The following is a 115,343-nucleotide window of genomic DNA, read 5'->3' as shown; positions in this document are numbered from 1 at the left end:
CTTTTCCCACAAATAATCTGCGGTAAACTGTCCATCGATCGTCCGATCCATCGTATTCTCAAATAAGATGGCCCCCAATATGTACTTCGAATCAAATGCTGAGCTCGTAATTATGCGTGTGCGCATCTCGTGAACCTGCTCGAACATTTCCTCGTCATTGGAGTAACGATCTTCTGTAACCCCATATTGCAGCAGAGCCTTCGGCGTGCTACCGCCACTCTGATCCAATGCTGCAATAAAACCCTCTCCCGTATGAATTCGTTCCACTTGTTCCTTGTTCATTGATGTTTCTCCTTCCTATGTGTGGGATGGATGGCCTCGACACTTCGTATACGCAACGTATCTAAGAATGAGGTCATAATAGAAACAGAACTTGACGCGTTCACATGAGCCTAGGCGTTCAAACCGTATTGAACCAATCTAGAAGCATTCGTTCATCGGTTAGGTTTGCCCATACGTCAGGTAGAGTTTCTTATATTGTACAATAATTAATCGTTCTATGCACCGACATATCACCACCAGTTCATTAGCGCTGCTGCTGCAGTGTGAGCCAATTGGATATGAACATCCTTCAATCCGATAATGAGGAATGGGAGCTGCCGTAAGCAGGTTAGGGGCAGTAGTTGAAGGGACAATATTTCCTTCGTAATCCTTCTTCATACCTCGATAGGATAAAAAGAAGAGGAGCTCATATCCGAATGATATGGGCTCCTCTATTTATTCTTCTGCAAATAATTTTTTTACTTAACAAATGAATGGTAGGAAGTGCTCGTCCAATTCACGATTATTTAATCACACGACGTGCTGTTTTAAAGGTCTTGTCCCATGCGCTGCCTTTAAAGTTGGAAATCGTCACTCCTACACCTTTCTTATACGTGTGGATGACTTTGTTATTGCCCATATATACCGATACGTGATTGATGATGCCATCACGATTCGTGTCAGAGAAGATAAGGTCTCCTGCCTTCAATTGACTCTTCGAGACTTTCGTACCCACTCGCGATTGCTCTCTGGAAGAGCGCGGCAGTTTAATCCCATGCTTTTTGAAAATATATTGCGTAAAGGAAGAGCAATCAAATGCACTTGTTCTTCCTGTTGCTGCGCCGAATACATATGGAGTTCCCATATATTTCTTGCCTGTTTGAATCACTTTATTTGCTACGGAAGTAGAGGAGGCTGCTTCCACCTTCATGACTGCAGCGTCACTAACAATGCTACCCGACAAAGCGAGCGTTGCGCATATTCCGAAACTGAGTAGAGTTTTACCGAATTTTGTTGTCATCATGTTGTTCATGTTGTAATCCTCCTTATGGATAAGCAAATGTGATAACCGCCTAGTTGACTTGCAATCAGCATAGCATATCTTTTTGCGTCCATAATCTTCCTTCGATCCGTGGAGCCCGCACCACTACAATAAAAATTGAACTTTATGATAATCAAATGAGAATCAGATTAAAAATATCATTGATAATGAGAATCAATATCTATATAATGAGAATCGTTATCATAATAGTGATAATTATTCTCATATATAAGTATTAAGGAGGCTTACATAATCAATGAAATTTATCAAATATGGGGTCATCGCACTCATGATCGTCGTGCTTGCAGCTTGCGGGAATGCGAAGGGGGAGTCGAAGGAGGCAGGTTCGGTACCTGCGGCTACGTCGACAACAATTTCGGGTCAAGACCCGTCAAGCCAGGTTGATAAGAAGGCGGGAGAAGACCCTGAAGTGGAGAGGCTCTTGAAGCAATTCGGGACGAAGAAGCCAGAGAAGATTGTGACCTTATCAGTCTCTATTACGGAGATTTTGAACGAAATCGGGGTAACGCCAGCGGGTGTTCCTAAGTCAAGTAATAAACTGCCAGAAGCATTTGATAACATCCCCCGTGTCGGTACTTCACACCAGCCTGATCTCGAGCAAATCGCTAAACTGCAGCCAGATGTAATCGTAAGCCCAATGTCTATTAAAGACAGCATTGAGAAGAAGTTGAAGCCAGCGTCATTGCCTACGGCTTATTTGCCGGCAGATTCCCTAGAACAATTGAAATTATCAACGACTGTATTAGGACGTGTGTTCGGCCGAGAAGACAAGGCAAAGGCCTATCTGGAGAAGATTCAGCAGGAGGAGCAGGCAGTACTCAATTCCGTGAAGGGCAAGCCTGCACCAAAGGTCATGATTCTGTTTGGTTCAGCAGAAACATTGATGCTAATGAATGACAATACATTCGCCGGAAGTATTGCTCGCAATTTGGGGGCTACAAATGTGTTGTCTGACGTAATGAAGAAGTCTGAGGACTATGTACCGCTCAATATGGAGAGTGTAATAGCTGCAAATCCTGATGCCATCTTGCTGGTCGCGCACGGCGATCCGAATGCGGTTGCCAAGAAATTCGAGGATGACGTGAAGAAGAATGGCGCTTGGGAGAAAATGAATGCATTTAAAAATGGAAAAATGAAGGCTCTTGATTCCCAGTTGTACGGTATCGCGTCTATCGTAAAGGCGCCCGCAGCCTATAAAGATATGGCACATATCCTATTTGGTGAATAAGGGGTTCTTACAGAGTGAAGAAGAGTACGTCACGACATAAATATATCCTACTACTTCTAGCTGTTGTTCTGCTTGCCATTCTTACGCTGCTCTCCATTGGGATTGGGAGCGTGCAGTTCAGTATGAAGGAAACGCTAGATGCTGTACTCGGATACGGGAATGATGTCTCCAATACGATATTGTGGGATATTCGCATTCCGAGGGTACTGATGGCGTTGTTTATTGGAGCTAATCTGGCCGCTTCAGGCGCATTAATGCAGGCAGTGGTGCTTAATCCGCTTGCAGATCCTGGACTCACTGGAGTATCGAGCGGTGCGGCAGTAACGGTACTGTTCATTATGCTTGTTATTCCTGGGTATTATTCGATGGTTCCGCTCGCGGCAATTGTGGGGGGCAGTATTGCAGCGCTTATGGTATATGGACTCGCATGGAAGAAGCACTTTGGTTTAACACCTGTACGCATCATTTTGTCTGGGGTAGCTGTTAATGCAGTATTTGGAGGAATGATTGGACTGCTCTCCATCTTGTATAGCGACAGGCTTCCAGCTGCTCTGCAATGGCTGAACGGGAGTTTATCCAGTACAAGTATGGCAGATGTACTCGTCATCCTTCCGTATTCGTTGATAGGATGGGCAGCAGCACTGCTATGTATACGACATGCGAATATTTTGCGATTGGGCGAGCAGGTGGCACACAATTTAGGGCTTAATCTGACTCATATTCGAATTCTACTTTCCTTTGTTGCGGTCTATCTAGCAGCCATATCAGTGTCCACGGTCGGACTTGTTGGGTTCGTAGGTTTGCTTGTGCCGCACATTGCGAGAATACTAATCGGCTCTGACTATCGTTATCGTCTTCCTCTTAGTCTTGTTCTTGGTTCAATGGTGCTCCTCATCGCTGATACCATTGGTCGGACAATCTTCAGTCCTATAGAGATTCCCGCAGGAATTGTCATGGCCATGGTAGGAGGGCCATACTTCTTATATTTGATGCGGAAAGGGGATGCCTGATCGATGCTGCATCTGTCATCACTGAATATTCGTTATGGGAACAAACAGATTGTGCACGACTTCTCGCTTAATGTGAATGAAGGCGAGGTGCTTACGATCATCGGCCCTAACGGATCGGGCAAGTCTACTGTACTGAAGGCAATCACTCGATTAATTCCCTGTGATAGTGGGCGAATTTGTATTGCGAATGAGGAGTTGCAGCAGTTCAGTTCGAAACAGCTGTCGCAGATCATGTGCATGTTGTGCCAATCCAATTCAAGCCCTTCGGATATGACTGTAGAAGAACTGGTTGGATATGGGCGAATGCCCCATAAGAAATGGTTTGAACGGATGAATGATGAGGACAAGGAGATTATCTGCTGGGCAATGGAGCTAACGGGGATGACCTCCTATAAGGAGAGAACGGTTGTATCCTTGTCAGGTGGAGAGGCTCAGCGCGCATGGATTGCAATGGCGCTGGCCCAGCGGCCAAAAGTGCTGTTGTTGGATGAACCAACGACTTTTCTCGATATCGCGCATCAGCTTGAGGTTTTGGAATTGGTTCGCAAACTAAATCGTGATCTGAATCTAACCGTCATTATGGTGCTGCATGACTTGAACCATGCCAGTGCCTACAGTGACCGAGTATGTGTCATCCAGAGCGGGGGAATCCGCATATGTGGAACCCCGGGTACGGTATTTACATCAGAGCTGATTCGCAGTGTATATGGAGTAGATACAGATATTCAGTATTTACCGGATCGAGAACATCCACGAATACATGTGTTGAATAAATGGAATAAGGAAGCGAGGAATGGGAATGAAGCAACAGGATAATGACAAAATGAAACAAAAATATATGAATTTTATTGATAGTGTTCAATCTGTAGTGCTCAGCACAATTGCCGAAGATGGCTCTCCGTTTGGCTCATACGCTCCCTATGTGCGGAAGGATGGCAAGCTGTATATTTATTTGAGTAAAATTGCCCAGCATTATCGGTATCTTGAGCAGAATCCTTGTGTAGATGTTCTCATGATTGAAGATGAGTCCAAGACCGGAAACATGTTCGCTAGACAACGTGCTCGCTTCGCATGTCAAGCGGCGAAGCTGGACAATGAGGCGAATGAGGACATATTTGCTGAGTTTGAAGCGTCGTTTGGATCAAGTCTAATTCAGATGCTAAGAGGACTTGATTTCTCATTGTTTGAACTGACACCTACAGAAGGACGGTATGTTGCTGGGTTTGGCCAAGCCTATGATATCGATTTGGAAGCATTGCGCTTCGATCATGTTGCAAGAGATGGGCATCAACAGTCTGAACCAACAACGTAGGAGGGAGATGAGGGAATGACGTACGATACGGTATCGGTCATATGGGATACGATCCAAGAACGGTTCTATCAGATGGTGCAGGAACTGACTGATGATGAATTGAGTTATGGAGTGGGAAGTGCCACAATTGGCTACATGATCAGACACAATGCAGAGGTGGAATATTTATTCACAGAGTGGTACTTTGGCCAAGAGTTGCCTGCGGATGTGGAAATTCGAACGAGTCGAGGGCCGTCAGGCGATCCGAATCGATATACAAGCATACTTGACATGCTGCAGTTGATTCAACATTCGCAACATCATATTCGTCAAGCGATGTGTACGCTGCCTGAACAAGCATGGCATGTTCCGGTGAAGTCGCCAATGGGAACTATCACACCGCTACAAGCGGTTGGACGCCTGTTGTATCATACCAGTCTTCATGCAGGGCAAATTGCCTTCATACTTAAGCATACCAATCCCGCCTCCATCTCTGCGAGGCAGCAGAGGTCTGCCCCTGCAACTTTACATTGAGCCAACATGTAAGTTAGATTGAGCTACCTTGAAATCAACCTTTTGGTTGATTTCTTTTCTTTGTGTGGAGTAAGATATGTCCCGAGAGGAATGAACTGGAGGATGATGGCAAATGGTAAAGTATCTTGCATGTTCAAAAGTCGATATTTCAAACATTTATGAAGCGTTTACAGTTGGCTTTTCTGATTATATCGTGAATATGGAAATCTCCGAGGAGATGTTCAAGACTCGTTTCTTTGGCGTTGAAGGCAACCAGTTGGAGAATTCCTATATTGCGATGGATGGGGAACGCCCAGTCGGACTGATACTAGGCGGATTGAAGAGATATGAAGGCATACTAACGATGCGCTGTGGAGCACTTGCAATCCATCCTGATTATCGTGGAATCGGAGTGAGCTCAAAATTGTTCGAGCTACACAAGGCTAGAGCAGTGGAGTGCGGTTGTGGGCAGCTGTTCCTTGAAGTCATAGTTGGGAATGACAGGGCGATCCAATTCTATAAAAAGAAAGGCTACTCCAAAGTATACGATCTTAGCTATTTTACCTTGAATCATCCAGCTAGTATGCTGGGCAGAAATGTTGAGGGGCTTGAAATTAAGCCAATTCCGTTCGAATGTTTTGAGCAGCATGTACACAATTGGCGCATCCCGCATATCAATTGGCAGAATGATTTGGATTACATGAGGTTGTCTGACACCAATAATTATGCCGCAGCTTATGAAGGCGATAAGGTCATTGCAAGTTTATGTATGAATGATAGTGGCAAGGTTAGTTTTCTCTACGTAGATGTTGAATATCGAAATCAGGGGATTGCTGCCGATATGCTTATGACCATGATAAGAGAGAAGCAGCCAGAGCGAGTATCGGTTTCTTTTGCGAATAATCATTATCTAGAAGGTTTTGTATCTAAGCATGGATTCAATCGGAATGAGCTCGAGCAATATGAAATGTATTTGCATTTGTAAATAATTTTTCAGTTGTAATCAATGATTCCCCCTCATTTAGGGACTTGGATAGGTGGATAAGCCTACATATGGTCAATGAACTATCAGCATACGTACAGAATATAATGATCACACTATCATGTATGCTGTAAGGATGTGTAGACAATGCCATTCATATTGCGCTTCAGTACAATAACGAGAGGTGCGATTACCTTTACCGGGAACTCACTCGGAATTAGCCGCGCCTCCAGATTTTCAGCTGCTTGTACACCGGGTACGGCTGATGCGATCGGCTCCTTTATTATCAATGATCCGAACTCGGTGTGCGGCACTGTTCCGTCCAGTCCTGCTACTGGCGGGGGAACGACGAATATGTATATGATAAATTTCTCAACAAATTCGCTCGTCCTCCCTCCTGGAAGTACAGTTGTATACGCTGAATTGGTATGGGGCGGGACTTATTTGATCAATACACCGGGCGGCGAGGATTTATCGGCCCGTTTGAATGACCCGGTCAGATTCAGTACACCTGCAGGCATGTTCAATATTCCGCCAGAGACGTTCTTCAATTATGCCGTTAATATTCAAGGAGATTTAGGATATGTGCGTTCTGCCAACGTAACTGCACTTGTAGCAGGGGGCGGTGCCGGCACATACGGGGCTGGAAAAATCGTTGGAACACTGGTTCCGGATCCGAATACGACCAGTTTTGCCGGGTGGACACTTGGGGTTGTATACGTGAATCCTGCATTACCTTTCCGCAGCATGAATTTATATGTCGGGAACGTCCCGATTCAAGCCATATCTCCACCAGTCAATGAAATGATCGGGAATTTCCAAACTCCATCAACAGGCCCTATTACCGGCCGCCTGCTCGTTAGTGCGCAAGAAGGGGATGCGGAGATTACGGGTGATTTCGTACGATTCGGTCCCAATCTGGCCAGCCTTTCTACGATCCCGCAGCCGGCAGGGTTTACGAACAATTTCTTTCAATCACTAATTTACGATGATAACGGGAATATCAACCCGACTGCAACGTTTGGGGATCGCAATCCGATACCTGGGCAGCCGGGATCCAACATCATTGAGGGGAATCGCCAAGGATGGGATATTTCCAACGTAAGCATCTCCAACAGTCTCGTGAACGGGCAAACTTCAGCAGCGATTCAATTCGGAACGAATGGCGACGGATATACTGTCAATCTGCTGGCGATTCAAATTGACAATATTCCGCCGACGCTGCTGCTGGAGAAGACCTCTTTTCCTGATACAGTCACCGTTGGAGAAGAGATCGTATACACCATTGTCGTCAGCAACGATGGAGACTCCCCGCTTGTGAACACTGTACTTACTGACCCGCTACCAGCTGGTGTAACGTTTCAATCGGTTCAAACTACGCAAGGTTCGGCATCGTTTGCTGCTGGAACGGTTACCGTAGATATCGGGACGATCCCGGTTGGTCAAAGTGTTACCGTCAATATTACCGTGCTGGCAACAGCGGCTGGACTCATATCCAATACTGCTTCAGCCCAAGCGAATCAGACCGGCATCATTTCCTCAACCGCAGTCAATACCGTAAATCCTCTGCCGCCTCCAATTCTAGAAATTGAGAAGCTGGACTTTCCCCCAATCGTCGCCGTAAATTCAGAACTCGTTTATATTATATTTGTCTCCAATATTGGAGGGAGCACAGCGACCAATGTTGTTATGAATGATCCGCTACCGGCAGGAACCACCTTTGTATCCGCTGAATCGGATCAAGGGACGATTTCGTTCGATGGCACGACAATTACGAATGACATTGGTTCACTTGCTCCGGGAGAGACTGTGGTCATTTTTATCGTCGTCATCCCAACGGTCACAGGTACAGTCTTGAACACGGCAACGACGTTTTCAGATGAGACTACGCCACAATCCTCTACTACCGAAACTCTAGTTATTGAAGAGCCGATACTTGAGTTAATGATATCGAAATTTGCGGGACCGGATCCTGCAACTGTTGGTGACGAGCTCGTCTATACGATCGTTGTCTCCAACGAGACGACAGAATTATTAACCGGCGTGGAAGTGGTGGATGTGCTGCCGCCTGGTCTCGTCTTCGTTTCTGCTGAAACAACGCAGGGAACTGTAACCGAAGTGGCTGGCACCGTGACAGCATTGATTGGCGACCTTGATCCTGGTCAGTCTGAAATTATCACGATTACGGTTATTCCTACAGCTCCAGGCATCGTAACGAACACAGCAACAGCGTCTTCTGATCAAACGGCACCTGTATCATCCACGATCGATACAACCGTCAACGCGCTTCCTCCTGCTTTTTTAACCATTGAGAAGCTTGGCGAGCCGGATCTCGTAACCCTTGGGAATGAAGTCATCTTTCAAGTGACGGTGTGCAACATGGGAGAAACGGCGGCCACAAATGTGGTTGCGGTGGATACATTGCCTGCAGGCGTTGAAGTCACTGGTATCCAAGTATCTGAAGGCACATTCATGCAGGTTGGGCAAACGATCACAGCATCTTTCGGTGTCATTGCCCCTGGAACGTGCGCTATGATTACGATCGAAGCAATTACGACTATAACAGGAATATTAACGAACACAGCAGTGGTGACCGCTGGTAATGTTGAAGACCCTGAAACAGCAACCGCAAGCATTACGGTATTACAGCCGCTCGCCATTTCGAAGCAAGCATCAAGCAACCCTGTGCTTGTCGGCAGCCTGTTGCAATATACGATCAGTGTTGCAAATCTCGGAGAACTTCCACTGACGAATGTAATTGTACGTGATGTCATTCCTCCTACGGTTGAATTTGTCAGTGTTCAATCTGAAGGAGGCACTTGCTCTGTATCCGGGCAGACCGTTACTTGTCTCTTGGGCACATTGGAGGGTCAACAAGAACAGACGATTATCATTACAGTCATTCCTTTGTTAGAAGGGGTGGTTACCAACACGGCTACCGCTCAGGCGGATAATACGCCTCCTGTTACAGCTACGATTACGACGCTAGTTGTTCGTCCTTTAGAGTGCATTTCTGTCAGCAAACTGTTCGATTGGGTTGTCACTCGGAGTGATTTTATCGTGGAAGAGTCAATACCCGAAAACTGCAGGGCTTTCGTAGAACAAGCAATTGCTGGTGGTCGGCAAGTGCTCGTGAGCTGCAATGCAGTGCCAGCTGCGGGAGAATGCAGCATCACGGTTGTAAAGCGGCTGCCGCTGCCCATTATCGGATCGCAAGCAGCTATTGTACTGACCACGTGCTCTGCAGAAGTAACGATTACGTTAACAGATAGTGGAACAGGAGAAACATGCACGTTTACACTATTAGTCAAGAATAACGAGAAAGTATCACTCTGCTTACCGCTCCCATTAGATGAATCCAACATTATTTCTCAAATATTCGATATCCATTGTGCTGCACGAATTACTGACAGCTTAACGATTGAGTTGCAATTGGATTGGTGTTTGGAGCTTATCGTGAAATTTACAATTCCGCTGATGGTTGAAGCGACATTCTGTCAACCTAGGGCATTAATCCCGATACCGGAGTCATGCAGCATCAGCCTTCCATTGCAATGTCCGACGATTTTTCCATTCGTATAATTTGTCTTGTAATCCATAACAGATTCTGGAATCTATATTGTTGTTGAGAACTCATGCTTGCATGAGTTTTTCTTTTTGTGCGCGGAAGTGGAATCATAAGGCAGACACATATTTGATCGGATTCAGATCAAGGGGATAGCTTGTGATATAATTACTGCTAAATAAGGAAAGCAAGGAGTTGATCGTCATGCAATATCGTCGTCTTGGCAATAGTGGATTGAAGGTGTCTGTGCTTGGGTTAGGAACAAATGCTTTCGGTAAGCGGGCTGACAAGCAGGCTTCGACTCGAATTATTCATCAAGCGCTGGACTATGGCATTAACTTTATTGATACGGCTAATATTTATGCTGGTTCAGAATCAGAACGCATCATCGGTGAGGCGCTGACAGGCAATCGACACAATGTCGTGCTGACAACGAAGGCAGGATTAATTCGAGGACAGGGGCCGAACGAGCGCGGCTCATCTCGCTTTCATTTGCAGCAGGAATTAGACAATAGCTTGAAGCGGCTAAATACCGATTATATTGACCTGTATCAAATACATACATTTGATCCGCATACTCCACTTGAGGAGACGCTGCGGACGCTTGATGATATGATACGTTCAGGCAAGGTGCGGTATATCGGAGCGTCTAATTACGCTGCTTGGGAGCTGATGAAGGCGATTGGCATCAGTGAACGGCTTGGTCTGAATCGTTATGTGTCCATGCAAACCAGCTATTCACTAGCTGATCGAACGCCAGAACTGGAACTGGTTCCGCTATGTCAGGATCAAGGGGTGGGAATCATTCCATATTACCCGCTTGCAGGAGGAATTCTGACAGGGAAATATCGTGTGGGCGATCAGAAGCCAGCTGGCTCACGAGCAGATACGGATCCGAATTTCTACAAATTCTTCAATGAAGAACGGTTTGCGTTAAGTGAACAGGTGAGCGAATTGGCAGCGGATATCGGCTGCCGCCCAAGCTCGTTGTCATTAGCTTGGCTTATGCACCAGCCTTGTGTATCGACAGTCATTGTAGGAGCGACGAAGGTGGAGCAGTTAGAGGATAATATAACGAGTGTCAATGTCGAACTTAATGAAGAACAGTTGAACCGGTTGGATGAAATAAGCCGTCGATATCGTTATGGTGAACCTTTTGCCGTATACCGATTGCCTGAGTAAATGAGAAAGTAAGGAAGCAATAGGCACCGCCTCTAGGTAATAGGGGCGGTTTTTTTGAGTTGAGATTTCGAAATCTTGCGCTCATATTATAAATACGATGTAACTGGAAGGACGGTATGTATAATAGGGGGAGAAATGGCCTGACCTCATAGCGGGTTAATAAACTGTACCTGTTCAATTGTCGTCTTGGTCGGTAAGCTATTATTCAATTGGAACATCTTTCTTGAATTGAACAGTGGAAGGGAGTTGCTGGAATCTGTATGCTTAGACAGAATCCGATCTTGGATCTATCAACTGAGGAACAGTATATGCTAGGCTCATATACGTTAGAGAAAATCAGTCAGTATCTATCATACACCGACGAGGTAGTAGTTGCCCCTGAATTAATCCCGTCAGAAATCGTGCAGTATGCGGAGCAAATTGACTTTGCTGCTCCTGTCAAGCCTCAAACTGCGGTTCAGCATGTTATAGAAGGACTGCGTCGATATCAAGTGCACACAGCACACCCAGGATATTATGGCTTATACAATCCCCGCCCGAACTTTATGGGGATTATGGCAGACACGATAACAGCAGCGTTTAACCCCCAGCTTGCTGCATGGAGTCATGCGCCGCTCGCGGTAGAGATTGAGAATTACGTACTGCGTGAGCTCGCCGTTCAATTTGGTTACCCGCATGATGTTGCTGATGGAACCTTCACGACTGGGGGAGCGGAAGCTAATTTGACGGCTGTCTTAACGGCCCTATCTTATCATTTTCCAAAGTATGCAATAGACGGATTAGCAGCTCTGGAGAAGCGACCCATTCTGTATGCTTCTGAAGAAAGTCATCATTCATTGGTGAAGGCGGCTCGATCCTGTGGGCTTGGAACGAATTCAATTCGCTCCATTCGTACGAACGATTCCTTGCAAATGGATATAGATGCGTTATCAGAACAAATACGTATAGACCGCGCGCAGGGTTTTGCCCCATTTCTTATTATTGCTACAGCGGGAACGACGGGAGCCGGTGCAATTGATCCCTTAATGGACATCGCAGCAATAGCGGAGCATGAACAGATGTGGCTTCATGTGGATGCTGCTTATGGCGGTGCAATCGTATTGGATTCCGAGCTGTCCTCCCATATAGATGGTATCCAGCAAGCAGATTCAATCGCGTTTGATGCTCATAAGTGGCTGTCCGTTCCAATGGGGGCGGGCATGTACTTCACACGTCATTCACATATATTGCATGAAACCTTCCGTATAACGGCAGATTATATGCCGAAGGAGGGTGAGGAGCTGCCTACGATTGATCCATATACGCATTCTATTCAATGGTCACGGAGATTTATAGGATTGAAGCTGTATTTATCCCTGGCTACTGCGGGGTGGGAAGGATATCGAGCTGTCTTGCGACATCAAGTTGAAATGGGCAAGCTATTCCGAGAAGAATTAATGCGATCTGGCTGGACAGTTGCCAATGATACCGTGCTGCCTGTCATTTGCTTTCTTGATCAAGAAGCATGGACACGAAACGACCAGGACTTCGCTCAATTTGTGCATCAACAAGTATTAAGCACAGGGAAAGTGTGGCTATCCGTATTTACCATTCATGGTGTACCAACGCTGCGTGCATGCTTTACCAATTACGATACGAATGTGCAGAATGTGAGTGAACTCATTCATTTATTAAATGAGGCCAGATCCCTATATTACAGTCACCAAGCACATGTGTGATAGATGGTATGGGATAAATTACAATGCAATGGATCATTGCACAATGATAGTGTGTCTACTATAATGTTACCTACAACTTTATAACTGGATGAAGTTTGCGGGAGATAGACGAATCGTCTAGCCGAAGGGGTAAGCTCTCAGGCGCTTAGGCATATCGAACCTTGAGCTCGAATACGTATAAGCAGGACCGTAAATGGACAGGACTCTGGAGAGACTCCATGATTGGGGCACCGAAGGGGCAAGACGAATTTGATTCTCGTGGATTCGTTAAAACTCTCAGGTAAAAGGACAGGGATGCAGAAGCGTAGAAAAATCGTAAGTCATTGGTATGATGATCTTATTTAGGTATGTCACTTACGTCAGGTTGTTTATTCTGCACACATGTCCCCAGGGTCAAATCATTCGATTTGACTCTTTTTATTATTCACAAAGAGGGGAACTGATTTGGCAATGATGGAACAATGGTTAGACAAATTGAACAGCATGGTATGGGGAGCACCGCTTCTTATCTTATTAGTAGGAACGGGAATCTTATTAACGATCCGCTTGGGTGGACTACAGTTGTTCCGCCTGCCGCTCGCCTTGAAGTTAATATTCAAGTCGAAGAACGAGGGAGAAGGAGATGTATCCAGCTTCGGTGCATTAGCTACTGCGCTGGCGGCGACAATTGGAACTGGTAATATCGTGGGGGTTGCTACTGCAATTAAGGTGGGTGGACCCGGTGCGTTATTCTGGATGTGGGTTGCTGCATTCTTCGGTATGGCTACTAAATATGCGGAGGGATTGCTTGCTGTCAAGTATCGCAACATTGATGACAATGGACAAGTGCTAGGTGGCCCAATGTATTATATTGAGAAGGGGCTTGGCATGAAATTCAAGCCGCTTGCTGTATTCTTCGCGATTAGCGGGGTGTTGGTTGCCTTACTTGGAATAGGTACATTTCCGCAAATTAATGCGATCGTCACATCTACAGAAGCAAGCCTTGGAGTGCCTGCAGTAGTCACTGCGGCAATCGTCACTATCGTGACCGCACTTGTTACAATTGGCGGGATTCAGAGTATATCGCATGTGACGACGACAATCGTCCCTGTCATGGCTATTATCTATTTTATCGCAAGCTTTGTGGTGCTTATTGCATTTGCGGATCAGATACCTCACGCACTGTCGTTGATTTTCCATGGCGCGTTCAATGTAACAGCAGCAGGAGGCGGCTTCTTGGGAGCAACGGTTATGATGGCGATCCGCAACGGAATTGCAAGAGGTGTATTCTCCAATGAATCAGGTCTCGGAAGCGCACCGATTGCGGCCGCGGCTGCGAAGGTGAAATGGCCGGCTGAGCAAGGACTCATATCAATGACTGGAACATTCATTGATACGATCATCGTCTGCTCGCTTACAGGATTAACATTGATTGTAACTGGTGTATGGAATGGCCCAATGGAAGGAGCGGCCATGACACAGGCAGCATTTGATGCTGCGCTGCCATACGGTTCCCTCATTCTTATGTTTTGCTTGATTTTATTTGCATTCACGACGATTCTTGGCTGGAACTATTACGGCGAACGGTGCATGGTTTATTTATTCGGTGTCAAATCGATTCTGCCGTACCGCCTTATGTTCATTGCGATCATTGGCTTTGGGGCATTTATCAAGCTGGATATGATATGGAAGCTTGCTGATATTGTAAATGGATTAATGGCGCTGCCGAACTTAGTTGCACTGCTCGGTTTGTCTGGAGTCGTCGTGTCTGAGACTCGTCTATATTGGAAGCATAGGGAATCCGAAAAATAAATAGAAGCAGGAAGCGATTCCTGTTCTTAAGTAAACTGCCAAATGCATGAAAGTGAACATTTGGCAGTTTTTTTGCGTTTAATGAAACCTTTTGCCTATCTTGTGCATCTAATTGACAGTTTGATTCGCGTGTATGGGGTAAAGAAGGGAGTAGAAACGGCTTGCATAGCGATATAGAGACAGAAGTGAGATTGGCTAAGGAAGGTAACAAAGAAGCGTTTATTCGACTCATCAAGCAGCATGAAGCCCAAATGTTCAACATGGCCAGGTCAATCGTCAGAAGGGATGAGGATTGTGCAGATGCGATGCAGGAGACTGTGCTCAAGGCTTATCGCGCACTGACCAACCTAAATCATCATGCCTATTTTAAGACTTGGCTCTTTCGGATATTGATCAATGAATGCAATATGATATTGCGGAAGCAGGCTCGCATCATCATGCTGGCTGAACTCCCAGAAGTTGGTGTAGCCACGGCAGAATACAGTGATCATCTTGATTTGCGTCAGGCGATCTATCGGCTTGAGGAAGTATCTCGCAATATTGTTATTTTGTTTTATTTTCAGGATTTGCCTATGCATCAGATCGCCGAGATGATGGATATGTCCGTGGGTGCGGTGAAGACACGGCTGCATCGGGCACGTCACACGCTCGCAGAATGGCTGGATGATACTGAAGAAAGGAAGATGAACGGATGAAAGACATACAACTGCCTATCGATCAGCGACTGGAACAGCTTAGGGAACCATATATTAGCGAGCTGCCAGAATCCGTTCGCAACCGAATGGATCGGACATACCAGATCATCGACGAGATGCTTCCTGGACGGAAGAGAAGAAGTCGGAAGAACCGCTGGCTGCGCAGAGTGTTGATTTCAACAGCGGGTGTAGCGAGCCTCGGGATAGTCATGATCTTCTCAGGTCTTGCCTCTCCAGCGATCGCACAGACGTTAAAGCAGATTCCGTTCATGAATAGCGTATTCAAACTGGTGGGGGATCTTGGCTTGCAAACTGCTGGAGAGAAGGGGATGGTCACCTCAGTCAATCAGCGCGTAACCCATAAGGGAGTGACGCTCACGATTTCTGAGATGATGTATGATGGCAGCAGGCTATCTCTAGTGCTCAGCAGAGAAGATACGAAAGCGGTGAAGGATTCTTTTTTTCAGTTATGGAACAAGCAGCGCATGCTTAGCAAGCGAGCCAATAATATCGATTTTTATATGGGAGACAAGCAGATAAATACCGGGATGGGGCTGCAGCCGGGTGGGGAGCATGCTCCGCAATCGATAATCGTTACCGCTTTAGATTCTGCTGATCTCGAGCTTCCAGACTCGTTCGAAATGAAGATGGTCGTGTATTTGGCTGATGTGGATGAGAATTACGAGTTCCTCTTCCCGATCAAGAAGGATACGGAGCGAACGATTATCCTAAAGACATCAGAGACCAAATCACATGATTCGATAAATATGTCGATCGATCGAGTCGAAATTACCCCCATCACAACCCGCTTGCTCGTCGGTGTCCACGGGGCAAGCGGAGAAGAAGATTATCGTAATATGCTGGATGCAATACCGGATAGCTATAAAGTTGATGGGTTCCTCAATCTGGAGTTCGATATCGAGGATGAGCAGGGAAATGAACAGAATGCAATTGCTGGGAATGGTTCAGGAGAAGGAAAAGGAATGGTGTTCTCAACCTCTTACGAGCCGTTCAAGGTGAAGCCTAGCTTAATCGTCATTAAGCCGTTTGTTAGAAAAGGCCCGGATAAGAATTATATCCCACAACTGGAGTTCAAGCTGCCCGTTCGATGAAAGGATTGCATTCCTCGATCATTCACGTGTAACATGAATATTGGTGGAATTATGCCATTACATCATGTATTTCAATCGGAGGAGAGTTCACATCATGGAGCGCTTGAATGATTTGGAACCAGGCATTCGAAGCATCGTTAAGGAATTTATTGAAGCAGGACGTCCTTCTGCGAGACAGCAGAGCTATCAGGAGCGCCGTCAAGGTTATGTTCAATCGGTTGTGTTGGCAGGAGAATCGGAGCCTATATGGGAAATCACTGATCATACGATCGATTCCATCCCTTTACGCATTTACCGACCGTCGTATGCGTCTAATCTTCCTGTTATGATCTATTATCATGGCGGATGCTTTATAAGCGGGGATTTCACAACGCATGACCGCCAGTTAAGAGCATTAGCTAACAAGGGGAACTCGATTGTGGTAGCGGTTGATTACCGCTTGGCACCAGAACATGCCTATCCAGCTGCTCATGATGATGCCTATAAGACCGCACAAATTGTGCGTGAGCATGCCGTATCTTGGGGAGGAAATCCGAATGATATTACACTGGCAGGTGATAGTGCGGGCGGACATATTGCGTTAGTAACGTCCTTGCGGCTCAAGGCACAGAAGGAATGGATGCCAACAAGACAAATCTTGATATATCCGATGTTGGACGCAAGTGGTTCAAGCGAGAGTTATCAACGGTACGGAGATGATTACGTGATCACTCGCGATGCACTGCTCAGCGGTTTTGAAGCTTATTTCGGAGACATTCCATCCGAACATCCAGAGGCAAGTCCTATTCAGCGCAGCGACTTGGAAGGATTGCCATACACACATATTCTTCTTGCCGAATTCGATCCTCTTGCAGACGAGGGAGAAATGTTGTATCGACGGCTGCTTGATGCAGGAGTTGGTGCAGAGTGCAGGAAGTACTTCGGTGTCAATCACGGATTTTTCCAACTCGCGGGCATAAGCGGCGCTGCACGGACGGCCATTCAGGACGTTGCCTCTATTATGACGAGGTAACAATAGATACAATCATTTGCTTGAACTAGATTTAGAAGAGTTGAAATAGATTACAGATAGATATAGATATAAAAGAAGAGATAAAAAGGTGAATAGATAAATTCCTAGTTGAATCAGCGGCAGACGGTTCATATCCGGTTACGAGCGTACTGATCTGTCGCTGTACAACTAGGATAATAGAGTTAAGACATACTCAGAAAACCTTTCTTCCATTTTCTGATTTTCGTACGGAATGATGTAAATGGAGCAACCGAATTAATATGTATCCATCGAGCCATCGGCCAATTCTGCTTGTCCCCTGTCCAATTGCGAACCCCTTGTATGAACAACGCCTCATCGTTATAGCTATCAATCCAATTCACCCACAACTGTACGGCATCCTTAAGTTGATTCCTCAATTCAGTTAACGAGTAAGATGAATAATGCTCGTAGAAAGATTGATATAATGCACCGAGTTGATTCCACTTATACTCTGGAGAAGGCATATGTACGATTTCGCCTTCCTGTTCCTGCTTGTCCCACCCCATAACGAGATGCAACCAGCCTAATTGATAGGCGATGATCTCGGCTGGAGTTCGATCTACCCCAGTGATCCGCACATCCCTTGCACCGTCCTCGATATCGTTGAATTCTTCATCAAACCGCCTATAGGTATATTGGATTGCATCAATTAAGGCAGCCTTATTGTTGTAATGATATGCTGTCATCGCGTTATCCCTCCTAAGCAATTCCTGTACATAGTATGACATTGGTAACCTGACAACTGGATGTCAACAATAATTGAACTTTGGAAATTTTTGTTTCACTGCAGAGTTGGAAAGTTCCTTTTGCAATCGGGGATATTCATAGGCTCTAATGGGATTGTTCCAAGATCCATGTCTGTCTATTGAGCTTGTTTTGAAAGGTCTGATAGAGTAGTGATAGCAATAATGGCAATAAAAGGATTTTGATCTATATCATAGTACATTACAGGAAGGTGCTTGCTAGGGATGAATAAGATGTTTGCCACGCTAAGTGCAGTCATCGTATTAGCATGTTCATTACTAATATACCATTTTGTCATGGATGATTCGCATGTTGAACGTACTAATTCTCACAGTCAATTATCGCTTATCGATGCACTGCATGTTGGAATGGTAGCGGCAAAAAAGTGGAATCCCGATGCTGTCCTACTCTATGTGACAAGCGTGGATGACGGGTTAGGGAAGACAAGTGGACAAGAAGGTACAAGGAGTCGATGGAATTTACAAGTGGGTGCCCCTGCGAACAAGCGCGCTGTTATTGCGATTCGGGATGGAAAGGTGGATAAGGTCATACCTGGAATAGGTAATTACAATTCCGAATGGATGGTATCTACTGACAAGGTCAAGATTGACAGTTCTGTGGCAGTGCTCAAAAGCATACGGTCAAGACATTTGCTGCCTGGAGATGGATGGGCTAACGGCTATCACTTTATTCTTCAGGCAGGAGAAGGATTGACTACGATAACAGTAATTGGCCGAGATGATCAAGATCAACTGCAGCAGATCGAGTTCGATGCTGTAACGGGGAGGATATTGTCTGGACAAGGGGAGTGATCAAGATGAGAAAGTGGTTTGCAGCCATAATCATGTCAACAGCACTTCTATTTACCGGAGTATCTACAGCGAAGGCGGACATCACGTATATGAATGAAGATTTTACTGCTTATACAGGGGCAGCAGGAGACAATAAGCCGGTGTTTGCTGGTGGAAAAGCTGCCTACATCGGTGGTGTTGCTGTGCATCCGACAATCTGGGGGGCGGGAAACTGGAACAAGCCTGTTTTTCCGTTTGGTACAATGATTGTATTAAATAATAATGAGAGCATATCGATTCCAGGCGGTTACGTGATAAACACGTTTGTTGTGGAAGATACAGGGGATCTCAAGAATACAGCTAAACTCTCATATCGTTGGATTGATGTCTATTTCGGGAAATATAGCACTGCTAATCATCAAGCGGCTATTAACTTTGGCAAAAAGAAGCTCAGTTATACGGTAATATCTTAATAACTATTGGAATAGGGTACTACTGGAATCAGCATTTCTCCATATCTAAGGTGAGATGCTGTTTCTTTCTGTTTTCAAGCCTTGCCTATGACGTTACGTCATAGTGTACATTGAAGGTAATATGACGAGAGGAGATGTCCTATTGAATGAACACATGTATACCGTTAAAGCTTTTGCAACACTAACTGGTGTTACAGAACGCACGCTTCATTTTTATGATCGGAAAGGGTTGATGGCTCCTTCTAGTTACAATGAACATGGACATCGTCTGTATAGTAAGGATGACATTTCAACCATGCAGAAAATTATTACTCTCAAATATTTGGGGTTTTCTTTACAGGAAATCGCGGATTACCTTACGAACCAAGATTCACCTCAAATTCGCGATACACTGCAAAAGCAGAAAGCTATGCTCGCGAAAAAAAGAGAAGAGCTTGATTATGTAATCAATACGATTACGCGGGTGGAGCAGATCATGCAAGATGAAGATTTAGACAGTGACCTGTTACTAGCGATCATCCACTCGATCCATCGTGAAAAGGAACAAGAAGAGTGGCTATCAGACCGATTGCCACAATCAGTTATCGAACATGCGCTTCTAAAGCATCTTTCCCCACAGGAACGACTAAAATTTGAGAGGGAAATGCTCGCTATTGTGAATCAATTGCAGCATTATTGCAAATTAGGAGTATCGCCATCCGAAGTAGTGGTTCAGCGTACCATCGAGCACATGATTACGACTATGAATGAACACATTGCACCACATTATAAGGAGAAAATAGCGGAGTTAGATCTCGATGATCATTCGCAGCTTTACGTGTCCATATTCTCCAAGGAAGTAGAGGATTACATCAAAGAGGCCGTAAATCGATTTGAGGAAAATCAGTTAAGGAGGAGCTGAAGATGTCAAGCATCGTATCAGATGTACGTCATCTGATCTATTATTCGATTATGATTTGGATGAAGAAACCAGGTGAGGAGCGGGGAGAGGCATTCTCCTATCATCAACATTCTCAGTTCAAAACTATGGCCATCTTTTTATCCATTTTACTTATAATCGAAGGTGTATTGTTTCATTTTCTCGTACAAATGTGGAGTGAACTTGCTGCATGGATCCTTTCAGCTATTAATATCTATGGACTGTTCTATCTGATGGCACTATATAAATCTGCGAAATACTTGCCACACCTAGTTGTGGACAATCGAATCATTATTCGTTGTGGTTATCAAAACAGGATTGAAGTGCCCCTGAATAATGTTGCCGTCATACAGAAGGCCAAAGAAATCAGCATGGGGGAGAAAATTCCGAAAGATATGCATTATTCTGTCATTATCTGTGATTCCCCACAATACGAAATTGTTCTAAAAGAACCAATCGAGACAAAAGGGTTGTTCGGGAGGACGATCCCGAAACGTTCCGTGGTATTCAGGTGTGATAACCCGGAAGCTTTGCTGCTGAAGCTAAATCAAGGGATCCAACATGCTAATGGGGGGTGATTCGTCGAGATAAATCAGATGTTACTGGAAATAAACTGAACTTTCTTAGCGTTCAAACGTACTATCCTATAAGTACATAATTGGGGAGGCATAAGAATGAAGAAAAGCTTGTCTTTGGTATTGGCAATAAGTATGGTTGTTGCAATGCTTGTTCCGACGAGCGCAATGGCCGCAGCTTCAAATGGGGGCTTGAATTACTCCGCTACTAAAAAAGTTGCTACTGAAAAAGCTTCACTGTTGACGGACACTTTCGGTACGACAAGTGTTCAATATGCACTCATTGATCATGGTAACATCGTAGTATCTGGGCAAGCCGGTAAGAATGATGCTCAAGGAAAAGTACCACTGTCGAAAAACACGATGTATGGAATCGGATCAACCAGCAAGGTATTTACCACGGTAGCCGTTATGAAACTGGTTGAAGAAGGAAAGGTAGATCTAGATACTCCTGTTGTGCAATACATCCCTGAATTCACAATGAAGGATGAGCGGTACAAGAAGATTACACCGCGGATGCTGTTGAATCACTCTTCGGGGCTCCGGGGATCAACGTTAGGAAATAGCTTCTTGCTTGGGGACAATGACACGATCAACCATGATACGATGCTGGAGCAATTGAAGAAGCAGACGCTGAAGGCTGATCCAGGTGCATTCTCTGTTTATTGCAATGATGGATTTACATTAGCTGAGATTCTGGTAGAACGGGTGAGTGGAATGGGCTTTACTAAATTCCTTCATCAATATATTACTGAACCAGCAGCTATGTCTCATACGAAAACACCGTTGGACAATGCAGATAAAACAAAGTTTGCAGGCACGTATCACCCTGCATTTGAAGGGCAGCTCCCTACGGAAAACGGCAATGTCATCGGTGCCGGGGGAATATACTCGACGGCTGAGGATCTTGTTCGTTTCGCGCAAATCTTTACAGGGGAGAATGACAAAGTATTGTCGTCTACATCTGTTAAAGCAATGCGTCAAGAGGAATATAAGCGCGGATTCTGGCCAGAAGGAGAAGTCGACACGGTTGTGAACTATGGACTTGGATGGGACAGTGTAAAGCTCTATCCATTCAATAGATACGGTATCCAAGCTGAGAATAAGGGCGGCGATACGATCATGTATCATGCTTCGCTCGTTGTACTTCCAGAGCACAATATGGCAGCGGCCGTCTTGTCTTCAGGTGGATCCAGCTCGACGAATGCGATGTTGGCGAACGAGATGGTGTTGCAGGCATTGAAAGAGAAAGGTACGATTAAGGAGTTACAACCTGCTAAGTCATTCGGCAAGCCGAAGAAAGCGGCAATGCCTGCTGATGTTGCCAAGTATGCAGGTTATTATGCGTCAACCAATGTTGTCATGAAAGTGGCCATTGCCAAGAATGGCGAACTGTCTATCACTTATAATCAAGCGCCTGATATGCCCGCAGCGAAGTATGTATATACAGCAGACGGCACATTTATGAATGAAGAAGGAACGACGAAGATACGGTTCGATGCGAAAGACAATGGACGTACTTATTTATGGCAAAGTATGTACCTAGATGTACCAGGACTTTCTCAAATAGCTCTGACCCAGTATACTGGCGAGAAGCTTGAGAAAAATGATATCTCCAAAGAAGTTGAATCCGCATGGACGAAGCGCATAGGCAAAAAGTATTTTCCAGTGAATGAAAAATATAGTTCCCTCACTTATTTGCTTATGGATGGGGGTAAAATCAATAAACACGCCGATTTGCCTGGTTACGTGGACGATAAGACCATTACAGGCCCGGATTCGGCAAGTAATCAGGTGCAAATCCCAGCTATGGGCGGAAGAGATACAATGGAATATCAGTTCTTCACAAAGGATGGAGTGGAGTACTTAGATAGTTCAGGGTATATTATGGTATCAGAGGATACAATTAAGCCATTGTATCAAGGTTCGAAATCTACAGTAACGATTCAAGAGGATGGTTATGCAAAATGGTTTAAGCTTCCTAAAGCTGTTGCTGGGAAGAAGCTGACCGTTACGACAATGCCTAAGCAATCTTCATTTGCAGTGTACAATGAGCAGGGGCATGTCGTTCATTTCTCCTTATCATCAACAGGGAAACAAGGAATTGAATTGCCAAGCGGTGGTACCATTGTATTTGCTGGTGGAGCGGGAGCTAAGTTCGAAGTCTCGATTAAATAAGCAGAAGCAGAGCAATCATTTCTTAATATGAAATCATGAGTAACTAGGTAATGATTTAGCTGAAAAGCCGCTGGATATATATCCGGCGGCTTTATTTGTTGATATGCTAAGCAATTGTTGTTCTTCGGATCATGATGAAGGAAAGTAACGAATAGAAAACCGCCAAGGCGAATAAGCAAGAAGCAAGTTGCGCAGCTGAATGGCTGCCGATCCATGTGAATATGCTGCCCCACCAGTTGTAGTACGTGCAGAGATAACTGAAGATGGAGAAAATGACAAGCATGACTGGGAACAAGATGAACATTCCCATGCGGCCATAACGACGGAAGAACATGGCAATGACGAACCCTAAGGAGCAAAGATGTATAGCTGTGCCCAAATAAGTCCACCATTGTTCAAATAAATTTCCGTCTGTAAGATACGGTAGACTAAAGAAATGGAAATTTACGCCTAAGCTCTGTGTAATGCTGCTTTCGCTAATGGACATTAGCATTACAATCGTGGCAACTGTTACGCTGGAAAGCAGTAGCATCAAATTGGTTCCAAAATAGTAGTCTGTTCTGCGGATGCTAATTCCAAATGCGAAGGGAAAGGTTTGAGTAACGGCTACGATGCCGAGAACCAATAGATAGATAAAAATAGAGACCAATCCACCGCTGAAGTAACCTTGTTCCGGTTGGAGCAAATAGCCGACTAACACATTAATCAGAAAACTAGGGAGCAGAACAAAACACCACGGTGCGAGAAACCAAAGTATGTGATCCTTGCTGTACATTTTCATAACGGTTGTTACTCGATTCATCGCGAATCCACCGCCTTGCGATCAGATTTTCTTTTTGTGAGGTGAACAATAAGCTGCTGCAGGGATACTGTTGAGAGATCAAGGCCTAACGATTCTGCTTGTTCTCGGATATGAGGAGTCAGCTTGCCAAGCACGGTTGCAGATAGCAGTCCACCTAACAGCTGCCGATCGATGATTGTATTTCCAGAGATGAATGACTCAACTAGTTCCCTCTGACCAACGACGGAGTAGGCACGGCCTCGCAAAGCATCACTTTCCTCATTCAAAATGATCTTACCCCCATCGATAACGATCACATGCTCTAAAAATTGACTGACTTCATCGATTAAATGTGTGGACAGCACGATCGTTCGCGGATGTTCCGCATAATCTTCAATCAACCGGTCGTAGAACAAGTTGCGAGCCACTGCATCAAGTCCAAGATAGGGTTCATCGAAAATGGTCAGCGGAGCTCGACTTGCCAATCCAATAACAATGCCAACGGAAGACAGCATGCCGCGTGACAGCTTCTTGACTCGTCTCTTCAAGGGAAGATTAAAATCATTCAGCAGCTTAGATGCAAATTCTTTATCCCAATTCGGGAAGATGGAAGGGCAGAGATCAATCACATCAATGACTCGAAAGCTGTCTGGATACTTCTGGCTTTCTTTAATGAAGCAAATCTTGCTCAGAACGCGATTATTCTCATAAGGCGACTCCCCGAACACATACAGTTCACCGCCGCTTGGAAACGATTGTGCAGTCAGCATATGCATAATGGTTGTTTTTCCTGCGCCATTGCGCCCAAGCAGGCCATAAATTTTGTCAGCTTCTAGTGTAAAGCTAACATCGTGTACGACAGTAACATCACCGTATGACTTGGTTAATCCCTTCACTTCAGCAATGGTTCTCATTTCGTTCGATCTCCTCTCTGAATCAAGTCTGTTAATTGTTCCCTGGAAATGCCAAGCTTCTCTGCTTCACGAATCATGGAGACCACATACTGTTCGTAAAAAAGTTCTTTCCGCTTTTCCATGAGTTTTGCTCTCGCTCCTGTCGATACAAACATGCCTATCCCACGCTTTTTGTACAAAATGTTCTCATCAACCAGCAAATTGACACCCTTGGCCGCAGTAGCGGGATTGATTTGAAAAAAGGAAGCAAATTGATTCGTTGAAGGGACTTGTGATTCTTCAGGCAATCGACCTTCGATGATGTCATCCTCAATACGTTCGGCAATTTGCACAAAAATGGGGCGGCTGTCGTCCATCATAACTGTCATATCTACACCACCAAACTGGTTAATTACTCATGTAACTAACTATATAACTGATGGTGTTATCTGTCAACCCACAATTACCCAATTTTCTAATGTGGTTCGATGCTGCAATCCAGTTTGTTAAATGGGCATAAGGGTTGTTGCAACGCTGAAGGAAATACAAAGACTCGCTCCCGGAAGGGGAAGCGAGTCTTTTATTCGCAGTGTGTTGTATGTAGAAGGAATCATGGTTTTATTGCTGCGTTCCACCAAAGAAAATAGATAGTAGAAATGCAAACGATAAGAAAGTACATAGAGGCACATACAGCCAGGTATCCATTTTTGCAAATTTCGTTTTGCTGATTCGCTTGAACAACCCGACATAATTGAAGTCGCCTATGACTCGCAAGGCGAATACGACAGCGCATATCCATGCGCCAGCTTGCAGGAGAACAGCATTGAAATGAAATGATATGTAGGATGCACGCATAAGTAAAATGACGGCTGCAAGGGCAAGAAGAACAGCAATGAGCAGGGTCATTCCCGGTCGTGGAGAGAATGTGCGCTTGCCATTTTTTTCGGGAATTACAGCTGTTGTGCCCCATGTACCACGGCATGCCCAATATACATGGAGTAGGCTGATGAGATATAGGATACAGGCCGCAACAAGACTGATTACTGATACCATCAACGATTCCTCCTTTATTACTGAATGTAGGTTTGAGCGATGATATTTGCTGAAAGGCAATGCTGATTGACAAAGAGGACAGTAAGAGCATTTTAGATTGATAATAAAAGTTCTTACGTGATAAGATGGTTGCAATTATTTCTGGTAGATGAAGAAATGATTGCTAATTTCATTATAGATCCATTTATCAATTGGTCAATAAAGGAGAAGAACGGTAGAAATGGAAAGCACATATGAAGAAGCAGTTCAATTGAGGGCTCAAGGGCAAGCCGGGCAGGCAATAACAATCTTTGCACAATTGCTGGAGAAGGACCCGAATAATGCCGAGCTGCTGTATCAAATGGCATGCGCACACGATAACTTAGGATTAGAGAAGCAGGCGGTGCCCTATTATGTAGCAGCTCTTCGCAATCAATTAGGTGAATCTCATCGACCTGGAGCTTTATTAGGCCTAGGAAGCACCTATCGGACACTGGGTCAATACGAAGATGCGAAGGAGATATTGGCACAGGGTGTGAGTGAATTCCCGAATCACAGAGAGCTTAAGGTGTTCTATGCAATGGCACTGTACAATGTTGGTGAGCATGCAGAAGCGATGAAATTACTGCTGACAGAGCTAGTAGATACGACGAATGATGCAGGAATCGCTAGTTTCGAGAAAGCAATTCGTTTCTATGCAGATAAATTGGATCAAATATGGGACGAGTAGACAAAATGAGTTTTCATTTATGTCCAGAATGGAATAGCTGAAGAAGCAGGAGTTAGTCATGCTTTAAAACGTTCACGAAGAAGCAGACTTGTGGTATGTTGTGCAGATACCCGAAGGAACATGATTCTGTCATGTCTCTTCGGGAAATACGTTTGTGGACTTTTTTCGAGTACAGATTTCGCTTTCTACGTTTACTCTGATCGTATCCTTTCTTCAATTCCTCTTATCAGCAATCATATGTTTTGTTGCTCGGCACATTCATTGAATGATCTGAACTTGGATCAGAACTTGCTACTGCAAAGTTGTATGCTGAGCGAAGGGTTTTATAACCGCCCATCATAATGCCAAGCGCAAGCACACCAGCTGCAATTGCCACCGTGAACCCCATATGTACACCAAAATGATCCACCATCCATCCAGCAATCGCAGAGCCAAGCGCAACCCCGATACCAAGTCCTGTTGTTGCCCATGTCATTCCTTCGGTTAACTGATGTGAAGGAACGATCTTCTCCACCAATCCCATCGTGATAATCATCGTAGGTGCGACGGACATACCCGCAAAGAAGACAGTAATCGCCAATGTAGTTAGATTGTTGACCAAGAATAGAGGAAGCAAGGTTACCAATGCAAGACTAACCGCAATTGCAAATTGACGATACAACGGCATGTTGATTGTAATTGTGCCGAAGATAAGACCTGCCAAGCATGATCCGATTGCGTAGACAGACAGGACGTAACTGGCTGCGATGGTGTTCCCCTGCTGTTCGGCAAAGGCAACACTTACAACATCCACGGTTCCAAATATCGTGCCGATTGCAGCAAGCGTAAGAGCAAGCAAGCGCAATGCACCGATTTTGAACACAGATCCCTGACTCGTGTTATGCTGCGGCTGTACTACCGGTTCGCTGCTCTTGTGCATCGTAAATAGTACAATGCCAAATGCCATAAATAAGCATGCGGCGAGAGGGCCAGCTTCTGGGAAAACGGACACGCATAATCCAACGGAAATGACAGGGCCGATAATGAAGCAAATTTCATCGACGACGGATTCAAAGGAATAAGCAGTATGCAGTTTTGGCGATCCCCGATACAGCTCCGTCCAACGTGCACGCACCATTGCGGGCATGCTGGGCATGCAGCCAGCCATGATTGCGAACAGAAAGAGCGTCCAATCGGGCGCGCCTAATCGTGCACATAGCAGCAGAGCCGATATGGAGATAATGCTTAACGCTGCTGCGGGACGAAGAACTCGTGATTGCCCTAACCGATCAACCAATCGGGATATTTGCGGGGCAAGCAGCGCCGAAGCGAAGGCAAAAGTGGCAGCGATGGCTCCAGCGAGACCGTATTCTCCGCGCATTTGAGCAATCATGGTAACCAAGCCGATTCCTGTCATAGAGATCGGCATTCTAGCGATAAATCCAGCGGCAGAAAAAATAAGAGAACCTGGGACAGCAAATAATTCTCGATAAGCACGTAACATATTACAATGATCCTCCTTGCTGAAATAGGGTGGTTTTCATTTACATACGAAGCGTATGCAAATATAATATTAACATACGGGTCGTATGTCAATAACAATCGAGGAAAAATGCGGTATGAAATGATTCGCTCCTGTATGTTATAAATCTTGTTAATTTCAAATTTTATTGTAGAATAGAACGAAATATAAAACTGAGCTAGCATCGTGCAATCAGCATAACGGTGCAGGAGGGAACATGGTTCGAAAAGCAAGAAAAGAAATGATCGAGGAGACAAAGGGAAAGCTGCTTGAAGCGGCAAGAGAAGCGTTCGGAACAATCGGCTATGCCAATACGTCGATGGATGAGTTAACTGCTTCCGTAGGATTGACGCGAGGTGCGCTGTACCATCATTTTGGCGATAAGAAGGGTCTGCTTGCGGCAGTTGTTGATGAAATTGATCAAGAGATGGATAGTCGCCTTCACGATATTTCGAATGCGGCATCAACGTCATGGGAAGGCTTTGTTGGTCGATGCCGTGCGTATATTGAAATGGCAATTGAGCCGGAAATTCAGCGCATCGTACTTAGAGACGCGCCTTCCGTGCTTGGGAATGGATTTACTCATCCTTCTCAGTCTCAATGCTTAGCGACAATGGCAACAATGCTTCAGCAATTTATGGATGAAGGAATCATTGCGGTTACGGATAGTCATGCATTAGCACGGATGTTGAACGGCGGGCTTATGAACGCAGCCTTCTGGTTAGCTAATGCTCAGGATGCGGAGAAGGAGCTGGCCGTTGCGTTGCACAGCTTGGGAGTTGTATTAGACGGTTTGCGGATGAAATCAAAGTAGCTGAATCGATCATGTAAATCAATGAAATCTGTAAAAGATGATGAACAAGTAATCTCAGGAGGGGACGATGATGAAGCAAATTATTGCAATGGGAGGCGGAGGATTCTCGATGGAGCCGGAGAATCCCCTTCTGGATCTGTATATCTTGCAGCAAGCTAGTTCGGAAAATCCGAAAGTATGCTTTGTGCCAACAGCAAGCGGAGATGCGGATGGGTATATACAGCGGTTTTATAAGGCATTTGGAGAACATACATGTGACCCTTCCCATCTGTCATTATTCAACCCTCCGACGACGGATTTGGAAGACTATGTGCTGAGCAAAGACATCATGTATGTTGGCGGCGGCAATACACGCAATATGCTAGTGTTGTGGAAGGAATGGGGATTGGATGCCATTCTGAAGAAAGCATGGGAGCAAGGCATTATTTTGGCTGGGTTAAGCGCTGGCTCCATCTGCTGGTTCGAAGAAGGAGTAACAGATTCGATACCCGGGGAGCTGACCGGATTAACTTGCTTAGGTTTTTTGTCGGGAAGCAATTGTCCGCATTATGATGGGGAACAAGAGCGGAGACCCAGCTATCATCGGTTAATGCAGGAAGGCAAGGTTGGACATGGCATAGCTGTTGATGATGGTGTAGGTATTCACTATTTGGATCGGAATATACATCGAGTGATCAGCTCCAGACCACATGCAAGAGCCTACAGCGTAGAATCTAGAAACGGAGTCATAACAGAAAACGAGCTAGTTCCCGTGTTCTTAGGTGAATCATAGGTGACGAATGACATAGGAAAACAAAGAGAAACAAAGAGTAGCACATAGAATCTAGAGAGACCTAAAAAAGTAAGAACTATAAAAAGAAGAGAAAGAAATAGAGAAATATAGAGAGATATCTCAGCGAAAAACATGCAGGCGCAATTGAGAACGCAAGGGATACTCGTACGCCATTTTATGATGCCTCGAACGGAACATTTCCTAAGAGTGTCAATCGGAACAGAAGAAGAGATGGAGCGATTTGTTGAAGCCTATGAAGTTATCTTGAAGCAGATGATTGGTTCAACCTCGTAAAATTCCATGCATCATGCAAATAGAAGAGCAGATCGTTAGATAAATAAACGATCTGCTCTTTTTCAATTCTATTTGGAATGATGCTTATACGCAATATGGAACAGGATAGCTGCCAATGCTGCAAGTAGTGCTAATGATATCTCCGTTGCGCCATACGGTTAGGCTAACTTGCTCATCAATCGCCAGTTCACAGATGGCTGCTTCCAAGTCTGAGTAACTGGAAATGGTCGTATTGTTGATGTTCACTATAATGTCATCAGGTTGGAGTCCAGCATCAGCGGCTGGTGAAGAATCCTTAACCGACAATACCTTGGAGCCAGCCGGCTGCCCGTCTTGCGAATGAACAGTCATATGCTGAATGCCGATCCATGTTCTCCACATTTTTTCTCGTGAATCCTGACCGATCTCGTATACGTTCTTCAAGTTGTGAAGGAAGAGAAGGGTTCCATACGCCATATTGTCGGCAATCGCTTGTCCGGCATCTCCAAAAGGAAGTTCAAGGCGGTACTCGATTGAAACTCGAACGCCAGCAGCCTCTTGGGTAAGTGTGGTAATGGTCAACGACATATCCTCGCCTTGCAGAATGAAATGCTTGCCTTGTTCAATTTCAGTAATGACGCCTGAAGTGCTCGCTCCCCATCCATGATCCAGTTCCATTCGACCGCCAAAACGGAAATCAACACTTGCTTCCTTGGCATACCACCGAGTTAATTGTTCTGCTTCTGTTAATGCGCTCCATACCTTCTCAAGGGCTGCTTCGATCAGCATATCTCTCTTCACGGATTGTAAGCTATTCATTAGTTTTCCTCACCTTCCAAAAATGTTTTGAGTCGAGTTAAGCGATCTCCTAATATGTAACCCATATCTTGCAAAAGGGATTGATAGGCAGATTGCAGCAAGGCTTGATCCAAACGGTAAATTCGATATTTCCCTTGCTTCTGCTCGCTGATCACTCCTTCTTCTAATAAAATTTGCAAGTGTTTTTTAACGGCGGGTTGAGAGATGTCGAAAAACTGAACGAAATCCGATTGCGTTCGATCTCCTTGGGCAAGCATATGAAGAATCGTTCTGCGTGTCGGGTCACTTAGAACACGATAGATATCCGTAATATTCACCTCACACATAACCATATGGTTATATGTTATTCAATGAAAAGGCCATTGTCAACAAAATTGTTAACAAAATTTACATTTAATTTGGTAATATATCACTTGTGTGTGACTGTACATGTGAAAGAGTTGTTTAATAATTTGATATTTTCAAGGCAGATAGGCAGATTTATAGGATTCTATGTCGTTAGAAAATAATTAGGAAATATTTCTTGCGAGGGTGGCCAGATTATGATTACGAAAATGCATGTGGAGAACATGTTGCAGGAGTATATGGATGATACAATTGATTCCTATCGATTGATTGATAATAGTTGGGAAGATGAACACAGGTATGTCGCGATCGTCAGCATGACGAGTGGAGAAAACATCGTTTTAAAGTGCTATAGCAATTCGTATACGGACAGCAGCAAGATCGAAGGGTGGGCCCATTTAGCCTCTGTGTACCGCCGGAATGGCATTGCAACTCCACAATTTTATTGTTCGAAGAATGGCGCTTATGGGTCTGTCATGACAATCGACAATAAACAGTTCCATTACTGGGCAGAAGAATTCATGACTGCTAAGACAATAGATGATTTGGAGATCGACTTAGAGGATTTGGGCTCTGAATTTCTGTATCAACTGGGAGCCTGCATAGGGAGCATGCATTCCGCTGCCAAGCGAGAGAGGATCGAATATGCATGGAGCAGCCCGTATGTTCTGCTAGATTCAGACGAGGAAAACTACAGTGATGCACTGTCTTGGTATGAGCAGCTGAGGCATTCGCCAGCAGATGTTCAATTGGTAGAAGAAATATGGGAGATCTACAATCGCAAGCGCAAGCAATTAGAGGCGATATATCCATCTTTGCCTGCAGGCGGTGTGCAAGGTGATTTCTCGACAAATAATATTTTAGTAGATGAAGAGAAGGGATTTGCAGGAATAATTGATTATAATTTAGCTGGCAATGACAAATTCGTGACGTATCTGATGCAGGAAGGCATTTTTCTTAGCTTTGAATGTTACCGGAAAGAGTGGTTGCATCGAGAAAAATGCGCGTATATGGAGCAGCGCTTTAAGCAATTTTACAGCGGTTATACCCAGCAATACTCGTTAACAGATACGGAACGGGGTGCCGTTAATATGCTGTATAACATCATTCGGCCATTCCGTATGGATAAAGTGGACACGACGCTTCGTATTGCAGAAGAGGGGTTATGGCAAGAAGTCAACGAGCGGCTGCGCTGGATGCATTACGAGCTGACTCGCGACGATATATTGGAATTCTTGGAAAGATAGCAGGAGGCGAGGGAGATCACAATGGAATACTCTATTGTTCTCCCTCATATGTTGACAGCATATTTCGTATTTCACTTATGACTTTGTCTCGAAGTTCTGCTGGTTTAAGAGCTTCCATAGCAGCACCAAATCCTAGGATTATCTCTGCTGCTGAATCAAGTGTATGGAACTCGACGTCTGCACATGACCAACCGTTATGATCGGGTTCGATTTGCAGCAATTTCACGTATCGTTCATGCTTGAGACGTTGAAGTAGATCATTACTTACACGAATACGCGCGGGATAGCGGGGTAGGGTGGACGTAAATTGCTTCGTGGATTCCTCCCAATAGCGAGCCAGATCGAATCCGTCAGGACGAGCAAAGGCTTCATTCAAAACTTCTGCGTTGCGTATCCGTGAAATGCGATAGCTGCGGAACCCGTCCTCTACCTGAGCCACGATATACCAAACCCCTCGTTTGGCAACTAAGCCAAGCGGCATGATGTCTCGAACCACAATACTGTCATGACGTTCATAGGTGATGCGCAGCTTATGCTGCATCCATACAGCCTCCTGAACGATTGATAAGCATTGAGTACCCTCTTCCGTTTGGCGCCATCCCGCTCCATCGATGTGTAAACGTTCTCTAGCGATGTCGGCGTCTCTCCTCATTTCAATCGGACTTGCGGCAAGCAATTTATGATAAGCATTGTCGAGTTCTTGTCGAAGACCGAGATCGTCAACTAATGACGAGGATTTCATTAGGAGCAATGACATCAATTCTTGCGGCTTCATTCCCGTCAATTGCGTTCGATACCCTTCTGACAAGGACCACCCTCCGTAGGAACCACGCTCAGCGTAGACGGGGATACCGGCGATACTGAGTGATTCCATATCCCGCATAATGGTTCGTTCGGAGACCTCTAATCGGTCGGCGAGGTCTCGGGTTGTCATCTTCCCGTAGCTTTGCAGCATGAGCAGAATCGACAGTAAACGATCAGCTCTCAAGCGAACTCATCCTTTCTTAGTTGCAAGGTGATCTTAGTGTATCATATCCAATATGACAGTTGCTGTCATATATGTCCCGATATAATGAGATCGAAGACAAGTCGATTGAGGAGGACAATTCATGAAGCCATTACAAGACCATGTTGCGGTAGTAGCAGGAGCAACCCGAGGGGCAGGCCGTGGGATTGCGGCGATGCTTGGAGAAGCTGGAGCAACCGTATATTGTACGGGGCGGAGCACGCGATCCCTCCAATCCGATATGCAGCGCAGTGAAACCATTGAAGATACGGCAGACATCGTGACGGCTTACGGGGGAGTCGGAATTCCAGTGCGCGTGGATCATACGAAGGAAGAAGAAGTGAAGGCTCTTTTCGATCGAGTTCGCAGGGAACAGAATGGCCGTCTTGATATATTGGTCAATGATGTATGGGGAGGAGACCCATTAACTGAATGGGGAACGCCGTTCTGGGAACATTCGCTTGCGGGCGGTCTACTCATGCAGGAACGTGCAGTTCACTCGCATATGATCACAAGTTATTATGGATCTCCGCTAATGGTAGCGCGTAAGCAAGGGCTTCTTATTGAGATTACAGACGGCGTTGACTATCGTTATCGCGGCAATCTGTATTACAGCTTAGCTAAAGTGTCAGCTATTCACTTAGCAGCAGCGATGGCGGAAGAATTGCGCCCACACAGAGTAACTGCTGTAGCGGTTACGCCTGGATTTTTGCGTTCGGAAGCGATGCTTGAACTCTTCGGTGTGACGAAGGAGAACTGGAAGGATGCGGTGAAGCAGGATCCGCATTTCATCATGTCGGAAACGCCGATGTATGTCGGAAGAGCAATTGCGGCGCTTGCGGCAGATCCGAACAAAATGGAAAAGACAGGGCAATCCCTTAGCTCGTGGGGGTTGTCTGACGAGTATGATTTCGTGGATGAGGATGGGAACCGACCTCACTGGGGCAACTATGCTGCAGAACTTGGACTATAATCTGTCATACGGCAAGGGGAGCCTACCATTTCAAATTTAAGGCATTCATTTTGATTGACGGTCTTGGTTCATATAGCGCATAGTAGGACAGAGATATGAAAATGTGAAGCTACTAACGCTATTTGCACTTTCTATCAACAAGAATATCATGTCGGAAAAGGGGATGAAATATTGAGCAGTGATGTGAATGGTGACGTGAACGTGAATGAGCAGACATGGAACGAGATACTCCGTATTTTTGACGAAGGAACCAACCGCATTAACGTCTTGTTCGTTGATCCTGCACGAGTACAGAATACAGTATCGAGTCTGCAAGTAAGCGAACGCAGTTACCTAGGTGCAATTGCGCGTCAGTCGGGAGGTGTCCTAGTAGATGGCGGTTGGATTAAGCTGCTCGGCTCCGGGAATGATGCTATATTTGGGGATTTATTGAGCTGGAATGGCTTCGGTAACGATATTGGGGTCTTGCCGCTACATGGTGCATGCATAATTGCCTATGACTTGGCAGGTGGCTTCTTCGCCTTGAATGGCGGCTGTTTCGCTAGCGAAGGACATAACGTCTATTATTTTGCCCCGGATACATTAGAGTGGGAGGATACGGAATTGTCTTACTCCGATTTTTGTGAGTGGCTGGCCAATGGGGACTTGGAGCTTTTTTACCGTACATTCAGATGGGATGGCTGGGAAAACGATGTAGCAGCGCTGAAAGGAAATGAAGCAATCAGTTATTATCCACCGTTATGGACGGATGAAGGCTCGGCGGAGCGCAGCAGCAGAAAAGCTGTCCCTGTTGCCGAATTGTGGAACTTATACATACAACAACATGCGAATGGAATGGAGAACGAACAATGACGAAGAACAAGATCAAATTAGCTGTTGTAGGTTTAGGAAATATGGGGAGGTATATGATTCGAACCATTTCCAATCCAGGGTTGGCAGAACAGGTGGAACTGGTTGCGATATGTGAGGCGAATGCGGCTGCACGTGAACAATATCAGAAGGATTACCCGCATGTGCAGTACTATACAGACTATTCCAAAATGATTGAAGAATTGGATATCAATCTTCTATACGTATCTGTCCCTCCTGCCTATCATTATGATATCGTATGCGCGGCATTACGCAAAAAAATTCATGTCTTCTGTGAGAAGCCGCTTGCTAACAATTTACAAGAAGCTGCTGAATTGCTCAAGCTGGCAGAAGAAGCGAACGTAGTTCATGCTATTCATTTCTCGATGCCACACGAGCCATCTGTGAAACGAATGGAACGGATGATTAAGGAGCAGGCCATTGGAACGATCCGCAGTATGGAGCTTATCCTGCATTTTCCGACGTGGCCGCGCAGCTGGCAGCATAATAGCTGGATTTCGACACGAGCACAGGGTGGATTCGTGTTAGAAGTAGGCGTTCACTGGATTAACGTTATACAGAAACTGTTCGGCACGATCACGCATGTACAGAGCGAGTTGGAACTGCCAGCGGATGAAGAACGCTGTGAAACAGGGATACGCGCAAAAATGCTGCTGAACAGTGAGGTTCCGATCTATGTGAATGGCTTATCGGGCATGGCAGGCGCGGAACGTGTTTCTCTCGTTGTTTATGGCAGTGAAGGCACAATTGCCCTTGAAAATTGGAGTGAGCTGCATGTTGGAGCAATTGGACAGCCACTGGAGAAAGTTGCCGTTGAAGAAATCGAGCAAACTCCGATAGTCGCTCAGGTCATTCGGGCTATTCACGGAGAGCATGCCGATTATTTCGATTTTCGTGATGGGTATGCAGCTCAGGCTGTCCTAGAGGCGTTGCGACATCCGGCGTCGCCACAGCTTGCGGACATTCGGAAGGCAGCAGAATGAAGATGAACGAGGAGCAGCGAGGATGGATTGAACGAGCGGAGCAATATGTCCACGAAGAGCTGTGCCGCGACAGCAGCGGGCATGATTGGTGGCATATTGTTCGGGTAAGGCGCCTGGCAGTCCGCATCGCAGGTGAAGAAGGAGCGGACGTGCTCATATGTGAAATGGCGGCGCTGCTTCACGATGTGGCAGATGCTAAGCTTAATCCGGATCATGACAGCGGCTTGCAGAAAGTTGCACAGTGGCTGGAGTCAAATGGCGTCGAATCAAAGATTCGCGACAAAGTCCTTTCGATCATTGCGAATATGTCTTACAATGGCGGTCATAATCCGCCGATGGACTCGCTTGAGGGACAAGTCGTACAGGATGCAGACCGATTGGACGCAATGGGGGCAATCGGAATCGGACGCACATTCGCATATGCTGGATGGAAGGGTCACCTTATGCATGATCCCTATCTTGCTCCTAGGGAAGCGATGACCGAAAGCGAGTATAGGCAGCAGCCTTCCACGGCCATTAATCATTTCTCCGAGAACCTGTTAAAGCTGAAGACGCTCATGAATACAAACAGCGGCAAACAATTGGCTCATAAGCGTCATCTTGTTATGGAAGAGTTCTTGGAGCAATTTCATAAGGAATGGAATGCAGAAGATGATGAGTGAGCCGTTATGGAGCAGTTGGATCAGTACGCTGGAGAGAGCCTATTCAATTGGACAGATCATACGTATTGAACCGTTAGCGAAGGGAACGAGTTCAGATGCCAAGCTAGTTGTGGCAAGCGATGGGAAATACGTGCTGCGCAAGCTAAAAAGCGAGCACGCAAGCAATTTCCTACCAGCATGAGAAGAATGGTATGATTCATGCCGACCTTGGCATGTGGAACGTCATATATACGCATTCAGGATGCCGCATCATTGATTTTGGTGAAGCGCGTTATGGCAATACTCATCTTGATCTTGCTGCCCTGCTGGATTCTAGTGTGAAGTGGACTGGCAAACAAGAAGATCGTATTAGGTCATTGCACAGTTTCATAGAGGGATATATGCTATACGGAGAGGTAGACGCTGACTTACTGCTAGAAAATATCCACCTCTGGATCATGAGAGGGGTGGTTGTGATCATAGATCGTTACGGTCTAGAGCAGCGTACCCATCAATATTGCAGCAGGAGTATGCAGAAGTTGACGCATATGAAAGAGATTGTAGAACGCCTCTATCTAAGCAGGTAAGAGTATATGAGTCAATAGGAGGCAAGGACATGAATCAACAAGATACATGGACAGCAGTTGATCATTACTTTAATCAGCAACTCATTCCTTCCGATCCTGTGCTGGATGCGGTACTGGCTGCAAATGCCGCAGCAGGCTTGCCGGCTCATGATGTATCGCCCAATCAAGGCAAACTGCTGCATCTTCTGGCCAAGCTCCAAGGTGCTCGAACGATATTAGAAATCGGCACATTAGGCGGCTACAGCACGATATGGTTTGCCCGTGCACTGCCGCAGGAAGGCCGGGTATACACGCTGGAAGCCAGTCTCAAGCACGTTGAAGTCGCACAATCGAACCTGCTGAACGCAGGCGTAGCGGAAAAAGTGGAGATTCGAACAGGACTTGCCGCTGATTCGCTTGCTCAGCTTGACGAAGAAGCGCGCGGCCCATTCGATCTTATTTTTATTGATGCAGACAAGCAGGGCAATCCAGAATATTTGAAATGGGGGTTAAAGCTGTCCCGTCCGGGAACGCTCATTATCGGGGACAATGTCGTCCGCGGCGGCGCTGTCGTAGACGAGTATAGCGATGATCCAAGCGTATTAGGCGTGCGCAGCTTCTTCGAACTGATTGCTGCGGAGCCTCGCTTAAATGCTACAGCGATTCAAACCGTTGGAAGCAAAGGCTATGATGGATTCGTAATGGCTTTAGTAGTCGAAGAGTGAATAAAATGAAGAACAGCCCTGTTCTCAATTGAGGCAGGGCTGTTTGTGCTAGAAGCAAAATTGGAAGCATGTAGAGCCTTGATGGAATCAGAACAGAATCTGATTATCAAGGCTCTTCTTTATGACAAAATAACTCCTGTGCTGTTCGTATGAACAATTGGACGGCAAGTGAACATTCCGTAAGGGAAGGGGCAGCTAAACAAATCTCTCTTCGTACCATCGGATCGAGCTCGCGTGTCACAATATGAGGAGGTGTAGTAATCAGCGATAATTCTGATAAAATGGCCACTCCCAGCCCTTCCTGGATCATATTGAGCAGAGCCCCCGTGTTATGAACGACAAACTTGATATTCATGCTGGTCTCCGTCTTCTCAAAAATGTCAATGATGGGGATTTCATTACCTCCCTTGCAAATGATGAGCGGTTCATCATTCAAATCTTGGATGCAAATAATGGGCTTGTGACATAAGGGATGATCTTCCCGCAAGAGTGCAACCATCTTGTCATTGTACAGTGGTATGGTCTCAAATTCGAAACTAGGCTCTGTAATAATGCCAATGTCTATTTCACGTGAAGCCAACCATTTTTTAACCTCGTTTATTGTCCCTTCATGCAATTCGATTTCCAACTGAGGAAATCTGTGCTCGATACGGCTAATAATCTTAGGTAAGAAAAAGGCAGATGCGGTTGGAAATGAGCCAATGCGGATCGTGCCTATCTCCAATCCTTTTTCAGCAGCAGCCTCTTGTTCCAGCTTCTCAATTCCAATCATAATGTCGCGAATATGGATGAGCATGCGCCTTCCTATATCTGTTAGAAGTATGCCGTTCTTTCGATCACGAATCAGAAGAGTAACGCCTAGATCGGCTTCCAAGCTTGAAATGGCACGGCTAACTGCAGGCTGCGTCATATGAAGAATATCTCCGGCTTTTGTAAAGCTGGAGGTTTCAGCTACGGTCAAAAAAGTACGCAATTGTGTAATGGTCATAACGATTTTGATATGCTCCTTATAAAAATGATTCATTTTATTTATGCACATAAACAATATAACATGATACATGGAGGTGTAAGTAAACTTTTACAGATAGAATGGTAGGGAAGGAATGGATGAATATGATGAACCAGCTGTCCAAACATAAAACGATTTTGCTGCTTGTCTTTCTTGTGATTATGTGGGGTGTGAACTGGCCTTTGACGAAAATAGGTCTTCAGTATGCGCCTCCATTGTTATTTGCGGGGCTGCGTACCTTTATCGGGGGGATCATTTTGCTCCTGCTTGCGCTGCCGCGATACAAAAGCCTGCGGCTCAAGGAAACGTGGCCCATTTATTTAGTGTCTGCCTTTTTGAATATTGTGCTGTACTATGGCCTAATGACATTCGGCTTGCTCTATACGCCTGCAGGACTTTTTTCAGCAGTTGTATTTCTTCAGCCTGTCTTACTAGGCGTGTTTTCATGGCTATGGCTGGGCGAATCGATGCATCCGAGAAAAATGTTCGGCTTAGTGCTTGGTTTCCTGGGTGTTGCCGTCATTTGTGCGTTTGGCATTATTGGGCATGCATCGGTGATTGGAATCGGTCTCGCACTTGGTACGGCACTTAGCTGGGCATTCGGAACCGTCTATATGAAGCGAATTAGCGAGCGTGTCGACTCCCTGTGGGTCGTATCGCTGCAGCAAACGATCGGAGGCTTGCTGCTAACGGGTTCGGGGGCATTCATTGAGAACTGGTCAGATATTGTATGGGACTTGTCGTTTATCTTGAATTTATTGTTTATATCTATTTTCGTCATCGCATTAGGCTGGCTGACTTACTTTGTGCTGATCGGGTCTGGGGAGGCCAGCAAGGTGGGGGCCTTTACTTTTTTAATTCCACTCATCTCGAATATCGCAAGTGTCATATTTTTGCATGAACAATTTACGTTCAATTTGGTAGTAGGACTTGTCTTCATTTTGTTCAGCATATACCTTGTTAATGTGAAGTCGAGACGAGAAAGGTCATTAATTGCAAGCTAAAGCAGGGTACGGGGAGGATGCGGGTTGTTTGCTCGAATAGGTACGTAAGCTATAACTTTATATGATACAATGAGAACTGAAATTCATATCATAAAGTCAGCGGTTAATTGATCCATGGAGGAACGAATCATGCAACTTATACAACCAGATCGCGTTCAACAGCAGCTGCAAAGCTTACAGGATAAGTTGTTATATGCGCATCTTGAGATGACTACTGGTGCTTATGCGGCACATCGGGATAAATCAAAAATGACAGCATCCGTATTTTTTAAAAATGCCCCCGTCCGCTATTCACATGGCACATTGGCAGGAACAGGCCCTTATCGTATCGGCCTAAAGACAGAGCAAGGGTGGATTTATGCGGAAGGGCTGACACATTGGGAAGAGAACGACGAGAAACGCCTGATTATGGCTGGCCATGATTCGGAGGGACGTTTGCTTGTCAGCTTCATGCTTAGTGAGCAGCCATTCTAAGGAACAAGCCTTCTCACTGCTGATTGCGAATGATCATTATTAGGAGACAACTGAAGAGGGGACATCAAATGAAATCACAACAGCGCATTGTCGTCGTGCTGCCTCATCCCGATGATGAAGGGATTATGGCAGGTACATTGGCGAGACATATTCATCAAGGCATGACCGTTACTTATGCATGCTTGACATTGGGAGAGATGGGGCGAAACATGGGCAACCCTCTCTTTGCCAATCGGGTGACATTGCCGCTCATCCGCAAGCAAGAATTGCTGGAGGCGTGCAAGCGGATCGGAATCGAAGATGTCCGCATGTGGGGCTATCATGATAAAACGATTGAGTTCGAAGAGCAGGATAAGCTGTCGCAGAGAATTGCTGACTTGCTGCTAGAGCTTAAGCCGGCAATTGTATACACGTTCTATCCGGGTCATAGTGTGCATCCGGATCACGATGCAACCGGAGCTGCGGTCGTGCAAGCGGTGAAGCTGCTGCCTGAGAGCGAGCGCCCTAGGGTATTGTGCATCGCATTCTCTTCGAATCGCAAGGCTGTGTTAGGGGAGCCAAGTATTGTGAATGATGTTAGTGACTTTGTCGAGCAGAAAATACACGCTATTCATGCACACCAATCGCAAGTGAGGTTCTTATTAGACAATGGAACGTTGGAAGATCCGGCATTTCGAGCTAAATATAGCAAGGAAGTATTCTGGGAATATCGGTTTGTCAATTAGTGCTTAACGCTAATTGTAAGAGTAATAGACACTCGATTTATGAAGCTGACGGCAGCTTATAAATCGAGTGTTTTTATTTGTTAGGAATTCGCATAGTATCATGAGGAAGATCATATTCGATTGAATTTCTAAAAAGATAATTGACTAGAGTTACGGACGTTTTTGTAAATGTATCCATGCATAATCTGGCCAACACATATGCTGTTCGCTTCAGTGGCACACTAAGGAAAATGATAAGTAGGTGTGTCATGAGAAAGTGCATACAAGCCATAGTTGTATTTGTGCTGCTGTTCGTATGGTCGACACCCTCTAGTGGATGGCCGACAAATTCGTCCTATACAGCTGCGTTTATTCGCAACAATGATTTATGGATAACTAACGGCACACAAGAGACACAGATCACAACAGGGGAGTACATCCGGAATCCCAAATGGTCGCATGACGGGATGTGGGTCGCTTTTACAAAAGGCAAGGAAGAAAATGAGGTGTGGGTATACCATATGACTACGAAATCGCTTCGAAGAGTAGGAAAGGGTCAGAATATACAGTGGTCGCCCAAGCACAGCATAGTCGCATTTCAAACCGATTACACGCTTCGAATGGCCAATGTGGATACACCTAGCACCCCAATTGTGACAACGATAGAAGACAACATCGGGAACTATGCTTGGAATCCGAGCGGAAATGGTTTTTTGGTATCCACACTCTCTAAGCTGCTGCCAACTGGGAAATGGGAGGATATATTGTTATATCGTATTGGCCTAGACACCGAAACAGGTACACCCAATAAAGTACTGCTGTATCGGATTCCCAATCAAACTGATGATTTCTTTGCCGTGTTAACCAGCACATTCAAATGGTCTCCTGATAGGAAATGGATCGCCTTTATCGCTGTTCCCACTGCTTCATTATCTGCAGATAGCAATACACTCTGCTTGCTGTCCTCAGATGGGACAACCTTTCTGAAAGTAGGAACAATGCTCCATGATGAAGAATGGTTCAACTGGGCACCAAGTGCAAATCAACTTGCTTATATTGCGGGTGAGGGAAGAGAAGCAACAAGCAATAAAAAATTGACCTTATTAAGCAGCTTGACACCAATGAAACAGCAAATCTATACTCCTGCGGGCAAAGTAGAGACTGGCTTCACTTGGTACAATGATCGTACAATTGTCGCGTCGAGAGCTGACGAAGCGTTGTGGTCAAGCGATGCGGAGAAGAGGCCGTTGCCTAAGCTTGTGAAAGTTGACCTAGATTCAGGGCAACAAGCGATGCTGTCGGCTCCCGCCATGGGATTCGGCGATTATGCGCCTGTGTTCGTGGAAGATGGAAGGAAGGTAGCGTGGATTCGAAGTAATCGTTCGACAGCAGATGTTATGTTGTCAAGACCTGATGGCGAGAATGCGCATGTGTGGATTCCAAATCTGACACTCGGGATCAATTACTATGAGCGATGGAATTGGAGCGAGGTATTTCAACCTTATGGGACGAGTGATTAGGGGGTTCCATCGGCACATCCAGCTCATGCATCGAGGGTTCTAGTCGAACGATGTAAAAAAGACGGGGAGTTCGCTCCTCGTCTTTTGTCTTGTCTATGTCGTAAACAATCTTATTTATCATCATCGTCTTCGTCATCATCGTCGTCGTCATCATCATCGTCGCTGTCATACTCATCGTCGTCATCATCATCATCATCATCGTCGCTGTCATACTCATCGTCGTCATCATCATCATCGTCATCGTCGCTGTCAGACTCATCATCGTCCTCGTCATCATCGTCGTCGCTATAGGACTCATCGTCGTCCTCGTCATTATCATCGTCGTCCTCGTCATCATCACCCAATTTAATGCCAGTCTTCTCACCATTAACTAGCTCGACTTCGACATCCTCAACTTGATCCCAATCGATTTTTTCAAGAAAAGACGTAAGGTCACTGCCTTCATCTGCCTTAAATTCGACCTTCTCGCCGTCGGCATATTCGACTTCAACGCTGTCGATATCCTCCAATTTTTTTATTTTGTTTATATATTCATTCTTACTCAATCGAATCAATCCTCTCTTGATTGAATTGGTAACGTTATGAGCGTTCCTTCTATTCTATGTTCATATCCTGCAAGGGTATGGACAAATTAAAGTGTTAGAGTGTGGAATTTTCATATGTTTGTAGTACAGATGGCAACCGTATATTTTCATCTATTAAGCTCCAGAAGCCCTTACTTGGGAGAGTTGAGAATCATATAGTGATGTATGGCTGTTAACTGATAAAGGAGCGAGCATAATGAAGGGGTTAATCCTCAGTGCTGGCAAGGGTTCACGGGTTCAACCATTTTCATTCACGACCCCTAAACCTTTGCTTCCCGTTGCCAATATTCCGCTTCTCTATTACTGCATCGAAAAACTTATAGAAGTGGGGATACGAGAGGTTGGAATCGTGATTCAACCTGGACACCATATGTTATTCGAGGAACAGTTGGGAAAAGGGGAACGTTGGGGAGTAGAAATTACGTATATTTTCCAATATACGCCTCTTGGTATTGCAGATGCGGTTAGACAGGCAGAAAGCTATATTGGCTTGAATGATTTTGTACTTTTGCTCGGAGATAATCTAATCACGGAGTCATTGGCAGGACTCGTGGAAGTTGTAGCGCACAAAAAACACGATGCATGCATGCTTCTAGGACAGGTTGCTCAGCCGCAAGATTATGGAATCGTAGAAGTTCGGGATGATCAAGTAGTAGGACTAGAAGAGAAGCCGAAGCATCCCAAATCCAATTTAGCTTCTCTCGGGGCATATATGTTCACTCCGCAGCTATTTCAAGCTGTACGTTCGATATCTCCCTCTCCGAGGGGAGAATATGAGATTACACACGCCATTCAATGGTTGATAGACCATCAATGCTCAATTGGCTATACGATCACGGACAAGAACCATACCGATATCGGAACGATCGGACGTTGGCTGGAGGCGAACCAATGGGTACTGGAAGACATAGGAGAGAGGGATCTCCATGAATTGCGGTTGCAATATCCCGGTTGTCGCCTGATCCCACCTGTTGTAATCGATTCTACCAGTGAATTGAAGGACTGTATCATAGGCCCCTATGTAACGATCGGTCCAAGAGCTAAGATCAATCACTGCAGCATCGAGAACAGCATTGTGCTTCAGGATGTCAGCATCACGAATGTACAACTTAATAATGTGATCGCGAATCAACATGCAATCGCATCACCGTCCGGGGGTTGAGCAGCATGGATATTTTAGTAGTAGGTCTCGGGTATGTCGGAACAACAACTGCTCTTGCATTTGCTGAAAATGGTTGGAAAATAGCAGGATTTGATACGGATCATACGAAGCTCTGTTCCCTTGAGAAGGGGGATCTCCCTTTCTACGAGCCTGGTCTTGTAGAACTTTTGCAGAAACATGTGGATCAGGGCAACATCCAATTTGTAAGCGATGCTAAGGAAGCGATTGAGAAGCATCACATTCTTTTTATTTGTGTGGGCACACCGTCACGAGAAGATGGGAGTGCTGATCTAACATATATACAGCAGGTATCTGAATGGATTGGCGAACATATGCAGGAACACAAAGTCATTATAGTCAAAAGTACAGTGCCCGTGGGCACTCAGAAACGAATCAAGCAATGGGTTGCTAACAAGCAAACCAAACCAATCTCATTCGACGTCGTATCCAATCCCGAATTCCTCCGAGAAGGCAGTGCACTTCATGACGCGCTCCATCCTGATCGAATTATTCTAGGCAGCGATTCGCAAGCTGCGGCTGATGTCGTAAGCAGCCTGTACCGAAGGTATACGTGTCCAATCATTCGAACAGAGCCATCTACTGCAGAGCTCATCAAATACGCCTCTAATGCTTTTCTCGCGACCAAAATTTCCTATGTAAACGAACTGGCCAGACTGTGCGATCAATGTGGTGTATCGATAACAGATGTAGCACAAGGAATGGGGTTAGATCCTCGAATCGGTTCTTCCTTCTTACGTGCAGGCATCGGCTACGGTGGTTCGTGCTTCCCTAAAGACGTCAATGCATTACTGAGCACAGCGGAACAGTATGGCATTCATCTAGGCTTGTTAGAGAAAGTAGTTCACATTAATCGAACGCAGTATGCTTATTTTCTTACGAAGCTGACCGCGAAGCTCGGCACCCTTGATGGAAAAAAGGTCGCAATCCTCGGACTGGCCTTTAAACCAGGAACGGATGATTTACGAGAAGCGCCTTCGCTAGCAATCATTAACCAATTATGGAACAGCGGTGCCATTATTAGCGTTCATGATCCCGTTGCTGCACTTCCTCCCAACTATCCAACAGCTAGGTTGACACAGTATTCTCATATTTTGGATGCATTGCACAATGCGGATGCAGCTATCATTTGCACCGAGTGGGCGGTATACGAATCAATGAATTGGAGTGAGGCCCTCCCTATCATGCGAACTCCTATTCTGTTAGATGGCCGAAATATGCTCAGAGCAAATGAGATGCTAGCAATTGGATACGATTATGAAGGAGTGGGGGGGCACAAGTAGAGAAGAGTATGAAATGTTACGTTAGAAATAGACTAGGAGGAGAGTAGTCGAATATGTATATATTGGTGACGGGAGCTGCTGGATTCATCGGCTCCCATCTCTGTGAACGGCTGCTGCAGGACGAACATGTACATGTAATTGGCGTTGATGGATATATTGACTCGTCCACACCGAGGCGTCAGAGAGAACTCAATCTAAGTTCACTGCGTACTCATGATAGGTTTACCTTTCACGAAACAAATTTATTGCAATCTAATAATGAAATGCTGCTGAAGGATGTCGACGTCGTGTGCCACCTCGCAGGCATGCCGGGCGTGAGATCGAGCTGGGGGCCGGATTTTCTTCACTATGCCTCTCACAATATCGTGGCAACACAGCGGCTGTTGGAAGCATGCAAGTCGAGCCCGGTACGCAAATTTATTTATGCCTCTACGTCATCCGTGTATGGAGAAAAGACGGGGAGAGTGGATGAAGGGGCGATCACAGATCCATTGTCGCCGTATGGCGTCAGCAAATTGACTGGTGAGAACCTGTGCCGCGTATATTTGCATAATGATGGGATTCCCGTAACGATACTTCGCTTTTTCACTGTATATGGGCCAAGACAGCGTCCTGATATGGCCTTTCACCGCTTTATTCATCAAATGATTCACGGTGAACCGATAACCTTATTTGGTGATGGAAGCCAAACACGCGACTTTACTTATGTATCCGATTGTGTTGAGGGAATTGCAGCCGCTGTTCATACGGATGGTATTCTGGGACAAATATTGAATATTGGCGGCAAGCAGCGAGCGTCAATTATGGATTGCATTCATATGTTGCAGCAGCTGATTCCACATCAAGCAGGCATTCAATATATGGGAAGAACTTACGGGGAGCCAAGCCACACATGGGCAGATATCAGTAAGGCGCAGAAGCTGCTCGCTTACGATCCACAAATCGATCTGCTACAGGGGCTAGAGCGGGAGGTTGCATCGATTCGACAATTGTACGGACTATAACGGAGGAGGTGGCGCCGAGTTGCCGGCGCCACAGTTATGACAGCAGTAAATCAACCCCATACCTCTAATATTTCTTGAGCGACACGCTGCCACACGAACCGTGTCTCTGCAATTCTTCTTCCTCGTAACCCCATTTGTCTGCATTCATCCATATTTGCAAGAAGATGATTCAGCTTATTCGCATATTCTAGTGGATTCTCTGGGTCTTCAACTAGAAGGCCATTTCCCTGAAGAATCACTTCAGGATTACCACCGCGAGAGGTCGTAAGGAATGGAAGGCCAGCTGCCATCGCTTCATAATGTACTCTCGCGAGTGGTTCATTCCATATTGAGGTGCATACGAATATATCTGCTGCACAGAACCAGCGATGGACTTCGTTCGCCTGTACATAGCCGGTTGTAATCACAGGAACAGGAGAGCGAGCCGCAATTGCTCTTACGTATCCAATATAGTCACTGACTTTATTATCGCTGTACCATGCGCCGCCAACTACGACTAATACAGCATCTGAATGTTTCAGATGTGACATCGCACGCACAAGCACATGCGGGCCTTTATTACGAGACAATCGCCCAACAAATAAAATGACTTTCTTCGAATTCAGCTGATACTCTGTACGAAGGCTATTGCGTGCCTGGCGAGCATAATCGGATTCAACCCAAGGAGCGAATAGGGAGAGGTCTGCTGCGGAATATATTGTACGTATTTTCGCTGCGGCGTGAGGGTGATATCTGCATATTTCCTGTCCTATATAATTGCTTATGGTAATAATGGCATCCGTTTGTTCGACAACGGCTCTTCCTTCTTCCGGATGGATCTTGCCAGGATGGAACATGTCATTGTGCATACTTAAGACGATTCGGGCATGAGGTGCTGTACTCCGCACGGGGAGAACAAGCCGTGGACGATTAAAGATATGGATCAGATCGTATTGTTTGCCATTCTGAGCGAGAAATCGAATAACTCCTTCGGCATATACTTCGAATAGTCCCTCCGAAGGAATGCGAACATACCGAATCCCATCGACAACTTCAACATCAGGCAGTTCCGGATCCGATCTGCCGACTATCGTAAGGTGATGACTCCGGCTCAACAGCGAGCTTACTCCTCCGATATAGGTCTGAATAGCGCCGCCCCTAATATTCGGGACAGGAAGCTTCTCCGTACAGATCATTAAGATGTTCATGCCGTATGCTTCCTCCTGTCTTATCCCGTTTTACCGGAACGTGATTTTTTTCTAGATTTGCGTATCGCTGCTGAACGAGAGATCCGCTTCTTCCGACCGGCGAAAGAGCGGGACAACTTTGTTTTCTTGATTCGGCGCGGGATGTAAGATTTTTGGCGGCGCTTGCGGCGAATAGCAAGACGTCTTCGCGTAAGCACTCTTCTAGAGCGGTGGCGGCGTATTCTTCTACGCTTGCGCCGGGCAGTTCTACGGCGGCGGACGGCATAGATCGTATCAGGTGTAAGAGTGAGAGTAGGGAAGAGCGGGAGCGCTTCATTAGCGGAAGCGGCAACGGCTGTCTCCTCGGTGTGTAGCTGTTTTGCAGGGGCATCTTGGGGGACAGCTGCGTCAATTACTTCAGCTGGTAATAGGCTCGACACTGCATTCTCGAATTGACCGACGGCATCAGGTAGTAGGGTAGATATTGTATCAGGAGCAATTTCTCCGGCTGGCTGAAGAGCAGGATCAGATGGTTGTTCGGGCAGCGAAGGAAGCTTGTCGAATACAAGTTCTCCGTTAGCATATTCGATACCAGGCATGGTAAACTGCCACATTGATGATTCAGGAACTTGCGAATAATCACCGGGTTTATAATTTTCGATGTCGCCAGCAAGCTCGTTTAGGGCCTGCCATTTGGTGCTCTCTGTAGCAAGTACACGTTGCAGGATACCTTCCAATTCCATGCTCATGAAGGTGGTTGGGTCAAATACGATCTCTTTGACATGCTTATAGAATTCGTTCGGGAACGCCATATCCAAGCAGAGCAGCTCGAACGTTTCTCGATCCATTGGGTTCGCTTCGTGATAAGCGCCTATCATTCCGCGAATCCAGGTTGTATCCCAATAGCCCATATCATCCATTGTACTTGTAATCAGTTTGCGTAAATCACGAAAAGGAAGATCGTACGCGACCCCATCCAAGTCAATAACCCATATTCCACCTGGGCCCATTTGGCCATTAGACCATCCATAGTCTTGATGCACTAATCCCCAATAGGGTTCACCCATTGCCACCATTTTGAAATATTTCGATACATTCAGCAATCGATCTAATGTCTCTTTGGCCTGAGTTTCGAAACTATCTACGACTTCGAGTAGTTTCTGACTGACAGGAAATTCGGTATAAACGGCGGCAATGTCACGGAACCAGCCGATTTTGGCGATGATCTTCTCATAATATGCTGGCCATGTGTATAGTCTTGAGGACTTGCCGGCACTTGAAGGAGGAATGTATCCTTTTGAGAACTTATGGAATTCACCGAGACCGTAGCAGAGAAGAGCCGCTCCTTCTAAGTCAACCTTCGACACAGGCTGCATGGGCTCAACCCAGTCCGTTACAATCCACAGCTTTCCGCCAGTCTCAACATAGATATCGTTCTCAACCGTCCGGATGAGTGCTGGTACGCGAGCGCCTTGCTCAACCAGATATTGCTGTGCACCGATGCTGAATAGACTGCGAGCAGGAGTACGATGAAGGACTTTAAGGCTTCGTGGCCCATGATTCGTTTCAATTCGCCAGATCGCACCGCCCTTGTCAGGTTTAGAGGTAATCAGCACCATGCTGGACACTTGCATATCATATTTCGTCATGACATGACGAGCGGCTTCTTCAACCTCGGGAGGCACATATTGTTCCAGAATCGTGCCGGGTGGTACGGTATCAATAAGATGTTCCCACGGTTCTATATGAAATTGAACCAACGGCATTCCCTCCACATCGATTTTAGTCACGCTTAGGAAATAGTAATTGACGATACACATCCAGCATTTTACTTGTGATTTGTGCGACATGGAATCTTTGCATGACGAATGTTCGTCCGGACTGAACCATCGCGTTCTTTTCTTCGAAGTCCATATTCCAGATTCGTTCAATATGTGCCGTCAATAGTCCCTTCGGAACGGAGTTGGCAGCATGGTGATCCCCGAACCAAGAGTTCCACGCTTGTTCATAACAGCTTGCATCTACGACCCCAAGATAGCCTTTACTCCCCGAACAAATAAGAGGACGTTGACAGGCCATTGCTTCTAATGCGATGCGCCCTGTACCGATCACACAATCGCTTATGGCGTAACAAGCCCTCATATTCAGCATTTCTCCCGGATAGATGATGAAGGAATCCCCAGTTCGATGACGTTCCTGTTTGACGAGCTTCTCGACTTGTTCTTGATGGATGCCGCCGCCTACAATCAGAAGGACAATTGAGCTTCCTGATTTTTTGCGTAGTGCAGATGTCGCTTGGATGACGTCTTTGCATATATCTGCCTTCTCCCATGTTAGACGGCCTACATACATGACGACGAAGGCATTATTCGGAATGCCCAGTTTGCTTCGCAAATACCGCTGATAGGCTTCGGGGTAACTGCTGAATTCCACTGCATCGAGTCCATTCGGGATAAGATGGGACGTAATGCCATCCATGTTCAGTGAGTGCTCGATCGCTGGACTGACACTTACAAAAGTGGTATTTAGCTTCAACTTCTGCATGTGCGATGCATCATAATAACAGCCATGAACGGTAAAGACAAAGGGGATATTCATCTCCTCAGCTGCGCGCTTAGCAAGCTCTCCGGAAGGGTATTGATGCGCGTGTATAATTTGAATGCGCTCCGTGCTAATAATCATTTTTAATACATCGAGATGCAGCTTTGCATTTTGGATATCAGGCTCATAATTATCAAGCACGAAATCAACCTCATAGTACGGACAGCCGAGACCAATGAAGGAATCCATTATCTTGCCTCGCTTGCCTGCTACCGCTACGACTGCCCCGCTCCGAATAAGCTCTCGCGTCAATGAGAGTGTGTAAGTCTCGGTTCCTCCAATATTGAATTGATCGATGATCATTAATATACGCGGCGGCCACTGTACAGGAGGGGGGCGATATAAGGGGGCAGCAGGTTCTGAAAGGGTAACCGAAGTAGAGTGTTGTGTGGTATTGAAAATCTTTTTGCGTCTAGGATTTTCGCGCTTTCTTTGATTCTTTGTTACATTCGGTGTCCGTTTTTTTCTCTGCATTGGTTCACGCCCTTTATAAGGGGATTAGCGTATAGTATATTCATATGTCATAGGAACAAAAGTGAAAGGTACAATCGTATATTTTGGAAATTGTCCTGCTTATTCCACCATTGTAATGCCAAAACTGAAGTAGTTTCGAATATAGTGAATAGCAGAGTCTACTTGCTTCGGTTAAGCAAGAAGAAGGAGATGTGAGTATGGAGCCATCACTCGATATGATCACAGACGAATCGCTGCGAACAGCAGCAGCTATCGATTTCGTTTGTCAACATTTCTCCTTAGGGGAATTGGTAGGCATAGGAGATAGGTTAAAGGGCTCATATAATATTAATCTGAAAATAACGACAACAAAAGGGGACTTCGTTGTACGTTTTATTAGCTCATCCGTAAGTGAAGCACACCTTCAATATGTCTCGAAGCTGCTTGCGAAGCTAGAGAATGAAGGGATTCCTGTACCTCGTCCTGTACAGGATGAGAAGGGTATGAGCTTTGTAGAGCTTGATGGGAAGCGGGTTCAAGTTACGCCATTTGTACAAGGCAGATCGTTCTTGTGCCGGGAGCAGCAAGTGCATTCGAGTGCAAGTATGCTTCGGAGATTCCATCATATTCTGGGAGATGAGCCGCCGGGCCCACTTCCTGAGTGGTCATTCTACCATAAGAGCAGCGATTTAAGGGAACGGTTGAGCCGGCTTCGAGAATTGCCGACAATTCCTAGCAAGGAGCATGCAGAAGTATTGCGTGTCATGAACCGAGTACTTCATAAATACGACAAAGATGCATCGTTGCTGCCTCGGACAATCATCCACGGTGATTGGCATTTCTGGAATCAGAAGTACATTCGCAATGAAGTGAGCTGTGTGCTGGATTTTGATTTTGTACGGAACGGAACACGCCTCTTCGACATTGCCTATTCGATATGGGTAATCTACTTATTGCTGCCGAATTATGCGAGTACCTTCGACGCCAGTTTCCTGGCAGGTTATGGGGAGCTGTCCGATATTGAGATATACTTACTCCCTGCTGCTGTGTCTCGAATCAGTTTGTTTTTCCTATGCCAATCCATTCATTCCGCAGAACCCGCTGTAAAATGGAAGCATCAATATAGGAAGCAGATGCCGTTTCTGGAATGGATGGAGAAAGAGGGAAAGTCTAGGATTCGAAGCTTGGCTTCAGCAGTTCAAGCATAGGTTGACAAATCCGGTCACAGCGCACAAAATGGGCAGTACTCGTTACATGAAGCGAATACAGCTTAGCTAAGCAGGTGGTTGATCATTGTTCAATGCCTGCTTAGCTCTGTAATTGCAGTGAGGATCTGTTACAATGGGAGGAAATGTTACCATTTCACAGGAGTAGATCGCATGAGAGAAATTACGATACTTATTGCAGAGGACGAGAAGGAAATAGCTGATTTAATCGCTTATCATCTTGAGAAGGAAGGCTATCATTGTATCATTGCGACAGATGGTGAGGAAGCAGTACATGCTGTTCATCGCCATTCCATTGATTTGGCGATACTCGATATTATGATGCCGAAGCTGGATGGCTATGAAGTTACCCGGCAAATCCGAGAACAGAACCATATGCCCATCATATTTGTAAGCGCCAAGACAAGCGACTTGGATAAAATCACGGGTCTGGTTAGAGGAGCGGATGATTATATGACCAAGCCGTTCAACCCCATGGAGTTGGTTGCTCGGGTGAATGCACATCTGCGGCGCAGCATGCAGTTCAATTCTTCTGCTGCATCAGCTCGCAATGTACTGGAGAACGGCGGACTTGTTATGAACCTCGAGCAGCGCTCGGTTCGGCTGTATGATGAACCGATTGAACTTACACCGAAAGAATTCGATATCTTGCACCTGCTCGCGAGCTCCCCGAAGAAGGTATTCAGCTCGGAGCATATTTTTCAACAGGTGTGGGGCGAAGCTTATTTTGAGAATGCGAATACGGTCATGGTGCATATTCGAACACTTCGCAAAAAGTTGAAAGAAGATACCGCGAAAAACAAATTAATTAAAACAGTCTGGGGAGTAGGTTACACGTTCAATGGGTAAAATCATTCGCAGCTTCCGTGCTAAAATGCTGTTCCTTTTTGGTGTCAGTATCCTTCTATCCGGAGGAATCATTTTCTTACTATACAAACTTCTTCAGATGTATTATCACACCATGAAGTACGAACATCCATTAACCTCCGTTCGATATTTCATTAGGGATGTAGGGGATATTAATTTCTTTTTACTTATTTTCACACCGCTTGCGATCTTGTTTTTCTTCTTGCTTACGAAGCGGTATGCAGTATACTTTAACATGATTTCCGATGGAATTAACCAGCTTGCCAACGGAGATTTCGCAAGTCCAGTACATATCGAATCCAAAGATGAATTCGGGGTTATTGCGAAAGACATTAACTTGGCCAAGATTAAGCTGCAGCAGGCGGTGGAGAGAGGGGACTTTGCTGAGAACAGCAAGGATCAATTGGTCATGAATTTGGCACATGATTTGCGTACTCCACTAACGTCTATCCTTGGGTACCTGGATCTCATCCTTCGAGATAAAAAATTAACAGAAGAACAAATCATCCATTACACGGAAATCGCTTATACTAAATCGCAACGATTGGAGAAACTCATCGATCAGTTATTTGAAGTAACGAGAATGAATTATGGTACAGCGGCCATTGAGAGGCATCGAATGGATGTAAGTGAGCTTCTCATACAGGTTACCGAGGAACTATATCCCGTTCTAGATAAGAATGGTTTACAGGTTCGTTTGAATATACCGTCACACATGTATATTTGCGGAAATGGAAAGATGCTAGCGAGAGTATTCGAGAATCTACTGTCTAACGCGAATCGCTACGGAAGTGATGGGAAGTTTGTAGATATTCAAGCCCAAATCGTGTTGAATGAGGTGATTGTAAAGGTCATTAATTATGGGGATCCGATCAAGCCGGAGCATATCCCTCATTTGTTTGACATGTTCTATACCGCTGATCAAGCCCGATCCCAGCAAGGGGATAGCACAGGCTTAGGCTTATTCATTACGAAGAATATCATTTCACAGCATGATGGAACGATATCCGTTCAGAGTGATGCGGTACGAACGATGTTCGAAGTGCGCTTGCCTTCTCATAACGACGATTCTCTTCAAGCTTCACTACGTTAATTTAAGAAAAATTTTATTTTTACCCCACTTTTTCTTTAAACAGTTTGTTCTATTCTAAGTGCAGGATAGGAGAAACGTTGAGAGAAAGTGGGGATTTTCATGTTCATGTGGATGATGCATACCACGTAGAATCTGATATCGACCCCCATTGCTACATGAAGAATTCAAATGGGATAGGAATGATGGGGGGTGTGAAATGACAAAATGGTTGCGCAAGGATACATCTGTAGCTTTCATGTTTCTTTTACCTAGTGGATTAGGATTTGCGATATTTTATTTCATCCCTTTTGTGAAAGGGATCATGTATTCATTTCAGAACAACGCTGTCCAAGGACAATTTGTTGGACTTGACAATTATCGCGAACTGCTCGATAGCGACTCTTTTCGCAAAGCTTTTTTACATACGACTTATTTTACCGTTATAAGCGTTCCGATCCTAATCGTGCTTTCCCTAGGCATCGCTATTTTGTTGAACAAAAACATCTATTGCCGTAACATTCTGCGGACAGCCTATGTATTGCCGCTCGTCGTTCCTACGGCGTCTATCGTGCTCATTTGGCAGATTCTCTTTGACTGGAATGGTTCCCTTAACTCTTGGTTAGGAACTTGGATGATTGAACGTGTGGATTGGATGAAGACTGACGCCGCTCGCTATGTAATCATCGGCGTATACATATGGAAAAACATTGGCTATAACATGATTCTATTCTTGGCAGGCTTGCAGCAGATTCCGAAGGACTATTATGAGACGGCCTATATAGAAGGGGCAGGGCGCTTCCATCAATTCAGAAGCATTACGCTCGTGTATTTAACACCTACAATGTTCTTCGTAGTCCTCATGTCGATCATGAATTCGTTCAAGGTATTTCGGGAAACGTACTTAGTTGCCGGCGACTATCCCCATGACAGCATATATATGCTGCAGCATTATATGAACAATATGTTTGTGTCCCTGGACATACAGAAGCTTACGGCAGCGGCATCATTAATGGCAGCTTGCATCTTAGTCATCGTAATGGGGATGTATTTCATAGAGCGTCGTGTTCGACATTCGTTGGACTAAGCAACAGATAGAGCAGCAGACATGAGAAAGGAGGTAACGAGATCAACGTATGAGAAGAATACGAAAAAGCGTGATGACGGCCATTATGGCAGTGTTTGCCGGATTGATATTGTCACCAATTGTGATTACATTCACAAATTCAATTATGACTGAACAAGAAATTGAGATGAATTATGGATTGATTGGACATGTAGGTTCAGCTGTATCTGCTTCTGCCCAGCAGTTCGTGAATTTGAAGCTGCTGCCGGATCAAGTGTCCATAGAGCAGTATTCCATGTTATTGATACGGAACTCGAAATATATAGCTATGTTCTGGAATTCTGTATTCATGGTGGTGCCGATTATCGCTGGTCAAACCTTAGTTGCAGCTTTGGCCGCATATGCATTCTCCAAACTGCGTTTTCGTGGTCGCGAGCCCATATTTCTTGTTTACCTGTTCACGATGCTTATGCCTTATCAAGTTACGCTTGTTCCCAATTATATGATGGCCGATCAACTTGGGTTGCTGAATCATCCTAGCTCTATTATTCTGCCAGGGATATTTGCTGCCTTCGGTGTATTTATGCTTCGCCAGTTCATGATGCACATTCCGTACGACTACATCGAGGCGGCTAAAATTGATGGAGCTGGTCACCTTCGAATTTTCTGGTCGATTATCGCACCCTTAATCAAACCAGGAATAGCAGGCCTTGTCATTTTGCTATTTGTGGATTATTGGAACATGGTGGAGCAGCCTCTTGTTTTCCTGGACGATGCACTTAAGCAGCCACTCTCCGTATATTTATCGAGCATCAATAAAGGGGCGAGGGGAGTCGCATTTGCTGCTTCGATGCTGTATATGGCCCCCATGGTGCTCTTGTTCTTATATGTGGAACCTTACTTTATCGAAGGTGTCCAGTTGTCAGGCATCAAGGGATAGATTGGTTTGAAGGGAGTATTGAAAGTGGGGAGTGAAGGACAAGTCGCTGCTACAGAGAAAAAGCGTCAACGAACGATAGTCATCTTGTTCGGGTTATTTATCGGACTGTTAGTGTTCTGTACCTTATTCAGCAATACATTGGAATCGTTAACGCTCCCCAAGGTTGTTACTGAGAAAGCGCTACTTGGGAGCCTTGATTATAAGCTTGAAGCAAGTGGTATCCTGCGGCCTGTGTCCGAAGTGAAACTAACGAATACGGTTCCATGGCGGGTTAGTAAGATCTACGTGAAAGAAGGAAGCTACGTCCAAAAAGGGCAGACGCTGCTGACTTATGACAGCAGTTCCGCCGAGCAAGAATTGCAAGATGAGATTGCCCATCTAGAGAAGCAAAAGATTGATCTGCAAACCTATCAGGATCAATACATTCAATCTGCGACTTCCGAAGGGGATGACATGAAGCTGCGCGCCGCGTCGCGTGAAATACAAACACGTCGTCTGGATTTGGGGATACAAACTCGTAAAATTAACGAATTGAAAAAGAAGTTGGAACAACAAAAGGAAATCAAAGCTCCGTTCGATGGCATTGTGACGAAGATTAACGCAGTAACAGGCGTTGTGTCTTCTGGGGCGGCGGATATCATTCTAGCCAATAGCAGCCGAGGGTATCAGTTAGACATTACAACAGATGCTGAATTGTTGGATTTACTAGAGATATCGATAGGGGAGAAGATGCCGGTTGTAATCAAGGGAGACAAAGATAAAGCGAACAAGGTACAAGAGTTTCAAGCATTGATTATGGATATCGTCGATAATGAACGGCGATCTGCAGCTGCTGATGATCTTGTGACGAATGCGAAATCAACCATTGCACAGAAAACGGTTCGTCTCCAAATGGTGAACTCCGCTTTGAAAGGCGGCGAGGAAGGTCGTGTACATATTACGAAGCGTTCTCGTGAAGAGGGAATTCTCATTTCAAATAAAGCGATTCATCGTGAGCGAGAAGGACTGTACATTTATGTAGTTGAAGAGCAGTTGGGGCCGCTTGGAAATGTGTTTATGGCACGCAAGGTGCCCATTACCTCTAGTGAAAGCAATGACAAGGTAACGTTAATCACATCAGGAAATGTCTATGAACAACTAATTATCGTAGACAGCAGCGAGCCTTTGCAAGATGGCAATCGAATACGGCTTCAATAGTTGTGAAGTATGAATGAATAGAGGAGAGATCTAACTATGAAAAAGCGGATTATTATCATTTTCACTAGTTTGTTGCTCGTTACAATGACAGTGGCATGCGGTTCATCAAATGAAGTAGACAAGACGCGAAAAACGAAGGAAGGCAAGACGATCGTAACGATGTCGTTGTTCAATCCAAATTCCTGGTATGCATCTGCAATAAAGAAATTTGAGAAACAAAATCCAGATATTGAAGTTCGTCTTCAATTGTTTAAGCAAGAAAATGAGAAAGTGGAGGAACAAGATGACGATAGGTATGTGCAAAAAATCAATACGGAGCTGTTATCTGGCGCAGCGGCGGATATCATTGAAGTAGCCAGCCTGCCTGTCGGGAAATATGTCAATAAAAAGCTGATCCTCAATATGAATGACTTTATCAAAAAAGAGAAGCTGCTGGAAAAGGGCGATTTGTACCCGAATATCGTGGATGAGATGGGGATCGATGGTGGGCTCTATTCGATGCCGCTCAGCTTACACCTGCATACCTTCCTAGGGGACGGCAATATACTGGAGAAGGCTAACGTTCAGGTAGATGATCAGAAATGGACATGGCAGCAATTTGAACAAGTAGCGAAGCAGATTATGAAGAGCAGGGATGAAGGCGATTCCCGATATGCATTGGCGAACACACCGCCTGAGGAGCAGCTGCTTGACATAGTCATCGATCAGTCTTCCGAGTTCATCGATCGCAGCAATCAAAAGGCTAACTTCGATTCTCCAAGCTTTATTACTCTTATGGAGCAAATCAAGAGCATGTATGATCATCAAGTTGCTACTTCGAAAGAGGCAGGTTACGGAGAACAGTTGTTCAGTTCGATAAAACTGGTAAATCCTCCTGACTTTATCTTTTGGCCCCATACGCTTTATAAAAACCCTGTGTTGCTGAATAAGCCGCATGCTGCAGGACAGACAAGCGGAGTTACTTTTTCTGCCCCAAAACAGCTTGCAATTTCATCCAAGTCGGATGTTTCTGAAGAAGCTTGGAAATTGATATCCTTTTTGGCATCTGAGCAAGCGCAATCTATGCCAGAGAGAGGTGGGTTTTCCGTACTTGCATCGGTGAATGAACAGGAGCTTAACTATTACCAGAAGCAAGTGGACAGTGGAGAATTTAAGCTAGAATCGGGCCAAGCTGTTAAGGCGACAGAGGGATATTTCATAAAGGCCAAGCAGCTGCTGGCAGCAGCGAGCGGTTATCGGTCTGGTGACGACAAGCTGTACTCGATTGTCGGGGAAGAAGCAAAATCGTATTTTTCTGGTCAAAAATCTGCCGAAGAAGTAGCTAAATTGATAGATAATCGGGTAAATACCTATTTAAATGAGTAAGGAAGAAAAGAGGACGTGCAAAGCGCGATCCTCTTTTTAATGTTGCACATGGTATACGCTATAGACACCTCCATTGTAACGGGTACTAGCCTCTGAACAGGCATCTTTCATCAATGGATGCAATCTTGGGTGGACGGGGGATCGGTTGCCAGCATCTAGTCAACTGCACAAGTGTTGTCGGTTTTGACCATTTGATACTAACCTTCATGTAAGTACCTGAACTAAAAGTGCGTACTTACAAATAGATAGTTTACAGCATATACTCAAGAGGCAAACCAATCTATGGAGGTCAAATCGATGAAAACACTTGTTATCTTAACTCATCCGAACTTAGAAACGTCCGTTGTCAATAAACGCTTGGCCGAAGAACTCAAGAAGTACCCGGACAAATATACAGTTCACGAATTGTATAAGGTATACCCTGATGGCAACATTGATGTTCAGCATGAACAACAGTTGATTGAATCTCATGGCAATCTTGTCTTGCAGTTCCCAATCTATTGGTTTAATTGTCCGCCTCTTCTTAAAAAATGGCTTGATGAAGTATTTACTTATGGTTGGGCTTATGGTTCTAGTGGTGATAAATTGAAAGATCGCAAAGCTGCATTGGCTGTATCTGCCGGAATTAAAAAAGAGGACTTCGAGGAGGGTAAATATCGTTATACATTCGAGCAAGTATTATCCCCATTCGAATTAAGCTTTCAATATTGTAAAGCAGACTATCGCTCATTCTATGCGTTTTACGGGGCGGAATATGAGCCTTCTGCAAGCAAGCTGGATCAAGGTGCACTTGACTACGTGAAATTCATTGACAACCTGTAAGTTATTCATTTTATCCCGTCTAATAGCAAAAGAAGTATTTCCTCATGCAGGAGATACTTCTTTTGCATTATGAATGTTCCACAGTTTCCAAGGGTGATAGTCTGTTCTTCTCTCCCCAATCACACATCATATCTACTATAGGGATGAGCGATAGACCACGTTCCGTTAAGGAATATTCGACTTTTGGCGGCACTTGTGGATATTCTTTGCGTTGGATAAGTCCATCTGCCTCCATCTCTTTTAACATAACGCTCAATGATTTAAATGAAATGGTACCGATGCTTCGCTTCAGCTCATTATGCCGCATGACCTTGTGCTCGGATAGCCAATACATAATGATCATTTTATATTTGCCGCCTATTAAGGATAGTGTATAGCCAAACGGGGTGTCTTTGACATCCACACCAGTAGGAAGACATGGTTCTTGCACAAACAACACACTCCTTCGTGAATGATAGTAGCATAAACATGATGTACCGTAAATTAATCATCAAACCGCAAAGTGAAGAGGATCGTCTGCTCGACTTTGCTTAGTGATTCCTGTGAGAAATCTGCAGTAATCATGCGATTTGTACTCGTCATTTGCATGCCCCATACCCGAACCGTACCCTGTGCAATAAAGGATTGAGGATCATGATATGAAATGATCCCCCGCCCCATCATCTTATGATCTGTTGGGGGCGAAAGGCCGTACAGGGTTGTACCAGATTCATGGACGATGCCAATCTTGATATGATTCATATTGTCCTGTCCTAAGCCAGCAACGGTATCAATGGATATGATAAGCTCAATCTCTTTCCGCTCTTCCTTATTAGGTGTGAAGAATATATCGCCAAGGCCGCCGACGGATTTTACTTTCTTGCCATAGTTCCAGATCTCAATATCCAAGTTCGCTTTTGGTTTTGTGCCTTCATATCTCAAGGTAAACGCCCCCGTCATATTTCCGAGAAAAGGCTTTAACTTCGCTGCTTCACCTTGAAATGGATCAATGGGAGTTAACGTTATCGTTGGGGGAGTATTGATCCGCTCAGGAACCGATGAACCCGATATACAACCAGTTACCAAAGACAATAGGATGAAAACAAATGCCGATACTCGATGGAGCTTCACTTTGATCCCTCCTTCAGTTTACTATACCATAATGCGAGAAGATAAATAACAATAAATACCATTTAAAGTAAGGTGCTTTTATATACCTCAGATAAGGGATCACTCGTTGTTGTTGAAAGATATCCATTTTCCTGGCTCTGAATTGCATACCGAACACGGATAATGCCGCATAATCGAAGCATCATGTTCATAAAGATCAATGGAATCGTTGCCAGTTCCTTGAGCTGTTAACCAGGCAACATTATATGTACGCAACATCTCATTTGCGTTATTCGATAAGTTTCAGAGAAGGGAGTGGTGGGATCGTGGATATACATGATCCGCAGCAGATGCATATTCCGCAGCCCATTCGCGAAAGTGACGGTGCAGGGGCAACTGATCTCGGTCCACGCGATGTCATGCGGGATATGGAAAATCCAGATATGCTTGTTCCTCCGATCACGGATGCAGGACTTGTTCCGAATTTGAAGTTTTCCTTTTCCGATGCACACATGCAGCTGAATAAGGGTGGGTGGTCGCGCGAAGTCACGGTAAGAGAACTGCCGGTAGCGAAGACGCTTGCAGGTGTCAACATGCGGCTTACTCCCGGTGGGGTAAGGGAGCTGCATTGGCATCAGCAGGCAGAATGGGCGTTCATGATCCTGGGTAGCGCCCGAGTTACCGCGGTAGATCAGAACGGTCGTAATTTTATCGCAGATGTTAGACCTGGCGATCTGTGGTACTTCCCTCCCGGCATTCCACATTCCATTCAGGGGCTAGAAGAGGGCTGCGAATTCCTGCTCGTGTTCGATGACGGGAGTTTTTCGGATCTAAATACCCTTTCGATTTCCGATTGGTTTGCGCATACGCCGAAGGAGGTATTATCAGCTAATTTTGGTGTGCCTATAAGTGCATTTGAGCAAATTCCTTCCGATCAGGTGTATATTTATCAATCACAAGTCCCGGGATCGATTGAGAGTCAGCAGGTGCCTGATCCTTACGGGACGATAGAGCCGGGTTTCGTACATCGCTTGATGGCTCAGCCGCCAATCACAACTCCCGGCGGGACAGTTCGCATTGTGGATTCAACCAATTTTCCAGCTTCACGAACGATAGCGGCTGCACTTGTCGAGATTAAGCCTGGCGCCATGAGAGAGATGCATTGGCACCCTAACAATGATGAATGGCAATATTATCTTACCGGACAGGGCAGAATGACTGTCTTCTCGGGGAATGGCACTGCGCGGACTTTTAACTATCGGGCAGGGGATGTCGGATACGTTCCTTTTGCGTTTGGACACTATATTCAGAATACTGGGACAGACAGCTTATGGTTCCTCGAAATGTTCAAGAGTGATCGGTTTGCAGACGTGTCCCTCAATCAATGGATGGCGCTTACGCCGAAGCAGCTCGTCCAATCGAATGTGAATGCTTCGCCTGAATTAATGAATGCCTTGCGCGTGGCGAAGTGGCCAGTCGTGAAATATCCTGGAATTCCGCCAGTTGTCGAGCAATAAGGCAGAGATACACACGAAAGTCAATATCATGGGAACAAAATGGGGATGAGTAGGACTCATTTGGGTGTATAATGCACATGAGACAGCAGGAAACAGAAGCCTGTATCATGTGTAATGTACACCATTTTTATTAACGCTAATTTCTTTATTTGATCAAACGGCAACTGTAAGAAGGTGGAGGATAACTTATTTTTTGAGAATTCTTCTTACATAGAAGGAAATAAGAGGAGGAGTATATATAAGATGCATTCAGAATCGGAAGTTACAAGCATGATTTTTGGCTTGCTGCAATCAACGTCTATTTACGATGATTCCTATTCCAACATGGTCACACAACCGTTTCAGCCCGATTATTATGGTGATCTAACTCCTTGTGTAAGGATAAGAGATACTGCGTATGAGATTGTGATGTATGAGAGAGGCGTTCAAATGCTATGCAAAACAACGAAGGACGTCGAAGATGTGATTTATTGGGTCTTAGAAGATACGATTCATACGATCTCCTATGTGAAACTACTGAATAAATATAAGGTAGACAATGTGAAAACCCACTTATCTGACAGCAAAGAGATCAGGAGTGAGCTTACAACTATGATCGATCAAGCGTTTCAAGACATAGGAGGCGTTTACTTGGAGTGGCATAAAGCAGGAAGGCGAGCGCAATTGGAATCATAAATGTACTTCAAATATTAAAATAATGGGATACATAATACGAACAGCCAAGCCTATGGGAAGGGATTCATTCGGCTTGGCTGTATTCATTTCGTTCATTATTCAGGTTTATTGTCGACATTCGAATCTGGTACATACGTACTCTTATAGTCTTTGTATTTAACATCTGTTACCATGCCTGCCGAAGCATGATGCAGGTCATGGCAATGGAACATCCAATCTCCGGGATTATCTGCTTCAAAAGCGATAACATACTGCTCACCGGGTTTAACGTTCAATGTATCCTTGACGACAGGAGAGCCTTGTAAAGGCTGCCCGTTTCTGCTCAATACCTGAAAGAAATGTCCATGCAAATGCATGGGATGATCATCGGTTGGTGATTGATTAACGAAGGTAACCATGACTTTGTCACCCTTGGCAACTTTGATTTTGTCTGTGTCCGGAAATACCTTGCCGTTAATGGTATAAACCATCTCGCCATTTCGCATCTCTGTGTTTAGATTCATCATGACCTGCTGATCATACGTCTGGTCGAGTGTGAATGCCGCTTCCGCCATCTTGCCATACGCAGCGAGATTGAACTGAGGAAGGGTTTCCAATGCATCGGATTTGGCAGCCTGCTTCGTGAAGTCCTCATATTGAATGACAGCCCTCATATTGTGAGCTCGATCCTCTTTGCTGTGCTCATCTAACAACCACGTACCAGGATTGTCAGCAACGAACTCAAGGTCGAACCGTTCGCCAGGCGCAATTGATATCACTTTATCTTGAATGACAGCCGGACTGTTGACGGGTTGACCATCCATAGCGATGACCTTGAATTGATGCCCTTGCAGGTGCATCTGATGTGAGAGATATCCGGCATTGATTAAGCGAATCCGAACCTTTTCTCCTTGCTTGACTATGAGCGGTTCTATTGCATCACCCGATTTTCCATTCATAGTGAACAGGTCGTACATGCTCATATCATGACCGCCCATTGACATCGATCCATGATCCATGCCACTCATGCCGGATTTTGACATATTTATCTTGGAGTGATCCATGTCTGACATTGACATATCTGAATGATTTTCCGATTTCTTTTCTTCTGCTCGCTCCGTATTCATCTTTCCTATGCTCATCCATTCATCCAGGACAAGTGCATAATCTCGATCAACTTGCTCCTTCGGATCTTCGACGATGAGCGAGCCATACAGTCCTTTGTCTACTTGATTTACACTGTCTTGATGCGAATGGTACCAATACGTTCCCGGTACCGTTGCTTTGAACTCATAGATGAAGGACTTCCCAGGAACAACAGCATCTTGGGTGACGCCGGGAATACCATCCATACCATTGGGAACGGGATATCCATGCCAATGGATTGATACAGGCTCCGGCAATTCATTTTCCAGCTTAATCTTGACAGTATCGCCAACCTTTACTCGAATCTGCGGCCCAGGAACAGAATTGTTAAATGTCCAAACGGGCAGAACCACCCCATTGGATACTTCCAAGTTACTTGGTTGAGCAGTAATGGTTAGGGATGTGCCATCAACAGTGGGTGTAGTTACAGTACGCTTCACTATTTCTTTTACTAAATCTGTGTCGGTATTCGATGTAAGCTTCGACTCTTGTTTGTTCGACATAGAAGCATGATCCATGTTGGTATGATCCTTGGCAGTTCCTCCGTTCCAGCATCCACTTGCTAGTAATGCAATTATCCCGGTGACGACCATGGTTTGGAGCATCCGATTGCGAGTTGAGAATAAGCTTTTCAATTCAATGCCTCCTGAATTATCATTCTTGTAGAATACAATCTCAGCATAGACAGCAAATGTGGAGAAATGATGGAGATTCATAAAAAACACAAATTTATGCAGTATTGTGAATATACAAAGCTTGCTGATACGTTGGACGATAATGGTAAGCGAGAACTTATCTACTTTTTGCAGTCCCGAACCAAGGGAGTGGCACTTCCAGTTCGAGCGATTGATGAAATTCAAGAGCAGAAGCATAAAGATGGACTTGTTTGCCCGCATTGCAAAAACCATTCTGTTGTTCGATTTGGAAAGTACGCTGTAAGAACACGCACTGGAGAGGTTAAACGACAACGTTACCGTTGTAAGTCCTGTCGCCAAACATTCAATGACCTTACGAACACCCCTCTGCAACGAACGAGGCGACCTCATATGTGGATTCGTTTTATCGAATGCATGATTGAGGGCTTTTCTCTGAGAAAATGTGCAGAGCAGTTAAACGATGAAGTCACGCATGTCACCTTGTTTTACTGGCGGCATAAGATTCTTTCCGCTCTGAAGCAGATTCCAACCGAAGCATTTCAAGATATTGTTGAAATGGACGAGACCTACTTTCTTTACTCGGAAAAGGGCAAGCGGAATATTGCCGAACGCAAGCCACGTAAACGTGGCGGCAAAGCGAAATATCGTGGTATAAGCCACGTAAACGTGGCGGCAAAGCGAAATATCGTGGTATAAGCCACGATCAAGTGTGCGTGCTGGTTGCCCGTGACCGTCAGAAAATGACTTACTCTGGCGTACTTGGGCGTGGACGTATTCGGACTACAAAATTAGACGAGCGATTGGTGGTCATCTATCTGACTCAAACGTGTTATGCACTGATTCATGGAGGGCATTTAGCTCCTATGCGAATTCAAAAGGCATGACTCATTACCGATTCAAATCCGACGGAAAACAACGTGTGAAAGGCGTGTACCATATCCAAAACGTAAACAGCTACCACAGCCGCTTGAAGAAATAGATGGATCGCTTCAATGGTGTTGCAACAAAGTATTTGCAGAACTACTTGGCGTGGTTTCGTTACTTAGACAGCAAGGAATATGAGAATACCGCATCGAATAAGAAAAATATGTTGGTCAAATCGTGCCTGTTTACTGTGACCGACACGAACACCAAACTTCGGCTTTCTGCTTATTCTTGTTAAGCTACCGGGCAGTTATGCGTAACTTCCAGGGAATGTAAACATCTAAATAACGTAAGGAACGAGGAGGCAGACAATTCATGGGAGGAACGAATGTATGGGATGCGGAGTGGGAGGTTAACGAAGAGCAGGCGCGGACGCTGATCGGCAGACAATTCCCTCAGCTGTCATCGAAGCAAGTGAAGCGATTGGGCTGGGGCTGGGACAATACGGTTTTTCTCATCGGTGACGAGTACGTGTTCCGGTTTCCAAGAAGAACGATTGCAGTTGGCTCGATTCGTATGGAAGGGAAGCTGCTGCCGAAGCTGGAGGCATATATGACCATCCCCTATCCGAAACCGTTGTTTTATGGCGAAGCAAGTGACGAATACCCGGCACCATTTCTTGGCTATGCCTACGTGCCAGGAGATTTCCCAATCGGTTTGACGGAAGAACGCCGGGCTTTATCGGCAGAGACGCTGGCGAAATTTTTGCGGAGATTACATGAGTTTCCGGTGCAGGCGGCGCTGAAGTGCGGAGTTCAGCAAGATCATCGAAACTTGACGGACATAGCATCGCGCAAAGTGAAATTGGAGGGCTTTCTATCGAAGGTGGTTGAACACTTGTCGCCGGAGGAGTCCGGTGTGATCGAAGCGTATATTAGCAGGCTGCAAAAGGACCGTGTCGAGGCGGTGAATGCACTGCTACATGGCGATCTTCATTTCAAAAATATGCTTGTGAATGAGAACGGGATCGTTTCCGGCATCATTGATTGGGGCGATCTGAGCGTAGGCCATCCGGCTTGCGATTTGAGCGTTGCTTATAGCTTTTTACCACCTTACGCTCGCGGCGTGTTTTTCGAAACGTACGGAGGAGCGGACGAGGAAACGAAGCTGTTGGCGCGGCTGATCGCGGTATACATCCCCATACTGATCTTAATGCAAGCGGTCGATGACGGGAATGAAGCGATTGCGGCAGAGGCGAAATCCAACATCATGCGGGCACTGTCGGATTAGGCTCATTATTTCGTTGCGGCTATGGGGCTATGGCTATCGGCACCATTTTGTCGTTTAAAGGCCGCGATAAGGTACGATCCGCCTTCTCTGATGCCGCTTTATGTTGAGGAACACGAAATTCAACAGAGTAAGTCGTTGCGCTAACGGGACACGATAGCAATAAACCGCCTTTTCAACGAAGGCGGTTTTCTTATGGTCAAATATCAACATTAGAATTTAACATAGCCATTTGAAAAAAGACGGATATGAACTGAAATAGTAGTGACAATTGTACAAATAATCAATTCATTTTCTCCATTGCCACAAGAGGAAAAATGTCCTAAAATATATCTTGATGCAAATGATAATCAATATCATTATAATTTAGAAACAGCAAGGGTGGCATGTATGGGGCAAGTGGCTAAGTCTTTACCTAAGGAAGCTGCATCGCAAGCATTTGAATTTCGCTCACGTCCAATGGCAGCAACACTTATTCTTATTGGCGGTTCCTTCGCATTGCTGTTAGGGATCGCTATATCTGTATCGTTCGGTGCGGCAGATATTCAGATGTCTACCGTATGGGAGGCGATTTTTCGCTTCAATCCAGAAGTAACACAGCATCAAATTATTCAAGAAATTAGACTGCCGCGTGTATTGGGGGGGGCGTTGGTAGGAGCCTGCTTCGCGGTTGCCGGAGCTATTATGCAAGGCATGACTCGCAATCCGCTGGCGGATTCAGGCTTGCTTGGCCTGAATGCGGGTTCAGGCTTCATGCTGGCCATATGCTTTGCATTTTTTCCAGGCCTGCCTTACATGTATTTAATTTTGTATTCTTTTCTTGGCGCAGGCTTGGGCGCAGGGCTCGTGTATGGAATTGGTTCATTAGCTAGGGGGGGACTAACCCCTGTTCGAATGGTATTGGCTGGGGCAGCGCTCAGTGCTCTCTTACACGCACTGAGTGAAGGCATCGCATTATATTATCGAATTGGACAGGATTTGGCTTTTTGGTACGCCGGTGGAGTAGCGGGCACGAAATGGCCGCAACTAGAAGTGATGTTTCCGTGGATTGCAGCTGCTCTTGTAGGGGCGATTGTATTATCACGTTCGATTACTATGCTCAGTCTTGGAGAGGAGATCGCCAAGGGACTGGGGCAGCGAACACGCCTCGTAAGATTGGCAGGCACAGTCATTGTGCTTATTTTGGCTGGTGCGGCCGTATCTGTTGTTGGGGCTGTTGGCTTTGTAGGCTTGATTATTCCACATGTTACCCGTTATTTAGTTGGCGTGGATTATCGCTGGATTATCCCATGCTCGGCCTTGCTTGGCAGCTTGCTGGTTATATTCGCTGATCTTGCCGCTCGCATGGTGAATCCGCCATACGAAACACCTGTCGGGGCATTAATCGCTTTAATCGGTGTACCCTTCTTCCTCTTCTTGGCACGCAAGGAAAGGAGGGGACTGTAAACGATGACAAGTCTATCTTTACCGATGATTCAAAAACGAAAGAAGCAGCGGAGCATAGCGATTATGATTACGATAGCTGTACTGATTGTCATTATGGTTATCATTAGCATGAATACAGGATTTATTCGCTTATCCCCCATGGATTTGCTGCGTACATTGTTCGGTTCAGGAACAAAAAAAGAAGAGCTAATCCTATTTGACTTCCGATTACCGCGCATTGTTATTTCTTTGCTAATCGGTGCAGGTCTGGCGGTATCCGGCTGTGTCATGCAGGCCATATCGCGTAATGCATTGGCTGATCCGGGCATTTTAGGCATTAATGCGGGCGCTGGTCTCACCGTAATGTTGTTCATCTCGTTTTACCCATCAACTGCACAGGCTCCGATCTATTTATTGCCAGTGTTCGCGTGGCTTGGGGCTGGACTTACAGCAGCGCTCATCTGCTTGTTATCCTTCAAACGGCATGAGAATATATCGCCTACGCGATTACTGTTAACTGGTATAGCGGTAGCTGCCGGCATCAGTGCAGCTATGATCGTACTGACATTGAAGCTTAGTCCCGAAAAATATCAAACGATGGCGACATGGCTTGCCGGAAGCATCTGGGGAACGAATTGGAAGTATGTACTTGCACTGCTTCCATTCATCGTGGTGTTATTGCCATACATATTCTACAAAGCTCGAATCATGAATGTTCTGAACTTGGGAGAACAGACGGCAACTGGGCTGGGGGCATATGTATCGAGAGAACAAATTTTGCTGTTGGCAGCAGCAGTAGGATTGGCAGGCTCATGTGTGGCGGTAAGCGGTGGCATCGGCTTTGTGGGGCTCATTGGACCGCATTTAGCTAGACGACTTGTGGGTCCCAAACACCAACTCCTTCTGCCGACCTCGGCTTTAGCCGGTTCCTTGCTTGTGATTACAGCAGATACAATTGGACGATGGATATTACAGCCATCAGAGGTGCCCACGGGAATTGTCGTCGCTGTAATTGGCGCCCCTTACTTTCTGTATTTATTAACTCGCTCGAAAGCATAAGGTTCACCGGCCGAGATCATGACGAATTAGGTGTTGCGAGGTTAATGCATGAACGGCACATTTAATCGAATGTGCCGTTTTCCCGTGTTATCTTCCTTCGGTCTTGTCTCCACGCAGAGCCATGCAAGTACCCGTTGCATGAGCAATAAGACTATTATTATCGTCAGCGGGTTCAGGCACTACTTCTATCCCTCTCATCCGTTAACATGGCAATCTGGCATTCCGATTTCAATCATGCGATAATGAACATACTTATGGAGTTATTTTTAGCTCCATGAATTGGATTAGTGCATATGTAGCTTAGCATCAGGAGGAGTGCAGAAGAGTATGAAGAGCAATGTTGGAGAGCAGCATATTAGATTCATGACTTTTAACGTCAAGTATGACAACGCTTACAAACAAGATTGTGAGAATAGCTGGAGCCGCAGGTCAGGTATGGTGGCTAGCATGATTCGTTACCATCAGATAGATGTGGTAGGCACACAAGAGGCATTGAGGCATCAGGTTGCTGATTTGGAACAAATGCTTCCTGAGTTCGGCTGGATTGGGGCAGGCAGGGACGATGGTGCAGACACAGGAGAATTCGTTGCCATATTCTATCGCAAGAATCGTCTTGAGCCGCTAGAATACGGGACGTTTTGGCTATCCGAGACACCCGAAATCCCAGGAAAACTCGGATGGGATGCCGCTTGTCCACGCATTCTGACGTGGGTTCAGTTTTTGGACAAGCTGACAGGAACCAAGTTCATACATTTCAATACGCATCTTGATCATATTGGAACCGTTGCGATGAAGCAGAGTGCCTATATGATCTTGAATCGGATTCCCGAATTGGCGGGTAATGGACCGGTAGTAGTAACAGGAGATTTCAACTGCACGGAATCGTCCGAACCCTATCAGATTCTCACGACGGGCAAGGCTAACGGTAAAGCGGTGCTGAGGGATTCGCGATACGCCGCTAAGAACTCCCACATTGGGCCATCATTCACGTTCCACGGTTATCAGTTGACACAATTAATCAACTGTCTATACTACAATGGACCAGTATTCAAAGGGGATAACGGGGAGGAGCTAGATTCGCCTATTGACTATGTATTTGTGAACGAGCATGCCGACGTTCTTCAATATGCAATTCTTTCGGATCAGGATAACGGTCAGTTTCCATCCGATCATTTGCCTGTAGTTGTAGACCTAACATGGCGCTAATTTTTCATATTCATACGATAGAATACAGGCCGCCTCAGCGCGGCTTTTTTCATGCCAATATAGAAGTCCGTGTTATTTTGAATAACTTACTAACCCTGATACATAATATCGATGATTATATTGACTCAATAACGGAATAACATACAACCATAGCGAGGTGCATCACGATGAAAGCCGTAACATATCAGGGAGCAAATTCAATCGAAGTAAAAAACGTAGATGACGCGAAGATTGAAAAGAAAGATGATATTATCGTGCGGATTACAAGCACATCTATTTGCGGATCAGATCTTCATTTATATCAAGGAAATTTCCCACTGCCAAAAGGCTATATCATCGGTCACGAACCAATGGGAATTGTAGAAGAGGTAGGATCGGAAGTAACGCGAGTGAAGAAGGGGGATCGTGTTGTAATTCCCTTTACTGTAGCCTGTGGTCAATGCCATTACTGCACGCACAATTTGGAGAGCCAGTGCGATAATAGTAATCCCCATTATGATTCGGGCGGCTATTTCGGATATTCTGAGAAGTTCGGCAATTACACCGGCGGTCAAGCGGAATACCTTCGAGTGCCATTTGGCAATTTTACGCCGTTCGTTATCCCCCCGTCCTGCGAGCTTGAAGATGAGTCGCTTCTATTCCTGTCTGATGTGCTTCCGACAGCCTATTGGAGTGTGGAACATGCAGGTGTCAAAGCAGGCGATACCGTAATTGTACTTGGATGCGGCCCTGTAGGATTGATGGCCCAACGCTTTGCTTGGATGAAAGGAGCCGAACGCGTCATAGCTGTTGATCATCTTACCTATCGAATGGAACGTGCCAAGCAAATAAATCGTGTCGAGACGTTTGATTTTACGAAGCATGATGATATGGGGGAGCATTTAAAAGAAATTACACATGGGGGAGCCGAAGTAGTCATTGATTGCGTCGGAATGGACGGGAAGAAATCAAGACTTGAATATATCGAGCAGAAGCTGAAGCTGCAGGGGGGACGCTTGGTCCGATCCAAATATCGACGAAAGCGACCCGCAAATGCGGCACAGTCCAGATAACGGGTGTATACGGAGGCAATTATAATTTGTTTCCGCTAGGTGCCTTTTTTGCAAGGAATATTACACTAAAAATGGGACAGGCACCAGTTATCCATCATATGCCGGGACTGTATAACAAAATAATGGAGGGCAGTTTTGATCCCACGGCCATCATTACGCATCGAATGCCGTTGGATCAAGCAAGCCATGCATACCGTATTTTCAATAATCATGAGGAAGAACGCGTAAAGGTCGTATTAAAACCATAAGTGTTCTTGAGATGTACCATTACCTCGTTTAAATCCGTTTTATTTTATCGGAATTAGAGAATAAAAGGTTTGAGGAAGTGTACAATAAATCTAAAATGACGTGGATATCCCACGGAGGTGTGCCCAAGTGCAAGCTGACAAACGTTTTGACTTATTAGCACTTTCATCAATTCCTTTGATAATGACCTTAGGCAATTCAATGCTAATCCCCGTATTGCCTGAAATCAGGAGACAGTTGAAGGTGAGCTCATTCCAAACAAGCCTGCTCATTACCGTATATTCCGTAATGGCGATTTTCCTCATTCCTATTGCCGGATATTTATCTGATCGAATTGGCCGCAAGGCAGTCATTATTCCCAGCCTTATCATAACAGGCATTGGAGGTAGTGTGTGCGGTGCAGCCGCGGTCTGGATGGATCATTCCTACTCTGTCATTTTATTGGGAAGGGTTCTGCAGGGGATTGGAGCTGCTGGAGCAATGCCCATCGTTCTGCCGTTGGTAGGGGATATGTTCAAAAGTGAAAAAGATGTGAGCAGTGGTCTCGGCATTATCGAAACGGCCAATACATGCGGCAAAGTATTGAGCCCTATTTTGGGAACAGCCCTGGTAGCAATCGTTTGGCATCTTCCTTTTTGGGCCATTCCAGTATTGTGTCTAATTTCGATTCTGCTCGTCCTTTTTTTTGTCAAGCAGCCCAAAGAATCTGATTCTGATTCCGAACCAATACCCGTTCGCGACTTTTTAATACAAGTGATGAAGTTGATTCGAGAGAATTCGCGTTGGTTAATCGCCATATTTGTTATCGGGGGACTCGGCATGTTCATGCTGTTCAGTTCGTTATTTTATTTATCGGAATCGCTGGAAGACAAGCATGGGTTTAAGGGCATTGTAAAGGGTTTGCTGCTTGCAATACCGTTGGCTGTATTGAGTACTTCCTCTTTTATTGCTGGAAAATGCATAGGAAGTAATAAAATCGCAATGAAATGGATCATTGTGTGCGGGTTGGCCTTAACAGCAGTAGGACTTGGCATGTGCATACCAACGAAATATGTTGTACCCTTGTTCATTTGGCTAAGCGCTGCTTTCCTCGGAATAGGAGCATCCTTGCCCTGTCTCGATTCCTTCATAACCGCAAGCATTGAGAAGAAGCATAGAGGTACGATTAGTTCCTTGTACAGCAGTATGCGCTTTGTCGGCGTGGCTGCCGGCCCAATGATAGCAGCACTGGTGATGAATCAAACACAGATCAATTTATTTCTGGTCTTATGTGCTTGTGGGATAGCTGCTGCACTTTCCGGCTTGTTTGCAATCAAAGCTTCAAGCGGTTCACAACAATCGCAAGGCTAATTCTGTATGGCAGTTGTTTCTCGGCAGAGCTAGACTGTCAGAGAGCAGGCCAGGAAAAATTTCTGTAGGAAGGTATTACTGAGGTCGAGACCAATAGAACAGGGGGATATTCGTCTCGTTGGTCTCGCTAGCCATCATCGAAGCACTATTCAGAACATGTAATTAACGAATAGAGTAAACACTCAAATCAGACAGTATAAAGCAGTTGAGTTGACCACTGTAAACGGCTACTCCCCCAATATCTAAATTATCAATATCTTCGTAATTGACTTCAGCACACTGATCGCCTCTCAATGCAAAAGATTTCTTTTTCAAGCACATGTAAAGAAGGATGTTTTAAATTTTGATTGATATGTATATAAATACCAGATATACAATTCAAACACACTATACTTTATACATTGAATATAAGTTAATTACACTTATGTAAGCGCTTTATTTCTAGTAGATTTAAATTGTATTCGAATATAGCACCTCATGGTGCGAGGAGGAGACTTACAGTGGTCAACACGATGAAAAAGAAAGTGAAGCTTCTACTCATCACCTCGCTTCTGGCTATTTCCACATTTGGCCCGGTGATGGCTCCCACTGCATATGCGGAGCAGCCGCACACCTCATACTGGCATCCAGCTACTCTCCTAGAGTGGAGCCCAACAACGGACAAGGATGCGAAGTTCAACCGTGGTACGATCTCACTTGCAGATCGGTTCACAGGACAGAAAGTAAATCCGAATGCGCAAGACCAATCCCGGCTTGTTGCATTGTCGGCGCTGAATGATAATACGAGTGGTGTTCCGTCTCAAGGTGCAGGGCAGTTCCGTGCCGATGCCTTCGGTTACTGGCAATATGTTGATGTGATGGTACTGTGGGGAGGTTCAGCTTCCGAGGGTCTGATCGTTCCGCCAAGTGCAGATATTATTGATGCGGCACACAAGAATGGAGTTCCGATTCTCGGAACCATCTTCTTCCCTCCAACTGCATATGGTGGCCAATACCAATGGGTGAAACAAATGCTGCAGCAGAAACCGGATGGTTCCTTCCCAGTAGCTGACAAACTGATTGAAGCAGCCAGTTACTTCGGCTTCGATGGTTGGTTCATCAACCAAGAGACAGCTGGCGGCAATTCGGCGGACGCAACGAAGATGCAACAATTTATGGAGTACTTGCAAGTGCACAAGCCATCCAATATGCACATCATGTGGTATGACTCAATGACGAACGGCGGCAGTATCAGCTGGCAAAATGAATTGAATGCACGAAATCAAATGTTCCTGCAAAATGGTGCGCAAAAGGTTGCGGACAGTATGTTCCTCAACTTCAATTGGTCCGCTTCGATGCTTCAGAACTCTAAAAATAAAGCGATCAGCTTAAATCGTGATCCTTATGATTTATATGCTGGCATTGATACAGAGGCGAATGGCTACAACACGAACGTCAACTGGGCTGGGATCTTCCCAAGCAATCAGAAACCTGCTACCTCACTCGGCATTTATCGGCCAGATTGGGCATACCGCAGTTCAACAAGCAATGATGAATTCTATACGAAGGAGATGAAATATTGGGTAGGTCCGAACAGCGACCCACGCAATACGACAACATCTTCGAGTTGGAAAGGGATCGCTAATTACTTTGCTGATAAATCATCAATTCAGCACCTTCCGTTCACGACTACCTTTAATACGGGGCACGGCAATCAATTTGCAGTCGATGGTACCGTCTTAAGTATGAAGGAATGGAACAATCGCAGCTTACAGGATGTATTGCCAACGTGGCGTTGGATTACAGAAAGCTCCGGTACAGCGTTGAAGCCGAGTTTCGATTGGAGTACAGCTTATTACGGTGGAAGCTCACTGAAGGTGTCTGGCTCATTGAGTTCACAGAACGCAACGCATCTGAAGCTCTATCGAACGAATCTGCCGCTGTCCGGTGATACGGAAATATCCGTTACCTATAAGACAGGACAAACTGCATCTCATATGAAAGTTGGCGTTTCGTTCGCTGATAATCCGGGTCAATTCGAGTTCTTTGATGTAGGGGATGGGGATCCGGGCGTATGGAATACCAAGGAGATATCCGTTGGCAACTTCGCAGGTCGAACTGTTGATGCAATTTCACTGAAGTTCGACAGCAGCAATGCAATTAACAACTATGTGATCAATATTGGGCAATTATCCATTCGGAATACAGGAGATATGTCTGCTCCAGAAGCGGCAACCAACCTGGCTATTGAGGAAGTTGATTTCTCAGGCAATACAGCAGATGCTCGGTTGAATTGGAACGCATCTGCGAGCGGCAATGTGCAAGCGTATGAAGTATATCGAGTGAAGCCGGATGGAACACGTGAGTTCGTAGGGGCGACACCGAATACAGCCTATTATGTTCAACCGATGAGCCGCAACTCTGGGGAGCAGCAAACAACATTAGAAGTGTTGGCGCTAGGAACGAATGGGGTACGAAGTTCCGCTGCTCAAGCAAGCTTTGCATGGCAAGAGGCACCTTCCACAATGAATTTAGCTCTTAATCAAAATGCTACGGCAGACCGCTTCGTACCCGGTGAGACACCTGCCAAGGCATTTGACGGAACTACAGCAAATAATAGCAAATGGTGTGCAACGGGCTCTGAGCCACACTGGCTGCAGGTCGATCTAGGCTCTATGTATACCGTAGATAAATTTATCGTCAAGCATGCGCAAGAAGGCGGAGAATCAGCAAACTTCAATACAAGAGATTTCAACATTCAGCTAAGTGAAGATGGCGTAAACTGGGTGGATGCTGTGACAGTAAGCGGCAATAGTGCTGGCAAGACGACACATAATATTGCACCAACTTCAGCTCGTTATGCGAAGTTGAACATAACCAAGGCGACACAAGAATCTGATACTGCGGCACGCATCTATGAGTTTGAGGTGTGGGGGCAGTAGCTTCAAGCATACAAGCGAGCCCTGACAAAACTGTCAGGGCTTTATTTATCGGCTCAGACGGTTCATCCCAGAATCCTTTATCTGGACATGAACGTCAATCCGTGAAAGAGAGTTGGGTGTGAGCTGCAGCAAGGAACCATTATTGTTTTTTTGCCAGAAAGAGATGTACTTGCGATATACACGATTTTGCAGCGAATAGATGTCGAGCTTTCTATTCAATCCCTGTTGGAATGTTTGTTGGATGTCGTTTTTTATTTTTTCCTTTGCCGCGGCGGCGATATGTTCTTTGGTCGCATTATCCGTAGTTTCTTCGACAGAGCCTTGGACATCAATTTCGAGGTTGAACTTAGGGACTCCGTCTTGCAGCGATACCTTCACTGATGATTTGGGCTTCTTAATTGTAAGAACCGCATCTGGGGTAGTTGATTGCCCTACTCCTATGTGCACCTTTTGAATTTGATTTGACATCCATCGCAAGCCTAGTACTTGTTCTTGTTTCATCCAACTTTTGTACTTCCCTTTTTGAAGGATGAACACTCCATTGAGCTCGTGCTGACTAATTATCTTTTTGTCCTTCATCCATTCCTCATTGTTCAAGGAAAGGCTGGGCAATAATACGGTGCTCCCTGGCTCATTCAGCTGTGCGACCATTTTCCGCAGCTGCAGTGGAGGTATGTTCGTTTGCTGTTTCAGTATGTCATCCGGAGAGTAGAGCATAGACGCAATGGGGGACAAATTAAAAGGAATCGTTACCGCGAATAGATCAGCGATTGGGATTTTGGTTCCGTACACCCACGCAGTATATCGAATTCCTGAAAAACGAAGAAGGGAATCAACCATCTTATTCACATCTTTTTGCAAGGCACGTTCGCTGAAAATGATTACGGCCGTATGATCCCAGATGATTTGCAGCGTGGAAGCGGCATAAATGTCATTCACTGCTGAGTCGAGTGTATACCCTTCTCCACGTCCAATCCACGTAGGTGTTTTGGCCGAGCTTCTTGTCCCTTCTTGCTTGGCGACATTCGTGAACTCCAAGGAGCTCGTGTACACAATATACTTCCCTTTATCATAATCAATGCCAAAGGCCGTGACGTAGTTCAGATCCTGAACATTTTTACTGTCCCAGCAGCCCGTAAGTATTAAAAATAGGCAAAGAACGCTGATAAGTAAGCATCGTTTATTTATACCGTGTCTGCACGGAGATTTATCTACTGTGTGATCAAATACGCTCATTTTGGCTCATTTCCTTCACGGGTCTTATCAGTCGTTCGGAGCATGATAGGGCGTCGGCTCACAATTCTGACAGGCAATGCGATAAGCGATTTCAGCATATCCCCGAAAATCGGGGGGGACAATGGCGATAAGTAGGGGATGCCGAATGAATGCAGTGCCGACAAATAGACCAGTATGGCCATAACGGAAATGAAAAAGCCATACATGCCAAGTGTGGACGACACGATCAGCACAAACAGACGCAATATGCTGACCGTACCGCTTAGCGACTGGTTAACCAAAGTAAAGGTAGCAACAGCGGTAACGGCTGCGACGACCAGTGTTGTTGGGGAGCTAAGACCCGCTCGAATCGAGGCATCTCCAACAATGAGCCCACCTACGACGGCAATCGTCTGACCGACAGCCTTTGGCAAGCGAATGCCTGCTTCGCGGAATATTTCAAATAAACCAAGCATCAATATCATTTCCATTGAAGCGGACAGTGGAAGCCCTAATCGAGAATTCGTTACCGTTGCCAAGAGAGGGAACGGAAGCTGTTCTAAATTGAACGCAATTAGCGCAATCCAAAATCCTGGCATATAGATAGAGACCATTAAACCGATCATCCGCAGCAGCCTTTGAAACGTTACGAAAAAATACGGAAAATGGATGTCTTCCGGCGATTTTAACGTGAATATCAAGTTTGCAGGTCCAATAAGCACCATGGGTGTTCCCTCTACAATGATGATGAATCTGCCCCTAACTAGGGATTGTACGGCATAGTCAGGTCTCCCAATGTAATCGAGTAAAGGAAACAGGGAATAAGTTGAGTCGCCAATTGCTTCACCAAGCTGCGAACTGCTGACGATAGCATCTGTATCGATTGCTTCGATGCGCTGTTTGATATCGCGCATCATGCTTGGATTTACAATATCCTCTATATAGAGTAAGGATACTTTGGTTTGGCTTCGGGTACCAAGGACAAAGGATTCGCACTTCAAAGAGCGGGTACGCAGACGCTTGCGGATAAGCGCAATGTTCATCTCACAGCTCTCCGTAAAGCCGTCCTTCGATCCTTTGATTGATATTTCGGTATTGGATTCTTCGGGAGCACGATTGGGCGGATCTGCAATATCGAGAGAATAGTAGACGTTTAGATCTTTGAACTCGATAATGAGATGTCCAGCAAACAATAATGTCTCTATGTCATGTACTCTATTCTTTGCCTCGATAGGCTGGATTGCTAATAAGCTATTATGTTTGTGAAGTAGATCCTGCACAGAATTGGCATCCTCCAAATTGGCTTTCAACTGGGGGATCACATATTGATTCAACTGTTTAGTGTCAGCCAATCCTTCACAATAGATGAAAGATACAGTGTACGAACGCATGCTTGATCCAAATGAGTAGGTTTTCTTCTGAACATCTGCACAATTCTCCAATGCACAAAATAACTGTTGAAGGGTGAGCGACTGGCTTTCTGTCGGATAATCATCCGGTCGCCGATTCAACGTTTTATTTGGTTTCACGGACGATCCCTCCTTTGTATCTGCGCTGTCTGTTGTAGGTGAGAAAAGCGAATATTACGGACAGAAATACAAGCAAATAAGTGACGCTTGGGAAATAGATGATTCTTAACAGATTGACGAATTGAATGTCATCTCGATAAACAACAACAGCTAGGAATATGATTGCAGCCGTCGCCACGCCAACACCGATCCTCGTATGATGGCTTCGATGTGGGATGGCATCAATAATGAGGAAAATCGCCAAAGCTATTCGGATGAAAGAACCGGATAACCATTGATAAATTGACAAAAAATCAAGATGCTCAATGTATTTGCCTGCGGTTACAATTCTCCACTGCTCGAAGGCTGGATACCGCATGAAAGAAGCATTTACAATCCCAAAGTTAGCGATAGAGCCGATATAAGGGCCGATTGTAAGGCCAGCAAGAATGAACGCCAGCGTAGACATACCCCGGAATCTTGGTTTACTTGACATGTGCGGCAGCAAGAAAATGATAAGAATCAGCTCGGCCATGCCAGCTCCAATCAGAATGAGCCCATTTATAATAGGAGAAATCCCATGCTCGAATATCGGGAAGATAAGCGAATAATCCTTATATTGAAAGTTAGCACTCATCACGACATATCCGAGAATAATAACGATTGGAAGAAGAATGCCGGCACAGATTGCAATCGAATGTATGCCGATTAAGGCACTGGAGAGGGACAAGAGAATCAATGCACCAGCGATTACTGTCGTTGGGGTATTAGGCAAATATGAGATTTTGGTCCAAGTTGCCGTGTCTTCTAATGTAACAAATGCCGAGAAGAACAAATACACAATAATCAAAGTTGTAACCATCCATGCGGCTAAGCTGCCACCTAGCGAATGAACCCAAGAGAACAATGGTAGAGGGCGATTCGGCTTGGCTCGAACAGTGATCAAAAGCAGTGGAATCCAGCACAATGCGAGTACGAGTGCAATCAGTACACTGATCCAACCGTCTTTATGAGCTTCACGCAGCAGAAGAGGAATAACGGTAACGTGATTCATAAGGCCTGTTGACATGATGATCATAAAGCAGGCTTGCAGAAATGTAATAGAATGACGCGGCATGAGGTTTGTTCTCCTTTGTTCGATCTCAAGTCAACTCAGTAGTCAATTCGATCATGTATAACCATTATTTTGAGTCGAAGTTAGGAAATTCATCCATGTATTCCATTCGTGCTGCCCTCCATAATATGGCCGGAGCATAAGTTTTAATCAGAAGCTTCGCTAACCAGAATAATGAACCCTGTGCTGGAAATGTAAGCAAAAAAACAGCACCGCTTTCTTATCTTTGCAGAAAGGCAGTGCTGTTGAACGTTCAACGATTTATAATTTAAGTTCCATTCCATCTTCAGCGATATAGAACGCTCTATCCTGTACGAGCTTCGAGAAGGAACTCGCTTGATCGTTGACAGGATTCGTGTGATTAAAATGTGTAAAATAAATCTCAGTGTGCTCAGCCAATCCTTGCAGCCGATCCATCGTTTCGGTGATGACAGGATGGGGAATTTCTTTGTAATTGCGTCCCATCCGCTCAATTTCTTCAATGGAATGGAATGTTCCATCCAATAAGCAGATATCTGCTTCCTTCGCTATGTCATAAATATCCCGATCCCATTCGTTCCATCGATCGATGTCCGGAATGTAGAGCAGCTTGCGTGATGGGCCTTCGATCCAGAACCCGAATGTCTCCGACAACTCATTGCGATGTGGTACTTCAATCGGCGTTATTCGAACAAGAGGAGACAACTGCTCTTGCCGCTCGTGTTGAATACTGTTCAATTGAATATTATTCAATTCCACCAATTGCGACCAAGGAGCGTTGGTTTCCAGCATCTCCTTCATTTTGTCCCCACTGAAGACAGGAACACCTCTCGCACCGATGGCCTCTCTGCCCAAGAACATCAACCCAGGGTAGTGGCCAATATGAGCATGGGTCAGCCAAATACTACTCATGAGTTTCCCTTGAAGCTGATACTTCATCTGTACGGAAGCCATCTGCTCCCGCATATCTGGTGTTGCATCTATAAGATGCCATTGTTTGCGATCCGGTTCGATAATGGCTAATGAGGCGGCGCGTCTGCGCGTACCATTGTGCATTGCAGCCATACAATTCTGACAAAAACAATTCGGGTGCGGCACCCCAGCATCTTGTGCTGTTCCGACAATGTTGACGATAACCTCATTCATGTCCGATTCCTCCTGCTGTTACATGATCACCCTTCGCGTGGACAGGATATTCCTTCTTCACAATGGTCCAACCGGTGATCCCGTATAGGATATTAATAAGTGGAACAAGGAAGGCGAAGAAAATGTATGGAATAAATTGTTCCGCACTCACGCCAAGCATGTTTGCAGCGAACACAGCGGGAACTCCCCAGGGTACTAATGTTATGCCAACTGTTCCAGCGGCTTCCACGCATCTTGATAAATTTTTCGTATCAATATTCATGTCCTTGTAGGTCTGAACGAATGTACGTGTAGGCAATATAATCGCCAGGAATTGCGCTCCACTTGCAAAAGCTACAAGGAAGGTTGATGCAATAGTAGTCGCAATGAGCGAACTTGACGTCTTAATTCTGGATACGACTGGACGAACAAGTGCTTGGAAAATGCATGTTCCTTCAAGCAATCCACCAAGTGCAGTTGCAATGGTCAACAGCCCGATCGTATTCAGCATGGAGACTAGACCGCCGCGATTCAATAAGGAATCGACTGCTTTCACGCCGGATTCGGTATGGAATCCGTTCGTCATTGTGTTTACCATGGATGTGAGGCTATCACCTTGCACGACCATAGAGATTATTCCGCCAATGATGCCTACGAACAGCAATGTCGGCAGAGCCGGAAGTTTCTTAATCATTAAGAATATGGTGAGAACAGGCAGCAACAGCAGTAGGGGATGGATAATGAACGAATTTTGAATTCCGGTCAGTATCATATCGATATTGGCTGTATCGACCGAACCTTCTACTGTGCGCGTGCCAACTAGGGCATATAAAGCAACTGCGATAATAAACGCGGGAATCGTATCCCATAACATGTGCCGTACATGGCTGAACAGATCCGTATCAGCCATTGCTGGTGCAATATTCGTTGTATCGGATAACGGCGACAGCTTATCGCCGAAAAAAGCTCCTGATATGACTGCCCCTGCAATTAAGCCGGGGGAGAATCCCATGCCTTCACCTATGACCATGAATGCCAACCCAATCGTCGCGATGGAAGTGAAAGAGCTGCCGAGCGTAATGGCAACAATGCCAGTCACGACAGCGACTGCTGGAACAAAGAATGAAGGATGAATAAAAGATAAGCCGTAGTAGATCATGGTAGGTATGACTCCACTAGAAATCCATGTTCCAACGATCATCCCGATGACAAGCAAAATGAATATTGCTGGCATTGCTTTGGATACGCCGTTTACCATCATGTCCTGAAGCTCATCCCATTTATAACCGCTAATCACCCCTACTATAACGGTGACGATGATGCCAATCATAAGCGGGATGAACATGCCTGCTTTCCAGATGGAAATCGAGGCAGCACCCGCAGCCATAAGCGCAAGGATAGGTAATAGCGCTAAGCCAATTGATACTTGTCGTTTCATGTTCGTTTCACTCCTTTATGTCGTAGTTGTAGTGGTTGATGCTCATAAGTCGACTTGTTGAACAACCTGTATATAAAAAAAAGAACCTCCATCCCCAAATAGGGACGGAAGTTCCGCGGTACCACCCTGATTAACAAAATAACTTTTGTTCACTCATCTATTTAACGGCATTGCCGGACCGAAGTCAGCTCCCTAATTGTAATTCACTGCATGTCCCGGCTTAGTTCGCACCTTCCACCAAGTCTCTGATTTTCCGCCACAGACAGCTACTGTATTAGTTCTACGCTTTTTGATATTCTACTGTTTTGCTTTCTTGCTTTCTTGCTTTTTTGCTTTTGGGCTTTCATGTGATAAATCACATTATAGACCTCTGCCTTCGTTTGTCAACAGTAATTTTTTGATGACTGTGTTAGAGTTCGGATTTTAAACGATTCAGAAAGCGCTTTGCCACGTGCGAAATTTGCTTGTCTGAGGCATGCACCCAGCCATAATAAAATCGCTCTATATTAGGTGATTCCAAGGTTATAGGAATGATTTGCTGACTATCCTCTTTGAACGAGTAGTCTATTCCTATCGTCACCGCAATTCCTTCTTTTACCGCATTGTGAATCGCTTGCGTATTGTTGCTGATGAACAAAATATCAACCCCACCATACGTTTCAACAAACTGTGACATGTAATTCCGAATATGTTCATCCTCATAGAGGACGAACGTCTGATTGATTAGCTTATCTGGTGTTATCACATGTTCCCAGCGCAGTGGTGATTGCTCGTTCACCCCAACGACAAGCTTGCCTTCGAGCAGTCTCTGAAATGTTAAATTGCGCTGTTGGTGAAGGAGACTTTCCGATAAAGCGATCAATCCAATATCAATCTTATCCTGCTTGATTAGATCCACGATTTCTTTGGGGCCTTTTTCCATGATTTCAAATTTGACAGCAGGGTAATCGCGCTTGAAACGGGATATAACATCGATTAATAAATGCATTGGCCCGGGAATTGTGGCTATTCGTAATAGCCCGTTGACGGTATTGGTATAAGACTGTGCTTCTGCTTTTAGTTCATTGATCTTCACTAATACTTCACTCGCAATGCCAATGATCGCTTGGCCTTCAGGCGTAGGAACCGCTCCTTGTCCACGTGAACGCTGGAATATTCGAATGCCTAGTTCTGATTCCAGCAAGGAAATGGACTGACTAATGGCCGACAGGGTTACATGCGCTTGTTGCGCGGCTTTCGTTAAAGATCCTGTCTTCGCCACCTCAACAATGTTCTCAAGCTGCTCAATATTCATATAGACACCTCAATTCAATACTTAAGTAATACTTAATTATATATTAGTTTATATAAATTTTAGTTAATTATCTAGAGTGTTACAATAAAGGCATAGCAAGAAGCAAGAGTCAATGAATAATCTCACAGTTATAATGAAGTACGTACACATTCGACGAGGAGGAATCGAGCATGGCTGAGACAAGAGTAGCGGTTATTACAGGTGGGGCAAGTGGAATTGGGAAAGAGACGGCATTGAAGTTCGCCAAAAAAGGGGATCGTGTCGTTGTCGCTGACTTTAATGAACAAGCAGGACAAGAAGTCGTTGCCCTCATTGAAAAACTGGGCGGTGAAGCGATCTTTGTCAAAACTGACGTGTCCAAACTAGAAGAGGTAGAAGCACTCGTAGAGAAGGCTGTTGAAACGTTCGGCCGAATTGATGTGATGTTCAATAATGCGGGGATTGGCCGCGTGACTCCTGTGCTTGACCAAAATCTGAAGGATTACCATGATGTGATTAATGTGAATCAGCATGGAGTTGCGTACGGAATTATCGCAGCTGGACGCAAGATGAGAGAGCTCGGTATTCGTGGAGTAATTATTAATACCGCTTCGGTGTTCGGATTTCTGGCTTCCCCGGGGACATTCGCCTATCATGCAACGAAGGGAGCTGTCATCATGATGACGAAGTCCGCTGCGCTGGAACTCTCTGCATATGGCATTCGAGTACTTGCTGTTGCACCAGGTGCTGTCGACACACCGATTATTCAAGGCTACAAAGATCAAGGCATGGTAGATGCGATGAAGGCGAAGGTTATTGGCAATAAGTTGACGCAGCCTGAACAAGTAGCCGATACGGTATACTTGCTCTCCCTTGATGAAGCTAGCGCAATTAATGGCAGTGTCGTCATGGCAGATGAAGGCTACGCATCGTTTAAATAATATCACAACAGTAGGATCATACATTGAATAACGGACAAGCACCTCACATCCTTATCATTAGGAGTCAAGGTGCTTGTCTTTTTTGATTAAATATACGTTACTGCAATGCGAATGCCGGCGTAATGATACAGAATAGGAGCCAATCCATGATGATGAGATCCGTCAGGCTAACCATTGTGAAAATCAAATATAACTGAATAGTACCTGAACATGTATAAAGGAACATATTTCGGGAGATAGTCTGCATGAGGTGAATCAAATGAAACAATTTCATGTACTTACAACCATTATTCTAATCACAGTTGTCTTGTCCCTGCCCATTCAGGCAAACGCCGAGGTCAATAGAACGCTTAAAGAGGCAGATTCTGATTTGTATCCCGACATGCTGTTGCTTCTGCTTCTGCCCCAAATCCAAGAGGCCGTCAATTCTTACTACAGTAAGATATTGAAGGTAGATCCTGTTGTGTATCCATATGAAATAGACATTGTAAAGGCAGAGAGAATAGATCAAAATCCCAAGAATCGTGGGTATGACTTTCTCCTTACGCTTGAGGTTCAGCCTGTCATTGGGCCACATATTGCAGTAGGGCAGGATCGGATGACTCTAGAAATATCGCCACTTATTACGAACATAGTGAAAATAACAAGCTATCAACATGTCCATACTAACCAGTTACCTCTCAATTGGCAGCACCTATTACTGCGATAATTGGTTCTGAAACAAAACGGTTTCCAAATTGGAGCTGCTTACATAAGATGTTATGATAATAGTTTAGTTTTGAATGGAGAGGTATTGCGAATGACAATTACACCTTTACAACGAATTACAAGCAGCAATAAGAATGTGTTTGTCGCTGATTCTGTTGGCGAGGCTGTAGTATTATTAATCACTGGGCATTCCCCGAATGCAGTAAATATTGTAGATGTAAATGAGATATGGCTTAAACTAGAGTCTTTCACTAGTGACAATAATGTGTGGTTCAAGCAAATAAACAACCCGACATTTATTTGGTCCAAGCAAGTAGCCAAAGCTGGGGAAGTTTGCAGTTTTGCTACGGCGTCTGTACCATTGCCAATTCTCGAGGGGACGGAAGAGATTTCTTATCTTATCTTTTTCACCCTATTTTGCAACCAAGTTTGCAGTATGCGTATCACTCTTATCGATGCAATAGGCAATCCTGTGATGCCAATTCCGCCGGATTATTTAGATAATGAACTCTATGCATTGCCTGCTGATTTGCATTCTATTGAATCGGGTATTCCGTCGCAGAACATTCGATATCATTCGGTTACAGCTTCATTTCGTTCTTCAGATATTTTTCCGGGCTCTCGATTTTTATTTACGTTTCAGGTTATGAATCATGGTGAGGGAACTCCCGGGTTTGCTTTCGTTGCAGATATTTATCAATTAGCCGAATCCTGGTATGTTGATGGCGTAACAGGGCCGACGGGCCCAACTGGCCCAACGGGATCCACTGGAGTGACTGGCAGCACTGGAGCAATAGGAGCAACGGGAAGCATTGGAGCGACAGGGGCAACAGGTGCCATAGGTGCAACTGGTGTAACGGGAAGCACTGGAGCGACAGGAGCGACGGGTGCCGTAGGTGAAACCGGGGAAACGGGAAGTACTGGAGCGACAGGGCCCACAGGTGCCGTAGGTGAAACCGGAGCAACGGGAAGTATTGGTACGCCGGGAGCAACCGGAGCCGTAGGTGAAACCGGAGCAACGGGAAGTACTGGAGCGACAGGAGCGACGGGTGCTGTAGGTGAAACCGGAGCAACGGGAAGTACTGGAGCGACAGGGGCCACAGGTGCCGTAGGTGATACCGGTGCAACCGGAAGTACTGGAACGACAGGAGCTACAGGTGCTGTAGGTGAAACCGGAGTGACAGGAAGCACTGGAGCGACAGGAGCAACCGGAGCCGTAGGTGAAACCGGAGCAACGGGAGGTGCCGGAGCGACAGGAGCCACAGGAGCCACAGGTGAAACCGGAGCTACGGGAAGTACTGGAGTGACAGGGGCAACAGGTGAGGTAGGTGAAACCGGGGCAACGGGAAGTACTGGAGCGACAGGGGCCACAGGTGCCGCAGGTGAAACCGGAGCAACGGGAAGTACTGGAGCGACAGGAGCGACGGGTGCCGTAGGTGAAACCGGGGAAACGGGAAGTACTGGAGCGACAGGAGCAACAGGAGCCGTAGGCGAAACCGGGGCAACGGGAAGTACTGGAGCGACAGGGGCCACAGGTGCCGCAGGTGAAACCGGAGCAACGGGAAGTACTGGAGCGACAGGAGCGACGGGTGCCGTAGGTGAAACCGGGGAAACGGGAAGTACTGGAGCGACAGGAGCAACAGGAGCCGTAGGCGAAACCGGGGAAACGGGAAGTACTGGAGCGACAGGAGCCACAGGTGCCGTAGGTGAAACCGGGGCGACAGGGAGTCCGGGAGCGACAGGAGTCACGGGTGTCGTAGGTGAAACCGGAGCAACGGGAAGTACGGGAGTGACAGGAACCACAGGTGCCGCAGGTGAAACTGGAGCAACGGGAAGTACGGGAGTGACAGGAACCACAGGTGCCGCAGGTGAAACTGGAGCAACGGGAAGTACGGGAGTGACAGGAACCACAGGTGCCGCAGGTGAAACTGGAGCAACGGGAAGTACGGGAGTGACAGGAGTCACAGGTGCCGTAGGTGAAACCGGAGCAACAGGCAGTACTGGAGCGACAGGAGCGACGGGTGCCGTAGGTGAAACCGGGACAACGGGAAGTACTGGAGCGACAGGAGCGACGGGTGCTGTAGGTGAAACCGGGGAAACGGGAAGTACTGGAGCGACAGGAGCCGCAGGTGAAACTGGAGCAACGGGAAGTACTGGAGTGACAGGGGCAACAGGTGCCGTAGGTGAAACCGGGGCAACGGGAAGTACCGGAGTGACAGGAGCCACTGGTGCCGTAGGTGAAACCGGGGTAACGGGAAGTACCGGAGTGACAGGAGCCACTGGTGAGGTAGGTGAAACCGGAGCAACCGGAAGTACCGGAGCGACAGGAGCGACGGGTGCCGTAGGTGAAGCCGGGGCAACGGGAAGTACTGGAGCGACAGGAGCAACAGGAGCCGTAGGTGAAGCCGGGGCAACGGGAAGTACTGGAGCGACAGGTGCAACCGGAGCCGTAGGTGAAACCGGGGCAACGGGAAGTACTGGAGCGACAGGTGCAACCGGAGCCGTAGGTGAAACCGGGGCAACGGGTAGTACTGGAACTACAGGAGCGATGGGTGCTGTAGGTGAAACCGGAGCAACGGGTAGTGCTGGAGCGACGGGAGCAACCGGAGCCGTAGGTGAAACTGGTGTAACGGGAAGTACTGGTTCGACAGGAGCAACTGGAGCCGTAGGCGAAACCGGGGCAACGGGAAGTACTGGAGCGACAGGAGTCACGGGTGTCGTAGGTGAAACCGGAGCAACCGGAAGTACCGGAGTGACAGGAGCAACAGGAGCGACAGGAGCGACAGGTGCCGTAGGAGAAACCGGAGCAACAGGAAGTACTGGAGCGACAGGAAGTACCGGAGTAACGGGAGCAACCGGAGCAACGGGAAGTACCGGAGTCACAGGAGTCCCTGGAGCAACCGGTTCAGCAGGTGCGACGGGAACGCCCGGAGTCACAGGTGTCACGGGAGTAACTGGTTCGACTGGAGCGACGGGAACGCCCGGAATCACAGGTGTCACGGGAGTAACTGGTTCGACTGGAGTGACGGGAACGAGCGGAGTAACAGGCGTCACCGGAGCAACTGGTTCAACTGGTGCGACAGGAACGAGCGGAGTAACAGGCGTCACCGGAGTAACTGGTTCAACTGGTGCGACAGGAACGAGCGGAGTAACAGGCGTCACCGGAGCAACTGGTTCGACTGGAGCGACAGGAACGCCCGGAGTCACAGGTGTCACGGGAGCAACTGGTTCGACTGGAGCGACAGGAACGCCCGGAGTCACAGGTGTCACGGGAGCAACTGGTTCAACTGGTGCGACAGGAACGAGCGGAGTAACAGGCATCACCGGAGCAACCGGTTCGACTGGTGCCACAGGTAGAACTGGTGCTACTGGTATTACAGGAGCAACTGGCGCCACAGGGCCATCATCCACAGTTTCTACGAAAGCTATATTATTTGGCGGGGCGAATTCAGGGTTTCAACGAATCTCTGGTTCTCCAGGCGCTGTATCTAATGAGATACCTTATGTTGTGCTCGGTGGAGGTAATGTATCTGGTTTTTCAGGCTCCATCAATGTAAACAATTTATCAGTAGGCTCCTATTTATTTCAGATATGTGCTAACGTAGCTAACAACGCTACCTCACCATCTCCAGGCAACATTGTATCAACGATAACGCTTGCAACCACAGCTGTCATAACTGGCTCTATCGTGTTTTCGATCAGTCCGACTGATATTGGTGCACAGCCAGTTTACGTGTATAATCCTACAGTCTCAACGGCACCAGCAACAATCTCATGGACGAGTATCATCCCTGGAAATACAGTCGTAAGGAATAATGGAATATCACTTTTTGCTTCTCCCAATATAACTCAAAGTGCTGTATATACGGTCTTCTTCACCACAACTTCATAAAGCCATGAATATCCCGTCAGGAACATCACGAGAAAGGAAAAGACGAGAGAATTGATCTCCAAATTAGAGTAATTGAATCCTATAGTAGATATGTTGGTGCAATAAATAGAAGCCACTGTAATTGAACATTCATTGTTCAGTATAGTGGCTTTATTCGTAAACAAAATTAAGGGCGATCCGGAATTGAACCAAAAATCATCGAATCTGTTAGCATTTCAGTTGGAGCGTGGTTGTCAGTCAATACTTGTGCATTGGCAAGCAGCTCGTCATTCACTTCCTTTATCCCTTTCTGCCATTGTTCGAGAAGCGGGTGAATGGGACTATTCAGATGTACTCGATTAAGATTATCTGTTTGCAGCGGTCGTATGGATCCGATGATCATGTAGTTGTATTGTCCAGACGACTTCACGATGTACGTGTTGGGAAAAACCTGCTTCACAGTCTTTGCCATCGCTAAGAGCAGTGGAGAATCAGGTGTTGTCACGTTCACATTTAAAGCAGTGAGCCCATCTGGATTCAGATGCATTCGAAGGGTATCAAAAAATTGCACAGTCGATAAATGAGCAGGAATATAGATTTGCTGCGAGTAGCAGTCGACAACTATGATATCGTATTTCCGATTCGTATTACTAATAAATATACGAGCATCCTGATTCACAATCTGAGCATCTTCACGCTTCAGCCCCATATATCGATAACTAAGTGTAATAACTTCGGGATCTAGTTCTACTCCGGTAACATTCATATTTGGAAATTGTGGCTTCACATATTCAGCCAACAGCCGAGGAATCGTACCACCAGCGGAACCTAATACGAGCAGCTGATCCGGCGAGTTGGTCAAATAGGGGAGCACTAAATAATCATTGTAGTAGTCGCCAGCATTCAATCCTGGCTTAGCCCTCCGGATCGATTGAACACCCCCGCCCTCGTTGTATACTAAAGAAATATCTCCACTAGAAGCCTCGACGACTCTGACATATTGGTAGAACGTATCCTTGGACCAGAGGACTTTCTCATTTGCGGAAGTAGACACGTTGTCATTGATGAAGAAATAGGAAAGCACAGGAACAAGTAGAAGCGAAACCAACCAACCCTGCTTCGTATGTCGCAGCCCCCAACCGCTAATTACAATCAGAGCAGCAGACCAAATATAAATTGACTCTCTTGCTCCCAACAATGGGATCGTAATCATAGCAGTGCCGAATGTGCCCAATAAACTCCCTAATGTGGAGCACGCATACAGATTGCCAGCTACACGGCCAATGTCCTTCGATTGATCGGATACTAACCGAATTGCAAACGGACTCACCATCGCCAGTAAAAATACAGGGGGAGCAAATACGATTAAAACGGCGAAAAACGAACAGAAAATAATCCAGACGGGTGTATTCATTATGCCATTGGTAAGAAACTGAAATATGAAGCTACCCCATAAGGGCAATAAGGACACAAGGACACCGGACAGTAGTGACAGCATCATTAACAACTTGCCGCTCGGCCAACGATCGGCCCATTTGCCACCAACCCAATATCCGAGAGAGAGTGATAGAAGGATAAGTCCAATAATGTTCGCCCACACAATCATCGAAGTACCGAAGTATGGCGCCAGGAAGCGGGAAGCCGCAATTTCAATCGCCATGACGGAAGCTCCCGTGATGAATACATATAGATATAGAAAACGGATTGAGAAATGGTTATTCAAGTATTCACACCTCAAATTAGCTAATAGGATCAATGCTTCTGAATCAGTGTTCACACAATTGCACCTGTTCATACTGGCATTCCTCAGTTACCATGTGGGAAATATCTGCGATCCCGACTTGTTTCAAAAAAGAGTAGCTCTATTGAACTCTATAATCTGGTAGTATTTACGTAGATACGAAAACTAGAACGATAGTGGGGGCGGTTGGAATGTCACGATACAAAATGCCAATTATGATTGTTGCCCTGTTGTTGATTTCAGGCGTACTAGGTAATCATGTGTATCAGACACGAATTACGTATTCACTACATGATTTAGTCATGGATTATGTAAATGAAGCCAAGATCAAATCTATTTTTTTGAAGAAGTTTATGTCAGGGGATAACGAAGGCAATAATTATGCTCACATCACTGATAACAAACAAATTGAGCTCGTTATGAGTACACTTCAAGATATTCGGGTTCGAAATGACTTCTCGGCATCCAATTTCCCCGAATACCCAGCCTATCTGCTATCTTTCTATGGAGAAAAGGGGGATATGGTGTCCTATATCATGTCTGAAGGTGGCGAGATTTTACTTCATGGGTATGCAGACTCAAGCAATAAATCTTATCGGACTATAGATGACACCCATCAAAAACAGCTCAAGCTTCTAAATCAATGGTTAGAAGAACAAAGTGGCGGGACGTCATGAAAATACCCTAGAAACGAACTCCGATACCATAATCTTGACTTTAAGGGTTGCCTTAAATATGATAGTTTTATAACCATCAAACAACGTAAATACATAAAACAAGGAGGCTCTCAATGAAGGGTGTAATCGTGAACAATCCAGGTGGCCCAAAACAGCTGGAGATAACAGATTTGCCAAGCCCACAGCCGCAAGCAGGAGAGCTGCTAATCGAAGTGCATGCTGCTGCAGTGAATCGAACAGATATTGTCATGCGTGAAGGCAAGGCCGGATATGCGACGAACCCTATTCTAGGGGTAGAAGTTGCCGGAACGGTCATCGAAGTCAATGGTGAGAGCACCTTTAAAGTTGGTGATCGAGTAATGGGGCTAGTAAATGGGGGAGGATATGCTGAATATGCGGTCATGCCAATGGATCGGGCGATCCCGATTCCAGACTCCTTCTCATTTGCGGAAGCTGCGGCAATTCCTGAAGTGTTCTTAACTGCGTACCAGACGTTATACTGGATCGGCAAGCTTCAACAGGGCGAGACAGTGCTTGTTCATGCTGGCGCCAGTGGAGTAGGAACAGCGGCGATTCAACTTGCAAAGCAGATTAGCAAGGCTACCGTCATTGTAACTGCCGGTTCTGCGAAGAAGCTGGACTTCTGCCGTGAACTGGGTGCTGATGTACTCATCAATTATAAGGAGCAATCCTTTGACGAAGAGGTGCTTCGGGCTACGAATGGGCAGGGAGCAGATGTAATTCTGGACTTTGTAGGGGCGGATTATTGGGCGAAGAATCTCGCCAGCATTAAGAAGGAAGGTCGTTGGGTACTCATCGGCGTTCTTGGTGGAGTGAAGGTACCGCAGGTGAACTTATTTGCCTTAATGGCAAAATGCGTACAAGTCACAGGAACCTTGCTGACGCCTAGAAGTGATGAGTACAAGGCGAAGCTGACACAGGATTTCATCTTGAATATTATGAAGCACTTCGAAATCGGGAGCATAAAACCAATCATCGATACCTCCTATCCATTGGAAAAGGTTAGCGAAGCTCATGTACGCATGGAGAGAAACCAGAATACAGGTAAAATTATTTTAAAGGTGAAGTGATTTATTTTTTGTTTAGGTTCTCATCTTGATTGTTTATTTCCCTTAAATGCTGAAGCGTATTCAAGTTTTTATGCCGAATACGCTTTTTTTGAGTGGCGAATAATTCATAATCGCTACTTACATTAACTTTTGAAGTTGTTTCTTCATCATTTCATTACATTCGTTTTTCTCCCAAAGCGTTAAAACTTCTTCTATTCCGAATCGTTCTACTAGATTCACGACAACTTTGTAACCAAGATAATATCCTAACCGCATATGCTCAAAGTGTTTGCCACCGTTTATAGAAAACCATTCTTTAAAAAACGGTCTGCTCTCAATTTCTTTTTCCAAATCCTCTAAAAACATTTGGGCAATCCTTGATTCATTTTCTTGCGCGAACAGCATCCATTCTTTATCTTCTCCAAATGCAAAATATTCATCTAAATTTGCTTGAACTATTTGTGTAGATAAATAAATTGCGATTCCTTCTTGTAAAAGCCAGGTGTAAGGATTTGTCCAATCTACTTTATCCCAAGAAATTTGATTTGTATCGCTAAATAAATGATGTGTTACATGACCAAATTCATGAGCAATGATAAGTTGAATATGTTTTTCATGATATGGTAACTTTTCTAAACAGAAAGCAACTTCGGGATTATACTGGCGATAGGTATAAGCATTACTACCATATATCCCTACTAGTAAATGCACATCCTTTGTGAATTTAATAGGAAACATGGATTCATATGTATTTGTTATTATAGGGATATTTATTAAAAATAAATCTCGCATCGGTAAAATTTCTTGTAATTTGGTGGGATGTAAATTGATTGCTTTTTTCTTCTTTTCTTCAATATTTAAACAGTGATATTTAAAATATTCCTCATAATTCTCTTCATATTTGCTGTAATAATCATTTAAATAATCAATAGATGCTTCATAGTTTTTTACAAATGGCTCTACCACATCGATTATTTTTATCATTATTTTTTCTCCCTTTAGTAATTCCCTGTCCTTTTCTTAACTAAAGAAACTTACTTCTTTCTTTCGTTGTAGATACTTATTCTATAAACATTTCCAGAGTCCCTTGTTAAACTGTCATTTTTCTCAATGGATTCGTTGCGTTTGTTTCATTTATTTGGATACAAACAACCTTTTAACGCAAATGTACGAATACTACGTTCATCTGTATCGAATGCAAGTGTATCCATAAAATTATTCCGCTGGAATGTGCTGAACCTTTATCCAAACGCAGCGAATTACGGCTCGTCGTTTATTGGCGATCCGGTTCATCATTCAGCCTCAACCAGCAATTATCGTACAACGGACACAGGCACGATCTATGTGGTAGGTGATGGTATCATACAAGGACAGGATATTATTCGGCGAATTAAATAGACATTATTTAACCAAACACCTGATTGTTCACACCATTCCGTGTTTTCCGTTGGTGCGTATTTTCTGTTAATAAAAAAAGGGTGCCGCATAGGCACCCCAATAATTAAAGATCTTACGTAGACTCTGCCTGTAATCAGCACTTAATATCCCATATCTTTCAAGATTTTAGATAGCGTACGCAAACGTTCGCCTATCATTTCATCGTCATTGCTCAGCGCTTGGCTGAACAGCTTAATATCCTCATTAATTCGTTCATTATCCGTACATACCGCCACAGTCATGGCATCTCCTTGCAGGCCAACTCGGTCGATGATAGGCTGCTCGGGATCATAAAGATGCTCATATCGGTAAGCTTCACGAAAATGCTCCAATGAACGACAAATCAGAATGGACAAATCAAGTACACGATGAAGAGGGAGCTCTTCTGACTGTCTGGACCACTTCTCTCCTGTGTATCTCCACACCTTAGCAGAAATATCAATCTTTCCTCTATCGTTCCATTGAGCCAATCCTAACGAGAGGCCTTTGGCATCTGTATTGGGAGCGAGTCGGCCATCAATCTGCTCATAATTTTCTGACACGACAACAGGTTTATGTTTTAACGTAGTAGGTATTTTCATGTTCTGACCCTCTTTTCATTTACTAATTTACTAAATGACTGTTTCATCATATCTTTGATTTCAACGATAGTCAATCTGTCGGAAAATCTAGAATGGTCAAAGTCACTCCGAAGCACTGCTGTGTAAAAACAGGAAGAAGAGGTGAAAAGAGACGCATGCTAGGAAACGGGTGTTGTATGGGTGAATCCGATTCTGGCTAGCAAAAGAGAAAGGGCGGGGAAGTCTCCCCGCCTGTAACTTATTCCTTAGGTGGCTTGTTATATCCTTTGTCTCCATAGGGCTGCAACTTTGCAAGCCATGGCTTGATGATTTGCTTCACTTCCCAGCGGATGTCGGTCACTTTATCAGTTTCCTTCTGCTCAAGAATCTCATAGGTGAAGGCATTAGATCCGAATTCCTTCCAATCCTTCTGGAGCTGAGCATTTGCAAATCTGCCCATATCCAGCTGCATTTGCAGCGTGAACCATTTATTTTTTAAATTGGGGTAGCTGTCAATGAAGATTTTACCGTTTGTGTTGTTCTTGATCTGAACAACCCCCATGTAAGTCTTGATCTGCTTGTAAGCTTCAATAAGCTCCTTGCGCTTGTTCATATCCATGTTGTTTGTTCTCCTTTTCAAGTATAAAGAGTAATGTGAATTATATATACCTAGCGATAATTCGAACTAACTTTGCTGGCAGCTCATACAAATTTGTAATATCCAAAAAACGGTCATTCCCGTAGATGGCATGAATGATATCCTTGTCTTGACCGATTGCAGCTGCAAGGAATCGAACACCTTTGCGCTCATATTCCTCTGTCGTTTGCTGCATGTCATTCACTGCATAAGCTCCTGTGTAATCGTCCATTGCTTTGGGCTGTCCATCACTAATGCTAATGAGCAGCTTGGCTTGTTGTGGTGACACGGCTAACCGTTCCGCCATCATCCGCAACGCCATTCCATCACGATTATTACTTCTGGCCTGGATGTTCATGAGTCTGAATCGGTCGCTTGGATCTGGCTTCTCAAAGTCAATGTAAGCAAAGATCGACATTTGCTCCATCCTGGAAACATCAGCCGTGTCGCCGTAGATGAGTATGGGGATCTGGCAAATCTGACAAAATTCATAGACTGCAATAACCGCTTGCTTTGCTGCCACCAATCTGCCAAACGCAGACATCGATGCGGATTCGTCAATCCTGAGGCCAACCACTAGGGAGGGGGACTCAGATGGAGGGCGTTTTTTGGCAAAATACCGATAATCCCTGTAAGCCACACTATCCGCCTGAAACTTGCTTCCATAGTAACGATTCCTTGTATATTCGGAAGACACCTCATGTTCCAGCAGCGGGAGTGTCTTTCTGGCAATTTCCCTCACGATTGGCATGAGCCCTCTGCTGAGACGATCGTAATCGTGCTGATCTTCTAGCGTATAGACTGGTCGGTGAACGATAAGCTTCACCTTTTCATGAATCGTATTGGACACCAAATCCCTTGCGGCACGATTCAGTTTTTTGCGAAAATCGCGCTCTTTTTGTTTTTCATCGTCAGTCATTGGCGCTGGATTGGCCTGATGATATTGGGGGGAGCCGTCTTCACCGGTATCTGTACTTTTCATATCGCCGTGAGAATCCGAAGATGTTAGTGATGAACGATCCTCACTATCCGCAGACTTTCTGAGTGCTATGCCTTTTTCCTCGGTAAGGCTGTCAGCATCATAATCAAGATCCGAGTCGATATCTCCCCATGTCTTGATTTCTATTGGTTCACCGATTTTTTGTTTTTTTTTACCTGATTCGCAACGTCCTCTAAGCTAGCAAGCAAACCATTCTTCTCAAGCGCCTCTTCCAGAATCTTAATTTCTTCGTCATCGGTTGTTATTTTATAGATGACCTTATGATATAGGGATTCTTTGACGGAGGCTCCTCCAGCAACTGCATCTGTCCAGTAGAAAAAGGAACGCATTCCAGCCACGCCTTTGATGGCATTTGCCCGAGCTGTTCGATCCAAAATGATAATAACATCTGCTAACACGCTCAGCATCTTTTCATCCTGATACCCTGTTTTGGATATCGCGCGTTCTATCATGACCTCTTTGCCGGGCAGATCCATCTTTTCCGAGTGTTGAACTCTGTCACGCAGAGCTTCGTTTAACGGTCTGGCCCCTGCATAGCTGCGATTTGTTGTGATGACTGCGATGAAGTCCGGGTGCCTGTGTACGATCTCGGTAGGGAGGTTTATGCTTCCATCCAGCTCCAGAGCAGAGTTTAACGCCATCAATACTGCAGCATCACGAATCACGTTTGGTTCTTGAATTTCCAGAAGATATCCTTTTTGATACGCTCTAATGATTTCAGATGGGTAAAAACGGTACTCAACCGCTTCGCCCTCGGTGTATTCAGCTGCACGCTTTAGCATCTGCTTCATTTGAAAGGCGGCCTGTTCCTGTGTAATCTGTAGCGCATTCATAAGCACTTCAGTAATGTGATGCAAACTATCGCTCTCATAGAATGCTTGCCAAATGCGTTGCTCCTCAGGCTCCAGCTTCTCAAATTGCTCAGAAGGAATGACGGGCAATATAGCGCCGATAATATCTGATTTATCCATATCGGCAAAGCAGGTTATTTTCGTATAAGGCAATCCGAAATTTGCGGATAATGCTTTGGCAAGTTGAGTTTTACCGGAACCGGCATCGCCTTCTAACAGAATATTAGCAATTTTCATTTCCCCGCGATTCCAATTGCGTTTTACTTCTTTACATATACGCTGTTCTTCTTCGCTGACCTGATGGGAGGAAGGCTTTCTCCAAATCAGCCTGTTCTCTTCATCCGTCAGTTGTCTTGCAGGGGACAAGACATAGTTTTCATGTACATTCATTTCATGATTCTCCTATCTATCATGATGCAGATTTTCGTTTATCGTTTGTTTTTTTTCAATCAGGAGTGGGGAGAGCAAAAGGGTCCCCACAATAATCAAAACACCGCTCAACAGATATACAGTGAGAAGTGAAAACATTTCCTTCAAATAACCGGATAAAAACATGCCCATGACCATCATGCCCATAAAAACTGGCGTGATCACACCAGATACTCGGCCCATAAATGCACTTTCCGTATTGCGCACAATAAGCGTCTGAATGCCGCCATGAATACAAGGGTAAAACAAGCCGCTAATCACTAAGAGAACAACAGTCAGCCAAATCAGACTAGACGCACCAATACCCATCGTACAGACGGCGGCGACAAGCAAGCCTATCGTGAGGAGCAACTGCGGTTTTACCTTTTTGGCGATCCCCATGATGGCAATTCCGCCTACGAACATGGCTGCTCCGTTGGCCATCACAAACCACTGCAAATCTTGTTTGTTTAATCCCAATTTCTCGATGACGAGGAAGATTTGAAGCGGTTGAGTAAGACCTGAAGCTAATCCGACAGCTGCGAAGGTCATGCAAAGTGTGCGTAACGATTGATTCGCCCCAATATAGCGCAGCCCGGCCGTAAGCTCCTTGAAGAAGCTGCGAGCATCGGTCGATTTCGGTTCTTCCTTATCGCGAGGGAGTGTGGACAATATGAACGAAGCTCCCAGGAAGAAAGCACCCGTCAAAATTAGAGATACGTTAATTCCAAATTGAATAAATAAAAACGTGCCGATGATAGGTCCCAATACTGTGAAGATGGCAACAAGCGTTTGAAACATCGCCATCACGCCTTGCAGTTGTTCACCTGGCACATGCCGCTTGAATAGTTTCATGGCCGAAGGCTGAGAAAACTGGGACAGACTGGCCGAAATAAATGATCCGATCAGGAGGGCAATCCATCCGTTATTCAAAACGGCAAACAGCACAGCTACAACGGACAAGGCAGAGAGCAGATCGCTCCATACCATCGTTCGCTTCGGCTTCCATCGGTCAGCAAAGGTTCCGCCAATGAGGCCAAATAGAAAAATCGGAGCAAATTCTGCAACGGAAATCAGCGATACATAAATCGGATTATTGTTCGTTAATTCGGTAACATACAACAGAACGGCATAATTCCGGATCCAAATTCCGAGTTGCAGCAGCACCCGGGAGAGGATAATGGTTCGAACATATCGATTGGATAACATCGTCAATACCCCATATCCTTTAGTATTTTGGACAAATTGCGAAGGCGCTCGCTGATCATTTCATCATTGTCACTCAGCGCTTGACTGAACAGCTTAATGTCGTCATTGATTCGCTCATTTTCCGTATCAATTGCCACGCTCATGGCGTCTCCTTGCAGGCCAATCCGGTCGATGACAGGTTCCTGCGCGTCATATAAATGCTCATACCGGTATGCTTCATGAAAATGAGCTACAGAGCGGCAAATCAAAATGGACAAGTCAAGCACACGATGAAGGGGAAGTTCCTCCGAATTCTGCCACCATTTCTCTCCCGTATGTCTCCATACCTTGGCGGAAATATCTACCTTGCCGCTGTCATTCCACTGAGCCAATCCCAGGGAAAGACCTTTCACATCAGTGCTTCTGGCGAAGGGGCCATCAACTTGCTCATAATTATTCGACACGACAACAGGCTTGTGTTTTATCGTAGTAGGTATTTTCATTTTCTCCCTCTTTTCAATTTTTTATTTACTAAATTACTAATTTACTAAATTACTGCTTCAGTTTATATTGGATCTCATCAGGAGTCAATCTTTTTTGAAGCCCGTTTTTTAAATCCCTGGTTAAAACTGTCTGGTTAGAACGAAAAAGAGGGGGGATGATCGTTATGATTATCGTGTTAAGTGAGTATCGATGGAGAATAGGGGAGAAAACGTATGTATGGCATATCAACTGTGAACGGAGAAATTCTAGATGTGTGAAACTGAAAAAACAAAAGAGCTGTTAAGCAAGTAGATCACTACCGCCCGACAGCTCGTTGTTAAGAACGTCTGAGTTATGTATTTGTCAAATACCTTATCTCATGTATAATGCCTCAAATTCCTCTTTGGTCATACCGAAATACACCTCGTCGTGGTACTTCCCATTGGTGTAAATCATGCTACGCAGTCTGCCTTCCTGGATGAAACCAAGCTTGCGATGCAGGTTCATAGAAGCTTCGTTGAAGGAATAAATGCAAACGGTTGCTTTTTGATATCTCAGCTCGAAGAAATAATGCTTCAAAACGGTTAGGATCATATCACTGGCGTAGCCCTTGCCCCGATAAGCAGGGAATACAGATATTGCGTAATCGAAGGTTCCATTTTTGAAGTCAGTGCCATCAATCTCAATGGTACCGACGACGTCTCCCTTATTGGCATCCTCGGCGATCCAGTAGAAATCATGGCTATTTTCCGAAGCTCCCTGCGAGATTTCTTCGATCCATTCTTCCAATTGCGCTTGTGTCCGTGGAAATGCAATCGAGTCCATATTTTGCAGTATGCTGTCATCCAAACTGTCGAATATGATGATATCCTCTGCAACAGGTGCACGAAACCGAATACGCTTGCCTTTCCAATATGAAATCTCCATTCATAAATTACCTCATTTCGATTAGATGGAATAGAATAAGTAGGTGTATTATCTTCTTGTTATTCGGTTTATCTTCTTTTTCTCCTTTCCTATTTTCATTTTATAGAAACGCATGTCTTTCTTTTTTTGGAGCACTTCACTGCACGCGTATGCCTTTTTTAATAGGTTTAAGTAACAAGCGTTCGTGCGGCTGATCATCCACTTCCCATTTTCATAGCAGAGGAGTGCAGTCGTCATTTCCTGTTCTTTGCTCAAGCCAAGACAGATATCAAACCAGGCTTCACACATCGATCTACCCAGTCCGGTTTCCTGCCAACTATCAAATACGGATAAGAGTTGTTCCCATAGCTGAGCGGTCTCAAAAGCCTCAGCATAATCGTTATTCATCACGCGCAATTCAGTAATATCAAGGAGTGCAGAAGCCTTATCTCTTGGGTCATTAATAGAATCTAGTTCCTTTTGTTTATAATAGATGGCCTTCTCATAATTTCCGATTTCTTTGGCACGATAATATAAGGTTGTGGTGCTAGCTTCAGTGTCCTGTTCAAGAATGTCAAACAGTCGTGCTGCCTCTTCAGCATCCTTAAAATCGATTGCCCGAGACAACAGACTATCTGTAGATTCTTTATCGATGCTGTCTGGAAACCATTGGGCCATTCTTTGCATAAATGATTCGATATCTTGCTCTGAATAGAGGTTTCTCAATTTATCCTTGCGTTCGTAAAGGTAGCTGTTCGATTCCGTAAGACCAACTTCCTCTATGTATGTACACGTTTGTTCCACTCCGGCTGAGAAGATAAATTCGTCAAAATAACCGCAATACGTATCGAAGTTTGCGGATTTGGCTTTCTCAAATATCCAGACATTTTCAAGCTTGCGGAATTTGGCCAGCAAATAAGAGAGGAGCAGCAGGGAATCCCCGTATCCTTGGAACGAATCATGGGTACGACTCTCCACTTCATTCTCCATCAAATATCGAATAAAATCATAATCTTCCTCTCTCCAATCATACTGAAGCGCAATCGCTGCCGCATATCGTTTCCAATAGTTTGCGTCAGAATCCTCATATTCGAACTCTTTCCATAGCGCCTTGGAATTTCTGAACGCCTCGATATTTCGTATAATTTCTTTGGCTTCCAACAAGCAACCCTCCATTATCATTCTGATTGTAAACGATGAATGATATCTATATCACTCTGATATCTTCTATATCTACCCTTTATCTTAACAAAAATTAAGCCGAAGCTTAACGTCTGGATCAAGACAGATGCTGCTGATATTGATAACGTTATAGGCAGTTTACTGTAATCGTAATAAAGAAGTAGTTCGGAAAAGGAGAGATTCGTATGAAATACACGACATTAAAGAAAACTTCCATCCAAATATCGGAGATTGGATTCGGAACAAATGCAGTAGGTGGGCATAACAATTACACCAATGTAAATGAAGATATAGGGAAACAAACAGTTCGAGAAGCCATTGAGCAGGGAATTACGTTACTGGATACAGCAGATGCCTATGGGTTCGGGCGTTCGGAGCAATTGATTGGGGAAGTTATTCAAGATTGCCGGAACAATCTTGTACTAGCAACCAAGGGGGGAATCGAGAAGCTCGAAGACGGCAGCATACGTTTCAATAATCATCCCCACTATCTAAGACGTGCTGTAGAAGCAAGCATGAAACGGCTTCAGACGGATTATATCGATATATATTATATTCACTTTATCGATGAGCTCATTCCGCTAAGTGAATCAATCGGCGAACTTACTCGTCTGAAAGAGGAGGGAAAGATCCGTGCAATCGGTATTTCCAATGCGACGGTTGATCAAGTGAAAGAAGCGAATGCAACGAATGCAATCCGTGTATTGCAAAACCCATACCATATGCTCGATCGTTCTGCAGAACAGGAACTACTTCCGTACTGTCTTGAGCACGATATTTCGTTTATTCCTTATGGGCCTCTTGCGTTCGGAATATTGGGTGGGAAATACAAACCTGATATGACACTGGATGATGGGGATTGGCGAAAGGACTTAGAACTGTTCCAGCCCGATGTGTTCACGCAGCATCTTGCCCGCGTAGAAAAATTGAAGGCAATCGCAAGTGAACAGCAGCTTGCGCTGCCGAATCTCGCACTTGCTTGGCTGCTGCAGCAGCCAGGCGTGGATGCGGTCATTCCTGGCGGGAAGCGATTAGAACAGATTCATGACAATGCAGCGGCGAGCGGCATCCAGCTTCCTGCATCAACATGGAATCAAGTAAAACTCATTCTCGAAGGATAACGGATATTAACAGATAATAGGAACAAGCCCTGCCAATTATGTTGGAGGGCTTGTTGTATATTGGCTTCCCAATTTACATTGCTTCTCTCCCTATATACAATAGAACCGGACGCTTCTATGCGAACAAGGCAATGACGAAGAGAGGGAAGCGATATGGAATTATGCGTGTATACGAACAACCAATTTTTCTTTACATATGTCAGACATCTATTCGACGACAGAATGAAGCTGACTCATATTAAGGACTGCCACCGATTCCGTGAAGCAATTGCCCAGGCAACCACCCGCGGCATATTCTTATTAGATTCGAATCAAATCGAGGATGACACTTGCTTCACCCGCATGATGACAGAGACTAAGGTGCCTATCATGATCGTGAATCCAGATGAGAAGGATACCTTGAAGAAGATCATGATGTGGGAACAATCCATATCTGGAATGCTGGGTGTAGACATCATGGAGGAGCCGATCAATGGGAGTCAAGCGAAAGAGATTGATGGAGCAGTTATGCTGGGTGATAAGCACACTCTATTTCACATCGGAAATCACTCCATACAGAAGCAGGGAGAAGAACAGGTCTTATCGACGCTGGAATTCAAGCTGCTCTATCATTTGGTACATCAAGACGAACAACCAATATCAGCGCAGGAGCTTGCGGATCAGTTGGATACCTCCGAGGGTGTACTCTACATTTACGTCAAGAAAGTTCGCGAAAAAATCGAAGCAGACCCAAGTCATCCGACCATTCTACAGCACCTTAGAGGCAGAGGATATGTACTGCACCAATTCAGAAGCATGAAGAATGGTATACGATAACAGGCCCCTGACGAGTCAGGGGCTCCAGTCTACGTCTACGCTACCCAGAGGCAGACAGCGAATTACGATTTCAATAACCATAATGCAGGGACATTTGGAGGCTCCCATCCCACAAGAGACGTATGAGCAACAAGCGCCGCATAGGTTTTACCGTTATAAGTTACGAGCGCGCCAGCCGCATAGGAGGTATTGGCTGCCCACGGTGTGGCCGTTGGGGCAGGCGCTGTTGTGACGCTTACAGCATTGCTGCTCGGCGACACATTGCCAGCGGCATCATAAGCAATGACCGTGAATGTGTAAGGGGTATTCGCCGTAAGCTCGGTCACCGTATACGTCACCCCATTTGTGGTAGCTACCAAGGTCGAGCCATTATAAACACGGTATCCAGCCACGCCCACATTGTCCGTTGATGCTGTCCAAGACAGCTTCACACTCGTAGCAGTAATATTCGAAGCGGTTAATTGGGATGGGGCAGTTGGCGGCTCCGTATCTGGCTGCGGTGCTGACGTCTTGAAGGATACGGCGTTGCTGTTAGCGGATTCATTGCCTGCGGCATCGACGGCCCGCACCGTATACGAATAAGTTGTATTCGGCGTTAGTCCCGTTAGCGCGTATGTTAAAGTGCTTCCATTCGTTGATCCAACGAGTGTGGAATCTTTATAAATGTTATACCCCGTTACGCCTACGTTGTCGGTTGAAGCATTCCAAGATAATTTGGCGGTATACGCCGTAACGTTCGATACGGCAAGATTCGATGGTGCCGTAGGCGGGGTCGGATCGACAGGGGAACCGCCGCCAAAGTCCACATCGATGACATTATAGAACGCGTTTGCGGTGTCTGCAATTTCCCACACGGCTAGGATTACTTGGTATCCCGTCCGACTTGGAACATTGCAAGTGTCGGAGTAAGAATGTGGGGGCTGCTTGCCTTTATAATCCACGTTGCAGAACGGAGTCAAGTCGAAGGAGGCGCGACTAAGTGGCGCATTCGGATTCCAATCCTGCTTCGTAATATAATATTTCCAGCTAGTTGTAGCGTGGTTCGCTTCAATCGTCCAATGGAACGTAGTCGTTCCCGGGGTAATGTTCACCTTGCTCCAGCGCGTTGCCGATTGTTGATCAAGCTCTGGAAATGCACCGTTAGCACTGGCGATTTTGCCGTCAGCCGGCCCTGCGGCTGGAAACCCCTTATATGCTTCCAAGCTTTGCGGTTCATAAATGATAAAACCGCAGTTCTTGTTCACCTTCTTCGCGCACAGATCAGCTCGGCTGCTGGGAGAGTCAATGTAACCGTGCGCCAATACAGTCCCCGAGAACAAGAGCGTGACAACGAACATCGCGAGCATGATTCCACCTGTAACCAACCATTTGCGCATTCCTGCGTTCCACGTACACGTTGCTGTCAAAATCATATTCCTCCTTCAAATGAGCATAATTTTACAACTAATGCTAATTCGTGTTGTTGTAGATTAGTCAAGTTACACCTTCTTTCCTGGCATTGGATATTTCCAGTGCAAAAAATGGTTAAAAACATGATGAGTCTATACCGGATGAAAAAGGGACCCATCGTCAGAACACAGAAAAATGTATACGCTTTAACTATGAGGATGATGAAAAGAAAATTTTTTAAATGTGATCGAAACTCCCTTCGAATCAAGTGCAGCCTCATTCTTTGGCTGTTCTAAATCGAGATCCATCCAATATGGAAGCTTGTCCGATCGCTTCATTGACAGTTTCGGACATTGAAGGTAAGATGCAGGAAGATGAATATGTCCTCGTTAGGTGAGGCTCCTATACGAATACAGGCCACTGCCCGGAAACATCGAGAGATGCCAATGGGTAGAACAGGGATTGCCGGATTAAGGCTTTTCATAATGTGGCTAAGAAGCGGGAAGCTTCTTTACGTTGTATAGTGCCAAAACTGTACCAGGGGGAATGAAGCTTATTTGAATTGTGCTCAGCTGCAGCAACGATTCTCAGTACTAGCTCTCCCATTTGGTAGGGAGGGCTTTTTGCTATGTTTAGCACCATACTATCGCGCAGGAGCAATCAACAATAACGTCCGTATCGTTACCTAAGGAGGATAAGCTGATATGAACAAATTGGAAAGCACAACGGAAGTAAAGGGAGCCATCCGCAATCACGTGCTCGTGGTAGAGGATGACCATCATATACGGCGTTTTATTTCGATTAATTTGGAGCGGAACGGCTTTCAAGTGAGCAAAGCTGTGATGGGCAGTGAGGCAATGATGCAATTTACAACGAATCGACCAGATGCTGTCATTCTCGATATAATGCTGCCTGATATGGAAGGCTTCGAGATATGCCGGCAAATCAGAGATGTGGATTCCGAAGTGGTCATCATCTTCCTGACAGCGAAGGGACAGGATTTCGACAAAATTAAAGGGTTAGAGCTCGGTGCAGATGATTATATCGTGAAGCCGTTCAACCCGCTGGAACTTGTCGCAAGAATCAACACGGTATTGCGGCGCTCAAATCAGTCCTCACTTGTTTCCAGTAGAATAATTGAGTCAGGGCCAATTACCTTAGATAAGGATGCGAATAAAGTATGTAAGCACGGGATGAGGATCGATATGACTCCGAAGGAGTATGGCATGATTAAGGCATTTCTTGAACATCCCGACAAGGCATTATCGCGCGATGAATTATTGAATTTAGCTTGGGGAGAGGATTTTGTCGGTGACCCGAAGACCGTCGATGTGCACGTTCGCAAGCTGCGGGAGAAGATTGAGGACGATAGCTCGAATCCGAGACGAATTGAGACGGTATGGGGGATGGGCTACCGCTGGAAGAGAGGCGAATAATGATAGGTATCCGGCAGAGATTAGTAGGTAGCTACTTAGCTGTTATATTAACAACGGTATGCATCCTAGAAGTCATCTTGATTACGTCAGTGAACTATTATTATCACTACAATGTAGAACGAGCGCTCATCAATCAGGCGGAGATCTCAGCCGCCTTTTTCCAGCAATATTTTGCTGAGGAAGAAGTAACGGAACAATCGGAGAAGCTCGTACGAGCTTTCTCTCAACATACTTCTGCTCAGGTGCAGATCATGGATGCTGCTGGACACATCATTCAAGATTCATATGGTACGCAAGCAGGCAAAGAGGTCATTCGCTATACCGATGTACAGCAAGCTGCTGCTGGAGAGGTAGGCACTTGGCGCGGTTTTGACTATGACACCAATGAGCATATTGTTTCGGTATCCTATCCGCTTCAATCCGCAGGCAAGACTGTTGGAATTGTCCGCTTTATCAGCTCACTGACCGGTACAATCGATGCTGTCCGCTATATTTCCATATTGTTTATATTGGCAGGAGTACTTGTTGTTGCCATTGTAGCTATGCTTAGTATCTTTTTATCTCGAACCATTACGGGGCCCATTCGCGAATTAAAAAAAGCAGCGGAAGTCATGGCAGATGGCAATTTCTCTATCCGCGCCAAAAAGGTGTATCGGGATGAATTAGGCACACTAGCTGACACGATGAATGCAATGGCTTCCCGAATTAGCCGCAATGAGCAGCTCAAGAATGAATTTATCTCCTCTGTCTCGCACGAGATACGAACCCCGTTAACGAATATTAAGGGATGGGCTGTCACGTTGAAAGCAGGTGGAACACGTGAAGATGAGTTGGTAACGGAAGGACTGGATATTATTGAATCCGAGACTGATCGCCTATCCTTATTGGTAGATGAATTATTGGATTTCTCTAAGCTGGATGCCGGCAGGCTGGAATTAGCATTCAGCCTTGTTGATGTACAACGTCTAGTTCAACAGATCGGTATATTGCTCTCACCGAGAGCTGACCGCTTAGGAATCAAGCTTCATATTCAATCAGATCCTATGCTCCCTATGATCTCTGCTGACGAGAACCGTCTGAGACAAGTACTCATTAACCTATTAGATAACGCGTTTAAATTTACGAACGAACAGGGAGAGATTGATTTGAATGCGCGTGCCTCTGAACATGAAGTCGTGATTTGTGTCAGAGACACAGGCTCCGGTATTCAAGAGCATGAACTGGGCATGGTCATGAAGAAATTTTACAAAGGGAAGAATAGTCCGACGGGTAGTGGTCTGGGATTGTCTATTAGTGAAGAGATTATTCGTCTACATCAAGGCAGAATGGAGATGGAGAGTGAGCAGGGCATTGGTACCGAAGTTCGAATCTATCTTCCTATTCATCACGAGATTGGCAGAGAAATTTAACGATTTCATAACCCTTTCATAGAATTGAAAATATACACTAGTACATGGAGTACGGACAGGCAAGGAAAGTGGGCGTGAGCAAATGAAAAAACAGATTGTGCGGCAAGTATTGATTTGGGGTGTTCTTATCTGGACAGTTGGGTGTGGTGTTCCGGCAGCGCCAATCGACCTCATTCAGTCACCGATACCCGCCAGTCATATCCATGAAGCTGCTGTTCGCCGAGCATTACCAGACGGTTCCCGATTATTAATCCCGAAGCATGGGGGAGGGAATACAGGAATTTCGTACGGCGACTTTGATGGGGATGGCCACGATGAAGCAATCATCGTATACGAAGAGAATGTGCGTAATGAGAAATTGCGTAAAGCAGCCTTACTCAGATATGAGAATAAGCAGTGGAACATTGTCTGGAATACGAAGGGCTATGGATACGGACTGGATTATGCAGGTATGGCTGATGTCAACAAGGACGGATTGCCCGAGATCATATTGGGTTGGACAATGGGTGGCGGAGAAAATGGACTGGATGTGTACACCTGGAGAGATAAAGATGTAAAACTATGGGACAAAAAAACATACAACGGGCTAATTGATATCCATGAAGAGGATCATTCTGGGAAGTCACAAGAGAAGAAGTGAAAGAAAGAGAAAGGAGAAGCTATGAAAATCAAGAAAAAGTGGATCGTAATCTCGCTGTCATTCGTGCTCGTTATGACAGTGGGATATGTACTGCGCAAGGAACTTGCCCTCCTGACTTTTGACATGTTCCTCTCGAATCAGGTGGAGAAGAAGCTGGAGGAGACATATAAGCCGATAACGATCAAAGACCCATTAGTGCATGACGAGCCATTTTCGGTTCTGCTTCTCGGCATCGATCAGCGGGATAAGGAGGTAGGACGATCCGATTCCATGATCTACTCCATCGTGAGGCGCAAGGAGAATCGGATCCTGTTAATATCCGTTCCACGCGATAGCTACACCGAGATTGTAGGTAAAAACAAGCAAGACAAAATCGCCCACGCTTATGCATTTGGCGGGGCGAAGATGAGCATCGACAGTGTCGAGCAGCTGCTTGAGCATCCCGTTACCCATTATGCAGCGATCAATTTCACCGGCTTCAAGAACGTCGTGGATGCGTTAGGTGGAATTAAGTTACCGATAACAGAGGATATCGTGAATAAAAACTGGAATCATGACAAATTCAGAATTGTAGCGAACAAGCCAATCTATAACGGACTTGAGGCGCTCAACTTTGTACGCTACCGCGAGGATTCCGATATGAATCGCATGATGCGCAATCGGATCTTTTTGCAGGCGGTTGCAGAACGGGCGGTACAGCTTGATAAATTTAGCCATATTCCAGAAATACTTGATATCGCTGGCGATCACTTCTCAACTGATATTGCGCCTACTGATCTGATTGACTTAGCCAAGTCCATTTTCATGAAGGACAGCATTCCACAATTTAGTACCTATGCATTAGATGGGGAAGGTATGATGATGCATGATATATGGTATTACAAGCTGGACGAGGAGGATCTTGCGTATGCGCGTAAGCTCATTGCGAACTGGCTTGATTCTACCATAACAGCTGAACAATTGATGGAGCCTAAATCTAAGCATTAGTTTGCATTCTCTCCCGTGCAAGAACGGAGGCATATGAGATGGAACCTACAATCACAAGAGGACGACCTGATTTCCTCTTACTCCTTTCGGTCGTAGTGCTCGCCTGTTTTGGAATGGCTATGATCTTCAGTGCTAGTTCCGCATTAAGCAGCTTGAAGCATGAGGATCCATGGTATTACACGTCGAGACAGGTCAAGTTCGCTTGCATTGGACTCCTTGGTATGTTCGTGATGATGAATATTCCAATACGTGTCTGGAAGAAGACTGCCCCCTATCTCCTGCTGCTATCGGTAGTGATGCTGATTGTCGTAATGTCAGCCGGAAGCAGTATGAATGGGGCGAGGAGATGGATTGTTGTGGGCGGATTTCAGTTTCAACCCGTGGAATTTACGAAGCTTGCCCTCATTATGTACATATCATCACTTATCAGTAACAAGGGAGAACGCATTCGAAGCTTCAAGAAAGGCCTGCTGCCTATTCTCATTGTCGTCAGCTTCATTTCCTTGCTCATTATGAAGCAGCCCGATTTCGGAGCAGTGCTTATGCTGCTCTTCATCTGTCTTACCGTCATGATTGTGGGCGGTGTACATATGCGTCAACTAGCCGTATTATTTCTTGCAGTTCTCCCTGTGATCATCTATTTGGCATTCAGTCAGAGCTATCGCTTGCAACGGCTTGCTTCATTTATGAATCCGTATGATGACCAACAGGGTTCAGGCTATCAACTGATTCAATCCATCTATGCATTGGCACATGGTGGTGTAACAGGAACCGGATTCGGTCATGGAATTCAGAAGCTGTTCTATCTACCTGAAGCGCATACGGATTTTATATTTGCGGTCATCGGAGAAGAATTCGGCTTTCTTGGCTCATGTTTGGTTGTATTCGTTTTCTTTGTCCTAGTTGTAAGAGGCTTCATGTCTGCGCTGAATAGTGATGATCCATTTGCGATTATGCTAGGTACCGGAATCGTCAGTATGATCTTTATTCAGTTCATGCTTAACTTAGGAGCAGTGACCGGTCTACTTCCCATTACTGGAGTTCCGCTTCCCTTCGTCAGTTATGGAGGCTCCTCCTTAATTCTATGTATGGCAAGTACGGGCATTATTCTTAGCATTTCTCGTGATAATTATCGAAGACAGCAGCTGCAAGGCAGCGGTCGGAAAGGAATTCATAAGGAATAGACCTATGATCATATTTTTGCGTAAACTTAGTAAGGTTGACAAGCTGACTCTCGTTATCGTCGGATGTCTCGTAGCTATTGGTACGTTAGCCGTGTATGAGGCAACGATAAATACGAAGCTGCATGGCATTCATATTAACAATCTCATCTTGTTCGGCGTATTCTGTATCCCGATGCTGATTCTAGCAACAATTGACTACAATGTATTAGTTGGGAAGCTATCCTATGTATGGTATGGATTAGGTATTGTGCTGCTCTTGCTCGTCATGTTCAAAGGGGAGAATATTAATGGAGCAGTTCGCTGGGTTAGTATTGGAAGCTTCCAACTGCAACCGTCAGAGATGATGAAGATTGCTACAGTATTGCTGGCGGCTCATCTGCTGCAGAAGCGGGGAGGGGATCAGCTTCGCTTCGTACAGGACATCCTGCCACTTGCCGCAGTATTTCTCTTGCCCACAGTAATCATCATGAAGCAGCCGGACTTAGGCACCGCACTCGTATTTATCGCCGTGATGATAAGTATGTTGTGGATGGGAAATGTGAAGGCGACTTACATGATCATTTGCCTCTCCGTGATCGCAATTGCAGTTGGAACGATCTGCTGGCTTTATTTCGTGGATAATGATTTGCTGGCCAAACTTGTAAAGCCGCATCAGATGTCGAGGATTCAGACCTTTCTTGATCCAACCAGCGACCCTGATAAGTCATGGCATGTGAAAAATGCAATGAGCGCCATAGGGACAGGCGGACTAAGCGGAAGTGAAGGATTTTACATGGATCGGGGCTTCATTCCGTATGCGTATTCGGATTCCATCTATGTTGTTATTGGGGAAAAGTACGGGTTTATCGGGTCTTCCATCTTGCTTCTGCTGTACTTCATGCTTATCTATCGAATTGTCCTCATTGCAAATATGAGCATGAACCTTGCTGGAGGCTATCTCGTAATTGGATTAGTAGGCATGATCGTCTTTCAGGTGTTCGTGAATATAGGCATGCACATCGGACTTGTCCCTCTAACCGGGCTATCATTGCCGTTCATTAGTTACGGAGGAAGCTCCTTGCTTACGAACATGCTTACGATTGGCTTGGTCATGAGTGTACATGTTCATCGGGATACCATCCCTCTACAAATTACTGCATAAGAAGCAGGGCTCAAACTTCAGAGGATTTTTTGAGCGTCAAGCGTTTATAACTCAAGTTGCCTCCATATTTGGATATGTAGTACGATAATAAGGAATCTAAGTACTGGGATATTGTAGCACATAATACAGGGGATAGGAGCGCTTTTACATGCTGACGCCACTGAAGGATAAGACGGTCGTTGTGACTGGAGCAAGCAAAGGAATCGGTAAAGGAATTGCGAGAACATTCGCCGCAAAGGGTGCGAAAGTCGTAGTTGTCGCACGCAGCCTGACGAAAGCGGAGGAAACCGCAATTGAAATCCGAGAGAACGGAGGCGTTGCTCATGCCTTCGAAGGCAATGTCGCCGATTTGGAATCGATGAAGAGCGTGGCGAGTGAAACGGCGAGTACTTTCGGGGGGATTGACGTTCTTTGTGCCAATGCCGGTATTTTTCCGAATGCGACGATTGAGGAGATGACCGGAGAGCATTGGGATCAGGTGATGAACACGAATGCACGCGGGACGCTGTTTTCCCTTCAAGCCTGCCTGCCTTTTTTGAAGAAAGCGGAGTATGGCCGAATTATTGTTACCTCTTCCATTACGGGACCGGCCACCGGTTATGTCGGATGGTCGCACTACGGTGCGAGCAAAGCCGCTCAGCTTGGATTCATGCGCAGTGCGGCGCTCGAGCTAGCGCGTTACAATATCACAATCAACGCCGTCATGCCTGGTAACATCATGACGGAAGGCTTGGAAGGTCTTGGGGATCATTATCTGAACACGATGACAGCGTCCGTTCCGCTCAAGCGGCTTGGAAGCGTCGAAGATATCGCCTACGCCGCTCTTTTTTTGGCTTCGAGGGAGGCAGGTTATATTACGGGTCAAACCATCATCGTTGATGGCGGTCAGCTTCTTCCAGAGAGTTTGGAAGCGATGGGGCAGAACTGATACATAAAATGATTGAAAACAGGCAGGTTCATTTGTAATAACCAATTAGAACGGCAAAGGGAGAATATGATGATGTCGTATATGGGTTGGAGCAGTGTAATTAAGATCATTAATAAATCGTGGAAAGGAGCGTGATGAAAAAATAGGAGGATTGTTATTATGAAAAACAGAAAAGCGACAGTAAATGATCATGAGCTCATTTTGAATTTGTGGGATAGATCCGTAACCGCTACCCATCATTTTTTGAAACTTGAAGATAAGCTGGAAATTCGTAAAGAAATCCCTTTGTATTTTCCTCATCTTGATGTGCGTCTTTGGTTTGTTGAAGGCTCTTTCGTCGGCTTTTCGGGTACCAATGAGAACCATTTGGAGATGTTGTTTTTAGATCCCGACGAGATCGGAAAAGGGTACGGAACACAAATCATTCAATTGCTTATCAAGGAGTTTGGGGTAAATTCAGTTGATGTCAATACAGATAATGAGCGTGCAAAAATGTATTATCTGAAAAATGGATTCTCGATCGTAGACGAATCACAAACGGATAGTAGCGGACGCCCTTATCCGATCTTGCATTTGAAGCTGTCAAAATAGAATGACGAGGTAATCATTTGGCGGAGAATACGCATGTACTCCATTTAAGAAGCGATAGGAAATAGATTTTATAAAAGGATGAGTCCAGAAAGGGTCATTTCCCTAGCTTAAAGACTCATCCTTGTTTGTTTTGTTTAGAAAGTATGCTTGGTTCTAGCTTTCCGGTAACCTGGTTTCAAGGAGGATTATATGAAATGATAATAGATGATAGAGAATTCAACGTTAACGGTCTTAGTTATACGATTCGATCTGCGGTGAACAGGGACGCGACTGCGTTATCTATAGTAAGAATGCAAATTGACGGGGAGACCGAAAATATGGATCGCGAACAAGGAGAGGCCTTTATCGATGTCAGCGGATTCGAACAAATAATCAAATCGGACTCCGAAAGCTCAAGAAATTTGTTTCTCGTTGCTGTTATGCAGAATCGTATCGTCGGATTTTCGAGATGCGCGGGAACTTATTTGAAACGATTCTCACATAAAGTTGAATTTGGAGTATGCGTATTGAAAGAATATTGGGGATACGGCATTGGCAAAAACCTAATGCAGCAGTCGATTGCATGGGCAGAAGCCAACGGGATTAAGAAAATTACGTTGAATGTGCTGGAAACGAATGAAAGTGCGATTCGCCTTTACAAAAAGCTTGGCTTTGAGGTAGAAGGAATTTTAAAAAAGGATAAGCTCTTGTCAGACGGTCATTATTATAACACGCTCGTAATGGCACGATTTTCAGCTGAATAACATCCACGATAGCTATAACTGCTGCAATTGTAAATTGTATCGTATGAACCCTCTGTCAGAAAAGTATATTTAAGTATCAATACGATGAGGAGGAATGGGGATGCGAATAGCTGATCCGTGTACGTTGCAATCACAACGAGGATGGATGTACGGCCTGATTTTATTACTAGTAATTAGCTCAGTACCAACCCAAGCTTTAGCTTGGAGCAGTAGTGCTGGGGAACCATTATCAGCAAGCATCAGAATTGATGTGAAGGAGATAACTTGCAATACGGCATCCTGTTTATCCAAGGCATTGAAGAGTGTTAGTCCAGGGAGCTCTATCGTGCTTGCGCCAGGAACATATACGGGTAGTTTTTCCTCAGACATTAATGGATCATCTGGCCAGCCTATTGTAATTCGCAGTGCTGACCCTACCAATCCTGCTGTACTATCCGGAACTTCAACCTCATCGGGATATGCCCTGCGGGTACGAGGCGATTATTGGGAGATACGCAATCTCAAATTTACGAATGCACAGAAGGGTATCATCCTGGATCATTCCAATTATTCGCTCATCAGCGATGTAGAAGTGTACAATACAGGCATGGAGGGTGTGCATTTCCGAGATGGCAGCTCATACAACACGATACAGAACTCAAGCATCCATCACACAGGAAGAACGTCTCCTGGATATGGGGAAGGTGTATACGTGGGTTCTGCTGAAGGGGCTGGCTACAATCAAGAGACGCACTACAACACCATACGCAATGTTGGATTCGGCCCTCATGTCACTGCTGAACATGTTGATATTAAGGAAAGAACAATCGGAACTATTGTGGAAAATTGCACATTTTACGGCGAAGGAATCAGTGGGGCGAACTATGCGGACAGCTTTATCGATGTGAAGGGCAATGATGCCATCATACGCAATAATGTGGGGTATCAGGGCAACAACAATGTGATCGTAGATGCTTTCCAGCTCCATGCGGTTGTAACCGGATGGGGAATCAACAATCAATTCATGAATAACACCGTGTACATGGATAATGCAGATGCCTACGTCATTGCTGCATATAATCATTCAAGTGCTCAAGCAGCCAATACGGTTCGATCCCCCGCTGGGAATATGTATAGAGGCAATATAACTGTACATGTAACCGATGTTCAAATGAAATAAGTGGGAGAGCGTTTACAGATATAAATGCGTGTGGTATGGTAAATGTAAAATTATGTATTGTATTCGCTTGCATAATATCAACAAGGTGACGATCGGATAAGATTGCGAACTCCCTAGTGTGATGCCTCATTTCCGATCTGCTCAGAATGGAAGCAGAAACCTGTGTGCGATGAAGCAAATAAGGGGGAACGCAGAAATGGAGCAAGATCTTTTGCAGGGCAAAGTGGCTATAATTACGGGAGGATCATCCGGGATGGGGAAGGATATGGCATTCTACTTTGCTCGTCTTGGAGCTTCAGTCATGATTTGTGGTAGGAGCATGGAACGATTGCGTCCAGTCGTAGAAGAAATCACATCGCATGGAGGAAAGGCAAAGGCATATGAGT

General features: G+C 45.3%; 107 protein-coding genes, 2 pseudogenes, 2 riboswitches and 1 other annotated feature (2 of these 112 cut by a window edge). Of the genes and pseudogenes, 73 read left to right on the top strand and 36 right to left on the bottom strand.

Features of this window, described 5'->3' with window-relative positions; genetic code table 11:
- Positions 1-282, bottom strand: partial view of a fructose bisphosphate aldolase gene (locus tag ABN764_RS06410; RefSeq protein WP_174810188.1) — the 5' end (the start) only. 606 nt of this gene lie to the left of the window's left edge; only the first 282 of its 888 coding nucleotides appear in the window; its start codon is at positions 280-282; its stop codon lies off the left edge, out of view.
- A 502-nt stretch (positions 283-784) separates the two neighbouring features.
- Entirely contained in the window at positions 785-1,294 is a 510-nt protein-coding gene (locus tag ABN764_RS06405; RefSeq protein ID WP_174810187.1) for a C40 family peptidase, read from the bottom strand.
- Between the two features lie 265 nt (positions 1,295-1,559).
- Here ABN764_RS06405 and ABN764_RS06400 point away from each other — a divergent pair, with 265 nt between their 5' ends.
- The 13 genes from ABN764_RS06400 to ABN764_RS06340 all read left to right on the top strand — a co-directional run bounded on the left by ABN764_RS06400 (position 1,560) and on the right by ABN764_RS06340 (position 17,423).
- The gene (locus tag ABN764_RS06400; protein ID WP_174810186.1) at positions 1,560-2,552 is read left to right on the top strand and encodes an ABC transporter substrate-binding protein; all 993 of its coding nucleotides are present in this window, start codon (positions 1,560-1,562) and stop codon (positions 2,550-2,552) included.
- Between the two features lie 14 nt (positions 2,553-2,566).
- Positions 2,567-3,562, top strand: a complete 996-nt coding sequence (locus ABN764_RS06395) for a FecCD family ABC transporter permease (RefSeq protein ID WP_446671319.1) — start codon at positions 2,567-2,569, stop codon at positions 3,560-3,562.
- A 3-nt stretch (positions 3,563-3,565) separates the two neighbouring features.
- Positions 3,566-4,378, top strand: a complete 813-nt coding sequence (locus ABN764_RS06390; RefSeq protein ID WP_446671318.1) for an ABC transporter ATP-binding protein — start codon at positions 3,566-3,568, stop codon at positions 4,376-4,378.
- The gene (locus ABN764_RS06385; protein ID WP_446671317.1) at positions 4,356-4,874 is read left to right on the top strand and encodes a HugZ family pyridoxamine 5'-phosphate oxidase; all 519 of its coding nucleotides are present in this window, start codon (positions 4,356-4,358) and stop codon (positions 4,872-4,874) included. The genes ABN764_RS06390 and ABN764_RS06385 overlap by 23 nt, the downstream gene beginning before the upstream one ends.
- 15 nt (positions 4,875-4,889) lie before the next feature.
- Positions 4,890-5,387 (top strand): DinB family protein, encoded by a 498-nt coding sequence (locus ABN764_RS06380; RefSeq protein WP_072731747.1) that lies wholly within the window; start codon positions 4,890-4,892, stop codon positions 5,385-5,387.
- A gap of 112 nt (positions 5,388-5,499) precedes the next feature.
- On the top strand, positions 5,500-6,351 hold the full coding sequence (locus tag ABN764_RS06375; protein ID WP_446671316.1) for a GNAT family N-acetyltransferase: 852 nt from the start codon (positions 5,500-5,502) through the stop codon (positions 6,349-6,351).
- A 144-nt stretch (positions 6,352-6,495) separates the two neighbouring features.
- Positions 6,496-9,930 (top strand): BMQ_0737 family morphogenetic spore coat protein, encoded by a 3,435-nt coding sequence (locus ABN764_RS06370; RefSeq protein WP_446671315.1) that lies wholly within the window; start codon positions 6,496-6,498, stop codon positions 9,928-9,930.
- Positions 9,931-10,117: 187 nt separating this feature from the next.
- The gene (locus tag ABN764_RS06365) at positions 10,118-11,095 is read left to right on the top strand and encodes an aldo/keto reductase (RefSeq protein ID WP_446671314.1); all 978 of its coding nucleotides are present in this window, start codon (positions 10,118-10,120) and stop codon (positions 11,093-11,095) included.
- A gap of 260 nt (positions 11,096-11,355) precedes the next feature.
- Positions 11,356-12,813, top strand: coding sequence for a pyridoxal phosphate-dependent decarboxylase family protein (locus tag ABN764_RS06360; protein ID WP_446671313.1), 1,458 nt, complete (start codon positions 11,356-11,358; stop codon positions 12,811-12,813).
- Positions 12,814-13,008: 195 nt separating this feature from the next.
- Positions 13,009-13,115, top strand: a riboswitch (glycine riboswitch).
- A gap of 148 nt (positions 13,116-13,263) precedes the next feature.
- Complete coding sequence (locus tag ABN764_RS06355; protein ID WP_446671312.1) at positions 13,264-14,604, top strand: alanine/glycine:cation symporter family protein; 1,341 nt, start codon at positions 13,264-13,266, stop codon at positions 14,602-14,604.
- Positions 14,605-14,765: 161 nt separating this feature from the next.
- Positions 14,766-15,299 carry a sigma-70 family RNA polymerase sigma factor gene (locus tag ABN764_RS06350; RefSeq protein ID WP_021253554.1) on the top strand — a complete coding sequence of 178 codons (534 nt, stop codon included), beginning with the start codon at positions 14,766-14,768 and terminating at the stop codon, positions 15,297-15,299.
- Complete coding sequence (locus tag ABN764_RS06345; RefSeq protein ID WP_446671311.1) at positions 15,296-16,411, top strand: DUF4179 domain-containing protein; 1,116 nt, start codon at positions 15,296-15,298, stop codon at positions 16,409-16,411. The genes ABN764_RS06350 and ABN764_RS06345 overlap by 4 nt, the downstream gene beginning before the upstream one ends.
- A 94-nt stretch (positions 16,412-16,505) precedes the next feature.
- Positions 16,506-17,423: an alpha/beta hydrolase gene (locus ABN764_RS06340; protein WP_174808261.1), complete on the top strand. Its 918-nt coding sequence runs from the start codon at positions 16,506-16,508 to the stop codon at positions 17,421-17,423.
- A 182-nt stretch (positions 17,424-17,605) separates the two neighbouring features.
- Here ABN764_RS06340 and ABN764_RS06335 read toward each other — a convergent pair whose 3' ends face one another.
- Positions 17,606-18,130, bottom strand: coding sequence for a ClbS/DfsB family four-helix bundle protein (locus tag ABN764_RS06335; protein ID WP_446671310.1), 525 nt, complete (start codon positions 18,128-18,130; stop codon positions 17,606-17,608).
- A gap of 282 nt (positions 18,131-18,412) precedes the next feature.
- Between ABN764_RS06335 and ABN764_RS06330 the strand changes: the two genes are divergently transcribed.
- The 5 genes from ABN764_RS06330 to ABN764_RS06310 all read left to right on the top strand — a co-directional run bounded on the left by ABN764_RS06330 (position 18,413) and on the right by ABN764_RS06310 (position 23,124).
- Positions 18,413-19,000, top strand: coding sequence for a hypothetical protein (locus tag ABN764_RS06330; RefSeq protein WP_174808259.1), 588 nt, complete (start codon positions 18,413-18,415; stop codon positions 18,998-19,000).
- Positions 19,001-19,005: 5 nt separating this feature from the next.
- Positions 19,006-19,452, top strand: coding sequence for a DUF8837 domain-containing protein (locus tag ABN764_RS06325; protein WP_021260220.1), 447 nt, complete (start codon positions 19,006-19,008; stop codon positions 19,450-19,452).
- Positions 19,453-19,594: 142 nt separating this feature from the next.
- Positions 19,595-20,353 (top strand): MerR family transcriptional regulator, encoded by a 759-nt coding sequence (locus ABN764_RS06320; protein WP_446671309.1) that lies wholly within the window; start codon positions 19,595-19,597, stop codon positions 20,351-20,353.
- A gap of 2 nt (positions 20,354-20,355) precedes the next feature.
- Positions 20,356-20,949: a hypothetical protein gene (locus ABN764_RS06315; RefSeq protein WP_446671308.1), complete on the top strand. Its 594-nt coding sequence runs from the start codon at positions 20,356-20,358 to the stop codon at positions 20,947-20,949.
- A 96-nt stretch (positions 20,950-21,045) separates the two neighbouring features.
- Positions 21,046-23,124, top strand: coding sequence for a serine hydrolase domain-containing protein (locus ABN764_RS06310; RefSeq protein ID WP_446671307.1), 2,079 nt, complete (start codon positions 21,046-21,048; stop codon positions 23,122-23,124).
- Between the two features lie 106 nt (positions 23,125-23,230).
- Here ABN764_RS06310 and ABN764_RS06305 read toward each other — a convergent pair whose 3' ends face one another.
- From ABN764_RS06305 to ABN764_RS06290, 4 genes are all read right to left on the bottom strand, one after another.
- The gene (locus tag ABN764_RS06305; RefSeq protein ID WP_446671306.1) at positions 23,231-23,926 is read right to left on the bottom strand and encodes a hypothetical protein; all 696 of its coding nucleotides are present in this window, start codon (positions 23,924-23,926) and stop codon (positions 23,231-23,233) included.
- A complete protein-coding gene (locus ABN764_RS06300) occupies positions 23,923-24,819 on the bottom strand; it encodes an ABC transporter ATP-binding protein (protein ID WP_072731724.1) in 897 nt (298 codons plus the stop codon). Before ABN764_RS06300 ends, ABN764_RS06305 begins: the two co-directional genes overlap by 4 nt.
- Entirely contained in the window at positions 24,816-25,187 is a 372-nt protein-coding gene (locus ABN764_RS06295) for a GntR family transcriptional regulator (RefSeq protein WP_072731723.1), read from the bottom strand. Before ABN764_RS06295 ends, ABN764_RS06300 begins: the two co-directional genes overlap by 4 nt.
- 229 nt (positions 25,188-25,416) lie before the next feature.
- Positions 25,417-25,851: a DUF3995 domain-containing protein gene (locus ABN764_RS06290; protein WP_138185670.1), complete on the bottom strand. Its 435-nt coding sequence runs from the start codon at positions 25,849-25,851 to the stop codon at positions 25,417-25,419.
- 220 nt (positions 25,852-26,071) lie between these two features.
- Between ABN764_RS06290 and ABN764_RS06285 the strand changes: the two genes are divergently transcribed.
- Positions 26,072-26,560, top strand: a complete 489-nt coding sequence (locus tag ABN764_RS06285) for a tetratricopeptide repeat protein (protein ID WP_072731721.1) — start codon at positions 26,072-26,074, stop codon at positions 26,558-26,560.
- A 226-nt stretch (positions 26,561-26,786) separates the two neighbouring features.
- Here ABN764_RS06285 and ABN764_RS06280 read toward each other — a convergent pair whose 3' ends face one another.
- Positions 26,787-28,043, bottom strand: a complete 1,257-nt coding sequence (locus tag ABN764_RS06280; protein ID WP_446671305.1) for an MFS transporter — start codon at positions 28,041-28,043, stop codon at positions 26,787-26,789.
- Positions 28,044-28,278: 235 nt separating this feature from the next.
- Here ABN764_RS06280 and ABN764_RS06275 point away from each other — a divergent pair, with 235 nt between their 5' ends.
- From ABN764_RS06275 to ABN764_RS06265, 3 genes are all read left to right on the top strand, one after another.
- On the top strand, positions 28,279-28,875 hold the full coding sequence (locus ABN764_RS06275) for a TetR/AcrR family transcriptional regulator (protein WP_446671304.1): 597 nt from the start codon (positions 28,279-28,281) through the stop codon (positions 28,873-28,875).
- 70 nt (positions 28,876-28,945) lie between these two features.
- Entirely contained in the window at positions 28,946-29,647 is a 702-nt protein-coding gene (locus ABN764_RS06270; protein ID WP_174810293.1) for a Type 1 glutamine amidotransferase-like domain-containing protein, read from the top strand.
- 132 nt (positions 29,648-29,779) lie between these two features.
- On the top strand, positions 29,780-29,941 hold the full coding sequence (locus ABN764_RS06265) for an aminotransferase class I/II-fold pyridoxal phosphate-dependent enzyme (RefSeq protein WP_446671303.1): 162 nt from the start codon (positions 29,780-29,782) through the stop codon (positions 29,939-29,941).
- Between the two features lie 84 nt (positions 29,942-30,025).
- On the opposite strand, the gene ABN764_RS06260 is transcribed toward ABN764_RS06265, so the two are convergent.
- Together ABN764_RS06260 and ABN764_RS06255 are read right to left on the bottom strand one after the other, a co-directional pair.
- Positions 30,026-30,739, bottom strand: coding sequence for an SRPBCC family protein (locus ABN764_RS06260; RefSeq protein ID WP_446671302.1), 714 nt, complete (start codon positions 30,737-30,739; stop codon positions 30,026-30,028).
- Positions 30,739-31,056: an ArsR/SmtB family transcription factor gene (locus tag ABN764_RS06255; RefSeq protein WP_446671301.1), complete on the bottom strand. Its 318-nt coding sequence runs from the start codon at positions 31,054-31,056 to the stop codon at positions 30,739-30,741. Before ABN764_RS06255 ends, ABN764_RS06260 begins: the two co-directional genes overlap by 1 nt.
- A gap of 225 nt (positions 31,057-31,281) precedes the next feature.
- Between ABN764_RS06255 and ABN764_RS06250 the strand changes: the two genes are divergently transcribed.
- Positions 31,282-32,331 carry a phosphotransferase enzyme family protein gene (locus ABN764_RS06250; RefSeq protein WP_446671300.1) on the top strand — a complete coding sequence of 350 codons (1,050 nt, stop codon included), beginning with the start codon at positions 31,282-31,284 and terminating at the stop codon, positions 32,329-32,331.
- A gap of 31 nt (positions 32,332-32,362) precedes the next feature.
- On the opposite strand, the gene ABN764_RS06245 is transcribed toward ABN764_RS06250, so the two are convergent.
- Positions 32,363-33,319, bottom strand: a complete 957-nt coding sequence (locus tag ABN764_RS06245) for a helix-turn-helix transcriptional regulator (RefSeq protein WP_446671299.1) — start codon at positions 33,317-33,319, stop codon at positions 32,363-32,365.
- Between the two features lie 121 nt (positions 33,320-33,440).
- Between ABN764_RS06245 and ABN764_RS06240 the strand changes: the two genes are divergently transcribed.
- The 7 genes from ABN764_RS06240 to ABN764_RS06210 all read left to right on the top strand — a co-directional run bounded on the left by ABN764_RS06240 (position 33,441) and on the right by ABN764_RS06210 (position 38,095).
- Positions 33,441-34,310, top strand: a complete 870-nt coding sequence (locus ABN764_RS06240; protein WP_446671298.1) for an SDR family oxidoreductase — start codon at positions 33,441-33,443, stop codon at positions 34,308-34,310.
- Between the two features lie 171 nt (positions 34,311-34,481).
- Positions 34,482-35,162: a DUF2625 family protein gene (locus ABN764_RS06235; RefSeq protein WP_446671297.1), complete on the top strand. Its 681-nt coding sequence runs from the start codon at positions 34,482-34,484 to the stop codon at positions 35,160-35,162.
- Positions 35,159-36,163, top strand: a complete 1,005-nt coding sequence (locus tag ABN764_RS06230) for a Gfo/Idh/MocA family protein (RefSeq protein ID WP_446671296.1) — start codon at positions 35,159-35,161, stop codon at positions 36,161-36,163. Before ABN764_RS06235 ends, ABN764_RS06230 begins: the two co-directional genes overlap by 4 nt.
- The gene (locus ABN764_RS06225) at positions 36,160-36,825 is read left to right on the top strand and encodes an HD domain-containing protein (protein WP_446671295.1); all 666 of its coding nucleotides are present in this window, start codon (positions 36,160-36,162) and stop codon (positions 36,823-36,825) included. Before ABN764_RS06230 ends, ABN764_RS06225 begins: the two co-directional genes overlap by 4 nt.
- Positions 36,806-37,006: a hypothetical protein gene (locus ABN764_RS06220; RefSeq protein WP_446671294.1), complete on the top strand. Its 201-nt coding sequence runs from the start codon at positions 36,806-36,808 to the stop codon at positions 37,004-37,006. Before ABN764_RS06225 ends, ABN764_RS06220 begins: the two co-directional genes overlap by 20 nt.
- Before the next feature lie 10 nt (positions 37,007-37,016).
- Positions 37,017-37,391: a phosphotransferase gene (locus tag ABN764_RS06215; RefSeq protein WP_446671293.1), complete on the top strand. Its 375-nt coding sequence runs from the start codon at positions 37,017-37,019 to the stop codon at positions 37,389-37,391.
- Positions 37,392-37,420: 29 nt separating this feature from the next.
- Positions 37,421-38,095 carry an O-methyltransferase gene (locus ABN764_RS06210; protein WP_446671292.1) on the top strand — a complete coding sequence of 225 codons (675 nt, stop codon included), beginning with the start codon at positions 37,421-37,423 and terminating at the stop codon, positions 38,093-38,095.
- Positions 38,096-38,201: 106 nt separating this feature from the next.
- Here the strand turns inward: ABN764_RS06210 and ABN764_RS06205 are convergent, their stop codons facing one another.
- Positions 38,202-39,083: a LysR family transcriptional regulator gene (locus ABN764_RS06205; RefSeq protein WP_446671291.1), complete on the bottom strand. Its 882-nt coding sequence runs from the start codon at positions 39,081-39,083 to the stop codon at positions 38,202-38,204.
- A 128-nt stretch (positions 39,084-39,211) separates the two neighbouring features.
- Between ABN764_RS06205 and ABN764_RS06200 the strand changes: the two genes are divergently transcribed.
- The 4 genes from ABN764_RS06200 to ABN764_RS06185 all read left to right on the top strand — a co-directional run bounded on the left by ABN764_RS06200 (position 39,212) and on the right by ABN764_RS06185 (position 42,806).
- On the top strand, positions 39,212-40,108 hold the full coding sequence (locus tag ABN764_RS06200) for a DMT family transporter (protein ID WP_174810543.1): 897 nt from the start codon (positions 39,212-39,214) through the stop codon (positions 40,106-40,108).
- A gap of 129 nt (positions 40,109-40,237) precedes the next feature.
- Complete coding sequence (locus ABN764_RS06195; protein ID WP_268626637.1) at positions 40,238-40,582, top strand: YojF family protein; 345 nt, start codon at positions 40,238-40,240, stop codon at positions 40,580-40,582.
- Positions 40,583-40,650: 68 nt separating this feature from the next.
- Positions 40,651-41,307 carry a bacillithiol biosynthesis deacetylase BshB2 gene (bshB2, locus tag ABN764_RS06190; RefSeq protein ID WP_446671290.1) on the top strand — a complete coding sequence of 219 codons (657 nt, stop codon included), beginning with the start codon at positions 40,651-40,653 and terminating at the stop codon, positions 41,305-41,307.
- 248 nt (positions 41,308-41,555) lie between these two features.
- Entirely contained in the window at positions 41,556-42,806 is a 1,251-nt protein-coding gene (locus tag ABN764_RS06185; protein ID WP_446671289.1) for a TolB-like translocation protein, read from the top strand.
- 110 nt (positions 42,807-42,916) lie between these two features.
- Here the strand turns inward: ABN764_RS06185 and ABN764_RS06180 are convergent, their stop codons facing one another.
- Positions 42,917-43,351: a hypothetical protein gene (locus ABN764_RS06180; RefSeq protein ID WP_446671288.1), complete on the bottom strand. Its 435-nt coding sequence runs from the start codon at positions 43,349-43,351 to the stop codon at positions 42,917-42,919.
- Between the two features lie 235 nt (positions 43,352-43,586).
- Between ABN764_RS06180 and ABN764_RS06175 the strand changes: the two genes are divergently transcribed.
- The 3 genes from ABN764_RS06175 to ABN764_RS06165 are packed head-to-tail and all read left to right on the top strand — an operon-like array spanning position 43,587 to position 46,857.
- On the top strand, positions 43,587-44,552 hold the full coding sequence (locus tag ABN764_RS06175) for a sugar phosphate nucleotidyltransferase (RefSeq protein WP_446671287.1): 966 nt from the start codon (positions 43,587-43,589) through the stop codon (positions 44,550-44,552).
- A 5-nt stretch (positions 44,553-44,557) separates the two neighbouring features.
- Complete coding sequence (locus ABN764_RS06170) at positions 44,558-45,853, top strand: UDP-glucose dehydrogenase family protein (RefSeq protein ID WP_446671286.1); 1,296 nt, start codon at positions 44,558-44,560, stop codon at positions 45,851-45,853.
- Positions 45,854-45,906: 53 nt separating this feature from the next.
- Positions 45,907-46,857, top strand: coding sequence for an NAD-dependent epimerase/dehydratase family protein (locus ABN764_RS06165; RefSeq protein WP_446671285.1), 951 nt, complete (start codon positions 45,907-45,909; stop codon positions 46,855-46,857).
- Between the two features lie 50 nt (positions 46,858-46,907).
- On the opposite strand, the gene ABN764_RS06160 is transcribed toward ABN764_RS06165, so the two are convergent.
- From ABN764_RS06160 to ABN764_RS06150, 3 genes are read right to left on the bottom strand one after another with little or no spacing between them, the layout of a single operon-like run.
- Entirely contained in the window at positions 46,908-48,044 is a 1,137-nt protein-coding gene (locus tag ABN764_RS06160; protein ID WP_021253517.1) for a glycosyltransferase family 4 protein, read from the bottom strand.
- Between the two features lie 20 nt (positions 48,045-48,064).
- Positions 48,065-49,789: a CotS family spore coat protein gene (locus tag ABN764_RS06155; RefSeq protein WP_446671284.1), complete on the bottom strand. Its 1,725-nt coding sequence runs from the start codon at positions 49,787-49,789 to the stop codon at positions 48,065-48,067.
- 16 nt (positions 49,790-49,805) lie between these two features.
- Positions 49,806-51,098 carry a glycosyltransferase gene (locus tag ABN764_RS06150; RefSeq protein ID WP_446671283.1) on the bottom strand — a complete coding sequence of 431 codons (1,293 nt, stop codon included), beginning with the start codon at positions 51,096-51,098 and terminating at the stop codon, positions 49,806-49,808.
- Positions 51,099-51,295: 197 nt separating this feature from the next.
- Between ABN764_RS06150 and ABN764_RS06145 the strand changes: the two genes are divergently transcribed.
- The 8 genes from ABN764_RS06145 (at position 51,296) to ABN764_RS06110 (ending at position 59,629) form a co-directional block, all read left to right on the top strand.
- Complete coding sequence (locus ABN764_RS06145) at positions 51,296-52,285, top strand: phosphotransferase enzyme family protein (RefSeq protein ID WP_446671282.1); 990 nt, start codon at positions 51,296-51,298, stop codon at positions 52,283-52,285.
- Positions 52,286-52,456: 171 nt separating this feature from the next.
- Positions 52,457-53,152, top strand: coding sequence for a response regulator transcription factor (locus ABN764_RS06140; protein WP_065292775.1), 696 nt, complete (start codon positions 52,457-52,459; stop codon positions 53,150-53,152).
- A complete protein-coding gene (locus ABN764_RS06135) occupies positions 53,145-54,263 on the top strand; it encodes a sensor histidine kinase (protein ID WP_446671281.1) in 1,119 nt (372 codons plus the stop codon). Before ABN764_RS06140 ends, ABN764_RS06135 begins: the two co-directional genes overlap by 8 nt.
- Before the next feature lie 196 nt (positions 54,264-54,459).
- On the top strand, positions 54,460-55,326 hold the full coding sequence (locus ABN764_RS06130) for a carbohydrate ABC transporter permease (protein WP_174808884.1): 867 nt from the start codon (positions 54,460-54,462) through the stop codon (positions 55,324-55,326).
- 49 nt (positions 55,327-55,375) lie between these two features.
- Positions 55,376-56,245 carry a carbohydrate ABC transporter permease gene (locus ABN764_RS06125; RefSeq protein WP_446671280.1) on the top strand — a complete coding sequence of 290 codons (870 nt, stop codon included), beginning with the start codon at positions 55,376-55,378 and terminating at the stop codon, positions 56,243-56,245.
- Between the two features lie 24 nt (positions 56,246-56,269).
- Positions 56,270-57,442, top strand: coding sequence for an efflux RND transporter periplasmic adaptor subunit (locus ABN764_RS06120; RefSeq protein WP_174808882.1), 1,173 nt, complete (start codon positions 56,270-56,272; stop codon positions 57,440-57,442).
- A gap of 36 nt (positions 57,443-57,478) precedes the next feature.
- Positions 57,479-58,807 (top strand): ABC transporter substrate-binding protein, encoded by a 1,329-nt coding sequence (locus ABN764_RS06115; RefSeq protein ID WP_446671279.1) that lies wholly within the window; start codon positions 57,479-57,481, stop codon positions 58,805-58,807.
- Positions 58,808-59,104: 297 nt separating this feature from the next.
- A complete protein-coding gene (locus ABN764_RS06110) occupies positions 59,105-59,629 on the top strand; it encodes an NAD(P)H-dependent oxidoreductase (RefSeq protein WP_446671278.1) in 525 nt (174 codons plus the stop codon).
- Positions 59,630-59,696: 67 nt separating this feature from the next.
- On the opposite strand, the gene ABN764_RS06105 is transcribed toward ABN764_RS06110, so the two are convergent.
- Positions 59,697-60,059 (bottom strand): winged helix-turn-helix transcriptional regulator, encoded by a 363-nt coding sequence (locus ABN764_RS06105; protein WP_065292769.1) that lies wholly within the window; start codon positions 60,057-60,059, stop codon positions 59,697-59,699.
- Between the two features lie 53 nt (positions 60,060-60,112).
- Positions 60,113-60,739: a hypothetical protein gene (locus ABN764_RS06100; protein ID WP_446671277.1), complete on the bottom strand. Its 627-nt coding sequence runs from the start codon at positions 60,737-60,739 to the stop codon at positions 60,113-60,115.
- 329 nt (positions 60,740-61,068) lie between these two features.
- On the opposite strand from ABN764_RS06100, the gene ABN764_RS06095 reads away from it, so the two are divergent.
- Positions 61,069-62,235 carry an oxalate decarboxylase family bicupin gene (locus ABN764_RS06095; RefSeq protein ID WP_446671347.1) on the top strand — a complete coding sequence of 389 codons (1,167 nt, stop codon included), beginning with the start codon at positions 61,069-61,071 and terminating at the stop codon, positions 62,233-62,235.
- A gap of 243 nt (positions 62,236-62,478) precedes the next feature.
- Positions 62,479-62,910 (top strand): Imm63 family immunity protein, encoded by a 432-nt coding sequence (locus ABN764_RS06090; RefSeq protein WP_021254704.1) that lies wholly within the window; start codon positions 62,479-62,481, stop codon positions 62,908-62,910.
- Between the two features lie 95 nt (positions 62,911-63,005).
- On the opposite strand, the gene ABN764_RS06085 is transcribed toward ABN764_RS06090, so the two are convergent.
- Positions 63,006-64,640, bottom strand: a complete 1,635-nt coding sequence (locus tag ABN764_RS06085) for a multicopper oxidase family protein (protein WP_446671346.1) — start codon at positions 64,638-64,640, stop codon at positions 63,006-63,008.
- A gap of 126 nt (positions 64,641-64,766) precedes the next feature.
- Between ABN764_RS06085 and ABN764_RS06080 the strand changes: the two are divergent.
- From ABN764_RS06080 to ABN764_RS06045, 8 genes and pseudogenes are all read left to right on the top strand, one after another.
- Positions 64,767-65,853 (top strand): annotated as a pseudogene (locus ABN764_RS06080) (IS1595 family transposase).
- A 77-nt stretch (positions 65,854-65,930) separates the two neighbouring features.
- Positions 65,931-66,845, top strand: coding sequence for a phosphotransferase (locus ABN764_RS06075; protein WP_078503234.1), 915 nt, complete (start codon positions 65,931-65,933; stop codon positions 66,843-66,845).
- Positions 66,846-67,232: 387 nt separating this feature from the next.
- Positions 67,233-68,288, top strand: a complete 1,056-nt coding sequence (locus ABN764_RS06070) for a FecCD family ABC transporter permease (RefSeq protein WP_446671276.1) — start codon at positions 67,233-67,235, stop codon at positions 68,286-68,288.
- A gap of 3 nt (positions 68,289-68,291) precedes the next feature.
- On the top strand, positions 68,292-69,326 hold the full coding sequence (locus ABN764_RS06065; protein ID WP_446671275.1) for a FecCD family ABC transporter permease: 1,035 nt from the start codon (positions 68,292-68,294) through the stop codon (positions 69,324-69,326).
- A 327-nt stretch (positions 69,327-69,653) separates the two neighbouring features.
- Positions 69,654-70,532, top strand: coding sequence for an endonuclease/exonuclease/phosphatase family protein (locus ABN764_RS06060; RefSeq protein WP_174808807.1), 879 nt, complete (start codon positions 69,654-69,656; stop codon positions 70,530-70,532).
- A 167-nt stretch (positions 70,533-70,699) separates the two neighbouring features.
- Positions 70,700-71,832, top strand: a pseudogene (locus tag ABN764_RS06055) (zinc-dependent alcohol dehydrogenase).
- 181 nt (positions 71,833-72,013) lie between these two features.
- Positions 72,014-73,180 carry an MFS transporter gene (locus ABN764_RS06050; protein ID WP_446671345.1) on the top strand — a complete coding sequence of 389 codons (1,167 nt, stop codon included), beginning with the start codon at positions 72,014-72,016 and terminating at the stop codon, positions 73,178-73,180.
- A gap of 500 nt (positions 73,181-73,680) precedes the next feature.
- Positions 73,681-76,101: an endo-beta-N-acetylglucosaminidase gene (locus ABN764_RS06045; RefSeq protein ID WP_446671274.1), complete on the top strand. Its 2,421-nt coding sequence runs from the start codon at positions 73,681-73,683 to the stop codon at positions 76,099-76,101.
- 45 nt (positions 76,102-76,146) lie between these two features.
- On the opposite strand, the gene ABN764_RS06040 is transcribed toward ABN764_RS06045, so the two are convergent.
- The 6 genes from ABN764_RS06040 to ABN764_RS06015 form a co-directional block, all read right to left on the bottom strand.
- Positions 76,147-77,337, bottom strand: a complete 1,191-nt coding sequence (locus ABN764_RS06040) for a Ger(x)C family spore germination protein (RefSeq protein ID WP_446671273.1) — start codon at positions 77,335-77,337, stop codon at positions 76,147-76,149.
- The gene (locus ABN764_RS06035) at positions 77,334-78,845 is read right to left on the bottom strand and encodes a spore germination protein (protein ID WP_446671272.1); all 1,512 of its coding nucleotides are present in this window, start codon (positions 78,843-78,845) and stop codon (positions 77,334-77,336) included. The genes ABN764_RS06040 and ABN764_RS06035 overlap by 4 nt, the downstream gene beginning before the upstream one ends.
- Positions 78,832-79,941: a GerAB/ArcD/ProY family transporter gene (locus ABN764_RS06030; RefSeq protein WP_446671271.1), complete on the bottom strand. Its 1,110-nt coding sequence runs from the start codon at positions 79,939-79,941 to the stop codon at positions 78,832-78,834. The genes ABN764_RS06035 and ABN764_RS06030 overlap by 14 nt, the downstream gene beginning before the upstream one ends.
- A 258-nt stretch (positions 79,942-80,199) precedes the next feature.
- Positions 80,200-81,063 (bottom strand): MBL fold metallo-hydrolase, encoded by an 864-nt coding sequence (locus ABN764_RS06025; protein WP_446671270.1) that lies wholly within the window; start codon positions 81,061-81,063, stop codon positions 80,200-80,202.
- The gene (nhaC, locus tag ABN764_RS06020) at positions 81,056-82,480 is read right to left on the bottom strand and encodes a Na+/H+ antiporter NhaC (RefSeq protein ID WP_446671269.1); all 1,425 of its coding nucleotides are present in this window, start codon (positions 82,478-82,480) and stop codon (positions 81,056-81,058) included. The genes ABN764_RS06025 and nhaC overlap by 8 nt, the downstream gene beginning before the upstream one ends.
- Positions 82,481-82,577: 97 nt before the next feature.
- Positions 82,578-82,772, bottom strand: a binding site (T-box leader).
- 117 nt (positions 82,773-82,889) lie between these two features.
- Positions 82,890-83,774, bottom strand: a complete 885-nt coding sequence (locus ABN764_RS06015; RefSeq protein ID WP_072731656.1) for a LysR family transcriptional regulator — start codon at positions 83,772-83,774, stop codon at positions 82,890-82,892.
- 170 nt (positions 83,775-83,944) lie between these two features.
- Here ABN764_RS06015 and ABN764_RS06010 point away from each other — a divergent pair, with 170 nt between their 5' ends.
- The 3 genes from ABN764_RS06010 (at position 83,945) to ABN764_RS06000 (ending at position 89,294) form a co-directional block, all read left to right on the top strand.
- On the top strand, positions 83,945-84,694 hold the full coding sequence (locus tag ABN764_RS06010) for an SDR family NAD(P)-dependent oxidoreductase (RefSeq protein ID WP_021254718.1): 750 nt from the start codon (positions 83,945-83,947) through the stop codon (positions 84,692-84,694).
- 259 nt (positions 84,695-84,953) lie between these two features.
- Entirely contained in the window at positions 84,954-85,403 is a 450-nt protein-coding gene (locus ABN764_RS06005) for a DUF3888 domain-containing protein (RefSeq protein WP_065292750.1), read from the top strand.
- A 90-nt stretch (positions 85,404-85,493) separates the two neighbouring features.
- A complete protein-coding gene (locus tag ABN764_RS06000) occupies positions 85,494-89,294 on the top strand; it encodes a beta strand repeat-containing protein (protein WP_446671268.1) in 3,801 nt (1,266 codons plus the stop codon).
- A gap of 166 nt (positions 89,295-89,460) precedes the next feature.
- Here ABN764_RS06000 and ABN764_RS05995 read toward each other — a convergent pair whose 3' ends face one another.
- Positions 89,461-90,933 carry a fused MFS/spermidine synthase gene (locus ABN764_RS05995; RefSeq protein WP_446671267.1) on the bottom strand — a complete coding sequence of 491 codons (1,473 nt, stop codon included), beginning with the start codon at positions 90,931-90,933 and terminating at the stop codon, positions 89,461-89,463.
- 272 nt (positions 90,934-91,205) lie between these two features.
- Here ABN764_RS05995 and ABN764_RS05990 point away from each other — a divergent pair, with 272 nt between their 5' ends.
- Together ABN764_RS05990 and ABN764_RS05985 are read left to right on the top strand one after the other, a co-directional pair.
- Positions 91,206-91,691 (top strand): hypothetical protein, encoded by a 486-nt coding sequence (locus ABN764_RS05990; RefSeq protein WP_446671266.1) that lies wholly within the window; start codon positions 91,206-91,208, stop codon positions 91,689-91,691.
- 113 nt (positions 91,692-91,804) lie between these two features.
- Complete coding sequence (locus ABN764_RS05985) at positions 91,805-92,782, top strand: NAD(P)H-quinone oxidoreductase (protein WP_446671265.1); 978 nt, start codon at positions 91,805-91,807, stop codon at positions 92,780-92,782.
- A 117-nt stretch (positions 92,783-92,899) separates the two neighbouring features.
- Here ABN764_RS05985 and ABN764_RS05980 read toward each other — a convergent pair whose 3' ends face one another.
- The 9 genes from ABN764_RS05980 to ABN764_RS05940 form a co-directional block, all read right to left on the bottom strand.
- Positions 92,900-93,745 carry a hypothetical protein gene (locus ABN764_RS05980; protein WP_446671264.1) on the bottom strand — a complete coding sequence of 282 codons (846 nt, stop codon included), beginning with the start codon at positions 93,743-93,745 and terminating at the stop codon, positions 92,900-92,902.
- Between the two features lie 554 nt (positions 93,746-94,299).
- Complete coding sequence (locus ABN764_RS05975) at positions 94,300-94,779, bottom strand: DUF6530 family protein (RefSeq protein WP_005549197.1); 480 nt, start codon at positions 94,777-94,779, stop codon at positions 94,300-94,302.
- 238 nt (positions 94,780-95,017) lie between these two features.
- A complete protein-coding gene (locus ABN764_RS05970; RefSeq protein ID WP_446671263.1) occupies positions 95,018-95,377 on the bottom strand; it encodes a GIY-YIG nuclease family protein in 360 nt (119 codons plus the stop codon).
- 40 nt (positions 95,378-95,417) lie between these two features.
- The gene (locus tag ABN764_RS05965; protein WP_446671262.1) at positions 95,418-96,377 is read right to left on the bottom strand and encodes a vWA domain-containing protein; all 960 of its coding nucleotides are present in this window, start codon (positions 96,375-96,377) and stop codon (positions 95,418-95,420) included.
- 140 nt (positions 96,378-96,517) lie between these two features.
- Entirely contained in the window at positions 96,518-97,636 is a 1,119-nt protein-coding gene (locus ABN764_RS05960) for an AAA family ATPase (RefSeq protein WP_446671261.1), read from the bottom strand.
- Positions 97,637-97,648: 12 nt separating this feature from the next.
- Positions 97,649-98,863, bottom strand: coding sequence for an MFS transporter (locus ABN764_RS05955; protein WP_446671260.1), 1,215 nt, complete (start codon positions 98,861-98,863; stop codon positions 97,649-97,651).
- 2 nt (positions 98,864-98,865) lie between these two features.
- Positions 98,866-99,345 carry a DUF6530 family protein gene (locus tag ABN764_RS05950; protein WP_446671259.1) on the bottom strand — a complete coding sequence of 160 codons (480 nt, stop codon included), beginning with the start codon at positions 99,343-99,345 and terminating at the stop codon, positions 98,866-98,868.
- A 352-nt stretch (positions 99,346-99,697) separates the two neighbouring features.
- On the bottom strand, positions 99,698-100,252 hold the full coding sequence (locus ABN764_RS05945) for a GNAT family N-acetyltransferase (RefSeq protein WP_021252427.1): 555 nt from the start codon (positions 100,250-100,252) through the stop codon (positions 99,698-99,700).
- A gap of 48 nt (positions 100,253-100,300) precedes the next feature.
- The gene (locus ABN764_RS05940; RefSeq protein ID WP_446671258.1) at positions 100,301-101,392 is read right to left on the bottom strand and encodes a hypothetical protein; all 1,092 of its coding nucleotides are present in this window, start codon (positions 101,390-101,392) and stop codon (positions 100,301-100,303) included.
- 206 nt (positions 101,393-101,598) lie between these two features.
- On the opposite strand from ABN764_RS05940, the gene ABN764_RS05935 reads away from it, so the two are divergent.
- Together ABN764_RS05935 and ABN764_RS05930 are read left to right on the top strand one after the other, a co-directional pair.
- Positions 101,599-102,534 (top strand): aldo/keto reductase, encoded by a 936-nt coding sequence (locus ABN764_RS05935; protein ID WP_446671257.1) that lies wholly within the window; start codon positions 101,599-101,601, stop codon positions 102,532-102,534.
- Between the two features lie 153 nt (positions 102,535-102,687).
- Complete coding sequence (locus tag ABN764_RS05930) at positions 102,688-103,350, top strand: winged helix-turn-helix domain-containing protein (protein WP_446671256.1); 663 nt, start codon at positions 102,688-102,690, stop codon at positions 103,348-103,350.
- A 62-nt stretch (positions 103,351-103,412) separates the two neighbouring features.
- On the opposite strand, the gene ABN764_RS05925 is transcribed toward ABN764_RS05930, so the two are convergent.
- Positions 103,413-104,762 (bottom strand): lytic polysaccharide monooxygenase, encoded by a 1,350-nt coding sequence (locus tag ABN764_RS05925; RefSeq protein WP_446671255.1) that lies wholly within the window; start codon positions 104,760-104,762, stop codon positions 103,413-103,415.
- A 355-nt stretch (positions 104,763-105,117) separates the two neighbouring features.
- Positions 105,118-105,290: riboswitch (M-box (ykoK) riboswitch) on the top strand.
- 153 nt (positions 105,291-105,443) lie between these two features.
- Between ABN764_RS05925 and ABN764_RS05920 the strand changes: the two genes are divergently transcribed.
- The 11 genes from ABN764_RS05920 to fadH all read left to right on the top strand — a co-directional run.
- Positions 105,444-106,175, top strand: a complete 732-nt coding sequence (locus ABN764_RS05920; RefSeq protein ID WP_446671254.1) for a response regulator transcription factor — start codon at positions 105,444-105,446, stop codon at positions 106,173-106,175.
- Positions 106,175-107,584, top strand: a complete 1,410-nt coding sequence (locus ABN764_RS05915; protein WP_446671253.1) for a sensor histidine kinase — start codon at positions 106,175-106,177, stop codon at positions 107,582-107,584. Before ABN764_RS05920 ends, ABN764_RS05915 begins: the two co-directional genes overlap by 1 nt.
- A gap of 82 nt (positions 107,585-107,666) precedes the next feature.
- The gene (locus ABN764_RS05910; protein ID WP_446671252.1) at positions 107,667-108,224 is read left to right on the top strand and encodes an FG-GAP repeat domain-containing protein; all 558 of its coding nucleotides are present in this window, start codon (positions 107,667-107,669) and stop codon (positions 108,222-108,224) included.
- Positions 108,225-108,245: 21 nt separating this feature from the next.
- A complete protein-coding gene (locus ABN764_RS05905; protein ID WP_446671251.1) occupies positions 108,246-109,211 on the top strand; it encodes an LCP family protein in 966 nt (321 codons plus the stop codon).
- Between the two features lie 38 nt (positions 109,212-109,249).
- Positions 109,250-110,395, top strand: a complete 1,146-nt coding sequence (gene ftsW / locus ABN764_RS05900; protein ID WP_446671250.1) for a putative lipid II flippase FtsW — start codon at positions 109,250-109,252, stop codon at positions 110,393-110,395.
- Positions 110,396-110,399: 4 nt separating this feature from the next.
- Positions 110,400-111,536, top strand: a complete 1,137-nt coding sequence (locus ABN764_RS05895; RefSeq protein ID WP_446671249.1) for an FtsW/RodA/SpoVE family cell cycle protein — start codon at positions 110,400-110,402, stop codon at positions 111,534-111,536.
- Between the two features lie 148 nt (positions 111,537-111,684).
- Complete coding sequence (gene fabG, locus ABN764_RS05890) at positions 111,685-112,464, top strand: 3-oxoacyl-ACP reductase FabG (RefSeq protein ID WP_446671248.1); 780 nt, start codon at positions 111,685-111,687, stop codon at positions 112,462-112,464.
- A gap of 159 nt (positions 112,465-112,623) precedes the next feature.
- A complete protein-coding gene (locus ABN764_RS05885; RefSeq protein ID WP_065290924.1) occupies positions 112,624-113,055 on the top strand; it encodes a GNAT family N-acetyltransferase in 432 nt (143 codons plus the stop codon).
- A gap of 194 nt (positions 113,056-113,249) precedes the next feature.
- Positions 113,250-113,798: a GNAT family N-acetyltransferase gene (locus tag ABN764_RS05880; protein ID WP_446671247.1), complete on the top strand. Its 549-nt coding sequence runs from the start codon at positions 113,250-113,252 to the stop codon at positions 113,796-113,798.
- Between the two features lie 100 nt (positions 113,799-113,898).
- The gene (locus tag ABN764_RS05875) at positions 113,899-114,957 is read left to right on the top strand and encodes a right-handed parallel beta-helix repeat-containing protein (RefSeq protein ID WP_446671246.1); all 1,059 of its coding nucleotides are present in this window, start codon (positions 113,899-113,901) and stop codon (positions 114,955-114,957) included.
- Positions 114,958-115,153: 196 nt separating this feature from the next.
- Positions 115,154-115,343: the beginning of a 2,4-dienoyl-CoA reductase gene (gene fadH / locus ABN764_RS05870; protein ID WP_446671245.1), read on the top strand. It continues 614 nt past the right edge of the window; only the first 190 of its 804 coding nucleotides appear in the window; it begins with the start codon at positions 115,154-115,156; the stop codon falls past the right edge of the window.

Source organism: Paenibacillus wuxiensis (assembly GCF_040195695.1).
Taxonomy (GTDB): Bacteria; Bacillota; Bacilli; order Paenibacillales; family Paenibacillaceae; genus Paenibacillus_B; species Paenibacillus_B suaedae.
Note: the sequence above shows the minus strand (reverse complement) of the source record. Positions and strands in the feature narration are given on the sequence as shown.

Excerpts from the sequence above, each read along its gene's own strand:
- ABN764_RS06025 (WP_446671270.1), bottom strand. The coding sequence starts at position 81,063 with ATGAATGAGGTTATCGTCAACATTGTCGGAACAGCACAAGATGCTGGG.
- fabG (WP_446671248.1), top strand. The coding sequence starts at position 111,685 with ATGCTGACGCCACTGAAGGATAAGACGGTCGTTGTGACTGGAGCAAGC.
- ABN764_RS06205 (WP_446671291.1), bottom strand. The coding sequence starts at position 39,083 with ATGACCATTACACAATTGCGTACTTTTTTGACCGTAGCTGAAACCTCC.
- ABN764_RS06385 (WP_446671317.1), top strand. The coding sequence starts at position 4,356 with ATGGGAATGAAGCAACAGGATAATGACAAAATGAAACAAAAATATATG.
- ABN764_RS06360 (WP_446671313.1), top strand. The coding sequence starts at position 11,356 with ATGCTTAGACAGAATCCGATCTTGGATCTATCAACTGAGGAACAGTAT.
- ABN764_RS06175 (WP_446671287.1), top strand. The coding sequence starts at position 43,587 with ATGAAGGGGTTAATCCTCAGTGCTGGCAAGGGTTCACGGGTTCAACCA.
- ABN764_RS06275 (WP_446671304.1), top strand. The coding sequence starts at position 28,279 with ATGGTTCGAAAAGCAAGAAAAGAAATGATCGAGGAGACAAAGGGAAAG.
- ABN764_RS05985 (WP_446671265.1), top strand. The coding sequence starts at position 91,805 with ATGAAGGGTGTAATCGTGAACAATCCAGGTGGCCCAAAACAGCTGGAG.
- ABN764_RS06345 (WP_446671311.1), top strand. The coding sequence starts at position 15,296 with ATGAAAGACATACAACTGCCTATCGATCAGCGACTGGAACAGCTTAGG.
- ABN764_RS06225 (WP_446671295.1), top strand. The coding sequence starts at position 36,160 with ATGAAGATGAACGAGGAGCAGCGAGGATGGATTGAACGAGCGGAGCAA.
- ABN764_RS06315 (WP_446671308.1), top strand. The coding sequence starts at position 20,356 with ATGTCAAGCATCGTATCAGATGTACGTCATCTGATCTATTATTCGATT.
- ABN764_RS06260 (WP_446671302.1), bottom strand. The coding sequence starts at position 30,739 with ATGAATAGCTTACAATCCGTGAAGAGAGATATGCTGATCGAAGCAGCC.
- ABN764_RS06095 (WP_446671347.1), top strand. The coding sequence starts at position 61,069 with ATGCATATTCCGCAGCCCATTCGCGAAAGTGACGGTGCAGGGGCAACT.
- ABN764_RS05990 (WP_446671266.1), top strand. The coding sequence starts at position 91,206 with ATGTCACGATACAAAATGCCAATTATGATTGTTGCCCTGTTGTTGATT.
- ABN764_RS06250 (WP_446671300.1), top strand. The coding sequence starts at position 31,282 with ATGATTACGAAAATGCATGTGGAGAACATGTTGCAGGAGTATATGGAT.
- ABN764_RS05950 (WP_446671259.1), bottom strand. The coding sequence starts at position 99,345 with ATGAAAATACCTACTACGATAAAACACAAGCCTGTTGTCGTGTCGAAT.
- ABN764_RS06155 (WP_446671284.1), bottom strand. The coding sequence starts at position 49,789 with ATGCCGTTGGTTCAATTTCATATAGAACCGTGGGAACATCTTATTGAT.
- ABN764_RS05955 (WP_446671260.1), bottom strand. The coding sequence starts at position 98,863 with ATGTTATCCAATCGATATGTTCGAACCATTATCCTCTCCCGGGTGCTG.
- ABN764_RS06115 (WP_446671279.1), top strand. The coding sequence starts at position 57,479 with ATGAAAAAGCGGATTATTATCATTTTCACTAGTTTGTTGCTCGTTACA.
- ABN764_RS05975 (WP_005549197.1), bottom strand. The coding sequence starts at position 94,779 with ATGAAAATACCTACTACGTTAAAACATAAACCTGTTGTCGTGTCAGAA.
- ABN764_RS06370 (WP_446671315.1), top strand. The coding sequence starts at position 6,496 with ATGCCATTCATATTGCGCTTCAGTACAATAACGAGAGGTGCGATTACC.
- ABN764_RS06390 (WP_446671318.1), top strand. The coding sequence starts at position 3,566 with ATGCTGCATCTGTCATCACTGAATATTCGTTATGGGAACAAACAGATT.
- ABN764_RS06325 (WP_021260220.1), top strand. The coding sequence starts at position 19,006 with ATGAGAAAGTGGTTTGCAGCCATAATCATGTCAACAGCACTTCTATTT.
- nhaC (WP_446671269.1), bottom strand. The coding sequence starts at position 82,480 with ATGAAACGACAAGTATCAATTGGCTTAGCGCTATTACCTATCCTTGCG.
- ABN764_RS06060 (WP_174808807.1), top strand. The coding sequence starts at position 69,654 with ATGAAGAGCAATGTTGGAGAGCAGCATATTAGATTCATGACTTTTAAC.
- ftsW (WP_446671250.1), top strand. The coding sequence starts at position 109,250 with ATGGAACCTACAATCACAAGAGGACGACCTGATTTCCTCTTACTCCTT.
- ABN764_RS06380 (WP_072731747.1), top strand. The coding sequence starts at position 4,890 with ATGACGTACGATACGGTATCGGTCATATGGGATACGATCCAAGAACGG.
- ABN764_RS06090 (WP_021254704.1), top strand. The coding sequence starts at position 62,479 with ATGCATTCAGAATCGGAAGTTACAAGCATGATTTTTGGCTTGCTGCAA.
- ABN764_RS06125 (WP_446671280.1), top strand. The coding sequence starts at position 55,376 with ATGAGAAGAATACGAAAAAGCGTGATGACGGCCATTATGGCAGTGTTT.
- ABN764_RS06170 (WP_446671286.1), top strand. The coding sequence starts at position 44,558 with ATGGATATTTTAGTAGTAGGTCTCGGGTATGTCGGAACAACAACTGCT.
- ABN764_RS05925 (WP_446671255.1), bottom strand. The coding sequence starts at position 104,762 with ATGATTTTGACAGCAACGTGTACGTGGAACGCAGGAATGCGCAAATGG.
- ABN764_RS05880 (WP_446671247.1), top strand. The coding sequence starts at position 113,250 with ATGATAATAGATGATAGAGAATTCAACGTTAACGGTCTTAGTTATACG.
- ABN764_RS06305 (WP_446671306.1), bottom strand. The coding sequence starts at position 23,926 with ATGAATCGAGTAACAACCGTTATGAAAATGTACAGCAAGGATCACATA.
- ABN764_RS06075 (WP_078503234.1), top strand. The coding sequence starts at position 65,931 with ATGGGAGGAACGAATGTATGGGATGCGGAGTGGGAGGTTAACGAAGAG.
- ABN764_RS06010 (WP_021254718.1), top strand. The coding sequence starts at position 83,945 with ATGGCTGAGACAAGAGTAGCGGTTATTACAGGTGGGGCAAGTGGAATT.
- ABN764_RS05875 (WP_446671246.1), top strand. The coding sequence starts at position 113,899 with ATGCGAATAGCTGATCCGTGTACGTTGCAATCACAACGAGGATGGATG.
- ABN764_RS06405 (WP_174810187.1), bottom strand. The coding sequence starts at position 1,294 with ATGAACAACATGATGACAACAAAATTCGGTAAAACTCTACTCAGTTTC.
- ABN764_RS06200 (WP_174810543.1), top strand. The coding sequence starts at position 39,212 with ATGAACCAGCTGTCCAAACATAAAACGATTTTGCTGCTTGTCTTTCTT.
- ABN764_RS06135 (WP_446671281.1), top strand. The coding sequence starts at position 53,145 with ATGGGTAAAATCATTCGCAGCTTCCGTGCTAAAATGCTGTTCCTTTTT.
- ABN764_RS06160 (WP_021253517.1), bottom strand. The coding sequence starts at position 48,044 with ATGAACATCTTAATGATCTGTACGGAGAAGCTTCCTGTCCCGAATATT.
- ABN764_RS06130 (WP_174808884.1), top strand. The coding sequence starts at position 54,460 with ATGACAAAATGGTTGCGCAAGGATACATCTGTAGCTTTCATGTTTCTT.
- ABN764_RS05945 (WP_021252427.1), bottom strand. The coding sequence starts at position 100,252 with ATGGAGATTTCATATTGGAAAGGCAAGCGTATTCGGTTTCGTGCACCT.
- ABN764_RS06355 (WP_446671312.1), top strand. The coding sequence starts at position 13,264 with ATGATGGAACAATGGTTAGACAAATTGAACAGCATGGTATGGGGAGCA.
- ABN764_RS06210 (WP_446671292.1), top strand. The coding sequence starts at position 37,421 with ATGAATCAACAAGATACATGGACAGCAGTTGATCATTACTTTAATCAG.
- ABN764_RS06265 (WP_446671303.1), top strand. The coding sequence starts at position 29,780 with ATGCAGGCGCAATTGAGAACGCAAGGGATACTCGTACGCCATTTTATG.
- ABN764_RS05920 (WP_446671254.1), top strand. The coding sequence starts at position 105,444 with ATGAACAAATTGGAAAGCACAACGGAAGTAAAGGGAGCCATCCGCAAT.
- ABN764_RS05910 (WP_446671252.1), top strand. The coding sequence starts at position 107,667 with ATGAAAAAACAGATTGTGCGGCAAGTATTGATTTGGGGTGTTCTTATC.
- ABN764_RS06285 (WP_072731721.1), top strand. The coding sequence starts at position 26,072 with ATGGAAAGCACATATGAAGAAGCAGTTCAATTGAGGGCTCAAGGGCAA.
- ABN764_RS06040 (WP_446671273.1), bottom strand. The coding sequence starts at position 77,337 with ATGAGCGTATTTGATCACACAGTAGATAAATCTCCGTGCAGACACGGT.
- ABN764_RS06365 (WP_446671314.1), top strand. The coding sequence starts at position 10,118 with ATGCAATATCGTCGTCTTGGCAATAGTGGATTGAAGGTGTCTGTGCTT.
- ABN764_RS05970 (WP_446671263.1), bottom strand. The coding sequence starts at position 95,377 with ATGGATATGAACAAGCGCAAGGAGCTTATTGAAGCTTACAAGCAGATC.
- ABN764_RS05905 (WP_446671251.1), top strand. The coding sequence starts at position 108,246 with ATGAAAATCAAGAAAAAGTGGATCGTAATCTCGCTGTCATTCGTGCTC.
- ABN764_RS06085 (WP_446671346.1), bottom strand. The coding sequence starts at position 64,640 with ATGCTCCAAACCATGGTCGTCACCGGGATAATTGCATTACTAGCAAGT.
- ABN764_RS06140 (WP_065292775.1), top strand. The coding sequence starts at position 52,457 with ATGAGAGAAATTACGATACTTATTGCAGAGGACGAGAAGGAAATAGCT.
- ABN764_RS06270 (WP_174810293.1), top strand. The coding sequence starts at position 28,946 with ATGAAGCAAATTATTGCAATGGGAGGCGGAGGATTCTCGATGGAGCCG.
- ABN764_RS05885 (WP_065290924.1), top strand. The coding sequence starts at position 112,624 with ATGAAAAACAGAAAAGCGACAGTAAATGATCATGAGCTCATTTTGAAT.
- ABN764_RS05995 (WP_446671267.1), bottom strand. The coding sequence starts at position 90,933 with ATGGCGATTGAAATTGCGGCTTCCCGCTTCCTGGCGCCATACTTCGGT.
- ABN764_RS06165 (WP_446671285.1), top strand. The coding sequence starts at position 45,907 with ATGTATATATTGGTGACGGGAGCTGCTGGATTCATCGGCTCCCATCTC.
- ABN764_RS06185 (WP_446671289.1), top strand. The coding sequence starts at position 41,556 with ATGAGAAAGTGCATACAAGCCATAGTTGTATTTGTGCTGCTGTTCGTA.
- ABN764_RS06150 (WP_446671283.1), bottom strand. The coding sequence starts at position 51,098 with ATGCAGAGAAAAAAACGGACACCGAATGTAACAAAGAATCAAAGAAAG.
- ABN764_RS06015 (WP_072731656.1), bottom strand. The coding sequence starts at position 83,774 with ATGAATATTGAGCAGCTTGAGAACATTGTTGAGGTGGCGAAGACAGGA.
- ABN764_RS06335 (WP_446671310.1), bottom strand. The coding sequence starts at position 18,130 with ATGACAGCATATCATTACAACAATAAGGCTGCCTTAATTGATGCAATC.
- ABN764_RS05960 (WP_446671261.1), bottom strand. The coding sequence starts at position 97,636 with ATGAATGTACATGAAAACTATGTCTTGTCCCCTGCAAGACAACTGACG.
- ABN764_RS06065 (WP_446671275.1), top strand. The coding sequence starts at position 68,292 with ATGACAAGTCTATCTTTACCGATGATTCAAAAACGAAAGAAGCAGCGG.
- ABN764_RS06220 (WP_446671294.1), top strand. The coding sequence starts at position 36,806 with ATGCAGAAGATGATGAGTGAGCCGTTATGGAGCAGTTGGATCAGTACG.
- ABN764_RS05915 (WP_446671253.1), top strand. The coding sequence starts at position 106,175 with ATGATAGGTATCCGGCAGAGATTAGTAGGTAGCTACTTAGCTGTTATA.
- ABN764_RS05980 (WP_446671264.1), bottom strand. The coding sequence starts at position 93,745 with ATGATAAAAATAATCGATGTGGTAGAGCCATTTGTAAAAAACTATGAA.
- ABN764_RS06375 (WP_446671316.1), top strand. The coding sequence starts at position 5,500 with ATGGTAAAGTATCTTGCATGTTCAAAAGTCGATATTTCAAACATTTAT.
- ABN764_RS06240 (WP_446671298.1), top strand. The coding sequence starts at position 33,441 with ATGAAGCCATTACAAGACCATGTTGCGGTAGTAGCAGGAGCAACCCGA.
- ABN764_RS06330 (WP_174808259.1), top strand. The coding sequence starts at position 18,413 with ATGAATAAGATGTTTGCCACGCTAAGTGCAGTCATCGTATTAGCATGT.
- ABN764_RS06070 (WP_446671276.1), top strand. The coding sequence starts at position 67,233 with ATGGGGCAAGTGGCTAAGTCTTTACCTAAGGAAGCTGCATCGCAAGCA.
- ABN764_RS06215 (WP_446671293.1), top strand. The coding sequence starts at position 37,017 with ATGATTCATGCCGACCTTGGCATGTGGAACGTCATATATACGCATTCA.
- ABN764_RS06340 (WP_174808261.1), top strand. The coding sequence starts at position 16,506 with ATGGAGCGCTTGAATGATTTGGAACCAGGCATTCGAAGCATCGTTAAG.
- ABN764_RS06110 (WP_446671278.1), top strand. The coding sequence starts at position 59,105 with ATGAAAACACTTGTTATCTTAACTCATCCGAACTTAGAAACGTCCGTT.
- ABN764_RS06280 (WP_446671305.1), bottom strand. The coding sequence starts at position 28,043 with ATGTTACGTGCTTATCGAGAATTATTTGCTGTCCCAGGTTCTCTTATT.
- bshB2 (WP_446671290.1), top strand. The coding sequence starts at position 40,651 with ATGAAATCACAACAGCGCATTGTCGTCGTGCTGCCTCATCCCGATGAT.
- ABN764_RS06300 (WP_072731724.1), bottom strand. The coding sequence starts at position 24,819 with ATGAGAACCATTGCTGAAGTGAAGGGATTAACCAAGTCATACGGTGAT.
- ABN764_RS06310 (WP_446671307.1), top strand. The coding sequence starts at position 21,046 with ATGAAGAAAAGCTTGTCTTTGGTATTGGCAATAAGTATGGTTGTTGCA.
- ABN764_RS05935 (WP_446671257.1), top strand. The coding sequence starts at position 101,599 with ATGAAATACACGACATTAAAGAAAACTTCCATCCAAATATCGGAGATT.
- ABN764_RS06195 (WP_268626637.1), top strand. The coding sequence starts at position 40,238 with ATGCAACTTATACAACCAGATCGCGTTCAACAGCAGCTGCAAAGCTTA.
- ABN764_RS06290 (WP_138185670.1), bottom strand. The coding sequence starts at position 25,851 with ATGGTATCAGTAATCAGTCTTGTTGCGGCCTGTATCCTATATCTCATC.
- ABN764_RS06030 (WP_446671271.1), bottom strand. The coding sequence starts at position 79,941 with ATGCCGCGTCATTCTATTACATTTCTGCAAGCCTGCTTTATGATCATC.
- ABN764_RS06005 (WP_065292750.1), top strand. The coding sequence starts at position 84,954 with ATGAAACAATTTCATGTACTTACAACCATTATTCTAATCACAGTTGTC.
- ABN764_RS06145 (WP_446671282.1), top strand. The coding sequence starts at position 51,296 with ATGGAGCCATCACTCGATATGATCACAGACGAATCGCTGCGAACAGCA.
- ABN764_RS06400 (WP_174810186.1), top strand. The coding sequence starts at position 1,560 with ATGAAATTTATCAAATATGGGGTCATCGCACTCATGATCGTCGTGCTT.
- ABN764_RS06230 (WP_446671296.1), top strand. The coding sequence starts at position 35,159 with ATGACGAAGAACAAGATCAAATTAGCTGTTGTAGGTTTAGGAAATATG.
- ABN764_RS06295 (WP_072731723.1), bottom strand. The coding sequence starts at position 25,187 with ATGACAGTTATGATGGACGACAGCCGCCCCATTTTTGTGCAAATTGCC.
- ABN764_RS05895 (WP_446671249.1), top strand. The coding sequence starts at position 110,400 with ATGATCATATTTTTGCGTAAACTTAGTAAGGTTGACAAGCTGACTCTC.
- ABN764_RS06050 (WP_446671345.1), top strand. The coding sequence starts at position 72,014 with ATGACCTTAGGCAATTCAATGCTAATCCCCGTATTGCCTGAAATCAGG.
- ABN764_RS06000 (WP_446671268.1), top strand. The coding sequence starts at position 85,494 with ATGACAATTACACCTTTACAACGAATTACAAGCAGCAATAAGAATGTG.
- ABN764_RS05930 (WP_446671256.1), top strand. The coding sequence starts at position 102,688 with ATGGAATTATGCGTGTATACGAACAACCAATTTTTCTTTACATATGTC.
- ABN764_RS05965 (WP_446671262.1), bottom strand. The coding sequence starts at position 96,377 with ATGAAAAGTACAGATACCGGTGAAGACGGCTCCCCCCAATATCATCAG.